This is a genomic window from Streptomyces sp. WMMB 322 (assembly GCF_900090145.1).
Lineage (GTDB): Bacteria > Actinomycetota > Actinomycetes > Streptomycetales > Streptomycetaceae > Streptomyces.
Genome location: NZ_FMHI01000004.1, coordinates 339,251 through 422,500, shown reverse-complemented (window position 1 = coordinate 422,500; position 83,250 = coordinate 339,251). Strand labels below are relative to the sequence as shown.

At 71.7% G+C, this 83,250-nt stretch carries 73 protein-coding genes and 3 riboswitches (1 of these 76 running past the window's edge); of the genes, 33 read left to right on the top strand and 40 right to left on the bottom strand.

The window, feature by feature from the left end:
• A partial coding sequence (locus H180DRAFT_RS09870; RefSeq protein WP_217628746.1) for an Ig-like domain repeat protein occupies window positions 1-744 on the top strand: 744 nt, incomplete at its 5' end.
• 261 nt (window positions 745-1,005) lie between these two features.
• Here H180DRAFT_RS09870 and H180DRAFT_RS09865 read toward each other — a convergent pair.
• Window positions 1,006-2,406, bottom strand: coding sequence for a cytochrome P450 (locus H180DRAFT_RS09865; protein ID WP_254665947.1), 1,401 nt, complete (start codon window positions 2,404-2,406; stop codon window positions 1,006-1,008).
• Window positions 2,407-2,919: 513 nt separating this feature from the next.
• Window positions 2,920-3,146: riboswitch (cobalamin riboswitch) on the top strand.
• 144 nt (window positions 3,147-3,290) lie between these two features.
• Here H180DRAFT_RS09865 and metE point away from each other — a divergent pair.
• Window positions 3,291-5,636 (top strand): 5-methyltetrahydropteroyltriglutamate--homocysteine S-methyltransferase, encoded by a 2,346-nt coding sequence (gene metE, locus H180DRAFT_RS09860; protein WP_055485585.1) that lies wholly within the window; start codon window positions 3,291-3,293, stop codon window positions 5,634-5,636.
• Window positions 5,637-5,808: 172 nt separating this feature from the next.
• Here the strand turns inward: metE and H180DRAFT_RS09855 are convergent, their stop codons facing one another.
• Together H180DRAFT_RS09855 and H180DRAFT_RS09850 are read right to left on the bottom strand one after the other, a co-directional pair.
• Window positions 5,809-6,573 (bottom strand): CbtA family protein, encoded by a 765-nt coding sequence (locus tag H180DRAFT_RS09855; protein WP_055485584.1) that lies wholly within the window; start codon window positions 6,571-6,573, stop codon window positions 5,809-5,811.
• A gap of 13 nt (window positions 6,574-6,586) precedes the next feature.
• Entirely contained in the window at window positions 6,587-6,820 is a 234-nt protein-coding gene (locus tag H180DRAFT_RS09850) for a CbtB domain-containing protein (protein WP_055485583.1), read from the bottom strand.
• Between the two features lie 36 nt (window positions 6,821-6,856).
• Window positions 6,857-7,012: riboswitch (cobalamin riboswitch) on the bottom strand.
• A gap of 98 nt (window positions 7,013-7,110) precedes the next feature.
• On the opposite strand from H180DRAFT_RS09850, the gene H180DRAFT_RS09845 reads away from it, so the two are divergent.
• Window positions 7,111-7,707, top strand: a complete 597-nt coding sequence (locus H180DRAFT_RS09845) for a histidine phosphatase family protein (RefSeq protein ID WP_055485582.1) — start codon at window positions 7,111-7,113, stop codon at window positions 7,705-7,707.
• Window positions 7,708-7,786: 79 nt separating this feature from the next.
• Here the strand turns inward: H180DRAFT_RS09845 and H180DRAFT_RS09840 are convergent, their stop codons facing one another.
• The 3 genes from H180DRAFT_RS09840 to H180DRAFT_RS09825 all read right to left on the bottom strand — a co-directional run bounded on the left by H180DRAFT_RS09840 (window position 7,787) and on the right by H180DRAFT_RS09825 (window position 11,014).
• Window positions 7,787-8,239: a VOC family protein gene (locus H180DRAFT_RS09840; protein ID WP_055485581.1), complete on the bottom strand. Its 453-nt coding sequence runs from the start codon at window positions 8,237-8,239 to the stop codon at window positions 7,787-7,789.
• Window positions 8,240-8,337: 98 nt separating this feature from the next.
• Window positions 8,338-10,212, bottom strand: coding sequence for a Na+/H+ antiporter NhaA (gene nhaA / locus H180DRAFT_RS09835; RefSeq protein ID WP_055485580.1), 1,875 nt, complete (start codon window positions 10,210-10,212; stop codon window positions 8,338-8,340).
• A 265-nt stretch (window positions 10,213-10,477) separates the two neighbouring features.
• Complete coding sequence (locus H180DRAFT_RS09825; protein ID WP_079099971.1) at window positions 10,478-11,014, bottom strand: TerD family protein; 537 nt, start codon at window positions 11,012-11,014, stop codon at window positions 10,478-10,480.
• Window positions 11,015-11,448: 434 nt separating this feature from the next.
• Between H180DRAFT_RS09825 and H180DRAFT_RS09820 the strand changes: the two genes are divergently transcribed.
• Window positions 11,449-11,871 carry a DnaJ family domain-containing protein gene (locus H180DRAFT_RS09820; RefSeq protein WP_055485579.1) on the top strand — a complete coding sequence of 141 codons (423 nt, stop codon included), beginning with the start codon at window positions 11,449-11,451 and terminating at the stop codon, window positions 11,869-11,871.
• A 54-nt stretch (window positions 11,872-11,925) separates the two neighbouring features.
• Here H180DRAFT_RS09820 and H180DRAFT_RS09815 read toward each other — a convergent pair whose 3' ends face one another.
• The 4 genes from H180DRAFT_RS09815 to H180DRAFT_RS09800 form a co-directional block, all read right to left on the bottom strand.
• On the bottom strand, window positions 11,926-12,216 hold the full coding sequence (locus tag H180DRAFT_RS09815; protein WP_055485578.1) for a hypothetical protein: 291 nt from the start codon (window positions 12,214-12,216) through the stop codon (window positions 11,926-11,928).
• Window positions 12,217-12,601: 385 nt separating this feature from the next.
• The gene (locus H180DRAFT_RS09810) at window positions 12,602-14,128 is read right to left on the bottom strand and encodes an FAD-dependent oxidoreductase (protein WP_368073118.1); all 1,527 of its coding nucleotides are present in this window, start codon (window positions 14,126-14,128) and stop codon (window positions 12,602-12,604) included.
• 232 nt (window positions 14,129-14,360) lie between these two features.
• Window positions 14,361-15,302 (bottom strand): TIGR01777 family oxidoreductase, encoded by a 942-nt coding sequence (locus tag H180DRAFT_RS09805; protein ID WP_055485577.1) that lies wholly within the window; start codon window positions 15,300-15,302, stop codon window positions 14,361-14,363.
• A 116-nt stretch (window positions 15,303-15,418) separates the two neighbouring features.
• Window positions 15,419-15,937 (bottom strand): DUF4240 domain-containing protein, encoded by a 519-nt coding sequence (locus H180DRAFT_RS09800; protein WP_175437746.1) that lies wholly within the window; start codon window positions 15,935-15,937, stop codon window positions 15,419-15,421.
• A 229-nt stretch (window positions 15,938-16,166) separates the two neighbouring features.
• On the opposite strand from H180DRAFT_RS09800, the gene H180DRAFT_RS09795 reads away from it, so the two are divergent.
• Entirely contained in the window at window positions 16,167-17,093 is a 927-nt protein-coding gene (locus H180DRAFT_RS09795; protein ID WP_055485576.1) for an SDR family oxidoreductase, read from the top strand.
• 46 nt (window positions 17,094-17,139) lie between these two features.
• Here H180DRAFT_RS09795 and H180DRAFT_RS09790 read toward each other — a convergent pair whose 3' ends face one another.
• The 9 genes from H180DRAFT_RS09790 to H180DRAFT_RS09750 all read right to left on the bottom strand — a co-directional run bounded on the left by H180DRAFT_RS09790 (window position 17,140) and on the right by H180DRAFT_RS09750 (window position 28,221).
• Window positions 17,140-18,219, bottom strand: coding sequence for a helix-turn-helix transcriptional regulator (locus tag H180DRAFT_RS09790; protein ID WP_055485575.1), 1,080 nt, complete (start codon window positions 18,217-18,219; stop codon window positions 17,140-17,142).
• Between the two features lie 128 nt (window positions 18,220-18,347).
• Window positions 18,348-21,065 (bottom strand): pyruvate dehydrogenase (acetyl-transferring), homodimeric type, encoded by a 2,718-nt coding sequence (gene aceE, locus H180DRAFT_RS09785; RefSeq protein ID WP_055485574.1) that lies wholly within the window; start codon window positions 21,063-21,065, stop codon window positions 18,348-18,350.
• 436 nt (window positions 21,066-21,501) lie between these two features.
• Entirely contained in the window at window positions 21,502-21,975 is a 474-nt protein-coding gene (locus H180DRAFT_RS09780; protein ID WP_199822478.1) for an SRPBCC family protein, read from the bottom strand.
• A 140-nt stretch (window positions 21,976-22,115) separates the two neighbouring features.
• Complete coding sequence (locus H180DRAFT_RS09775) at window positions 22,116-22,982, bottom strand: amidohydrolase family protein (RefSeq protein ID WP_055485572.1); 867 nt, start codon at window positions 22,980-22,982, stop codon at window positions 22,116-22,118.
• Between the two features lie 9 nt (window positions 22,983-22,991).
• Window positions 22,992-24,521 (bottom strand): acyl-CoA synthetase, encoded by a 1,530-nt coding sequence (locus tag H180DRAFT_RS09770; RefSeq protein ID WP_055485571.1) that lies wholly within the window; start codon window positions 24,519-24,521, stop codon window positions 22,992-22,994.
• Window positions 24,522-24,524: 3 nt separating this feature from the next.
• On the bottom strand, window positions 24,525-25,865 hold the full coding sequence (locus H180DRAFT_RS09765; RefSeq protein ID WP_055485570.1) for an MFS transporter: 1,341 nt from the start codon (window positions 25,863-25,865) through the stop codon (window positions 24,525-24,527).
• Between the two features lie 42 nt (window positions 25,866-25,907).
• Window positions 25,908-26,366: a MaoC family dehydratase gene (locus H180DRAFT_RS09760; RefSeq protein ID WP_055485569.1), complete on the bottom strand. Its 459-nt coding sequence runs from the start codon at window positions 26,364-26,366 to the stop codon at window positions 25,908-25,910.
• Entirely contained in the window at window positions 26,363-27,265 is a 903-nt protein-coding gene (locus tag H180DRAFT_RS09755; RefSeq protein ID WP_139151372.1) for an amidohydrolase family protein, read from the bottom strand. The genes H180DRAFT_RS09760 and H180DRAFT_RS09755 overlap by 4 nt, the downstream gene beginning before the upstream one ends.
• Before the next feature lie 35 nt (window positions 27,266-27,300).
• Window positions 27,301-28,221, bottom strand: a complete 921-nt coding sequence (locus H180DRAFT_RS09750) for an SDR family oxidoreductase (RefSeq protein ID WP_302622435.1) — start codon at window positions 28,219-28,221, stop codon at window positions 27,301-27,303.
• Window positions 28,222-28,336: 115 nt separating this feature from the next.
• Between H180DRAFT_RS09750 and H180DRAFT_RS09745 the strand changes: the two genes are divergently transcribed.
• Together H180DRAFT_RS09745 and H180DRAFT_RS09740 are read left to right on the top strand one after the other, a co-directional pair.
• The gene (locus H180DRAFT_RS09745) at window positions 28,337-29,197 is read left to right on the top strand and encodes a PaaX family transcriptional regulator (protein WP_254665946.1); all 861 of its coding nucleotides are present in this window, start codon (window positions 28,337-28,339) and stop codon (window positions 29,195-29,197) included.
• A 91-nt stretch (window positions 29,198-29,288) separates the two neighbouring features.
• Window positions 29,289-29,873, top strand: a complete 585-nt coding sequence (locus H180DRAFT_RS09740; protein ID WP_055485565.1) for a Uma2 family endonuclease — start codon at window positions 29,289-29,291, stop codon at window positions 29,871-29,873.
• A 19-nt stretch (window positions 29,874-29,892) separates the two neighbouring features.
• Here the strand turns inward: H180DRAFT_RS09740 and H180DRAFT_RS09735 are convergent, their stop codons facing one another.
• From H180DRAFT_RS09735 to H180DRAFT_RS09695, 9 genes are all read right to left on the bottom strand, one after another.
• The gene (locus H180DRAFT_RS09735) at window positions 29,893-30,564 is read right to left on the bottom strand and encodes a GntR family transcriptional regulator (RefSeq protein WP_055485564.1); all 672 of its coding nucleotides are present in this window, start codon (window positions 30,562-30,564) and stop codon (window positions 29,893-29,895) included.
• A gap of 131 nt (window positions 30,565-30,695) precedes the next feature.
• On the bottom strand, window positions 30,696-31,229 hold the full coding sequence (locus tag H180DRAFT_RS09730) for a P-loop nucleotide/nucleoside kinase family protein (protein WP_055485563.1): 534 nt from the start codon (window positions 31,227-31,229) through the stop codon (window positions 30,696-30,698).
• Window positions 31,230-31,676: 447 nt separating this feature from the next.
• A complete protein-coding gene (locus H180DRAFT_RS09725) occupies window positions 31,677-32,708 on the bottom strand; it encodes an ArsR/SmtB family transcription factor (protein ID WP_055485562.1) in 1,032 nt (343 codons plus the stop codon).
• 204 nt (window positions 32,709-32,912) lie between these two features.
• Entirely contained in the window at window positions 32,913-34,667 is a 1,755-nt protein-coding gene (sucB, locus tag H180DRAFT_RS09720) for a 2-oxoglutarate dehydrogenase, E2 component, dihydrolipoamide succinyltransferase (protein ID WP_055485561.1), read from the bottom strand.
• 103 nt (window positions 34,668-34,770) lie between these two features.
• On the bottom strand, window positions 34,771-36,159 hold the full coding sequence (gene lpdA / locus H180DRAFT_RS09715; RefSeq protein WP_055485560.1) for a dihydrolipoyl dehydrogenase: 1,389 nt from the start codon (window positions 36,157-36,159) through the stop codon (window positions 34,771-34,773).
• Between the two features lie 334 nt (window positions 36,160-36,493).
• Entirely contained in the window at window positions 36,494-38,062 is a 1,569-nt protein-coding gene (locus H180DRAFT_RS09710; protein WP_055485559.1) for a leucyl aminopeptidase, read from the bottom strand.
• Window positions 38,063-38,275: 213 nt separating this feature from the next.
• Window positions 38,276-39,046, bottom strand: a complete 771-nt coding sequence (gene cobS, locus H180DRAFT_RS09705; protein WP_055485657.1) for an adenosylcobinamide-GDP ribazoletransferase — start codon at window positions 39,044-39,046, stop codon at window positions 38,276-38,278.
• 602 nt (window positions 39,047-39,648) lie between these two features.
• Complete coding sequence (locus H180DRAFT_RS09700) at window positions 39,649-40,770, bottom strand: nicotinate-nucleotide--dimethylbenzimidazole phosphoribosyltransferase (RefSeq protein ID WP_055485558.1); 1,122 nt, start codon at window positions 40,768-40,770, stop codon at window positions 39,649-39,651.
• Window positions 40,771-40,876: 106 nt separating this feature from the next.
• Window positions 40,877-42,094, bottom strand: a complete 1,218-nt coding sequence (locus H180DRAFT_RS09695; protein WP_055485557.1) for a bifunctional adenosylcobinamide kinase/adenosylcobinamide-phosphate guanylyltransferase — start codon at window positions 42,092-42,094, stop codon at window positions 40,877-40,879.
• Window positions 42,095-42,630: 536 nt separating this feature from the next.
• On the opposite strand from H180DRAFT_RS09695, the gene H180DRAFT_RS09690 reads away from it, so the two are divergent.
• On the top strand, window positions 42,631-42,858 hold the full coding sequence (locus tag H180DRAFT_RS09690; protein WP_055485556.1) for a hypothetical protein: 228 nt from the start codon (window positions 42,631-42,633) through the stop codon (window positions 42,856-42,858).
• Window positions 42,859-43,053: 195 nt separating this feature from the next.
• Here the strand turns inward: H180DRAFT_RS09690 and H180DRAFT_RS09685 are convergent, their stop codons facing one another.
• Window positions 43,054-43,770 (bottom strand): class I SAM-dependent methyltransferase, encoded by a 717-nt coding sequence (locus tag H180DRAFT_RS09685; protein ID WP_254665945.1) that lies wholly within the window; start codon window positions 43,768-43,770, stop codon window positions 43,054-43,056.
• A gap of 82 nt (window positions 43,771-43,852) precedes the next feature.
• Window positions 43,853-44,452, bottom strand: a complete 600-nt coding sequence (locus H180DRAFT_RS09680) for a DUF3043 domain-containing protein (protein ID WP_055485554.1) — start codon at window positions 44,450-44,452, stop codon at window positions 43,853-43,855.
• 426 nt (window positions 44,453-44,878) lie between these two features.
• Here H180DRAFT_RS09680 and H180DRAFT_RS09675 point away from each other — a divergent pair, with 426 nt between their 5' ends.
• The 4 genes from H180DRAFT_RS09675 to H180DRAFT_RS09660 all read left to right on the top strand — a co-directional run bounded on the left by H180DRAFT_RS09675 (window position 44,879) and on the right by H180DRAFT_RS09660 (window position 48,498).
• Window positions 44,879-45,667 carry a PspA/IM30 family protein gene (locus H180DRAFT_RS09675; RefSeq protein ID WP_254665944.1) on the top strand — a complete coding sequence of 263 codons (789 nt, stop codon included), beginning with the start codon at window positions 44,879-44,881 and terminating at the stop codon, window positions 45,665-45,667.
• A 106-nt stretch (window positions 45,668-45,773) separates the two neighbouring features.
• A complete protein-coding gene (locus tag H180DRAFT_RS09670; protein ID WP_055485553.1) occupies window positions 45,774-46,052 on the top strand; it encodes a PspA-associated protein PspAA in 279 nt (92 codons plus the stop codon).
• 200 nt (window positions 46,053-46,252) lie between these two features.
• Window positions 46,253-47,782: a sensor histidine kinase gene (locus H180DRAFT_RS09665; protein ID WP_074466709.1), complete on the top strand. Its 1,530-nt coding sequence runs from the start codon at window positions 46,253-46,255 to the stop codon at window positions 47,780-47,782.
• Window positions 47,779-48,498 (top strand): response regulator, encoded by a 720-nt coding sequence (locus H180DRAFT_RS09660; protein WP_055485552.1) that lies wholly within the window; start codon window positions 47,779-47,781, stop codon window positions 48,496-48,498. The genes H180DRAFT_RS09665 and H180DRAFT_RS09660 overlap by 4 nt, the downstream gene beginning before the upstream one ends.
• Before the next feature lie 103 nt (window positions 48,499-48,601).
• Here H180DRAFT_RS09660 and H180DRAFT_RS09655 read toward each other — a convergent pair whose 3' ends face one another.
• Both H180DRAFT_RS09655 and nadA read right to left on the bottom strand, forming a co-directional pair.
• Window positions 48,602-48,901, bottom strand: a complete 300-nt coding sequence (locus tag H180DRAFT_RS09655; RefSeq protein ID WP_055485551.1) for a hypothetical protein — start codon at window positions 48,899-48,901, stop codon at window positions 48,602-48,604.
• Between the two features lie 10 nt (window positions 48,902-48,911).
• Window positions 48,912-50,099, bottom strand: coding sequence for a quinolinate synthase NadA (gene nadA / locus H180DRAFT_RS09650; protein WP_107097606.1), 1,188 nt, complete (start codon window positions 50,097-50,099; stop codon window positions 48,912-48,914).
• Between the two features lie 251 nt (window positions 50,100-50,350).
• Between nadA and H180DRAFT_RS09645 the strand changes: the two genes are divergently transcribed.
• Window positions 50,351-50,704 (top strand): HesB/IscA family protein, encoded by a 354-nt coding sequence (locus tag H180DRAFT_RS09645; RefSeq protein WP_055485549.1) that lies wholly within the window; start codon window positions 50,351-50,353, stop codon window positions 50,702-50,704.
• Between the two features lie 160 nt (window positions 50,705-50,864).
• On the opposite strand, the gene H180DRAFT_RS09640 is transcribed toward H180DRAFT_RS09645, so the two are convergent.
• Window positions 50,865-52,514 (bottom strand): hypothetical protein, encoded by a 1,650-nt coding sequence (locus H180DRAFT_RS09640; protein ID WP_055485548.1) that lies wholly within the window; start codon window positions 52,512-52,514, stop codon window positions 50,865-50,867.
• Window positions 52,515-52,688: 174 nt separating this feature from the next.
• Window positions 52,689-52,922, bottom strand: coding sequence for a hypothetical protein (locus H180DRAFT_RS09635; RefSeq protein ID WP_055485547.1), 234 nt, complete (start codon window positions 52,920-52,922; stop codon window positions 52,689-52,691).
• Window positions 52,923-53,060: 138 nt separating this feature from the next.
• Between H180DRAFT_RS09635 and H180DRAFT_RS09630 the strand changes: the two genes are divergently transcribed.
• Window positions 53,061-54,035, top strand: a complete 975-nt coding sequence (locus H180DRAFT_RS09630; protein ID WP_055485546.1) for a carbohydrate kinase family protein — start codon at window positions 53,061-53,063, stop codon at window positions 54,033-54,035.
• Window positions 54,036-54,134: 99 nt separating this feature from the next.
• Here the strand turns inward: H180DRAFT_RS09630 and H180DRAFT_RS09625 are convergent, their stop codons facing one another.
• Window positions 54,135-55,616, bottom strand: coding sequence for a cysteine desulfurase/sulfurtransferase TusA family protein (locus H180DRAFT_RS09625; RefSeq protein ID WP_055485545.1), 1,482 nt, complete (start codon window positions 55,614-55,616; stop codon window positions 54,135-54,137).
• Window positions 55,617-55,906: 290 nt separating this feature from the next.
• Between H180DRAFT_RS09625 and coxB the strand changes: the two genes are divergently transcribed.
• The 4 genes from coxB (at window position 55,907) to H180DRAFT_RS09605 (ending at window position 60,346) form a co-directional block, all read left to right on the top strand.
• Window positions 55,907-56,845 carry an aa3-type cytochrome oxidase subunit II gene (coxB, locus tag H180DRAFT_RS09620; protein ID WP_055485655.1) on the top strand — a complete coding sequence of 313 codons (939 nt, stop codon included), beginning with the start codon at window positions 55,907-55,909 and terminating at the stop codon, window positions 56,843-56,845.
• Window positions 56,842-58,569, top strand: a complete 1,728-nt coding sequence (ctaD, locus tag H180DRAFT_RS09615) for an aa3-type cytochrome oxidase subunit I (RefSeq protein ID WP_055485544.1) — start codon at window positions 56,842-56,844, stop codon at window positions 58,567-58,569. Before coxB ends, ctaD begins: the two co-directional genes overlap by 4 nt.
• Complete coding sequence (locus tag H180DRAFT_RS09610; protein ID WP_055485543.1) at window positions 58,566-58,964, top strand: cytochrome c oxidase subunit 4; 399 nt, start codon at window positions 58,566-58,568, stop codon at window positions 58,962-58,964. The genes ctaD and H180DRAFT_RS09610 overlap by 4 nt, the downstream gene beginning before the upstream one ends.
• A gap of 113 nt (window positions 58,965-59,077) precedes the next feature.
• Window positions 59,078-60,346, top strand: coding sequence for a L,D-transpeptidase (locus tag H180DRAFT_RS09605; protein ID WP_055485542.1), 1,269 nt, complete (start codon window positions 59,078-59,080; stop codon window positions 60,344-60,346).
• Window positions 60,347-60,393: 47 nt separating this feature from the next.
• Here H180DRAFT_RS09605 and H180DRAFT_RS09600 read toward each other — a convergent pair whose 3' ends face one another.
• Complete coding sequence (locus tag H180DRAFT_RS09600; protein WP_055485654.1) at window positions 60,394-60,810, bottom strand: hypothetical protein; 417 nt, start codon at window positions 60,808-60,810, stop codon at window positions 60,394-60,396.
• A gap of 197 nt (window positions 60,811-61,007) precedes the next feature.
• Between H180DRAFT_RS09600 and H180DRAFT_RS09595 the strand changes: the two genes are divergently transcribed.
• From H180DRAFT_RS09595 to H180DRAFT_RS09570, 6 genes are all read left to right on the top strand, one after another.
• A complete protein-coding gene (locus H180DRAFT_RS09595; protein WP_055485541.1) occupies window positions 61,008-61,619 on the top strand; it encodes an aa3-type cytochrome oxidase subunit III in 612 nt (203 codons plus the stop codon).
• Between the two features lie 94 nt (window positions 61,620-61,713).
• Window positions 61,714-62,526: a cytochrome bc1 complex diheme cytochrome c subunit gene (locus tag H180DRAFT_RS09590; protein ID WP_055485540.1), complete on the top strand. Its 813-nt coding sequence runs from the start codon at window positions 61,714-61,716 to the stop codon at window positions 62,524-62,526.
• Window positions 62,523-63,590 carry a cytochrome bc1 complex Rieske iron-sulfur subunit gene (locus H180DRAFT_RS09585; protein ID WP_055485539.1) on the top strand — a complete coding sequence of 356 codons (1,068 nt, stop codon included), beginning with the start codon at window positions 62,523-62,525 and terminating at the stop codon, window positions 63,588-63,590. Before H180DRAFT_RS09590 ends, H180DRAFT_RS09585 begins: the two co-directional genes overlap by 4 nt.
• Entirely contained in the window at window positions 63,587-65,221 is a 1,635-nt protein-coding gene (locus H180DRAFT_RS09580; RefSeq protein ID WP_055485538.1) for a cytochrome bc1 complex cytochrome b subunit, read from the top strand. The genes H180DRAFT_RS09585 and H180DRAFT_RS09580 overlap by 4 nt, the downstream gene beginning before the upstream one ends.
• Window positions 65,222-65,542: 321 nt before the next feature.
• Window positions 65,543-66,634: an anthranilate phosphoribosyltransferase gene (gene trpD / locus H180DRAFT_RS09575; RefSeq protein ID WP_055485537.1), complete on the top strand. Its 1,092-nt coding sequence runs from the start codon at window positions 65,543-65,545 to the stop codon at window positions 66,632-66,634.
• A gap of 118 nt (window positions 66,635-66,752) precedes the next feature.
• Window positions 66,753-66,871, top strand: a riboswitch (SAM riboswitch).
• Window positions 66,872-66,938: 67 nt separating this feature from the next.
• The gene (locus H180DRAFT_RS09570) at window positions 66,939-68,438 is read left to right on the top strand and encodes an aminotransferase class V-fold PLP-dependent enzyme (protein WP_079099969.1); all 1,500 of its coding nucleotides are present in this window, start codon (window positions 66,939-66,941) and stop codon (window positions 68,436-68,438) included.
• A gap of 160 nt (window positions 68,439-68,598) precedes the next feature.
• Here H180DRAFT_RS09570 and H180DRAFT_RS09565 read toward each other — a convergent pair whose 3' ends face one another.
• On the bottom strand, window positions 68,599-68,880 hold the full coding sequence (locus H180DRAFT_RS09565; RefSeq protein ID WP_028435764.1) for an Lrp/AsnC family transcriptional regulator: 282 nt from the start codon (window positions 68,878-68,880) through the stop codon (window positions 68,599-68,601).
• A complete protein-coding gene (locus tag H180DRAFT_RS09560; protein WP_079099968.1) occupies window positions 68,877-69,587 on the bottom strand; it encodes a rhomboid family intramembrane serine protease in 711 nt (236 codons plus the stop codon). Before H180DRAFT_RS09560 ends, H180DRAFT_RS09565 begins: the two co-directional genes overlap by 4 nt.
• A 156-nt stretch (window positions 69,588-69,743) precedes the next feature.
• Here H180DRAFT_RS09560 and H180DRAFT_RS09555 point away from each other — a divergent pair, with 156 nt between their 5' ends.
• From H180DRAFT_RS09555 to H180DRAFT_RS09535, 5 genes are all read left to right on the top strand, one after another.
• Window positions 69,744-69,983 (top strand): hypothetical protein, encoded by a 240-nt coding sequence (locus H180DRAFT_RS09555; protein ID WP_055485536.1) that lies wholly within the window; start codon window positions 69,744-69,746, stop codon window positions 69,981-69,983.
• 184 nt (window positions 69,984-70,167) lie between these two features.
• Window positions 70,168-71,457, top strand: a complete 1,290-nt coding sequence (locus H180DRAFT_RS09550) for an NYN domain-containing protein (RefSeq protein ID WP_055485651.1) — start codon at window positions 70,168-70,170, stop codon at window positions 71,455-71,457.
• A 663-nt stretch (window positions 71,458-72,120) separates the two neighbouring features.
• Window positions 72,121-73,152, top strand: a complete 1,032-nt coding sequence (locus H180DRAFT_RS09545) for a C40 family peptidase (protein ID WP_055485650.1) — start codon at window positions 72,121-72,123, stop codon at window positions 73,150-73,152.
• A 380-nt stretch (window positions 73,153-73,532) separates the two neighbouring features.
• Complete coding sequence (locus H180DRAFT_RS09540) at window positions 73,533-74,516, top strand: C40 family peptidase (protein WP_055485649.1); 984 nt, start codon at window positions 73,533-73,535, stop codon at window positions 74,514-74,516.
• 34 nt (window positions 74,517-74,550) lie between these two features.
• Window positions 74,551-75,825 (top strand): hypothetical protein, encoded by a 1,275-nt coding sequence (locus tag H180DRAFT_RS09535; protein WP_055485535.1) that lies wholly within the window; start codon window positions 74,551-74,553, stop codon window positions 75,823-75,825.
• On the opposite strand, the gene H180DRAFT_RS09530 is transcribed toward H180DRAFT_RS09535, so the two are convergent.
• On the bottom strand, window positions 75,782-77,128 hold the full coding sequence (locus tag H180DRAFT_RS09530; protein ID WP_079099966.1) for a glycosyltransferase family 87 protein: 1,347 nt from the start codon (window positions 77,126-77,128) through the stop codon (window positions 75,782-75,784). The two genes, H180DRAFT_RS09535 and H180DRAFT_RS09530, sit on opposite strands and share 44 nt — an antisense overlap.
• 170 nt (window positions 77,129-77,298) lie before the next feature.
• On the opposite strand from H180DRAFT_RS09530, the gene H180DRAFT_RS09525 reads away from it, so the two are divergent.
• Window positions 77,299-78,468, top strand: a complete 1,170-nt coding sequence (locus H180DRAFT_RS09525; RefSeq protein WP_055485534.1) for a glycosyltransferase family 4 protein — start codon at window positions 77,299-77,301, stop codon at window positions 78,466-78,468.
• A 66-nt stretch (window positions 78,469-78,534) separates the two neighbouring features.
• On the opposite strand, the gene H180DRAFT_RS09520 is transcribed toward H180DRAFT_RS09525, so the two are convergent.
• The gene (locus H180DRAFT_RS09520; RefSeq protein ID WP_055485533.1) at window positions 78,535-80,391 is read right to left on the bottom strand and encodes an AMP-dependent synthetase/ligase; all 1,857 of its coding nucleotides are present in this window, start codon (window positions 80,389-80,391) and stop codon (window positions 78,535-78,537) included.
• 285 nt (window positions 80,392-80,676) lie between these two features.
• On the opposite strand from H180DRAFT_RS09520, the gene H180DRAFT_RS09515 reads away from it, so the two are divergent.
• The 3 genes from H180DRAFT_RS09515 to H180DRAFT_RS09505 form a co-directional block, all read left to right on the top strand.
• Window positions 80,677-81,438, top strand: coding sequence for a metallophosphoesterase family protein (locus tag H180DRAFT_RS09515; RefSeq protein WP_055485532.1), 762 nt, complete (start codon window positions 80,677-80,679; stop codon window positions 81,436-81,438).
• A gap of 116 nt (window positions 81,439-81,554) precedes the next feature.
• Window positions 81,555-82,031, top strand: coding sequence for an SRPBCC family protein (locus H180DRAFT_RS09510; protein WP_055485531.1), 477 nt, complete (start codon window positions 81,555-81,557; stop codon window positions 82,029-82,031).
• A 1-nt stretch (window position 82,032) separates the two neighbouring features.
• Window positions 82,033-83,250, top strand: partial view of an ArsA family ATPase gene (locus H180DRAFT_RS09505; protein WP_254665943.1) — the 5' portion only. Its footprint extends 231 nt past the window's final position; 1,218 of the gene's 1,449 nt are visible here — the first part of the coding sequence; the start codon lies at window positions 82,033-82,035; the stop codon falls past the right edge of the window.

Genomic DNA, 83,250 nt, shown 5'->3' with positions numbered 1-83,250 from the left:
CTGGTGTCCGGGGCGGCTTCGACACCGCACGCGTACGACACGGTGAGCGGTTCTCCGTTCACGGTGACGGCGACGTACACGAGCGACGACGGGGACTACACCGGTTCGTCGGGCGTGGATTCGCATGTGGTGAACGCCGCTGCGACGTCCACGGCGGTGGCGGGTGCGCCCGATCCGTCGCTCGTCGGTCAGTCGGTGACCTTCACCGCGACGGTGTCGGCAGATTCCCCGGGTGGGGGTACGCCGACGGGGTCGGTGGTGTTCGACTTCGGTGACGGGAACGTCTCCGCGGCCGTGCCTCTGGTTTCGGGCGTGGCGAGCACACCGCACGCCTACGACACGGTCAGCGGTTCTCCGTTCACGGTGACGGCGACGTACACGAGCGACGACGGGGACTACACCGGTTCGTCGGGCCAGGACACGCACGTGGTGAATCCGTCGGCCACCACCACGACGATCTTCGACGATCTGCCGGATCCCTCGGTGGTGGGGCAGCAGGTGGACTTCACCGTCCACGTCAATGCCGTCGCTCCGGGCGGGGGTACGCCGACGGGGTCGGTGGTGCTCGACTTCGGTGACGGGAACTCCTCGGCGGCCGTGCCGCTGTCGAGTGGTGTGGCCACTGTCAGCCACACGTACAACACCACGGTGGGTTCGCCGTTCACGGTGACGGCGTCGTACACCCCGGATGACGGTGACTACACCGCTTCCGCGGGCAGTGCGGGCCACACCGTCAATCCCTGACCGGTCGTCCCCGGAGGCTCCGGTGACGGGTTGCCGCACGCACACCTCGCGCGCAGCCCGTCATATCCGGGGGCAACGCCGGTGACGAAGGCCGTTACCCGATCACACATGAATCGGGTAACGGCCTTCCGGTCCGGAGGCGAGGCTCCCTGTCGTTGCGCCAGTGGGCGAACACACCGGTGCAACGGTGGGGAGCCTCGCCTGTTCCATGTGGTGCGCCGGGCAAGTGCCGCCCGAGCGCGTGGAGTTGTTCCTCGCCGGTCACTCGGCCGCGACGGCCTCCGAGGCGGCCTCGAACTTCAGCGACCGGATGCGGTTGTCGAAGCTGGAGGGCACCAGATCCGGCAGGCCCGCGGCCCGCATGGCGACGGAGTCGGAGAGCAACACTTTGAAGAGCGCCTTGAGTTCCTGCCGGGCGAGATGCGCGCCGAGGCAGTGGTGGGGTCCGCCGCCGCCGTAGCCGAGGTGGGGGTTGGGGTCGCGGGTGATGTCGAACGCCTCCGGGGCGTCGAAGACGGCCTCGTCGCGGTTGGCGGAGGCGTAGTACATCGCCACCGTCTCGCCCTGGCGGAGTGTGCGGCCGCCCATGACGTGGTCGGTGCGCAGCGTGCGGCGGAACTGGATGATCGGGGTGGAGCACCGCACGATCTCCTCCACGGCGGTGTCCGCGTACTTCTCGAAGTCGCTCTCCCACAGCTCACGTTGCTCCGGGTTCTCGCTGAGCAGCGAGAGTCCGTGGGAGATCGCGTTGCGGGTTGTCTCCACACCGGCGACCATCAACAAGGTGAAGAACGCGCCGAGTTGGCGGTTGCCCAGGCACTGTCCGTCGACGTCGGCGGTGACGAGCGCGGAGATGAGGTCGCCGGTGGGGCGGCGCCGGCGCTCCCGCGCGAGCATGGCGATCATGACGTGCATGCGGGCAAGCGCCCGCAGGCCCTTGCCGGGAATGCGGAACTTCGCTCCTGCTCCGCGCCGTACGCCGATGTTCTCCGAGGCGTCGTTGAGCTGCGCGAGGATACGCGGCCGGTGCTTCTGCGGAATGCCCATCATGTTGCACACGACCTCGCAGGGCACGAGGGAGGCCACGGCCGTCACGAATTCCCGGGAGGGCTGCCGCACCGCGTTCCCCACGACGGTCGCGACGACCTCCTCGATGTCCTTCTCGGCGCCCGCCAGCAGCCGCGGGCTGAACGCCCGGGAGATGATCTTCCGCAGCTTGGCGTGGTCGCGGCCGTCCACGTTGACCATCGACTCCCCGAAGAGGGCCTTCACCCACGGCGCGGGATGCGGCGTGGTGACGCCCGGGGCGCTACCGAACACGGCGGCGTTGCGGCTGGCCTCCTGCACGTGCTCGTGCCTGACGAGAGCGTAGAAACCCGGCTGCTGCCGCTTGCGCAGGGCGTGCTGGGGGTGTGCGAAGTACGTGGGGGCCTCCCGCTCGCGCAGCACGGCGAACGCCAGGTGCCGCTGCTCGTGCGGCAGTTGCCAGAACCGCGGGTCGGCGAGGTTCGTCTGCGGCGGCAGGCCTGCCGCCTCGAAGGCTTCGGCCGCCTCCGAGGTTTCGGTCCCGTCTGCGGCGGCCGCGGGGGAGGGGACGTGCGGTGCGGCCGCGGCCTCGGGCCCTGCCGAGGACGCGGACGCGGTGTGGGGTGGCATGGTCATCGTCTCCAGTCGTCGTGGAACGGGCCGCCCCGTCCGGCCTGGCCACCGGCGGGGCGCTGAGTCTCCGGCAGCAGCTTGGGACCGGTGGCCCGCTCCACGACGCGCGCCACACCGCCGCTACCCGGACGGCCCTGCGCTCCGTCCGCGCGGAGCGGCTCCGCACCGGTGCGGCCGGCGCGCCGTGCAGGCTGCCCGCGCTGTCCTCCCGTGGCTCGCGTCCGGGCCCGTGGTTTGTGCCCGGGCCCCGTGGCTTGTGCCCGGGCCGGTTGGCTTGCGTCCGGGCTCCGTGGCTCGCGCCCGGTGCGCTTGGCTTGCGTCCGGGCCCCGCGGCTCGCGTCCGGGCCCCGCGGGTCTTCGCTCCCGCCCGTACGGGCCCGTCCCCGCCCGTGCGGGCCCGTCGCGGCGCGTTCTGCCGCCCACGCCCCCCGCGGAACGGCTCCCGGCCGGGCAAACCGCTGCGGGGCATGAGGTCCCCCTCACCCCGGTGGCCTTTGCCGGCGCCGTACCTCCTCGTACGCTGGAGACGCAGTCGGTTCGGCCTGTCCGCCAGACAGGTACGTCGCAAGAGGGAATCCGGTGAGACTCCGGAACTGCCCCGCAGCGGTGAGTGGGAACGAAAGCCGTCATACGCACTGGGTCCGAGCGGACCCGGGAAGCGACGGCCGGTAGGAGCCCGTCCGTGGATCACGGACGCGGTGTGCCCGCGAGTCCGAAGACCTGCCACTGCCCGCGTGCGCGCCTCGTACGCGGTGATCTCGGTGACCTCGAGGGCGGGTCGGCGGTACGGGCGAGCAGCACGCGGTGAGTGCGCGTGCCGCCGCGTCGCCTCTCCTCCTCGCCCCGTGCCTCTCGGGTCACCGGCGAGACTCGCGAAGGAGAGTTGAGTGACACCGAAGTCCCAAGGTGCGGCGTCGAGGACGTCCACGAAGCCCCGCGCCACCGTCCACGGGTATCCGCGGCAGGGCCCCGGCCGTGAGCTGAAGAAGGCCGTCGAGGGGTACTGGAAGGGCCGCGTCACCGCCGACGCCCTGCGGGAGACCGCCGCGGGGCTGCGCCGCGGCAACTGGCGGCAGCTGAGGGAAGCCGGGGTGCGTGAAGTGCCCACCGGCGACTTCTCCCTCTACGACCATGTGCTGGACACCACCGTCATGGTCGGTGCGGTCCCCGAACGCCACCGCGCCGCCGTTGAGGCGGACGCGCTGGACGGCTACTTCGCCATGGCACGCGGCACCCAGGACGTCGCGCCGCTGGAGATGACGAAGTGGTTCGACACCAACTACCACTACCTCGTACCGGAGTTGGGGCCGGACACGGTCTTCGCGGCGAACTCGGCGAAGCAGACCGGCGAGCTGTCCGAGGCCGTCGCCGAGGGGCACGAGGCCAGGCCCGTCCTCGTCGGCCCCGTCACGTATCTGCTGCTCGCGAAGCCCGCGCCCGGCGTGGCCCCGGACTTCGAACCGCTGACGCTGCTGGAGAGGCTCCTGCCGGTGTACGCCGAGGTGCTCGCCGACCTCCGCGCGGCCGGGGCGCGCTGGGTCCAGCTCGACGAGCCGGCGCTGGTGGCGGACCGCACGCCCGCCGAACTGAACGCCGCGGCACGCGCCTACCGGGAGCTGGGCGGACTCACCGACCGGCCCGCGCTGCTCGTGGGCTCCTGCTTCGACCGGCTCGGGGACGCGCTGCCCGTACTCGCCAAGGCGCCCGTCGAGGGGCTGGCGGTGGACTTCACCGGCCCCGCCGCCGCGAACCTGGATGACCTGGCGCGCGCCGGCGGGCTGCCCGGCAAGCGGCTCGTCGCGGGAGTCGTCGACGGACGGAACGTGTGGATCAACGACCTGAAGAAGTCGCTGTCCACCCTGGCCTCGCTGCTGGGCTTCGCCGACCGCGTCGATGTGGCGCCGTCCTGCTCGCTGCTGCACGTGCCGCTCGACGCGGCGGCCGAGCGCGGCGTCGACCCGCAGGTCGCCCGCTGGCTCGCCTTCGCCCGGCAGAAGGTGGAGGAAGCCGTCGCCCTCGCGACGGGACTGCGCGAGGGAACCGACGTCATCGCGGGACTGCTGCACGCCAACTCCTCGGCTCTCGCCTCCCGTTCGTCCGCCGCGCTCACCCGCGACCCCGCCGTGCGGGCACGCACCGAAGCCGTCACCGACGCCGACGCGCGCCGCACCGCCCCCTACCCGGAGCGGGCAGCGGCGCAGCGGGCACGGCTGAAGCTGCCGATGCTTCCGGCGACCACCATCGGCTCGTTCCCGCAGACCGGTGAACTGCGTTCCGCGCGCGCCGACCTGAGGGCCGGACGGCTCGACGCGGAAGGCTACGACAAGCGGATCGCCGCCGAGATCCGTGATGTCCTCGCCTTCCAGGAACAGGCGGGACTCGACGTGCTCGTGCACGGCGAGCCCGAACGCAACGACATGGTCCAGTACTTCGCGGAACGGCTGAACGGCTACGTGGCGACGCAGCACGGCTGGGTCCAGTCCTACGGCACCCGCTACGTCCGTCCCCCGATCCTCGCGGGTGACGTGTCACGGCCCGCGCCGATGACGGTGGAGTGGACGCGCTACGCGCAGTCGCAGACCGCACGGCCCGTCAAGGGCATGCTGACCGGCCCCGTCACGATGCTCGCGTGGTCCTTCGTGCGCGACGACCAGCCGCAGGCAGAGACCGCGCGCCAAGTGGCACTCGCCCTGCGCGACGAGGTCGCCGACCTGGAGGCCGCGGGCACCGCCGTCGTCCAGGTCGACGAGCCGGCCCTGCGCGAGACGCTGCCCCTGCGTGCGCGGCGCCGCCCGGAGTACCTGGCGTGGGCGACGGAGGCGTTCCGCCTGGCCACCTCCGCAGTGCGCGCGGACACCCAGATCCACACGCACATGTGCTACGCGGAGTTCGGCGACATCGTCTCCGCCATCGCGGACCTCGACGCCGACGTCATCAGTCTGGAGGCCGCCCGCTCCCACATGCAGGTCGCCGGTGAACTGGCCGCCGCCGGCTACCCGAACGAGGTCGGCCCCGGCGTCTACGACATCCACTCCCCGCGGGTGCCCGACGCGCACGAGGTCGCGTCGCTGCTGCGCAAGGGGCTCGGCGCGATCCCGGCGGAGAGGCTGTGGGTCAACCCGGACTGCGGGCTGAAGACCCGCGCCTGGCCCGAGGTCCGCCGGGCGCTGGAGCACATGGTCGAGGCGGCGCGGACCGTGCGCGCGGAGACCGGGGGCACGGTCCGCGGCTGAGCACGCGGCCCATCGGCGCGGTGCGGCGCCGGTCCGGTTCGCCGGGGCCGGTGCCCGCACCGCGCCTCACCGCGCACGCATCATGAAAGGCCGCTGCCGGGCACCCGACGCGGGTGCCCGGCAGCGGCGCACGACCCGTGGATCACGGGCGTCGCGCTGTTCCGTTCTTCCTTCAGTTGGCGGCGGGTGCCGCGGCGGCCGGTGCCGTCTTCTTCTCTCCGTCCGCCGCCGGCCCCAGGGCACGCTCGGCGAGATGACCGAACGCCAGCCCGAAGGCCGCCCACAGCACCAGATGCACGGCGAGCGTCGAGAGCCGGAACTGCCACAGCAGCAGCGCCGGGAAGTGCTCGGGAAGCTCGCTGAGGGACGGGAGGAAGGCGAAGGCGAGTCCGACGACGAGGACGAAGCCGGCCACGGCCGTCACCGTCGCGTACCAGTTGCCCATGCGCGGCGCGAGACGCCTGCCGAGGATCGTCGCCGCGACGGCGAGCAGCACACTCAGCAGAACCATCAGGAAGTACAGAGCAGTTCGTTTGTCGAGGCTCGCCGGATCACCCACGGACGGCGGGTTGGCCGGGTACTTCAGGAACGGCACCAGGTACACGCACACGAACGCGGCACCCGACAGCAGCAGGGCCGTGGCACGGGGACCGAAGCGGCCCACGCGTCCCAGAGCGAAGCTGAAGGCCAGCGAGGCGATGCCGCCGATCGCGACGCCGTAGACCAGGACGGCCGTGGCGAGGCCCGCGGTGGACTGCACGCCGCGGCTGACGATCTCCTCGCCGCCGTGTTCGTGCGCATGCGCCTCCTCGTAGGCGATGGCCGCGTCGATGTGCGGCTCACCCAGGAAAAAGGCCGTCACCAGGGTGAACAGCCCCGCGACCAGACCGGCGAGCATGCCGCGTACGAGGAGGGTCCGCACTGTGGAGGAATTCATCGTGCTCCCCCGCTCAGTGGCAGGGGAAGCCGAGGAGGTGGCGTCCGTCGTGGACCCACTCGTGCACGCCCGTGCCGGAGATGAGGGACGTGGCCCCCTGCTCCGCGCCGACGAAGTACAGCAGGACGAGCATCAGCAGACCGAAGAAGAATGCCCACGGAAGGATCGCCTTGACCGGGAGCGTTGCCGGAACGGCTGCGCCGGAGGCGGGAGTTGCGGAGCTGGGCGGGGCGATGGACTGTGCCATGGCAGGACCTCCTGTTGGGAACTCGCGTCCCTGTCGGTGGAGCTCGTGACGGCCTGCGGGTCTGGCTCGCCCCTGCCCGTACGCTGCGCACGGCAGCGGACCGGAAAGGGCATACAGTGGCGCGACCGCGCCGGAATCTCACCGGCTTCCGCCCTGCCGTCGTTGATCGATACCAGCGGAAGGTACCGCGACTTCACCTGCCCGGCCAAGGGCGCCCATCCCGGACACCGGGACGAGATGTGATCAACTCCCGTACGGAAAGCCGCCGTTCACGGCGAGGAGGGGCTCCGATGACCACACGAGTGACGTTGATCTCGCCGGCCCGCAGCGAGGCGTCCGAGGAGTTCCGCTTCGACGACGGAACTCCCCTGAGCCCTGCGGGGCTGCGGTCCGTGCGGGAGGCGAACGCGGCGGCAGACGCGCTGCCGGCGTCCGCCGCGCGGACGGCCGTCTCGCCGTCGCCGCGATGTGCGCAGACCGCCGAAGGACTGCTCGGCGTGGCCGTCGCCGCCGCGGGCGGGGACGAGCGGCTGGCCGGCTGTGGCATGGGCCGCTGGCGCGGCCGGACGCTGGAGGAGGTGAGTGCCGCCGACCCGGATGGCGTGGCGCGGTGGCTGTCGGATCCGGCCGCCGCTCCGCACGGCGGGGAGTCCGTCGAGCAGCTGTGTGCGCGGACGGGGGAGTGGCTGACGGAGGTCGCCGAAGTGCCGGGCCGTGTGCTGGCGGTCGTGGAACCCGACGTCGTGCGCGCCTTGGTGGTGCACGCGCTGGGCGCACCGGCCCGCACCCTGTGGCGGCTGGACGTCGCACCGCTGACGGCGACGGAGCTCAGCGGCCGCTCCGGCCGCTGGAACCTCCGGGCCGGCACGGCACTGCCCGGGAGGTAGAAAGCCTCCCGGTCGGCCCGGCCCGGCTCCTCGCTCGTCATCGCTCGTTTTCCGCTCGTCCCGGCACGTCCTCGCATCCTCATCCGCTGGTCCCCGGCGTGTCGGCGAAGATCCCTTCCAGCATTCCCGTCGCCTGTCCCACCTCGATGAGGTAGCCGTCGGGGTCGCGCACGTAGCAGCGCAGCTCGGCCTTGCGGTCGATAGGAGGGGTGAGGAACTGCGCGCCCCTGGCGCTCCATTCGCGGTAGCACTCGTGGATGTCGGCCACGCGGATGTTGAGGAAGGCGGAGACGCTCTGCGGGTTCTCGGGCGGCCGCAGCGTCACTTCGGGCTTGTCGGGCGTGGGTCCGCCGCCGGGGTTCATGATGAGCCAGCCGTTGGCGAGCCTGACGATGCACGGGTTCTCCTCCAGCACCACCGTGCCGCCGAGGGTGTCCGAGTAGAACGCGCGGGAGCGCGCCACGTCCCGGACGGTCAGGAAGTGGGTGAGGAGGACGCCCGTCTCCGGGGCGGGCAGGTCTTCGCGTCGCACGGTGTCGGTCTCCCTGCTTCAGTCGGTGTCCTGGCAGCGTATGGACGCGTCCGGGGGCCGCCCTGGCAGTAACACGCGGCAGCCCGTGACATCCGCTCTCACCCGCCGATGTCGGCGCGCAGCCGCGCCGCGCGTACCGCAGCGTGCAGGCCCGCGCTGTCGTACGAGCCGTGGTGGCGGCGGCCGTTGACGAAGAACGTGGGAGTGCCCGACACGCCGCTCTCGTCGGCGGATCCGACGTCTTCCGCGATCCGGGCGGCACCGGCGCGGCTGCGCAGATCCTCACGGAAACGGGCGGTGTCCAGGCCGAGTACACCGGCCTGGCGTACCAGCGTGGCGACGCTCGTCTCCCCCTGATGGGCCAGCAGCCAGTCGTGCATCTCCCAGAAGGCGCCCTGGGCCGCGGCGGCCTCGGTGGCCTCGGCCCTCAGCTGCGCGCCGGGGTGCACGTCGGTGAGCGGCAGGTGCCGCCACACGTGGCGTACGTCGTCGCTGTCGCCGAGCAGCGCGCGGATGACGGGCTCGGCGCCGGCGCAGTACGGGCATTCGTGGTCGCCGTACTCCACGAGCGTGACCGTGGCGTCGGACGGGCCGCGCACGTGGTCCCGTTCCTCGTCGACCTCGGTCGTCAGGTCCGTCAGGGGAGCGGTCGTGCCCAGCAGCGCGCGGCCCTTGACGTGGTGCGGCAGCGCCGCCGTTGCCCGGGAGACCGCCCAGGTGAGGAGGCACGCGGCCAGCGCGGCGGTCAGGATGCCGACCTTCGCCTCGTCCAACTCTTCGCCTTCGAAGGCGAGTTCGGCGATGAGGAGGGCCACGGTGAAGCCGATGCCCGCGAGCGTCCCGCCTCCGGCGACCGTCGCCCAGCCGACCGAGGGCCGCAGCCGTCCGCGGCTGAGACGTGTCAGCAGCCAGGAGAAGCCGAGGACGCCGACCGGTTTCCCCACCACGACGCCGACGATGATGCCGAGCGTGATCGGCGAGGCGAACGAGCGCGCGAGAAGGTCTCCCGTGATCGGAACGCCCGTGTTGGCGAGAGCGAAGAGCGGGACGATCAGGTAACTCGTCCATGGGTGGAAGAGGTTCTGCAGCCGGTCGTTCGGCGAGATCGCGGCGGCGAGACCGCTGCGCGCGGTGCGCGCCAGTTCCCCGGTCGGCTGCTCGCGGAAGAGGCGGAAGAGTCCGCTGGCACGCTCCAGGTCGACGCGGGCCGCAGGGTAGGCGGACGTCAGCAGTCCCAGCACGAGTCCGGTGACGATGGGGTCGACGCCGGATTGCAGAACCGCCACCCACATGGCCACGCCGAGCAGCACCTGGAGGAAGCCCGAGGAGCCCGAGGAGCCCGAGGAGAAAGCCGCCCGCCGCAGCGCCAGCGCGACGGCGAAGAGCCCGCAGGCCGTCAGCAGCGGTACGGGGTCGAGGTCTGCGCTGTAGACCAGGGCGATCACGGCGAGCGCCACGACGTCGTCGACGACCGTGACGGTGAGCACGAACGTACGCAGCCGCCGCGGAAAGCGCGGCGCCACCAGGGCCAGCATGCCGAGCGCGAAGGCCGTGTCGGTCGACATCGCCGTGCCCCAGCCCTGGGCGGAGGCGTGGCCGGCGTTGAACGCGAGGTAGATTCCGACGGGCACGAGCATGCTGCCGAGCCCCGCCACGACGGGTAGGGCGACCCGGCGCCGCTCGCGCAGATCGCCCATGTCGAACTCGCGGCGGGCCTCCAGCCCGACGACGAAGAAGAACAGCGTCATCAGCCCGCTGTTGACCCAGTGGTGCAGATCGAGCGAGATCCGCTCGTCCGCGACACCCACGTACAGCTTTGTCGCCCACAGCCGGTCGTACGCGTGGAAGTCGACGTTCGCCCAGATCAACGCCGCGATGGTCGCCGCCACCAGGACCGCAGCGCTGCCGGTCTCCGTGCGCAGGAACCGGTGCAACGGCCGGTGGAGATTCGCCCAGGGGGTCCGCCCGGCCATCTCCCTGCCGGCGGAACGCCGGGTGCCCGGAGAGGAGCCAGGGGCACCCGAAGAGCCGCGGGCACCCGAAGAGCCGCGGGCACCCGAAGAGCCGCGGGAGCCCGTGGGCCCGGGAGACCCCGAAGACCCCGGAGACCCTGAGGACCCCGGCGGACCGGTCGGGCCGGGAGACCCGGAAGGCCCCTGGGAATCGCTCATTCCGCAAGTCTGTCCCAGGGGCCGCACGCCGGCCCAGCACCGGAAGGTGTGCGTCGGCGCGCGCCGCTCAGGAGATCCCGCGGCCCATCTCCCGCACGAAGGACTCCGGTTCGGTGTCGAAACCGGTGACGCCGCCGCGCAGCTCCCACGCCCCGGAGTCCGAGCGGACGAACTCCGCGACGGTCGCCGCCGTCGAGCGGGGCACTCCCGAGAAGTCGTCCTCCGCCAGCTTGGTGTACCCCTCGGTGATCTCCACCAGTGAGTTGGCCACGTCGCCGAACGTCATCCGCCCGCCGCCCTGCTGGATGGCCACGCCCACGACCACTCGCGCGTAGGTGTCCGCGAGCCGCTCCAGTTCCAGCGTCATGGCCTCGTCGGGACCGAAGCCCTGGCCGGTGCGGCTGTCCCTGTTGAGCGTGATCGTGCCGTCCGGCGAACGGCTGTCGAAGTGGACGAGGTAGTCGGGCTCCCCGTGCGGGTCGTCGCGCGTGTACGTGGCGGCGATGAGGTCCAGGTCACGGACCGGCTCACCGATGGGACTCGGATCCCACTTCAGCGTCACCTCGATCTTCTCGAGCCCCTTGTTGATACTGCTCACAGACATCCCCCTCCCTGGTCCTGGACCAGCGTCGATCCGGCCGTTCGCAGGGTCAACTGTACTGCCGGGCAGCGGGGTTGAAGCGGTTTCAGCAGGCTGTCACGGACGAGCGGGAGTGCGGCACGGCGGCCGGCCGGCAGACCCGGCGCGCGCCGGATTCCGTACGGGCCGTCCGGCCGTGCGGGGCCTGCTCCCCCTGCCGGACCGTCCGTCCGCGGGTCCGTGCCGGACGGCCACCCGGCGAACGCCGCCGGCGCCCCGGCTGTGAGCGCGGCGCTCCGTGATCCCGCCGGTCGCCGTACCCCCTGTGAGGCCCGCTACGGCACGGGGGACGTCGGCAGCGGAGTCTCCGAAAGAGACCGAGGCACGGACCTGCACACGGACCTGCACACGGCCTGTGCCGCCTGTCCGCCCCCGCCTGTCTGCGGGACAATGACCCCATGACCGAACGGAAACCGCCCGGCATCACCTTCGAGTCCTGGGCCGACAAGCAGATCCGTGAGGCGGAGGAGCGCGGCGCCTTCGAGGACCTTCCCGGCGCCGGCAAACCGCTGCGGGACGCCGGCGCCCCGTACGACGAGAACTGGTGGCTGAAGCAGAAGATGCGCGACGAGGGCCTGTCGCACCTGCCGCCGACCCTTGCGCTGCGCAAGGAGGCCCAGGACGCGCTCGACGCCGCCTCGCGCGCACCCTCGGAGAAGGAGGTGCGGCGGATCGTGAACGGGATCAACGACAAGATCCGCGAGGCCATCCGCCGGCCGCTCTCCGGGCCGCCGCTCAATCTCACCCCGTACGACGTGGAGCGGGTCGTGGCCGGATGGCGCGAGGGCCGGGACCGCGGGGCGGGCGGCCCCGGCACCTGACGCGGCCTTCGGACGGGCCGCCTGCGGGCCGCACGGCCCGCCTGCCGGACAGGCCTACGGGAGCAGTGAACGCACCAGCCTGCACGTGGTGTTGGACGGCGGGTGCACGCCGATGCGTGCCGCTGTGCGGCGGATCGTGTGGTCACGGGCCTGACCCGGCGTGTAGACACCGGAGTCGAGCAGAGCGATGGCTATGCGCATCGCCTTCAGCTGCCGGTTGTGCGAGACATACCACTCCCGCGGGCGGCCCGCCGGGAGCCGCTTCTTCGGGAGCGGGGCATCCCCCGTGACGGGGAAGGCGAGCGGCAGAGGGGGCGTCAGGTTGCTGGCTGCGGCTGCGGTCATCGGCGACCTCCGTGAACGTCGTGACGTGGGTGACGTACTGACGCGACTGGTGTGCTGACGTGCTGGAACGGGCCTGGATTCCGCGTCGTTCTGGTTCCCAGAATACCGCCGGGCACTGACAGCGAAGGGTGCCGGAAGAAGGTCGACTTCCCTGCTCACAGGGCAAGTTCGGGGTACTCGCTCCGCGGCCCGCGGGGACCGCTGACGTCTTCGGTACGCCGCCCTCACACTCCTCGGACAGCCGCCCGGCTCGTGGACCGTCCCGGCGGGACGATCACCGCCGCGCACGCCCCAGGGGGCGGCGCACAAATCAGCGTGCGGCTGCCCGCGTGAGGTGGGCGACCCCTTTCCCCCGCGTCTCTCCGCCCGTCAATCCCCCGTTCCCTCACGCCGCCGTGGTCAGCGGACCCCCGCTCACGGGCAGCGGCAGCCTGAAGTCGCGCAGCACCTCGTGCGCGGCCCGGCGTCCCGAGACGAGTGCGCCCTGGACCGTGCTGGTGTCGCGGTGCTCACCGCACACGTAGAGACCGGAGAGCAGCCGCACCGGGCGCCGCATGTCGTGCGGGGCAGGCATGGCGGGGACCGCCTGCGCATCGTGGTGCGCCGCGAGCAGGCTCCAGCGCCTCGTCGGCACCCCGTGGAGCGTGGCGAGTTGGGAGCGGGCCGCCTCCTCCAGCGAGGCGAGCGGCTGCGCCGCCGAGGTGCCGAGCACCACCGAGGTGACGAGGCCCGCGCGTCCGGGCCGCGCCCGTGCGGGATCGACCGCGGAGGCGGCCCACGAGTGGGACACCGGCCCGTGCCGTGCCGCGTCCCCGTCGACCAGCAGCGAGGGCGACAGCGGCAGCGCCTCGTCGACGGCGTGGTGCAGGACGGTCATCGGGTGGAAGTCCGGCACTCGCAGCCCGGGAAGCAGCACGCCCGCGTCGGCCGCGCCGGTGGCCACGACGACGGCGCGGCAGGCGAGGGTGCCGTGGTCGCGGGTGGTGACGGTGTTCGTCGTGACCGCCACGGCCGTGACGTCCGTGCGCACGGTGCCCTCGGGCAGCGCCGCGGCGAGCAGTTCCGGGACGGCCGACATGCCGCCCGCGGGCAGGCAGCAGCCGCCGCGCACGAAGCCGCGCAGCGTCAGGTCGGCGACGCGGCTGGAAGTCGTCAGTGCGGGGTCGGAGAGCAGCGCGGAGAGCAGCGGACGGACCAGCGAACCCACGGTGCGGGCGGGCAGTCCGCGTGCCGAGAGGGCCTGGGCGGCGGGGAGTTCGGTACGAGCGAGCAGCCGGTCGCAGGGCACGCTCGCGAACCGCGTCAGCGCGCCGCGCAGCCGGGCGAGGTCGAGCGCGCCGGTGGCCCCCTGCGCCTGGCGGGAGATGCCCCGTCCCGGGCGCCGGCGGGAGATGCCCCAGGAGGTCCGGCCGAGGGAGCCGGCGGCGGAGCGCGCCGGGTCCAGTGCGCTCCTTGTGCGCCGCTCGGCCCGTTCGGTGCGGCCGGCGGTGACCGCGGCCTCCGCGTACACGTTGGCGGGTGCCTCCGGGGGCACCGCACGCGCTCCGAGCCCCAGGGGCAGACGCCCGACGGTGCGGCGCAGGTCGCCTATGCGGTGTATGCGGCCGTCGGCGCGCAGCACGGCGCCGGGCGAGAAGGGGCGCATCTCCAGCGTGGCCAGCGCGGGGAGCCGCCGGAACTCCGGCCAGTCGGGGCACAGCAGCCGCCCGCAGCGGTCCAGCAGGTAGCCGTCGACGTTCTCCGTGGCCATCCGTCCGCCCACCTGTGACGTGGTCTCCAGCACCGTGACGTGCAGTCCTGCGGCCGTGAGGTGGTGTGCCGCGGTGAGGCCGGCGAGGCCCGCGCCGACGACGACGACGTCTGCGTCCGGGGTCTGTGCACGGCCTGGGCGTGACATCTCGCTGGAGCGCACGGTGCCTCCCGGGGGTCGGCGCGCGGTGAGGGCCGTCCTGCATCCGTACTGCCCGGCGCGGCGCTGGTGAACCGTAAGGATCCGGACTCTACGCATCTGCCCGGTCGCGGTCAGTGGCACACGGGCAGAGCACGGGCGCACGGCGGTCGCACACCGCTTCGATCAGGCTGCGGCACAGCCCCACGCAGAATCCCGGGGTGGCGGCGGGCGCCCCGCCGGGCCGGCCGTGCCGTCAGCGCAGTGCGGCGCGTACCGCGTCTTCGATGCCGGGAAACGCGAACGTGAAGCCCGATTCGAGAAGCCGCCTCGGCACCACGCGCTGGCTGCACAGCACGTCCTTCGAGAACTCGCCCAGCGCCGCCCGCAGCACCGGCGCCGGCACGGGGAAGAGCGTGGGCCGGTGCAGGACGCGGCCCATCGCGGCGGTCGCCTCCCGGTTGGTGACGGGCTCCGGAGCCGTGAGGTTGAACGGGCCCGACAGATCCTCCCGGTCCAGCAGATGACGCAGCGCAGCGATGTGGTCGTGCAGAGCGATGTGGCTCCAGTACTGGTGGCCGCTGCCGAGCCGGCCGCCGGCCCCCGCCTTGAAGATCCGGAACAGCGGCCCCCACGCACCGCCCTCACGCGCGACGACCAGGCCGGTGCGGGCGAAGACCGTACGGATCCCGGCCTCCTGCGCTGCGACCGCGGCCTCCTCCCACTCCTGGCACACGTTGGCGAGGAAGTCGTCGCCGGGCGGAGCGCTCTCGTCGACGGCACGCGATCCGGTGTCGCCGTAGTAGCCGATGGCGGAGCCCACGATCAGCGTGCGGGGCGGCTCGTCGAGTGAGGCGAGCGCGTCGGCGACGGCCGCGGTGCCCAGCACCCGGCTGTCACGGATCTCCTTCTTGTACGCGGGGGTCCAGCGGCGGTCCCCGACGCCGGCGCCCGCGAGGTGGACCACGGCGTCGCATCCGACGAGACCGGCGGCATCCACGTACCGGCCCTTCGGATCCCACCGCACCTCCGACGGCAGCGGGCCGCCTCCGGCGGGGCCGCGGCCCGCGCTCTCGTAGCGCCGGGCCTCCTGGGGGGCGCGCCTGACGAGGCGGACGATGTCGTGGCCGTCCGCACGGAGCGAACGGCAGAGGGCCGTGCCGATGAGGCCGGTTGAACCGGAGACCGCGATACGCATGGCACCATCCTGCCGCCTGGGGCCGCCGCAGCTGAAGCGCCGCGCACCGCGGCGTTCTTGGCGGGGCGTGCCGCGTGGTTCCGGCCCCCGCCCGGGCGACGGCGGGAGCGGGCGGGTCAGCCGCGGAAGCGGTCCCAGAGTTTGGGGAGTCGTTCGGCGAGGGCCGCCTCGTCCTCCAGGTTGAGGGAGACGCCGGTCGGGTCCTCCTGCGGCTCGGGAAGGCCGAGATCGGGCATGACCGTGCCGGTGAGCTGCTCGTACGCCTCGTCGGCGGCGTAGCCGAGGTCCTCGGCGTCTCCGTCCAGCTCCTCGTCGAAGCCCTCCAGCACGTCGGCGAGGGAGTCGGCGTCGTGCGCCGCGGTCTCGAACACCTCGCGGCCCTGGCCGATGAGCCAGCAGCGGAAGGCGTCGAAGGCGTCGTCGCTGACCCCGTCCAGCAGAATCCACGCCGCCGCCCACAGGTCCCACTGGTTGGCGCGGTTGTAGCGGGACTCGAAATGCCGGGCGAAGAACGTCACGGCGTCCGGATCGAGGCGCGTCAGCTTCTCGATGAGCAGGTCGGCCTGCTCCTCGGGGTCGCCCTCGGCGTCCTCGCGGGTCGAATCGATCAGCGCCCAGAACTCGGTCTCGTCCATCACGAACACAGCATCCGCCTTGTACCCGCCAGACGCACGTGGACTCCCTCGGATGCCGCCTTGTCGTTACCGGGGCGCGTCGAGGTCTCAATGTGCGGCAGTTGTGACCATCCCATGAGGCACTCGTACCGGACGGGCCGCGGAAAGCCGGAAAGCTCGACAGAAGGTGTCCGGTTTCCGTGCGAGCGTGCTGTCCGCAAGGGTCGCCGGACACGAGGGAGGACGACGGGTGAACACAACAGGGGCGCTGGCGGGCAAGGTCGCGCTGGTCGCGGGCGCGACACGGGGGTCGGGCCGGGCGATGGCGGTGGAGCTGGGGAGAGCGGGAGCGACCGTGTACGCGACGGGCCGCACCACCCGCGAGCACGTCAGCGAGGTCGGCCGCGCGAGCGAGACGATCGAGGGCACGGCGGAGCTGGTCGACGAGGCCGGTGGCCGGGGCGTCGCCGTACCCGTCGACCACCTGGAGCCCGGGCAGGTAAGGGCACTGATCGAGCGCATCGACGACGAGCAGGGCCGCCTGGACGTCCTCGTCAACGACATCTGGGGCGGCGACCACCTCGTCCAGTGGGACCGGAAGATGTGGGAGCACGACCTGGAGCAGGGGATGCGCATGCTGCGGCTCGGCATCGAGACGCACATCGTCACCAGCCGGTACGCGATCCCGCTGCTCATCCGGCGGCCGGGCGGGCTCGTCGTCGAAGTCACCGACGGCACCGAGGAGTACAACGGCCCCCACTACCGCAAGCCGTTCTACTACGACCTGGCCAAGTACGGACCGCTGAGGATGGCCCGCGCTCTGGCCGAGGAACTGCCGGAGTACGGCGCGACCGCCGTCTGTCTCACGCCGGGCTGGCTGCGCTCCGAGGCGATGCTCGACACGCATTTCAAGGTGACGGAGGAGAACTGGCTCGACGGCGCCGCGCAGAACCCGCACTTCGCGATCTCCGAGTCGCCCGTCTTCGTCGGACGCGCCGTGGCGTCGCTCGCCGCCGATCCGGACGTGGCCCGCCTCAACGGGCAGTCCCTCTCCAGCGGCGGACTGGCGAAGGAGTACGGGTTCACCGACGCCGACGGGTCGGCGCCGGACGCCTGGCGCTACCTGGTCGAGGTCGACCAGGAGAGCCCGACCGCGGACGTGACCGGCTACCGGTGACCCGCTACCGGTGGCCCGTTACCGGTGACCGGCAGCCGGTGGCCCGCTACCGGTGGGCGGTCTCCGCCCGGCCCCCGCCGGCCCCGTACTGCGACGCCATGAGCCGTGCCGCGTCCGCGAACCGGGCGCGCAGCCCGGCGGGTTCGAGCACCTCGCACTCCGGGCCGAGCGCGAGCAACTGCGCGTAGGCGACGTCGAGGGATTCCACGGCGAGCACGACCGTGACCGGGCCGCCGTCCTCCCCGGCCGGGCCGCCGTCCTCCCCGGCCGGGGCGGAGGCGGCTCCGGCCCCTGATCCGGCCCCCGCCCTGGTCAGTGCCTCCTCCGCGGCCCGCCGGTCGGTCACATGACGCAGCGCACGCATCCCCGCCGGGGTCAGCCGCAGCACCACCTCGTCCCGCAGGATCGACTGCGCGAAGGCCGCGGACTGCTCCTCCCAGAACGCGGGCAGGTCGAACTCCTCGTCGCGTACGAAGTGTTCACCCGTCTCCTCGACGCCGGTGACCCGGTCCATCCGGTAGACCCTCCGCTCCCCGGCATCCGGCACGCGTGCCACCAAGTACCAGACGCCCGCCTTGAGCACGAGCCCGTACGGTTCCAGCTCCCTCCCGCTGGGGGGAGCACCCCCGTCCTCCGCTCCCCGGCGCCGGTAGCGCATCCGCACCGTGCGGTCGGCCCACACGGCGTCCGCGACCGCGGGCAGGTGCTCCGGCCGCTCCTGCGGTGGCTGCCACCACCCCGGTGCGTCGAGGTGGAAGCGCTGCGCCGCCGAGCGGTGCGCGTCGCTCAGCTCGGGGACGAGGGCCGCCGAGACCTTCAGCCGGGCGGCCGACGCGGCGTCCGCGAGACCCATGTCCCGCAGGGCGGACGGCACCCCGGACAGGAACAGGGCTTCGGCCTCGCCGCGTCCGATGCCGGTGAGCCGGGTGCGGTAGCCGCCGACAAGGCGGTAGCCGCCGCTGCGTCCGCGGTCCGCGTAGACGGGCACCCCGGCCTCCGACAGGGCCCGCACGTCGCGCGAGACGGTGCGTTCGGAGACCTCGAGTTCGGCGGCGAGTTCGGCACCGGTCATGGCACGCCGGGTCTGGAGCAGAAGCACCATCTTGATGAGCCGGGCCGCGCGCATGGCAGCATTCTGCCGCGGTGCCCTCGGGCGGTGAACCTTTGAGACGCCGGGCCGCGGGCCCCGGGCGCCCGGGGCCCGCGGCCGATGAGGCCGTGTGGCTCCGGGCGCCCGGCTGCCGCAGCCGCCGGTCAGGCCAGGCCGTAGCCTTCGGCCGCCCGCCGTACCGTCTCGTGCTTGACCTCGCCGCGCCGTGCGAGCTGCGCCAGCGCCGCCACGACGACCGACTCGGCGTCGACGCCGAAGTGGCGGCGGACCGCCTCACGCGTGCCGGAGAGCCCGAAGCCGTCCGTGCCGAGCGACGTCCACTCCTGCGGCACCCACTGGCTGATCTGGTCCGGGACGGCCCGCATCCAGTCGCTGACCGCGAGCACCGGGCCCGGTGCGTCCTCCAGCACGCGGGTCACGTACGGGGTGCGCTCCTCGCCCCGCAGCTGCGCGGCGTCGCACTCCAGCGCGTCGCGGCGCAGCTCGCTCCACGACGTCGCCGACCAGACGTCCGCCGTCACGCCCCACTCCTCGGCCAGCATCCGCTGCGCCTCCAGCGCCCAGTGGATGGCGGTGCCGCTGGCCAGGAGCTGGATGCGGGGCGAGTCGGGTTCCGGCGCCCGGCCTTCGCTGAAGCGGTAGAGGCCCTTGAGGATGCCTTCCTCGACGCCCTCACCGGCGGGCTGCGGCGGCTGGACCTTCGGCTCGTTGTAGACCGTGAGGTAGTAGAAGACGTCCTCGTTGAGTGCCGGGTCCGGACCGTACATGCGGCGCATGCCGTCCTTGACGATGGCCCCCACCTCGTAGGCGAACGCCGGGTCGTAGGTGACGACGGCGGGGTTGGTGGAGGCCAGCAGCGGCGAGTGGCCGTCCGCGTGCTGCAGCCCCTCGCCCGTCATCGTCGTACGGCCGGCGGTCGCACCGATGACGAAGCCGCGGCCCAACTGGTCGGCCAGGGACCAGAACTGGTCGCCCGTGCGCTGGAAGCCGAACATCGAGTAGAAGATGTAGAAGGGGATCATCGGCTCGCCGTGCGTGGCGTACGACGTGGCCGCCGCGGTGAAGTCCGCCAGCGAACCGGCCTCCGTGATGCCCTCGTTGAGGATCTGGCCGTCCGACGCCTCCTTGTAGTACAGGAGTTGGTCGCGGTCGACCGGGTCGTAGTTCTGCCCGAGCGGCGAGTAGATGCCGGCCGACGGGAAGAGCGACTCCATGCCGAAGGTGCGGGCCTCGTCGGGCACCACCGGTACCCACCGCCTGCCGGTCTCCTTCTCCCGCATCAGGTCCTTCACCAGCCGCACGAACGCCATGGTGGTGGCGATCTCCTGGCTGCCGGAGCCCTTCTTCAGCGTCTCGAATGGTTTCGCGGACGGCTCGGGCAGTGCCACGGGATGCACCTTGCGCGCGGGCGCGGGCCCGCCGAGCGCGGCGCGGCGCTCCTGCAGGTAGCGCACCTCCGGGGAGTCCTCGCCCGGGTGCACGTACGGCACGAGCTCGTCGTCCAGCTTGCTGTCCGGGATGGGCAGTTCAAGGAGGTCGCGCATCGCGCGGAACTCCTTGCCGGTCAGCTTCTTCATCTGGTGGTTGGCGTTGCGGGACTCGAAGCCGGGGCCCAGCGTCCAGCCCTTCACGGTCTGCGCCAGGATCACGGTGGGCGCGCCCTTGTGCTCGACTGCCGCCTTGTACGCGGCGTACACCTTGCGCGGCTCGTGGCCCGCGCGGGAGGTGTGGAAGCAGGCGGCGATCTTCTCGTCCGTCAGCAGCTTCGCCATCCCGGCGAGAGCGGGGTCGGCGCCGAAGAAGTGCTCACGGATGTAGGCGGCGTCGCGCGTCGCGTACGTCTGGAACTGCGCGTCCGGCACCTCGCGGAGGCGGCGGACCAGGGCGCCGGTGGTGTCCAGATGGAACAGCTCGTCCCAGGCGGTGCCCCACAGCGACTTGACCACGTTCCAGCCGGCCGCGCGGAACTGCGCCTCCAGCTCCTGCACGATCTTGAAGTTGGCGCGGACCGGCCCGTCGAGGCGCTGGAGGTTGCAGTTGACGACGAACGTGAGGTTGTCGAGCTGCTCGCGGCCCGCGAGGGCGAGGGCGGCCGTCGACTCCGGCTCGTCCATCTCGCCGTCGCCGAGGAACGCCCACACGTGGGAGGCGGAGGTGTCCTTGATCCCGCGGTCCGTCAGATAGCGGTTGAAGCGTGCCTGGTAGACGGCGTTGATCGGGCCGATGCCCATGGAGACCGTGGGGAACTCCCACAGCCACGGCAGGCGGCGGGGGTGCGGGTAGGAGGGCAGGCCGCGGCCCTCGCCCGGGTGCCGGGTCTCCTGGCGGAAGCGGTCGAGGTCGGCCTCGGTGAGGCGGCCGTCGAGGAAGGCGCGGGCGTAGATGCCGGGGGAGGCGTGGCCCTGGATGTAGAGCTGGTCTCCCGAGCCGCCGGACGCCCCCGGTTCAAGGCCTTCCTTGCCGCGGAAGAAGTGCTGGAAGCCCGTCTCGTAGAGCCAGGCGGCACTGGCGAACGTCGCTATGTGACCGCCCAGGCCGTAGCGGCTGCCGCGCGTCACCATCGCGGCGGCGTTCCAGCGGTTCCAGGCCGTGATCCGGGACTCCAGTTCCGCGTCGCCCGGATATTCCGGTTCGGCGGCGGTCGGGATGGAGTTGACGTAGTCCGTCTCCAGCAGATGCGGCACCGCCAGCCCGCTGTCCTGGGCGTGGCCCAGAGCGCGGCGCATCAGGTACGTGGCCCGCTCGGGACCGGCATGCGCGACGACGGCGTCCAGCGATTCCCGCCACTCGGCGGTCTCCTGCGGGTCGCGGTCCACGAGCTGGTCGAGCTCGCTCGGACGGTTGCGTACGGGGCGGGGCATGGTGGCCACCTTCCGGACGGGCGGACGGGATGGAGGGGATTGGACGGGGAGGGGCTCTCCGGGTGGTGGAGGCTCCGCGGGGGTGCGGGGCTCCGCGCGGGTGCACGGGGGTCCGCGGGTTCCGCTGGGTGCGGAGGTTCCGCGCGGTGCGGGAGTTCCGCTCGGCGCGGCGCCTCCGCGGGTGCGGGTCTTCCTGAATGGCAGGACAGGATCGGCCCAGCAATTGGACTGTACGCCTGCGATCGATGATCGATCAAAGGGTCCAGCGAAATTGGCATTCCGTGCCACGGAAGTCGGCACGCGGTGCCGAGGCTCGCAGGGTGCGGTTTCCGGGTGCCGGGGGTGCGCCTCCGGGGCCGGTGCCTGGCCCCTTGGGGTGCGGGTCCGGTGCGTGGCCGCTCCGGGGGCGGGGCCGCCACCGCGGCGCGCCCCGCGCTCAGGATCCGGCGAGTTCCGCCAGGTGGTGCAGGGAGTTGGTGAGGTGCTCGGGGCCGAACGGTGGGAAGTCGATGTACTCCCGGATGGACTGCGGCACCGCCGACCAGTCGTAGGTGAGCGTGACCTCGGTCTCGGACGGTCCGAGTGCCGCCAGGTCGAAACGCCAGGTCCAGCCGCCGAAGTCCAGCCGGCCTTCGTCCGTGCGGTATCCCGGGAGCCAGCCGATGGCGCGCGGAGGTTCGAGCACCTGGACCTTGTTGGCCACCTGGTAGTCACCGTTCGGATGATTGGGGTGATACATGTCCATACGGAAGATCTGCCCGACCTCGGTCAGGGGCGCCCGGTCGGCGGACTGCTGAACCCAGCCGGTGCCGTCGATCGCGGAATGGGCCGTCGGGTCCGCCAGTACGGCGAACACCGTCGCCGCGGGCAGGGCGACAGTCAGGGTGGCGCTCACGCTCTCCTCGGCCACGGTGCGCACGCTCCTCGTCGTCGGGTCCCGGGTCTCCCCGGGCTGTGCCAGGGGGGCCTCTCAATGTGCAGACGACGACGCGCGGCGGAACTCATCGGTCGTCTGCGCGGAGCCCGTGCTCAGTGCGGTGGCGGTCATGCTCAGAGCCCGAACAGACGCGCCGCGTTGTCGTGGCAGACCGCGCGGAGCCACTCCGTACCCAGCTCCGTCGACTCCAGCGCCCGCAGCGCCTCGGCGTAGGTGTAGGGGATGTTGGGGAAGTCCGTGCCGAGCAGTACGCGGTCCTGGAGGGCCGCCAGGCGCGGCAGCGCCCGGCGGGGGAAGGGCGCCTCGGCCTCGGCGAAGGGCGTGAACGCCATGGTCGTGTCGAGCATGACGTTCTCGTGGCGCTCGGCCAGTTCCAGGAAGTCCTCGTACTCCGGCATCCCCAAGTGCGCGACGACCAGCGGCAGTCGGGGATGGCTGCCCAGCAGTGCGGCGATCGGCCCGGGCCCGGTGAAACGGCCGGGCCTCGGGCCCGAGCCGCAGTGCGTCACGACGGGGACGCCGGCGTCGGCGAGCAGCCCCCAGACCTCTTTGAGTGTGGGGTCGTTGGGGTCGTAGTCGCCGACCTGGAGGTGGCTCTTGAAGACCCGCGCCCCCTGTTCCAGCGCGCGCCGCACGTCCTCACCCGCGCTCGGCTCGGCGTAGAACGTTGCCGTGTGCAGGCAGTCCGGTGTGCGGGCGGCGAAGTCCGCGGCCCAGTCGTTGAGCCAGCGCGCCATGCCCGGCTTGTGCGGGTAGAGCATCGAGGTGAACGCCCTCACGCCGAACTCCCGCAGCAGCCGCAGGCGTTCCTCCTCCTCGTGCCTGTACTCGATCGGCCAGGGCCGGCCCACGAGGGGGCCGCCCGTGTCGAAGTACGCCCACACCTTCGTCAGTACGCGCTGCGGCATGAAGTGGGTGTGGACGTCCATCAGGGAGTCCAGGCCCAGCGAGCGGCGGAACGCCGCGACCTCGTCCGGCATGGGGACAGGCTAACCACCCGGTGGAAGGGGAAGTTCGCGGAGCTTCTGCTTCTGGATCTTGCCGGAGCCGGTGCGGGGCAGCGAGTCGACCTCTTCGAAGTACGCGGGGATCTTGTACTTGGCGAGACGTGCGCTGAGGAACGAGCGCAACTCCTCGGCGGTGGCGCGTGTTCCGGGGCGCGGCGTGAAGAACGCGCGGCCCGTCTGCCCCCACTTCTCGTCCGGCACGCCGATCACCGCGCACGCCGCGATCGAGGGGTGCTCGAAGAGGACGGCCTCGATCTCGGCCGGGTAGACGTTCTCGCCCCCGGAGATGTACATGTCCTTGACCCGGTCGACGATGGTGATGAAGCCGTCCTCGTCACGAGTCGCGACATCCCCGGAGTGAAACCATCCGCCCTCGGAGAAGGCAGCCGCCGTCGCTCCGGGGTCGTTCCAGTAGCCCGGTGTGACGTTGGGCCCCTGGATGAGGACTTCGCCCCGCTCTCCCGGTTCCGTCTCCGTCAGGTCGGGCCGTACGAGGCGCACATCGGCGAAGAAGACCGGCACGCCCGCCGATCCCGCCCGCTCGACGCTTTCCGCCGCTTCGAGCCACGTCGCGCCGGGTGAGGTCTCGGTGAGGCCGTAGCCCTGGCAGAAGACCAGGCCCCGCTCCTGGTACGTGCGGATCAGTGCCTCGGGGACGGGCGCGCCACCGGAGATCAGGTGGCGCAGCGAGGAGAGGTCGGCTCCGGGCCACCGCGGGGACTGGGCGAACGCGGCGAACATCGTCGTCACGCCGAACATCCAGGTGATGCGGTGCTCGGCGATCAGGTCGTAGCAGGCGTCGACGTCCCACGACGGCATGATCACGCTGCATCCGCCCTTGAGGAACGTGGGCAGCAGCGTCTGGTTGAGCGCGGCGACGTGGAAGAGCGGGGCGCTGATCAGCGTCACCTCGTCCGAGGCGATGTCCAGGCCCACCATCAGATTGAGCGTGTTCCAGATGACGTTGGCGTGCGTGAGGACGGCGCCCTTGGGCCTGCCGGTGGTCCCGGAGGTGTAGAGGATGAATGCGGGATCGTCGCGCGAGACCGTCGCGTCGAGGGGCGAGGGGTCACCCGCGGCGAGCCACGGCTCGTAGTCCCGCTCACCCGGGGACGGGTCGCGCAGGGCCACGACGCCGCGCAGGCCGCCGCGCGCGGTGAGGTCCGCCGCGGTCCTCGCGCACTCGGGGCCGTACACCAGCAGCGAGGCTCCCGAGTGGCCGAGCACGTAGTCGAGTTCGGGGGCCGTGAGGCGGAAGTTGAGCGGTACGAAGACGCCGCCGAGCATGTGCGTGGCGAACATCGTCTCGGCGAACGCCGGGTGGTTGGGGCCGAGATACGCCACCCGGTCGCCGGGCCCCACGCCTTCGGCTCTCAGCTGCGACGCGAGCCGGGTGCTGCGCCGGTGGACCCCGGCGTAGGTCACGGCCTCGCCGTCGTGGACGAACGCGGTGCGGCCCGGCGAGAGTTGAGCCCTCCGGCCGGGCCACGACCCGATGCCCTGGTTGTGCATCCCTCAGCTCCTGATCAGGGGACGGCGGCCGGCCTCGGGCTTCTCGGTGAGGTCCCGGTCGCGGGTCTCGCCCAGCATCAGGATGCTCACCACGGTCAGCGCACAGAATCCCGCGACGACCACCGAGATGGTGAGCGTCCCGCTTCCGCCGGTCGCCCGCTGGATCTCGGCGAAGAGCAGCGGCGCCAGACCGGCGCCCAGCCCGGCGAGCTGGTAGCCGAGGGATGCGCCGGTGTAGCGGCTGCGGGTGCTGAAGAGTTCGGCGCACAGCGCGGCCAGCGGCCCGTACATCATCGGGTGGATGACGGACTGGCCCAGCACCAGCGCCACCGTCAGCAGCAGGGCGCTTCCGGCGTCGGCCATGGGGAAGAGGACGAAGGCGAAGCCGCCCATGGCGACCGCTCCGGCGAGGACGACGGGCCGCCGCCCGACCCGGTCCGAGAGCGCGGACCAGCCGACGATCGCCGGTACCGCCAGCGCGGAGGAGAGCGTGAGCGCGTTCAGCACGGTCTGCCGCTCGTGGCCCGCCTGGACGCCGTGTGCGATGAGGAACGTCGTGAGTGTGCCCTGCGCGACGAACGCCGCGAGCCCGACTGCGACGGCCAGCAGCAGGTTGCGCGGATGGCGCCGCAGCACGTCGAGAAGGGGCAGCTTGCCGCCGCTCCCGGTGCGCGCCGCCGCGAAGACGGGGGTCTCCTCGACCCGCAGCCGCACGAACAGGCCGACGGCCAGCAGTACGACGCTCAGCAGGAACGGAACGCGCCAGCCCCACGCCAGGAAGGCCTCCTCGCCGACGACGGCGCCGGTCCCGGTGAGGGCAGCGGTGGAGAGGACCATGCCGAAGGGTGCGCCCGCGTTGGTGAAGGACGCCCACAGGCCGCGCCGCGACGTGGCGTGCTCGGCGGACATCAGGACGGCGCCGCCCCACTCGCCGCCGACCGCGACACCCTGCAGGACCCGCAGCAGCACCAGCATGACCGCCGCCCAGCTGCCGATCTGCTCGTACGTGGGGAGCACGCCGATGAGGAAGCTGACGGTGCCCATCAGGGTCATCGTCATCACGAGCATGCGTTTGCGGCCGAGCCGGTCGCCGAAGTGCCCGAAGACGACGCCGCCGAGGGGGCGGGCCAGGTAGCCGGCGGCGAAGGTGCCGAGGCTTGCCACGGTGCCGGCCAGCGGGTCCAGGTCGGTGAAGAAGACCCTGCTGAAGACGACGGCAGAGGCGGTGGCGTAGAGGAGGAAGTCGTAGTACTCGATCACGCTGCCGATGAAGCTGGACGTGACCGCGCGGCGAAGCTGGACGTTGCGGGGCGATGGGGTGGATGACGCTGCGGTTCCGGCCATGACTGGCCTCCCGTGTCGGTGAGTTGCAGGGGGAGCGTGAGCTCAGGGGTAGTGGCGGTAGAGGGCCTGGCCCGCACACGCCGGTTTGTCGGAACCGTCCAGTTCGACCGTGAAGTCGAGTTCCATCTGGACCCCGCCTCCGGACACGTCCGACACGGTGCCGACCTTGCCCGTCAGGCGGATCCTGCTGCCGACGGGGACGGGGCTGGGGAAACGCACCTTGCCCAGCCCGTAGTTGACGCTCATCGAGACGCCGCTGATCTGCAGCAACTGCGTGAAGAGCGGGATGACGAGGGAGAGTGTGAGGTATCCGTGCGCGATGGTGCCACCGAAGGGGCCGGAGGCGGCTGCTTCCTCGTCGACGTGGATCCACTGGTGGTCGCCCGTGGCGTCGGCGAACGTGCCGACCCGCTCCTGCGTGATCTCCAGCCAGTCGCTGCTGCCCAGGTCCTGACCGGCGAGGGCCTTCAGCTCCTCGACGCCGTGGACTGTGGTGGTCACGGGGTGGCTCCTTCCGACGTGGCGGCCGCCGGCTTGGTGAGGCCGAGCAGGCGCGCCGCGTTCTCCTTGAGGATCTTGGGACGTACCTCGGGTTTGATCTCGAGCTTGTCGAAGTCGGAGAGCCAGCGGTCGGGTGTGATGACCGGGTAGTCCGAGCCGAAGAGGACCTTGTCCTTGAGCAGGCTGTTGGCGTAGCGCACCAGTTGCGGCGGGAAGTACTTCGGCGACCAGCCGGAGAGGTCGATGTGCACGTATGGCTTGTGCGTCGCGACGGCCAGCGCCTCGTCCTGCCAGGGGAACGACGGGTGGGCGAGGATGATGCGCAACTCGGGGAAGTCCACGGCGACATCGTCGACGAGCATCGGGTTGCTGTACTTCAGCCGGATCCCGCCGCCGCCGGGCACTCCCGCGCCGATGCCGGTCTGGCCCGTGTGGAAGAGGGCGGGGACGCCGAGTTCCTCTATCGCCTCGTAGAGCGGGTAGGCCATCCGGTCGTCGGGTGAGAAGCCCTGGATGCTCGGGTGGAACTTGAAGCCGCGCACGCCGTGTTCGGTGACGAGCCTGCGCGCCTCCCGCACGGCCGCCCTGCCCTTCCACGGGTCGACGCTGCCGAACGGGATCAGCACGTCGGCGTGCTGCGCGCAGCTGTCGGCGACCTCTTCGTTGGAGATGCGCGGATGGCCTGTCGCATGCTCGGCGTCCACCGTGAACACCACGGCGGCCATGTTCCGTTCGCGGTAGTAGTCGGCCATCTGGCCGATGGTGGGCTGCCGTTCGGTGTGCGTCTTGAAGTACTCGGCGGAGGCGCCGAAGAGTTCGGGGCTGAGCGAGCCGTGCCCGTCGGCCGACACCTCGGCGTGGGTGTGCACGTCGATCGCCGTCAACTGCCCGGCGTCGATGGCTCCTTCGCGGGGTGTGCCGCCGGCCGGGCTCATCACTGACCCTCCGGCGGCCGCGGTGCGGGAATGCCGTACGTCTCGGGCTGGGCGCCCGGGCCCGACTTCCAGGAAGCGGCGATGGAGTCCGCATCCCATCCGCCGTCGGCGTACGCCGGGGTCTTCTCCTGCGGGTGCGACCACAGGGCGAGCCTGTCGCCGCCGATGCCGATGGCCTGCCCCGTCACGTCGGAGGCCGCATCGGAGGCGAGGAAGACCACGAGCGGTGCGGCGTCCTCAGCAGTACCGAACCCCTCTTCCTTGCGCAGCCATTCGGGCAGCGGGCCACCGGTCCTCTCCGCTTCCTCGATGACGGGCGCGAAGGCGGGGATCGTCTTCGTCATCTCGGTCGCGGCGACGGGGACGATCGCGTTCGCCGTGATGCCGGCGCGTGCGAGTTCCATCGCCCAGGTTCGGGCCATGGCGACGATTCCGGCCTTGGCGGCCGCGTAGTTGGTCTGCCCGAAGTTGCCGCGCTGCCCGGCGGGGGAGGAGACCAGGATCAGCCGTCCGCCGGTGCCCTGTTCCCGCATCCGTACGGCCGCCGCGCGTGCGCAGGTGAACGTGCCGCGCAGATGGACGTCGACGACGGCGTCGAAGTCCTCGTCGGACATCTTCCACAGCACCTTGTCGCGCAGTACGCCCGCGTTGGTGACCATGACGTCCAGCCGCCCGAAGTTCTCGACGGCCGCGTCCACCAGGGCGTCCGCTGTCGTCGTCCCGCCGACGGGAGCGACCACGGAGACCGCCCGGCCCCCGCCCGCGGTGATCTTCCCGACCGCGGCCTCGGCGGCCGCCGCGTCGACGTCGTTGACCACGACGGACGCGCCGGCGGCGGCGAGCGCCTCCGCGTAGGCGAGGCCGAGCCCCCGGCCGCTGCCGGTGACGACGGCTGCTTTCCCGGACAGGTCCATGGGCACGTACCTCTTTCGGCCACTGCTGCTCTTGCGTCGTACGCCAAGGAACGTACGGCAGTTCTGAGACGGCCGTCAATAATGTGCACAACATCGGTTTGCGGCCGCTACGCTCGTCAACGTGACGCCCAGCAGCTCAGAATCAGAAGAACCGGCCCGGGACGCCCCCGGCCCCGCCGTCCGTCCGCAGTCGCTCATGTTCAGCTTCTTCGGCATCCATGTACTCGGGCGCGGCACCGGCGTCTACTCCGGCAGCGTCATCGACGTCTTCGCACGCGTCGGCGTCGGCGAGGAAGCCGTGCGCTCCACGCTCGCCCGCATGGCCAAACGCAGCCTCCTGGTGCGCCACCGTCAGGGCCGCAAGGTCTACTTCGCCCTCACACCGCACGCGGAGGAGGTGCTCCAGGACGGGCACCGCCGCATCTGGGAGACCGGAGCCGTCAACCGGGACTGGGACGGCACATGGACGCTCGTCGGCTTCTCCCTGCCCGACAGCCACCGCCGCGAACGGCACGATCTGCGCTCACGTCTGCTCTGGGAGGGCTTCGGGCCGCTTCAGAACGGACTGTGGATCGCCCCCGGCGAGAAGGACGCCGCAGCGATCCTCGCGCCGCTCGGGCTCGCGGAGTACGTCACCGTGCTCCGGGCGCAGGCGTATCGGCCGACCGAGGCCGCCGACCTCGTACGCAAGGGGTTCGACGCGGCGTCGATCGCCGACGGATACCGCGAGTTCCTGCGGCGCTGGGACACGGGGGACCGCCCTCCGCTGCCGGCCGCGCCCGACGACCTGGCCCGCCAGCTGATGCTGCACACCGACTGGTTGCGGCTCGTCCGCCAGGACCCGCACCTCCCCGCGGAACACCTGCCCGAGGACTGGCCCGCGATCAGGGCGGAGACCTGCTTCCGCGCACTGGCCCGCAAGTACGAACCGGCGGCGGCCCGCCTCGCCGACGAGGTCCTCGACGTCATACCGGTCACGTGAGAGGTCGCTCACCTGAGTGACTCCCCGGCGACGAGGGCTCCCGCGTCCTTTGTTCCGCCAATACTGGCCTTCGCCTGAAAGGGGGTACACCATGACGGTTATGGCCGAGCACACGTCTCAGATGCAGGTCGAGGAGTTCGAAGAGATCGCCTCCAAAGCACCCGAGACCGTCATGTTGGAGTTCATCGACGGACGGATCGGGGTCAAGAGCATGCCTGACGGGGACCACGCAACCATCACCATGTGGTTGATCAGGCAGTGCATCCAGGCTCGCCCCGACCTGGATCTGCATCCTGAGCAGGGCCTCAAGGTCGGGTCGTACCGTAACGGCCGGGCCCGTGCCGACGGTGTGCTCGCCCCAGTGGCCCACTTGGCCGGCCAGGGAGAATGGGCCGATCCGAGCGGCGTCCTGATGGTGCTGGAGGTGACCTCGTACGACGAGGACACCGACCGGCGGGACCGCTGTGAGAAGCCGTCCGCCTACGCCGCAGTGGGCATCCCCGTGTACCTGCTCATCGACCGGGACTCCGGCACGGTGGTCGTGCACAGCGGTCCGGATCAGGAAGGCGCTCGCTACCGGGACGTCCACACCTCCCGTTTCGGGGAGAAGGTGAAGCTCCCGGAACCCGTCGGCATGGAGCTGGACACGGAGATCCTCAAGAACTACGTCCCCTGAGCGGCCGGCGCTCAGGGGCTCAGGCCGCGGCTCCCGTTCCGCCGCCGTCCCGCGGCGCCGGCGCGCAGCCCATGACATGCGCCTTGACGAGTTCCGCGATGCGCGGATCGCGGCGGCGGAAGGCCTCCATGACCGCCTCGTGCTCCTCCGCGTACGACTGCTGCACCGTCCCCAGCCAGCGGATCGACAGCGCCGTCCACACCTCGATGCCCAGCGACTCCCAGGTGTGCAGCAGCACGCTGTTGCCGGCCGCCCGCACCATCTCCCGGTGGAAGGCGACGGTGTGCCGCACCTGGGCCTCACCGTCGCCGGCGCGGTCCGCCTCGTACAGCGCGGCCACGTGCGGGGCTAGCGCGGAGGCGTCTCCCGCCAGCCGGGGTGCCGCGAGCTCCGCGGCGATCTGCTCCAGCCCGGCGCGCACCGGGTAGATCTCCTCCAGATCGGCCGCCGACAACTCCCGTACCCGCACGCCCTTGTTGGTCGCCGACTCGATCAGCCGCAGCGTCTCCAGTTCGCGCAGCGCCTCCCGCACCGGCGTCTGGCTGACCTCCAGCTCCACGGCGATCCGCCGTTCCACGATCCGCTCACCGGGCTTCCACCGGCCGCTGACGATGCCGTCCACGATGTGCTCGCGGATCTGCTCGCGCAGCGAGTGCGCCAGCGGCCGGGACGGGGACGGAGTCGAGGTCACGGGAGCGGGTCCTTCCTGGGGCGGTCCGGGAGGCCGGAGGTGCGAGCGGTCTCGTCGGGGCGGTGCTTCGACGATACGACCCCGCAGGTTACGGGCGCGCCGGCCGGGGGCCACGATCCGTGAGGGTTTCGTCACGAAACCCAGCCCGTCGCGGCCACCACCTCCCGCGCGATCCCCACGACGGAGCGGCCGTCGATCGCCACCCGCACGGTGTCCGCAGGCACCCGCTCGTCGAGCAGCCGGGCCTTGTGGCGGCTGGAGCGCAGCGCGTCCTCCAGCTCGGATCCGCGCTCGCGCTCCGTCAACCGTTCTGTCGCCGCTCCGTCGGAGGCTGTCAGCAGGATGCGCACGATGCGTACGTCCGCACCCATGGCGCGCTGGAAGAGGGCTCCCGTCTCCGGCATGACGCTGAGGGTGTTGGTGTAGATCAGACGGCGGCAGCCGAGCTCGGCGTAGTTGGCCCAGACGGCCGTCAGATTGCGCTCGACGATTCCCGTACGGTGCGGGTCGCCGACGGGTGCGGGATGCAGATGCCCCATGAAGTCCCCCTCGATGAGGGCGTGTTGCACCCCGGCGGCACGCAGCAGTACCGAAACCTCCCACGCGACCGTTGACTTGCCCACTCCGGCACGGCCTCCGATGAGGAGCGCTTCGGGGTTGTCCATCGCAGCAGCATGCCCGCCCGCGCCCGTCCCACGCGACCGGCGTGCGACCCGCCCTCCCGGCCCGGCCCGCAGCGAAGGATGCGCCGCATGGCGCCAACTCGCCCCGCCGGTACGTGCGTTGTGCCATCTGACCTGTGTGTTGTGCCTGTGGCTTCATCTGCGTGGCCGAGAGGCCGTATTGGAGGCACAGTCCTTGGCGTGCAGGGCGTGCTCCGCCCTGGGCATGGGGGGACAGCAAGGAGAGATCCGGGCGGCGCCCGGGTCTGCCTCTGTCGGGGCGGCCGTCGGCCGTGAACGGCGAGCAACTCCGGTCACGGCCGCCCGAGGGCGCCCCCGCCTGCCCGCAACCGCAGGCGGGGGGCTTGCTGTCCGGGGCTGCCGGCTGCCGGCTGCCCGCTGCCGCTGCGCGGGCGGCGTGCGCTCACGCGTTCCGACGCCGCGCCGCCGTCACATGTTTCCCGAGTCCGCCGACTGCTGCCGCAGCAGCGCGCCCCCTGCCGGACTGAGCTGGTGGAAAACGCTGTTGGCGTGCCGGTGACTGACGATGAGCCCGGCGTCCCGCAGCACCGCGGCGTGCTGGCTCGCGGCCGAGGGCGAGATGCCGACGCGGCGGGCGAGTTCGGTCGTGTTCGGGACGGTGGCCGTGGCACGCAGCACTTCCGCGCGCGTCCTGCCCAGCAGCCGCGCGAGGGCGTCACCGGAGGGCGAGGGCTCAGCGGCCCCGTGCGGGACGAGGGACATCCACCGCGCGTCCCGGTCCAGGGGATACAGGACCGTGGGCGGCAGTTCGGGGTCGGCCAGCGGCACCGGACGGTTCCAGAGGAACTGGGACGGCACCAGCAGCAGTCCCCGCCCCCGCAGATGCAGGTCGCGGTCGACCGGGTGCCCGGGTATCTCCAGCACGGGCGGCCGCCAGCGCATCGCGGGACGGAAGCTCGCCAGCAGGCCCTGCGCGCCGTCCGCTCCGCCCGTGTGCAGTGCGCGGACGCGCAGCGCGCGGTCGGCGGCCGCGCGCCGCCGGATCGCCTCCCAGTACGGCGTCAGTGCCCGGGCGTGGTAACCGGAGATCATCTCCCCGAGGTGCCTGCGGGCGTGCGGGGACCGGTCCGTCAGGTCCTGGGCCCAGCCCGGGGCGCCGACGCGCGAGTGCAGGACGGCCAGTTCGCGCGAGATGCGCTCGCGCGGCGTGGCGACGACGGCCTCGATGCCTTCCTCCAGACCCAGCAGTCCCTCGGGCGGGGTGAGGAAGTCCGGGAAGTAACTGGCGTCGGGCACGAGCGACATCAACTGCCGTACGTCGTCGGTTCGTCCGTGCCCCCGCAGGCCGGCCCGGACGCGGCGGCGCCAGTCAGCGAACGGCAGCCTGCCGTACCGGGCCCGGAGCATGTGCAGGCTGAAGACCGTCTCCCAGAGCGGATCGGGGCCCTCCGCGACGTGTGTGCGCGCGAGGTCGGTACCCGTGAAGTGGATGCGCAGCATGGGGGGTTCTCCGGTGTTTTGTGCCGGACCCAGATCGTACGCGTGGACGCCCCGCTCCCGGGTGCCCTTTCCGCAAGCGGCCCTGCGCCTCCCGCCTGCCCAGGCGCTCGGCCGCGCGGGAGGCCGGACTGCAATGCGGCGACGGCCCCGCACGGAGCAGCCGGAGCTGTCCGTGCGGGGCCGTCCCGGGCCTTCAGCGGTGGGTCACAGACCCAGTTCGCCCTCGAACTCGCCTGCTTCCAGGCGGGCCTTGACGTCGCTGAGGTAGCGCGCGGCGTCCGCGCCGTCGACCAGCTGGTGGTCGTAGGACAGGGTCAGGTAGACCATGTCGCGGATGGCGATCGTCTCGCCCAGCTCCGGGTGGTCGACGACCATCGGACGGCGTACCGTCGCGCCGATGCCGAGCTCCGCGACCTGCGGGTAGTTCACGATGACCGTGTCGAACAGCGCACCGCGCGAACCGGTGTTGCTGATCGTGAACGTGCCGCCGGACATGTCGTCCGGGCCCAGGCCGCCCTCGCGGACCTTCTTCGCCAGCTCCGCCGTCTTGCGCGCGATGCCCGCGAGGTTGAGGTTGCCCGCCTCCTTGATGACGGGGACCATCAGGCCCTTCTCGGAGTCCACCGCGATGCCGATGTTCTCGACGTCGTGGTAGGTGATCGTGCCGTCGTCGTTGAGCCGCGAGTTGACGGACGGGTGCGCCTTGAGCGCTTCCGCCGCCGCCTGCACGAAGAACGGCATCGGGGAGAGCTTGACGCCCTCCCGGGCCGCGAAGGCGTCCTTGGCGCGCGCCCGGAGCCGCATCACGCGCGTGACGTCGACCTCGACCACGGTGGACAGCTGCGCCTGGTTGTGCAGCGCCTTCATCATGTTCTCCGCGATCACCTTGCGGATACGCGGCATCTTCACCGTCTGGCCGCGCAGCGGAGAGGGCTCCAGCTTCGGCGACCTGGGGGCCGTCGGCGCACCCGCTGCCGCGGCGGCCGGAGCCGGTGCGGCAGCCTTGGCGGCCTCCGCCGCGGCGGTGACGTCCTGCTTGCGGATGCGGCCGCCGACGCCCGAGCCCTTGACGGTGCTCAGGTCGACGCCCTGCTCGTTGGCCAGCTTGCGCACGAGCGGGGTGACGTACGCGCCGTCGGACTCGCTGACGGCGGGAGCGGCGGGAGCGGCAGGAGCGGCAGGAGCGGCGGGAGCGGGAGCCGGTGCGGGCTTCGGCGCCGCGGGTGCGGGAGCCGGGGCCTGCTGAGCTGGCTGCGCCTTCGGCGCGGGGGCGGGCTCGGCCGGCTTCGCCGGTTCGGGCTGCGGCTCGGCTGCCGGCTCCGGCCGGGCGGCCGGTGCCTCGGCCGCCGGCGCCGTGGCGGCGCCGGCGCCGATCACGGCCAGCTTCGCGCCGACCTCGGCGGTCTCGTCCTCGCCGACGACGATCTCGAGCAGCGTTCCGGCGGCGGGCGCCGGGATCTCGGTGTCGACCTTGTCGGTGGAGACCTCGAGCAGCGGCTCGTCGGCCTCCACTTCCTCGCCGACCTGCTTCAGCCAGCGGGTGACGGTGCCCTCGGTGACGGACTCGCCCAGCGCGGGAAGGACCACGTCCGTGCCCTCCGCCGAGCCGCCGCCCCCGCCGCCTGCAGGAGCCGGCTCGGCCGGCTTCGCCGGTTCGGGCTGCGGCTCGGCTGCCGGCTCCGGCTGAGCGGCCGGTGCCTCGGCCGCCGGCGCAGGGGAGCCCCCGTCGTCGATCACGGCCAGTTCGGCGCCGACCTCGACCGTCTCGTCCTCGGCGACCTTGATGGAAGAGAGCGTTCCGGCGGCGGGCGCCGGGATCTCGGTGTCGACCTTGTCGGTGGAGACCTCGAGCAGCGGCTCGTCGGCCTCCACTTGCTCACCCTCGGCTTTCAGCCAGCGGGTGACGGTGCCCTCGGTGACGCTCTCGCCGAGCGCCGGCAGGGTTACGGAAACCGCCATGGTTTCGGTTGCTCCTAACGGAATGGTGCGGATGCGGTAAGCGCCCGGACTCTTCCCCTACTGCCGTGCCCCCTCGCTTGGCGGGGGCCAGGGGAGGCCTTGATCAGTCGTGGGAGTGCAGAGGCTTCCCCGCGAGGGCCAGGTGGGCCTCGCCGAGCGCCTCGCTCTGTGTGGGGTGAGCGTGGATGAGCTGCGCGACCTCGGCCGGCAGCGCCTCCCAGTTGTAGATGAGCTGGGCCTCGCCCACCTGTTCGCCCATCCGGTCACCGACCATGTGGACGCCCACCACAGCACCATCGCGGACCTGGACCAGTTTGATCTCGCCCGTGGTGTTGAGGATCTTGCTCCTGCCGTTGCCGGCGAGGTTGTACTTGAGGGTGACGACCTTGTCGGCACCGTAGATCTCCTTGGCCTTCTCCTCGGTGACGCCGACGGAGGCGACCTCCGGGTGGCAGTACGTCACCCGCGGAACGCCGTCGTAGTCCACCGGCACCGGGTTCAGTCCGGCCAGCCGCTCCGCGACGAGGATGCCCTCGGCGAAGCCGACGTGCGCGAGCTGCAGCGTCGGGATGAGGTCACCCACCGCCGAGATCGTCGGCACGTTGGTGCGGCAGTACTCGTCGGCGAGGACGAACCCGCGGTCCATGGCGACCCCGGCCTCCTCGTAGCCGAGGCCCTGCGAGACGGGGCCGCGGCCGATGGCGACGAGCAGCACCTCCGCCTCGTACTCCTTGCCGTTGGCCAGGCTGACCTTCACGCCGTCGTTCGTGTACTCGGCCTTCTCGAAGAAGGAGCCGAGCGAGAAGGAGATGCCGCGCTTGCGGAACGCGCGCTCCAGCAGCTTGGAGCTGTTCTCGTCCTCGGCGGGAACGAGGTGGGGGAGGCCCTCGACGATCGTCACGTCCGTGCCGAACGACTTCCAGGTGGAGGCGAATTCGACGCCGATGACGCCGCCGCCCAGGACGATCGCGGACTCCGGGACGCGGTCCATGACCAGCGCGTGTTCGGAGGAGATGATGCGGTTGCCGTCGATCTCCAGCCCGGGAAGCGACTTGGGGACCGAGCCGGTCGCCAGGAGGATGTGCCGGCCCTCGTAGCGCTGCCCGTCGACGTCGACGGACGTGGCGGACGACAGCCGGCCCTCGCCCTCGACGTAGGTGATCTTGCGGGAGGCGACGAGTCCCTGGAGGCCCTTGTACAGCCCCGAGACCACGCCGTCCTTGTACTTGTGCACCCCGGCCATGTCGATGCCCTCGAAGGAGCTCTTCACGCCGTACTTCGCACCCTCGCGGGCCTGGTCGGCCAGTTCGCCGGCGTGCAGCAGTGCCTTGGTGGGGATGCAGCCCCGGTGCAGACAGGTGCCGCCCAGCTTGTCCTTCTCGATCAGGGCGACGTCCAGACCCAGCTGCGCCCCGCGCAGGGCAGCGGCATAGCCGCCGCTACCGCCTCCGAGGATCACTAGGTCGAAAACGGTGCTGGCGTCGTTCGCCACGTCACGTCCTCCATGCATGGGTACGCCGGAGCCGGCCTGGTTCCAGACCGGGCGGCTGTATTGCGGCCGCTGTACTGCTCGGCCCTGGATTCGGCTTGGTGAAGCCGCGCTGGGGCCCTGTCCTGCCGGGAACCCATCTTCGCACTTGTCGGCACGATGCGGGACGCGGGGCCGTGTACCCGGCGGTACGGCCACGATCGCTCTCGGCGAACCGGGCCGTACCGACGGGCGACTGCACGACGTACCCCTCGAATACGGCGGGAAGTGTGACGATGCTCACGCGCCCGGAACGCACTCGCGGGGAGAGGGAGAAACCGGCGAACGCCGGGCTGCCTCAAGGAAGCTCGCCCGCCGCGGCACGCTCGGCGAGACGCACCAGCGTGCGCACTCCGGAACCGGTGCCGCCCTTGGGGGTGTAGCCGAAGGGGCCGGAGTCGTTGAACGCGGGCCCCGCGATGTCGAGATGAGCCCAGAGGACGTCCTCGTCGACGAACTCGTTGAGGAACAGGCCCGCGACGAGGCCGCCGCCCGGACGTTCGCCGATGTTGGAGATGTCGGCGACGGGGGACTCCAGGCCCTTGCGCAGATGCGTCGGCATCGGCATCGGCCAGGACGCCTCGCCCGCCTGCTCCGCCAGTTCGTGCACGGTGCTGCGGAAGTCGTCGCTGTTGCTGAGGACGCCGAAGGTGCGGTTCCCCAGCGCCACCATCATCGCGCCGGTGAGGGTCGCGATGTCGACGATGGCGTCCGGCGACTCCTCGCCCGCGCGGGTCAGCGCGTCCGCGAGCACCAGCCGCCCCTCGGCGTCGGTGTTGAGGACCTCGACGGTCTTGCCGCTGTACATGTGCAGCACGTCACCCGGACGAGTGGCCGACCCGGACGGCATGTTCTCGGCCAGCGCCAGCCAGCCGGTGACGTTGACGCGCAGGCCGAGCCGCGCGGCCGAGACCACGGCCGCGAAGACGGCGGCGGCGCCGCTCATGTCGCACTTCATCGTCTCGTTGTGGCCGACGGGCTTGAGGGAGATGCCGCCCGAGTCGTAGGTGATGCCCTTCCCGACGAGGGCGACGGTCTTCTGCGCCTTGGGGTGCGTGTGGGAGATCCGCACCAGACGCGGCGGGTTCTCCGAGCCCTTGCCGACTCCGAGGATGCCGCCGTAGCCGCCCTTGGCGAGCGCACCCTCGTCGAGCACCTCGATGTCGAGGCTGTGCTGCTTGGCGGCCTCCCTCGCGTGGTCGGCGAAGACGGCCGGAGTGAGGTCGTTCGACGGGGTGTTGACCAGGTCGCGGGCGCGCACCACCTCGGCGGCCAGCACCTCGGCCCGCTCGGCGGCGGCCTTGTGCGCCTTGTCCCGGGGCTTCGCGCCGACGACGGTGATCTCGGCGAGCGGCGCGCTCGCGGCCGCCTTGTCCTTCTTCTCCCCGGAGGCGCCGCCCTTCCTGCCGTTCTTGCGGCCCTCTGCGGAGCTGCGGTAGGCGGAGAAGGAGTACGCGCCGAGCAGTGCACCCTCGGCGACGGCGCCCACCCCAGCCGGGTCGTCGACGGGCAGGGCGAACGCGGCCTTCTTCGTGCCGGCCAGGGCCCGCGCCGCCGTTCCCGCGGCGCGGCGCAGCGTCTCCAGGCCGAAGGACTCGTGCTTGCCGGGTGCCTCGCCCAGGCCGACGGCCAGCACCACCGGCGCCTTGAGCCCCGCGGCCGGCGCCGGGAGCTTCGTGGTCTCGCCCTCGTTGCCGCTCGCACCGAGCGCGTCCAGGGTCGCGGCGAGCTTCCCGCCGTACGCCTTGTCCACGGCCTCGCCGCCGGGAGCGACGACTGGGCCCTTGGCGCCCTTGGCGACGCCGATGACGAGCACGTCCGCGCGCTGGGTCGTGGCGGACGAAGTGCTGAGAGTCAGAGCAGACACGGTGAGAGGGACCTTCTTCCTGTTCGGACGCCGGAGCGCCGGATCGCCGGATACGGGTGAACGGCTCCCGGCACATCGGGCATCGTATGCCCGCACAACACCGGTTGTGCGGGAGACCTTACGGCCACCGCGACGGTCAACACCGGGCCCCGGTGCGGGTACTGAGGGCCGGCCCGGCGGGCGGGCCGCAGGCCGGGCGGTGCACCGGGTGGTTCAGCCGAAGGCCAGCACGACCAGCGTCACCGTGGCCGCGCACTCCGCGAGCGCACCGAAGACGTCGCCGGTGACGCCGCCGAGACGGCGGCGGCAGTGGCGCAGCAGAAGCTCCGCGACGGCCAGTCCGAGCACCACCGCGAAGAGGTACGACACAGCGCCGAAGAGGGGGTTCCACCAGCCCACGACCGCGCCCGCGGCGGCGCTCAGCACGGCGACCGACGCGGCGACGACCACGGCCGTGCGCACCGGAACCGTTCCGGCGACGAACGAGCCGAGCCCTTCCGGACGGGCGGCGGGAACACCCGAACGAGCTGCGAGGGTGAGCGCCGTGCGCGCGGTGACGGCCGAGACGATGACGGCGAGTGCGCCGGAGGCCCAACCCCCTTGGTCGTAGAGCTCGTTGAGGACCGCGATCTGTGCCGGCAGTACGAGGACGAGGGTGACCACGCCGAACGGGCCGATGTCCGGCTGCTTCATGATCCGCAAGGCGTCCTCGGCGGGCTTGGCGCTCCCCAGGCCGTCCGCGACGTCGGCGAGGCCGTCGAGGTGCAGCGCCCGCGTGAGCACGGCGGGCACGGCCACGGAGACGACGGCGGCGAGCAGCGAGGACGTGCCGAGCAGCAGCATCAGCAGGCCCGCGACGGCGGCGGTGAGGCCGACGAGCAGACCCGCGAGCGGAGCCCACTCCATCCCGCGCCGTGCCGAATCGCGGTCCCAGCGTGGCACGTTCACGGGGAGGACGGTGAACGTGCCGAGAGCGAAGCGGATGCCGTCCTCGGCGGAGGCGGCCGCATCGGCGGCCTTGCCGGTGCTGTTGCCCGAGCCGTTGCCGGAGCCCTTGCGGCCGTCGTCGCCGGCCGGGTCCGCGGTCCCACGGGTGTCCTCCTCGCGGGGGGCCTCGTGGGGCTTCTCCTCGCGGGGCGCACGGGATTCGCCGGGTTCGCGGGTCCGGCCCTCGTGGTCCCGGGGCCCGCCGGGCCCGCCGGGCTGTCCGGGGTCGTCCGGGGGAGTGGTGTCCATCGGAACGCAGGCTAGCGCTTCACGCTCCGCAGCGGCACCGCCCGTGCGCGACGAGGCGAGGCCCGCGCTCAGGCGCACCGCGGTTGCCGGAGTCGGCCGGCCCGGCCGGCATTCCCCGGGCTGCCGCTCCGGAAGGCGCGGCGGGACGCCCGGGCAGAGGCCCGGCCGTCGGGCCGGCCCCGTCGGTGCGCGTCGTCCCCCGGTTGCTGTCAACTCGTCCCCGGCGCCGCAGAGTTCGCAGGTCCGCCGGTCCTGCACGCCGCCCCGCGTACCCGGTTGACCGGGAGAGGTTCACCGAAGGCGGCTCGCGGACCGGGCGAGCGGGATGCGGGCCCGGCACCGGTGAGCGTTCAAGTCACGTCCAGCGCCGGGGGGTTGGCCCCGTCGGAGTATCCGTCGTCCTTCTTCTCGTCCTCGGCGTCCTCCGACACGGGCAGCCGCGCCGCGAGTTCGGCCGCCGCCTGCACCATCGGCAGGGCCAGCAGAGCGCCTGTGCCGCCGCCCACCTCGACGCGCTGTTCGAGCAGCGGATCGAGGGCCATGCGGTCGAGCGCCTTCGCCTGCGCGGGCTCGCTGCTCGCATGCCCGGCGATCCACCAGTCGGGGGCCCGGAAGGCCACCCGCTGCGCGACGAGCGCGCACGCCGCGGTGACGACGCCGTCGAGCACGACGGGCGTGCGGCGTACCGCGGACTGGAGCAGGAAACCCGTCATGGCCGTCAGGTCGGCGCCCGCGACCGCGGCCAGCAGCTCCAGCTGATCACCCAGTACGGGCCGCGCGCGGCGCAACCCGTCCCTGACGGCGGCGCACTTGCGCATCCACGTCAGGTCGTCGATCGCGCCGCCGCCCCGGCCGGTGACGACGGACGCGTCCGTTCCGCACAGCGCCGCGATGAGCGTCGCCGCGGCCGTCGTGCCGCCGACGGACAGATCGCCGAGAACGACGAGGTCCGTGCCCGCGTCCGCCTCCTCGTCCGCGACGGCCGTCCCCGCGCGGAAGGCCGCCTCGGCCTCCGGCCCGGTCAGCGTGTCCTCGCTGTCGAGGCGGCCCGAGGAGCGGCGCACCCGGTGCCGGGTCACCTCTTCGGGCAGTTCCGACGGGTCGCAGTCGAGCGCCATGTCGACGATCCTGACCGGGACTTCGAGCCTGCCGGCGAGGATCGCGGCGGGCGTCGTGCCCTCGAGCGTCTCCCGTACGAGCGTGTGCGCGGTACCGGCAGGGCGGGACGAGACGCCCAGCGAGGCCACACCGTGATCGCCCGCGAAGACCACGAGCCGCGGCTGCCGCAACGGTTCGACGGGCACCCGTCCCTGAGCCGCCGTCAGCCACTCACCGAGCTCGTCGAGCCTGCCCAGCGCCTCGGCCGGCAGGCCCGTCCGCGCCCTTCGCTCCTCGGCGTCCCGGCGCAGGCCGCCGTGCGGGCGCTCGATGAGATCGGAGAAGTCGTCCAGGTCCAGGGTGCGGTCAGTCATGTAGGCGAAGGTTACGGCACGGCACCCGTGCGTACGGCGGTGCGGTGCGTACGCGCAACAGGGGCCGTGCCGGTGTGCCGCGGCTCCGCCGGAGGGGCCCGTGCCGTCAGCCGCGCAGCGGCTGCGCGATCCCGGCGGTCACCAGCAGTACGTGCTCGCACTCGCCGGCGAACTCCGTGTTCAGACGGCCCAGTTCGTCGCGGAAGCGGCGCCCGGACGACGTTTCGGGGACGATGCCCGACCCGACCTCGTTGCTCACCGCGACCACGGTCCGACGGGTTCCGCGCAGCGCCGAGACGAGCGCCGAGACCCGCTCCCTGAGCATGCGCGAACCGATGGTGGCCCAGCGCTGGTCGTCCCAGGCGCCCACGGTGTCCATCGCGTCCGTCAGCCACAGGGCGAGACAGTCGATGAGCAGCGGCGGGCCCGGCTCCTCCAGCAGCGGCACCAGATCGCAGGTCTCGGTGGTGCGCCAGGAGGGGGGACGCCGTTCCTTGTGCGCGGTGATCCGGGCCGCCCACTCGGAATCGCCTTCGCGGGTGCCGCCGGTCGCCACGTAGACGACGCCGGGGAAGGAAGCCAGCCGCTGCTCCGCCTCGACGGACTTCCCGGAACGGGCCCCGCCGAGTACGAGCGTGCGGCGCGGAATCTCGGGGACGTCCGGGTAGTCGCCGACGACGAGCGTCGTCCCGTCCGGTTCGGCGTGCGCTCCCGCAGCGGCGAGGCGCCGGCGCAGCTCGGGGCCCGGCGGCACGTCGTGATCGATGTGGACCGCGACGACGTCGGTGGCCGGGCCGACCGCACCCGCCTCGCGCAGCCGGGCGAGCGCCTCGGGGCGGCCGAGCACGTCGAGCAGCACCATGTCGTAGGGGGCGGAGACCGGTTCGCGCCCTTCCTCGAGACCTGCCGGCGCAGCCCGCGGCGGCAGGTAGAGGAGGCGTTCTCCGCCGGGCGCGGTCACCTGGTAGCCGGTGCCGGGCGCGTCCAGGGCGAGGGCACGCACGCGGTGGCCGCTGATGAGCGCGAGCTCCTGCCGCTCGGCGACACGCAGCGGCGCGGGCAGCCCCGCGGGGAACTCCGTGGCGGGGCCTTCGTGCGGGTGCGTGAGCAGCACCTGACGTACGCCCTGCAGCGACCGTCCCGCACGGGCGGCGGCCAACGCGGGACCGGGGGTGAGGTCGAGGAGCAGCGTGCTGTCGACGAGAACGGCCGTGGCCGCGCGCGTGTTCGTACGGCCCCTGGCGCAGGCGGCGCACACGGCGCACGGGCAGTCGGTGCGGGGGAGACCGGAAGGGGCTCCGGTGCCGAGCAGTGTGAGTTCCACCCCCCGATCGTCTCGTGCGCGGTCGGCGCCCGCTCGCTCAGGACCGAGGAGTGTCCGACCGGTCCGTCCCCCGGCTGCCGCTGGGAAGGCGCCCCCAGGTGCGCGGTGGCTTGCACGCGCCCCCGGCCTTCGGCCGGCGGGTGCCCCCACGGCGCCCCTGGGCCTTCGGCCGGCGGGTGCCCCCCGCGCTGCGTCGTCGTTCGTCGGCGCAGCCCTCCTGTGGCTTCGCCGGGGTCGGGTCTCCCCGGCGGAGCCACGGGGAAGTGCCCCAGCGCCCCCTGCCCCTGGGGCCGGCGGGCCCGGGTATCCGCCGGCCCGGGTACCCCCACCTGGGCCTGGCGGCGGGAGGCAGTCGTACCTGGCCTGGCGGCGCGGGAGGTGCCCCCACCTTCCGCCCTGCGATCGCACGCACCAGCTACCGCGCCCCCTGCCCTGCTGGGGCCCCGCCCGGGCCGCCGGGCACAGGGGAGGGACGACGCCATTCGTCGGACACCCCTTAGTCTGCGGGCAGCAGCAGTCGATCTCGGGAGGCATTCATGGCGTGGACGTGGCGGTTCGAGAAGGCCGACGGATCGGAGACCGAACCCGCCGTGGCGCCCGAGGAGTTCCCCACTCAGGGGGACGCCGAGTCCTGGATCGGCGAGGTCTGGAAGGACCTGCTCCAGGGCGGCACCGACCAGGTGACCCTGCTGGAGGACGGCAGCAAGGTCTACGGCCCCATGAGCCTGCACGCCGAGGAAGGCTACGAGGGCGAGAACGTGTAGCGGCCGGACGCGGCGGGCCGTGGCCGGGACCCGGCCACGGCCCGCCCCGCAGCAAGGGTCCTCGACCCCCGGGTGACCGAGTGCGGGGCCGCCGGTGCCCAGGAGCGGGACGAGCGGATCGGAGCGGGAGCCGCCCCGGTGTCCGCCGCCCGCGCGTCCGCCGTCTCCGGCCGCCGTCGGGGCGTCCCCGGGCGGTCAGCCGCCGCGCACCCCGCAGATGTGCAGCATCGACGCCACGGAACGGTACGGATCGAGGCGCCCCGCGCGTTCCTCCACGGCGAGCATCCGCTCCGCCTTCTCCTCCTCGGCCGGGCAGTGGCTGCCGAATATCCCCACGCCGTACCACTCCCGCAGCGGCGTGCCGATCCCGGCCAGCCCCCTGGAGAGGGTCTCCAGACGCAGCGTGCTGCCTGTCCGTTCCGGGAAGTCGAGCGCGGCCAGCGCCGCGTCCCAGTCGCCGGCCCGGCCGGGATGCATGGCCAGGGCCGCGTCGTTGCGTATCAGCAGGGACATCAGTCCGCCGGGCGCCAGCACACGGGCGAGACCGGCCAGGGTGGTGCCGGGACTGGACGCCTGGAGCAGTCCGTCGTGGCACATCACCACGTCGAAGGCACCGGGCCGGAAGTGTGCGCCGGTGTCCTCGCTCCCGCCGGTCACGAGCCGCACACGCCCGCGTGTCTCCTCCGGCTCCTCGGCGAGGTCCTTCTCGAAGAGTTCACGCAGATCGGGATCGGACTGAAGGCCGGTGACCGTGTGGCCCGCGCGCGCCAGCCTCAGCGCCTGGACACCGCGGCCGAGCCCGACGTCGAGCACACGCAGCCGCCGTTCGGAGTCGAACGCGGCCGATATCTGTTCGTCGAGCTGGCGGGCCAGGAGCCGCTGCGCCGGCTGTCCGGGATCAGTCAGGTCCACGGCGCACCCGCGGCACATCGACGGCGTTCCGCCGGGCCCGGGGCGGCGCACACGAGGGCGCCCCGGCCTCCCCGCCGCCCGTTCAGGGCTTCTCGCCGCGTGCGACCTGCGGCTTGGGCAGGCGCATCTTGCGCAGCTGGAGCGTACGCATCAGCGCGTAGGCGACGGCGCCGCGCCTGGACTCGTCCGGGAAGCGCTCCCGCAGGTCCCTCTTGAGCCGGAAGCCGAGCCCGATCGAGTCCAGCACGATCATCACGATCACGAACAGCCAGAGCAGGAGCGAGATGTTCTTCAGCTGGAGCGAGGGCATCATGCTCAGCACCAGGATGATCACGGCGATCGGCAGGAAGAACTCCGCGACGGACCACCGCGAGTCCACGTAGTCGCGGGCGTAGCGCCGTACGGGGCCCTTGTCACGCGCGGGCAGATAGCGCTCGTCGCCGCTTGCCAGCGCCTCACGCTGGCGGCTCATGGCGCTGCGGCGCGCCTCGCGCTGCCGCTTGGCGGCCTCCCTGCGGTTGGACGGTGCCTTCGCGAGCGTGCGGCGCTGCGACTGGGCCTCGCTGCGCTTGGGCGTCGGCCGGCCCTTGGGAGCCTGCGGGTCACGGGTCTGCTGGGGCTCGGCGGCGGTCACCTTCGCGGTGGGAGCGGCCTGCCCGTCCTTCGAACGGCTTCGGAACACGCCACCAAGCCTACGGTGCGGCGCGGGGGTGCCCCAGAGCTGTGCCGGGAACGATCTCGCAACACCCGTGCCGAGCCGGTGCGCGGCGGGTGCGGCGCCGCTGCGGTCCGCCGGCGCTCCTCCGGCCGCCCCGCCCGGCGATTGCGCTGCGTTGGCCCGGCCCCGCCCGCACCCGCATCCGCACCCGTCCTGCCACGACCGCCACGACCGCGACCACCGGCCGTGAGGCCCTCTCGGGCGGCTGACCACGGGACGCGCCTACTCCTTGCGCCGGAGGCGTCACGCCCCGATCGTCCTTCAGGAGGAGCGCATCCGCGGTCGAACAGTGCGGTAATGGAACCAGGGCCCGTAGTCTTGGGTCTTGAAGGTGTGCTGCTGAGGCTCAGTCCGTTACGAAGGGGGCGCGCGAGGCCCATGAGCGGTGTCATGAAGCGTATGGGAATGATCTTCCGCGCGAAGGCCAACAAGGCCCTGGACCGGGCCGAGGACCCGCGCGAGACGCTCGACTACTCGTACCAGAAGCAGCTCGAGCTGCTTCAGAAGGTGCGCCGCGGGGTCGCCGACGTGGCAACGTCCCGCAAGCGCCTGGAGCTGCAGATGAGCCAGCTCCAGGGCCAGTCCACCAAGCTGGAGGAGCAGGGCAAGAAGGCCCTCGCGCTGGGACGCGAGGATCTGGCCCGCGAGGCGCTCTCCCGCCGTGCCGCGCTCCAGCAGCAGGTCACGGACCTGGAGTCGCAGCACCAGACGCTGCAGGGCGAGGAGGAGAAGCTGACGCTCGCCTCCCAGCGGCTTCAGGCGAAGGTGGACGCCTTCCGCACGAAGAAGGAGACCATCAAGGCCACCTACACGGCCGCGCAGGCTCAGACGCGCATCGGCGAGGCCTTCTCCGGCATCTCCGAGGAGATGGGCGACGTCGGCATGGCCATCCAGCGTGCCGAGGACAAGACGGCGCAGCTGCAGGCCCGCTCGGGCGCGATCGACGAGCTGCTCGCCTCCGGCGCCCTCGAGGACCCCTCCGGCATGGCGAAGGACGACATCACCGCCGAGCTGGACAGGCTCTCCGGTGGTTCGGACGTCGAGCTGGAGCTTCAGCGGATGAAGGCCGAGCTGGCCGGCGGCTCGGACAGCGGCGGGCAGCAGGCCATCGAGGGCGGCACCGGCACCGGGCAGACCGAGGACCGGCAGTCCCAGGACACCCCGAAGTTCGAGAAGTAGCGGCCGGAAGGAAGCCCGGGGCGGTGCCGCGACGAGCGGCAGCCCCGGCTCCGAGGAGCAGTGACACCGAGATGCAGCTGAGGGCCCGCGCCAGAAGGAGAGCGGCATGATCGTACGGATCATGGGAGAAGGCCAGGTGAAGCTGGAGGACAGCCACTTCGCCGAGCTGAACAAGCTGGACGACGAGCTGCTCTCCGAGATGGAGACGGGCGACGAGGAGGGCTTCCGCCGCACGTTCACGGCGCTCCTCAACGCGGTGCGGACGATGGGCTCGCCCCTGCCCGACGACGTGCTGGAGCCCTCGGAGCTGATCCTGCCCGCGCCGGAAGCATCCCTCGAGGAAGTACGGGAGATGCTCACCGACGGGGGCCTCATCCCCAACTGACCCTCCGGACCGGCCGGTCCGCGGAGCGCTCGGGGCGGGCAGCCGGAGGGCGACGGGGCCCGGGCCCACGGCCCGTCCGGCCCCTCCGGTGCCCTCGCCGGACCCGGCCCGGCAGGCCGAGCCGGCGGACCGGGCAGGCGTGCCGGCACCCTCGACGCTTCCGGCCCGTCCGGCAGGCCTGAGCAACAGATGAGCCCCCAATGACGCCGAAGCCCTCAGCAGGCACCTTGAGCGAAGTGCGGCAGTGGATGCAGACGCATCCCTACGCAGTGGACGCACTCATCGCCGTGGGTGCTTTCGCGGCGATCCTGCTCGGCGCGGGCGCGCGAGCCTCCGGCCACGACATCAGCCCCGCCTTCGTCCGGCGCGCGATCGCCCCGCAGACGGTCCTGCTTGCGGCCCTGGCCTGCGGTGTGCTGGTGCTCCGCCGCCGTGCGCCGATGCCGGTGCTGTGCATCACCGCCCTGGTCACCGTCGTCGGCCTGGTGGTCGACCCGCGCGTGGGCGCCCCGTCCGGAGGTCACCGCGCGCCGATCGTGATCGCCGCGATCATCGCGCTGTACACGGTCTCCAACCGCACGGACCGGGTCACGAGCGTCCGCGTCGGCGCCGTGACCGTGGCGGTGCTCACGGCCGCGGGCATGCTGCTGGGCAGCCGCCCCTGGTACGCGCAGGACAACCTCGCCACCTTCGCGTGGACCGGGCTGGCCGCTGCCGCCGGGGAGGCGGTGCGCAGCCGCCGCGCGTTCGTCGACGCCATACGGGAGCGCGCCGAGCGGGCCGAGCGCACCCGGGAGGAGGAGGCGAGGCGACGCGTGGCCGAGGAGCGCATGCGCATCGCCCGCGAGCTGCACGACGTCGTCGCCCACCACATCGCGCTCGTCAACGTCCAGGCCGGTGTCGCCTCGCACGTCATGGACCGCAGGCCGGACCAGGCGAAGGAGGCGCTGGCACACGTGCGGGAGGCGAGCCGGCACGCGCTGAGCGAGCTTCAGGCCACGGTCGGCCTGCTGCGTCAGTCCGGGGAGAGCACGGCGCCGACCGAACCGGCGCCGGGGCTGGGCGTCCTGGACGAGCTGGTCGAGGGCTTCACCAGGGCGGGGCTGTCCGTCTCGGTGGACGTCGCGAGGGAGCGGGAGGACGCGCCCGAGCGGGAGGACGCGTCCGAGCGGGAGGACGCGTCCGAGGGGGAGAGCGGGGAAGAGCCCCGGGCCCTGCCGTCGGCTGTGGACCTGACCGCGTACCGGGTCGTGCAGGAGGCGCTGACGAACGTGCAGAAACACGTCGGAGCGGGGGCGCACGCCGAGGTTCGGATCGTCACCCTGCCGGGCCGGCTGGAGATCACCGTCACGGACGACGGTGGAGGCGACGGCGGCGGCGCGGCCCCCGAGGAGGCGACGGCGCCGGCGCCCGCGGCGGAGCAAGGAGCAGCAGATCCCGCTGCCGCCCCCATCCCGGCCCAGGCCCCGTCCCCGGCGGCCGTCGGTGGAGCGGGCGTGCCGGGCGGCGGACACGGCCTGATCGGAATGCGGGAGCGAGCCGCCGCGCTGCACGGGCTGTGTGAGGCGGGTCCACTGCCGGAGGGCGGATTCCGGGTGTTCGTACGACTTCCGCTCCGGCCCCGCGACCGTGCCGACGGCCGCGCCGGTGCCGGGCACGGGGAGGGGCACGAGGCCACGGGCGCGGGCGGCGGGCCGGGCCCCCGGGCCGAGGAGGGCGCGTCGGCATGACGATCCGTGTGGTGCTGGCGGACGACCAGACGCTGCTTCGCAGCGCCTTCCGGGTGCTGGTGGACTCCGAGCCGGACATGGAGGTCGTCGCCGAGGCCTCCGACGGCTCCGAAGCCGTCGACGCAGTACGGGCGACGGACGCCGACGTGGTGCTCATGGACATCCGGATGCCGGGCACCGACGGCATCGCCGCCACCCGGGCGATCACGAACGATCCGTCGCTCGCCGGGGCGCGGGTCGTCATTCTCACCACGTTCGAGGTGGACGACTACGTCGTGCGGGCTCTGCGCGCGGGCGCCTGCGGCTTCCTCGGCAAGGGCGCGGAGCCGGAGGAGCTGCTGGCCGCGATCCGTACGGCCGTCAGGGGCGAGGCCGTGCTGTCACCGGCGGCCACGAAGGGGCTGATCGCCTCCTTCCTGGCGCAGGCGGGCCCGGATGCAGCCACGGAGACGGACGGTGGGGAGAACCCCGGCAACGGGGAGGGGAGCCGGAACGATCAGGGCCCGCTCGACGTGCTCACCGGCCGGGAGCGCGAGGTGCTGACGCTGATCGGCGGCGGTCTCAACAACGAGGAGATCGCGCAGCGGCTGTCCGTCAGCCCGCTCACCGTCAAGACGCACGTCAACCGCACCATGTCGAAACTGGGGGCGCGCGACCGTGCCCGCCTCGTGGTCACGGCGTACGAAAACGGTCTCGTGCGGCCCGGCTCGCACTGAGGAGCCCGCATCCCGGCCCGCTCCGGACGCCTGCGGAAAGCCCCGGAGGGCATGCACGGCGGAGGGCGGCCGCATCCCCGGAGGCACACGTGGCCGCCGGCGGTCATCTGCAGCCGGCCAGGCCGACGTCCACGGCCCTCCCCCTCGGCCTCGCGGCCCGGCTCGGTGGGCACCGGGTGCCGGATCCGCTCCCGGCCGTGTGCGGGCTGCCCGGGTCGCCGCCGCCGGCCGCCCGGAAGACGGGGGCGACGGGCGCGACGGGGGCGACGGGCGCGGGTTCGGCGCCGTGCGGCGCGCGGGTGCCGGCCGAGCCGTCGCCGTGCGGCGCGGCGGAGGACGCCTCGGCCGGCTGCCGCACGGCCTCGGCGTCCTCCTCGGTGTCCCTCACCGGCTGCAGCAGCATCCGCCGCAGATCACGGCAGGTCCAGCATGCGTTCCAGGGCGAGTTTCGCGAACTTCTCGGTCTCCGCGTCCACTTCGATCCTGTTGACGACGTCGCCCTTCACCAGGGACTCCAACGCCCAGACCAGATGGGGCAGATCGATCCGGTTCATCGTCGAGCAGAAGCAGACCGTACGGTCGAGGAAGACGACTTCCTTGTCGGGGGAGTGGCGGGCCGCCAGCCGCCGCACCAGGTTGAGTTCGGTGCCGACCGCCCACTTCGACCCGGCGGGTGCGGCCTCCAGGGTCCGGATGATGTGCTCGGTCGAGCCGACGTGGTCGGCCGCGGCCACGACCTCGTGCTTGCACTCCGGGTGCACCAGGACGTTGACGTCCGGGATGCGCTCGCGCACGTCCCGGACCGAGTCGAGCGAGAAGCGTCCGTGGACCGAGCAGTGTCCGCGCCAGAGGATCATCTTCGCGTCCCGCAGCTGCTGCGCGGTGAGACCGCCGTCCGGCTTGTGCGGGTTGTAGACGACGCAGTCCTCCAGGGACATCCCCAGCTCCCGCACGGCGGTGTTGCGTCCGAGGTGCTGGTCCGGCAGGAAGAGGACCTTGCCGCCGCCGGGCTGCCTCTCCTGCGTCCCGAAGGCCCACTCCAGGGCCCGGCGGGCGTTGGACGAGGTGCAGATCGTGCCTCCGTGCCGGCCCGTGAACGCCTTGATGTCGGCCGAGGAGTTCATGTACGAGACGGGCACGGTGACCTCCGCCACGCCGGCCTCGGTGAGCACGTCCCAGCACTCGGCGACCTGCTCGGCGGTGGCCATGTCGGCCATGGAGCAGCCGGCGGCCAGGTCGGGCAGGACGACCTTCTGCCGGGCGGAGGTGAGGATGTCGGCCGACTCGGCCATGAAGTGCACGCCGCAGAAGACGATGTACTCCGCGTCGGGCCTGGCCGCCGCGTCCCGCGCCAGTTTGAAGGAGTCCCCGGTGACGTCGGCGAATTCGATGACCTCGTCGCGCTGGTAGTGGTGGCCGAGTACGAAGACACGCTCGCCGAGCTCGGCCTTCGCGGCGCGGGCGCGCTCGACGAGGCCGGGGTCCGAGGGGGCGGGGAGCTCCCCGGGGCAATCGACGCCGCGCTCGCTCTTCGGGTCCGCGTCGCGGCCGAGGAGCAGCAGCGCCAGCGGGGTCGGCTGTACGTCCAGTGGGGCGGTCACGGCACCCACCCTTCCTCTTCTCCATCGCCGCAAGCGGCTTTTCGTCTAATTGACGCTATTTATCATAACCGCTTCACGTCACTTTGACGATGCCGTTCGCGTCGATGTGACGCATTCCCAGCCGCTCCGGGCGTGTGCGAGCATGAGGGAGGAGAAGGACGTAGAAAGTACGTGTCCCCCTGGAATGAATCCGGGACGCCGACGGTTGCAGTCGGCAGCAGAGCAGTCCGAACAACCCGGGAGAGAAGCAGATGTCCGTATCGGACGACACCGCTGTGAGCGACGGCATCATCCTGTCCGACGCCGCCGCGGCGAAGGTCAAGAACCTGCTCGAGCAGGAGGGCCGTGACGACCTGGCGCTCCGGGTCGCCGTCCAGCCCGGTGGCTGTTCCGGCCTTCGGTACCAGCTCTTCTTCGACGAGCGCTCGCTCGACGGGGACGTGGTCAAGGACTTCGACGGCGTGAAGGTCGTCACCGACCGGATGAGCGCCCCGTACCTGGGCGGCGCCTCCATCGACTTCGTCGACACCATCGAGAAGCAGGGCTTCACGATCGACAACCCGAACGCGAGCGGCTCCTGCGCCTGCGGCGACTCCTTCAACTGACCAGGACGCCCGGCCGGCTGAACAGGACGAAGGCGGCGGACTCCCCCCACCAGGGGTCCGCCGCCTTCGTCGTTCCCGCCCCCGCGCCTCCATGTCCGTCGGATGTCCTGTCGCCGGAGCCCGGACCGCGCTCACCGACGTCTACCCGCCGATCGCTGGTTCACTTCCGCGGAAGGCTCTCCCCGTCGGTGGCGTCCACCACCTTGCGGTCACCGAGCGGCTTGTCCAGTTCGACCTCGACGGTCTGCCGCTCGGCCATCTTCACGCAGACCTTCTTCGGGTCCGTGTTCTTCGGGCGCACCGTCACCTTCACCGTGCTGCCGGACTCCTCGGCAGTCGCCTCGTATCCGTCGCAGACGCCGCCCCAGAAGGTCAGCTTCACGGTGCGTCCGTCCGCCGCGTAGGACGTGACGGCCTGCCCTGGTGCCGGTCCGGGCTCCTCGGCCCGACCGGAGCCCGGGGCGGATCCGGTGCCGGCACCGGAGTCGGAACCCGGGCCGGCATCGGAGTCGGACCCTGTGCCGGAGCCCGGCTGCGCGGGCCCTGCCGGCTCGAGGTACTCCGGTTCGATCGCGGGGTGGGCGACGCTCGCGGTGTGGTCACCGCCGAACCGCACCTCGTAGATCCATGACGGTACGAGCACGGGCTTGCCGGCGGTGTACCGGGTGACCAGCCCGAACTCCGCACCGGTCACCTTCAGCGCCCTGCGCGGCTTCACTTTTCCGGGCTCCGTCCCGCCGGGCCGTGCAGGCTCGGCCTTTCCGGAATCCGGCTGCCCGGGCCGGCTCTTTCCGGGCTCGCTTTTTCCGGGCTCCGCCCGGTCTTCGGCGGCCCACGGCTCGCGGACCGTGGTGCCCGCAGCCGGGCCGGAGCCCGCGGCCCCCTGTTTGTTGAGGTGCTTCAGGGTCTCCTCCGCCGACATCACCGGGTAGGACGCGCCCTTCCTCAGCTCGCCCAGATTGCCGTGTCCGAGCACGACCTTGCCGTCCTCGTTCACCGTGAACGTGCTGTTCCAGTCCTTGGCCGGCATCCCGCCCACCTCGGGGGTGGCTGTCACCATGCGCAGCGGGCCGGTGGTCACGCCCGCGTCGGTCCGGGCGTCCTCCAGCTTCAGCGTCTTCAGCAGCGGCCGTACGGCGTCCTCGGCCTTCTTCTCCGAGACGGGGTCACCCTTGCCGGAACCCGGCACCGACGAGCAGGAGTTGGGGGCGTCGCCGTTCTCGGGCGGGACGATGCCGGGCTGCGGCACGGTCGGCAGCGGCCTGGCACAGTGCACCGGCCGGTCCGCGGACCGGAATGTCCAATTCCCGGCCATGCGGTCGTCGTTCACGACGAGGGCGGTTCCGCGGGGGGACTCGGCGTCCTCGCCCACGATCCACCGGCCGTCCTTCCGCTGCGGCTTCCCCTTTACACCGAGCGCATCGGCGAGCGCGGCGACGGAGGCCCGCCCGACGTGTGACGGATTGCGGTAGACGGACGCGTTGTCCGGGCCGTCGGGCAGCGCGCCGTTGGCGCGGTAGACCTGCGGGTGAGGTTCGCCCGGTGCGATGCCCGGCCGCTCGCGGTCTCCTTCGCCGCTCCGTCCCGCGGAGGCGAGGCCGTCCAGGGCGAGCCGGGGCGGCTCGGACGCCTTGTCCGCGCCCACGGAGCCCCACTCAGCGGTCGAGGCCCACCACGCGCCCCCGCCGCCGGCCACCAGTACGGCGGCCGCCACCGCGATCACGGGCAGCCGGTGCTTGCGGGCCGGGACGTCCTCTCCGCCGGCGGAAGGGGGCTCCCCACTGGAGGTGGGAGACGGTTCGGTGCTCACGCCATCGCTCCTTCGGCTCCGCCACCCCGTCTCCGCCCCGCCCCTGCCGACGAGTTGGACCGTGGTGGCACACCTGGGACGAAGCAGAGGCCCCGGCGGTTCCCGGGGAGGACGCGAAGCCTCCCCGGGGATCTCGGGGACAGCCGGACGGTCAGCCGCTCGCGGCTCCCGTCCTCACCAGACGCCGTACTCGGACATGCCTTCCAGCATGCGGGCGGACGCCGCCGGAACCCGGACCCCGTGCAGCGCTTCGTGGGAGGCGGCACCGACCGCCGGGACGTCCCTGTCGGCCGGAATGTGCAGGGCCCATGCGGGCTCCGTCCAGTGCGGCGCCATGCGGGCGCAGTCGCCCAGCAGTTCGTCCATCGACTCGGGGTCTGCGGCCGCGTGCCGCGTGAGGTTGCACATGAGTCCGACGCTACGCAGCAGGTGAGGCGCCTGGAAGGCCCTACTATCTGGTAGTTCCGTCCTGTTCGGTTGAGCGGGGGAAGCAGGTAGCGTGATGCTGCCATCCGACAGCGTCCTCCGACAGGAGCAGATTTCGCCGTGCGTATCGCAGTCACCGGCTCCATCGCGAACGACCACCTCATGACGTTCCCCGGCCGGTTCGCCGACCAGTTCGTCGCCGACCAGTTGCACACCGTCTCGCTCTCCTTCCTCGTCGACTCGCTCGAGATCAGGCGGGGCGGCGTGGGCGCCAACATCGCCTTCGGCATGGGGCAGTTGGGAGCGAACCCGATCCTGGTCGGCGCCGCGGGCGAGGATTTCGAGGACTACCGCGCCTGGCTCGAGAGGCACGGGGTGGACACCGAGTCGGTGCACATCTCCGAGCTGCGGCACACGGCCCGCTTCGTGTGCACCACCGACGAGGCCCACAACCAGATCGGCTCCTTCTACACCGGCGCCATGAGCGAGGCCCGCCTGATCGAGCTGCAGACCGTCGCCGAGCGGGTGGGCGGCATCGACCTCGTCTGCATCAGCGCGGACGACCCCGAGGCGATGACCCGGCACACCGAGGAGTGCCGCAAGCGGGGCATTCCCTTCGCGGCGGACTTCTCGCAGCAGATCGCGCGCATGGGGGGCGAGGACATCCGCGAGCTCGTCGAGGGCGCCACGTACCTCTTCTCGAACGAGTACGAGAAGGAGCTCATCGAGACCAAGACGGGCTGGACCGACAAGGAGATACTCGCCAAGGTCGGCACGCGCATCGTCACGCTCGGCGCCAAGGGCGTCCGCATCGAACGCGAGGGCGAGGAGCCCATCGTCGTCGGAGTGCCCAAGGAGAAGGCCAAGGCCGACCCCACGGGCGTCGGCGACGCCTTCCGCGCGGGCTTCCTCTCCGGCCTCGCCTGGGGCGTGAGCCTGGAGCGCGCCGCCCAGGTCGGCTGCATGGTGGCCACCCTCGTCATCGAGACGGTGGGCACGCAGGAGTACGAGCTGAAGCGGGCGCACTTCATGGAGCGCTTCACGGAGCAGTACGGCGAGGAGGCCGCCGCCGAGGTCGCCGCGCACCTGAAGTGACGCGCTGACGGCACCGGTGTCCCGTGGGCGGAGGCGGCGCGCCCCGCCCGCGGGACACGTGTGTCGGGCGGCCGGTCGGGCGGTCGGCCGGTCGGGGGTTCAGCTGAGCCTGCGCACCCTGAACTCGGTGCCGTCGGCGCCCAGATACTCCTGGCCGCGCATCTCGCACCACGCGGGGATGTCGACCCGGGCGGCCTCGTCGTCCGCGAGGACGGAGATCACACCGCCCACCGGCACGCCGCCGATCGCCTTCGCGAGTTCGATCACCGGCAGCGGGCAGAGCGACCCCAGAGCGTCCACCGTCACGTCGGAGGGCGGCCCGGCGGACGACGCGGACGGCCCTCCCTCCGGCTCCCCCTCGTCCTCCGCCCCGTCCCGGTCCTCCGCCCCGTCCCGCGGCTCCTCCCGCTCGTCCTGTTCCTCCCGCTCCGCCGGCGGCCGGCCCGGCGCGCCCAGCTGGCCGCGCACCTCACGTACCGCTTGCGGGAGCACCTCCAGGAAGCGCTCCACGTCCTCCTCCGCCGACGGCCCCGGGACGGGCGGCAGCGACAGGCGGACGTTGCCCTCCGAGAGCACTCCCATCGCGCGCAGCACATGGCTCGGGGTCAGCGTGCTGGACGTGCACGACGAGCCCGAGGAGACCGAGAACGCCAGCCGGTCCAGGGCGTGCAGCAGGGCCTCCCCGTCCACGTACAGGCAGGAGAACGTCACCACGTTCGGCAGGCGCCGCACGGGATCGCCGGCGATCTCGACGTCCGGGACCAGTTCCGGCACCCGCGCACGCACCCTGTCGATCAGTCCGCGCAGCCGGTCCGACGCGGCTTCCGCCTCGGCACGTACGGCGCGCAAGGAGGCCGCCGCGGCCACGATCGCCGGGATGTTCTCGAACCCCGCGGAGCGCCCCGCCTCCCGCTCGTCCACGGGCGGCGGCGCCGCGAAGCGCACGCCCTTGCGGACGGCCAGCAGTCCCACACCGGACGGCCCGCCCCACTTGTGCGCGCTGCCCGTCAGCAGCGACCAGCCCTCGCCGGCCCGGCCCCACGCAAGCGACTGCGCGGCGTCGACGAGGAGCGGGACGCCGGAGACCGCGCACGCCTCGGCCACCTCGGTCACGGGCTGCTCGGTGCCCACCTCGTGGTTGGCGGACTGCAGACAGGCCAGTGCCGTGTCCCCGCCGAGCGCGGCGGCGAAGTCCGCCGCGTCGACCCGCCCCGTACGGTCGACGGGCACCTCGGTCACGGAGCCGCCCGTGGCCTCGTGCGCGGCGGCCGCGTGCAGCACCGCGGAGTGCTCGACGGCCGAGACGACCAGCCGGCGGCCCGCCCGGCGGCGCCCCGTCAGCGCTCCGGCGATGCCGGTGTGCAGGGCACGCGTACCCGAAGAGGTGAAAGCCAGCTCGTCCGGACGGCACCCGACCACCTCGGCGGCCGTCTCGCGTGCGGCGTCCAGCAGCATCCGCGCCCGCCGTCCTTCGCGGTGCAGGCGCGCGGGGTCCGCCCACCCCTCGTCGAGCGAGGCGATCAGCGCCTCTCGGGCGACGGGGTGCAGGGGCACGGAGGACGCGGCATCGAAGTAGGGCACGTGGGAACGCTAACGCGCCGCCGCCGTACGGGGACGGCGGCGCCCGACCAGCCGCGGCAGGGCGCCTGTTGAGAGGCCCGCGGCGCGTTGGGGACCCTCCCGGCGAGGCCCCGAGATCGGTCCAGTAAGGTTTGCCCCGCATAAACATCAAACCCCTGCCCGCGCCAGGGGCCGCGCCCGACCAGCAACGGCCGAGCCGGTATGGGCGGGCGAGACTCTCGGGAAGGCGCTACGTGAGTCCCAACGGCTCCGACCTCCCCCACCGCCCGAAGGGCGTGGGCGGTACCCCCATGTCGCGGCGCCCGATGCGGCGGAAGCTGCAGCAGGCGTTCGCCGCGGGCCTGGTCCTGGCGACCGCTACCGGTTGCACATACAAGGACTTTCCCCGCCTCGGCATGCCCACCCCGGTCACGGACGAGGCTCCGCGGATTCTCTCCCTCTGGCAGGGCTCGTGGGCGGCAGCGCTCGCGGTGGGCGTTCTGGTGTGGGGACTCATCCTGTGGAGCGTCCTCTTCCACAGGCGCTCCAGGACCAAGGTCGAGGTTCCCGCGCAGACCCGGTACAACATGCCGATCGAGGCGCTGTACACGGTGGTCCCCATCATCATCGTCGCGGTGCTCTTCTACTTCACCGCGCGGGACGAGACCAAGCTCCTCGCGACCACGAAGAAGCCCGATCACGTGATCAACGTGGTGGGTTTCCAGTGGAGTTGGGGTTTCAACTACATCGAGGACGTCGACGGCGAGGCCTCCACCTCGAACACCGGCGACAAGGAACTCTCCGCCATCCCGGACCGGATGAGGACGGCCTTCCCCAAGGGTGCCGAAGGTGTCTACACCGTCGGCACACCCGCCGAGCGCAACCCGCAGACGAACAACCCCGGGCCGACGCTGTGGCTGCCGAAGGGCGAGACGGTGCAGTTCATCCTCACCTCCCGCGACGTCATCCACTCGTTCTGGCCGGTGCCGTTCCTCATGAAGCAGGACGTCATCCCCGGCCACGTCAACCGCTTCGAGGTGACCCCCTCCAAGGAGGGCACCTACCTGGGCAAGTGCGCCGAACTCTGCGGCGTCGACCACTCCCGGATGCTCTTCAACGTGAAGGTCGTGTCCCCGGAGCGTTACCAGAAGCATCTGAAGGACCTGGCCGAGAAGGGCCAGACCGGCTACATCCCGTCGGGCACCGCCACCACCGGCGACGCCAGGAATGCGGAGACGAATAACCCGTGAGCATCCTCAACGAACCCAAGGGTGCCGCCGCGACGGCCGAGGCAGCACCGCCCGTACGGCAGAAGACGCCCGGCGCCATGATCGTCGACTGGGCCACCACGACGGACCACAAGAAGATCGGGACGCTGTACTTCGTCACGTCCTTCGCCTTCTTCCTCATCGGCGGCGTCATGGCGCTGTTCATGCGCGCCGAACTCGCCCGGCCCGGCATACAGGTCATGTCGAGCGAGCAGTTCAACCAGGCGTTCACCATGCACGGCACGATCATGCTGCTGATGTTCGCCACCCCGCTGTTCGCCGGTTTCGCGAACTGGATCATGCCGCTGCAGATCGGTGCTCCCGATGTGGCCTTCCCGCGGCTGAACATGCTGGCGTACTGGCTGTACCTCTTCGGTTCGCTCATCGCCGTCGGCGGTTTCCTCACGCCGTCCGGCGCCGCGGACTTCGGCTGGTTCGCCTACTCGCCGCTCTCCGACGCGGTCCGCTCGCCGGGCATCGGCGCCGACCTGTGGATCATGGGCCTGGCGCTGTCCGGCTTCGGCACCATTCTCGGTTCCGTCAACTTCATCACCACGATCATCTGCATGCGCGCACCCGGCATGACGATGTTCCGGATGCCGATCTTCACCTGGAACGTGCTGCTCACCGGCGTGCTGGTGCTGCTGGCCTTCCCGGTGCTGGCTGCGGCGCTCTTCGCGCTGGAGGCGGACCGGAAGTTCGGGGCGCATGTCTTCGACGCCTCCAACGGCGGGGCGTTGTTGTGGCAGCACCTGTTCTGGTTCTTCGGGCATCCAGAGGTGTACATCATCGCGTTGCCGTTCTTCGGCATCATCTCCGAGATCGTCCCGGTCTTCAGCCGCAAGCCGATGTTCGGGTACATCAGCCTCATCGGCGCGACGATCGCCATCGCCGGCCTCTCGGTGACGGTCTGGGCGCACCACATGTACGTCACGGGCGGAGTGCTGCTTCCCTTCTTCGCCTTCATGACGTTCCTGATCGCGGTGCCGACGGGCGTGAAGTTCTTCAACTGGATCGGCACGATGTGGAAGGGCTCGCTGTCGTTCGAGACGCCGATGCTGTGGTCGATCGGCTTCCTGGTCACCTTCCTCTTCGGCGGTCTGACCGGCGTCATCCTGGCCGCGCCGCCGATGGACTTCCACGTCTCCGACTCCTACTTCGTGGTGGCGCACTTCCACTACGTCGTGTTCGGAACGGTCGTCTTCGCGATGTTCGCCGGATTCCACTTCTGGTGGCCGAAGTTCACCGGGAAGATCCTCGACGAGCGGCTCGGCAAGATCACCTTCTGGACCCTGTTCACGGGCTTCCACGGCACCTTCCTCGTCCAGCACTGGCTGGGTGCCGAGGGCATGCCGCGCCGCTACGCCGACTATCTGGCCGCGGACGGCTTCACCGCCCTGAACACGGTCTCGACGATCAGCTCGTTCGTGCTGGGGCTGTCGGTCCTGCCGTTCCTCTACAACATCTGGAAGACGGCCAAGTACGGCAAGAAGGTCGAGGCCGACGACCCCTGGGGCTACGGCCGTTCCCTCGAATGGGCGACGAGCTGCCCGCCCCCGCGGCACAACTTCCTCCAGCTGCCCCGCATCCGTTCCGAGTCGCCGGCGTTCGATCTGCACTACCCCGAGGTCGCGGCTCTCGACCAGCTCGGCGAGCAGCAGGCCGCCGAGCGGACGCTCGTCGGCGGTAAGGAGGACTCGAAGTGAAGATCCAGGGCAAGATGTTCCTCGGCCTGGCCGTCTTCCTGCTCGCCGCGGCGATCGTCTACGGCGCCTGGTCGAAGGAGCCGGTCGGTACGACCGGACTGTTCCTCGCCTTCGGCCTGGCGGTGATGATCGGCTACTACCTCGCCTTCACCGCCCGCCGTGTGGATGTCGGCGCGCAGGACAACAAGGAGGCCGAGGTCGCCGACGACGCCGGCGAGCTCGGGTTCTTCAGCCCGCACAGCTGGCAGCCGCTCGCCCTCGGGCTCGGCGCGGCCTTCGGATTCCTGGGCGTCGCCTTCGGATGGTGGCTGGTTTTCGTCTCGGCGCCGCTGCTGTTCGTCGGGCTCTTCGGCTGGGTCTTCGAGTACTACCACGGCGAGAATCGCACCCAGTGAGGCTCCAGGCATAGGCAGTCTGCAAACGGGTCGGCGCCCGGTGATCACCGGGCGCCGACCCGTTTGCATGCGCCCAAGAGGCCCTGAATGGTGACAGTTCCTACCTTGGGCCTATGAATCACTCTTCGAACAGGACGAAGCGCCGGATCTCGGCCGGCTGTGCCCTCACACTCGTACCGATGGCTGCCGGACTTGCCTCGTGCAGTGTCGGCAGCGGCGGGAATCCCCTCGCCGGGGCCCCGTACGACGCCAGCAACCAGATATCCGTCAGCGCGGGCGAGGAGGGGGCGGTCGTGGACCCCTCCAAGCCCCTCGAAGTGACCGCCACGGGCGACGAAGGGCGAATAACCGACGTCACCGCCGTGGACACCGCGGGACGTTTCCTCAGCGGCAAGCTCTCGGAGGACGGCAAGCGCTGGCGGAGCACCGCCGGCCTCGCGGCGGGCGTCCGCTACACCGTCCGCATCAGCACCGAGAACGCTGCCGGCGAGCAGGGACGCCGGACGATGACCTTTCAGACCAAGCCGGCACACGCCAAGCGGCTCGGCGTCACCTTCGGACCCGACAGCGGCACCTACGGCGTCGGCCAGCCCGTCACCGCCGAGCTGAGCCACAAGGTCAAGGGCGCCAAGCAGCGCAAGCTCGTGGAGGGCGCGCTCATCGTGAAGTCCTCCCCGCACGTCCAGGGCGCCTGGCACTGGGTCGACGACAAGAAGCTGCACTACCGCCCGAAGGAGTACTGGCCCGCGCACTCCACCATCAGTGTCAGCGCACGCCTGAAGGGCCTGAAGGTGCGCGAAGGGCTGTACGGCGACAAGGCGAAGCCCGTCAAGCTGAAGACCGGCGACCGGGTGGAGGCGCTCGCGGACGCCTCCGGCCTGTCGATGAAGTTCAGCAAGAACGGCAAGGTCGTCAAGGAGATCCCGATCACCACCGGCAAGGCCGGCTTCGAGACCCGCAACGGCACCAAGGTGATCCTGGGCCGGGAGTCTTTCGTACGGATGCGGAGCAGCAGCGTCGGCATCGGCGGTGGCGAATCCTACGACCTGGGCGTCCACTGGGCCTCACGGCTCACCTGGAGCGGTGAGTACGTGCACGCCGCGCCGTGGTCCAGCGGCTCGCACGGCGTCTCCAACAGCAGCCACGGCTGCACCGGCATGAGCACGGCCAACGCCAAGTGGTTCTTCGACAACGTGCGCAACGGAGTCCCGGTGAAGTACGTCAACTCCGACGGCGAGGACATGGCGCCCTTCGAGAACGGCTTCGGCGACTGGAACCTGTCCTGGGAGAAGTGGAAGAAGGGCAGCGCACTGCACCGCGGCGACAAGGGCCGCGACGCCGGTGCCGAGGGCGGAGCGAACAGGCTGCGCCCGCAGGTCTGACCCGTCCGGGCCGTCACGGGGCCCGGACGATCACCGTCCAGGGGGGATCAGAGAGGCTGCACCTGCGCAGAGGCCCCGTCGCTCTCCCGGAGAAGCCCCGCCAGGGCGCCCGCGAGGGCGACAGGGTCGATCGGATGCGAGACAGCGGCCTCCGCGCGGCTCCAGGACGCCAGCCAGGCGTCCTGCGGGCGCCCGATCAGCAGTAGCACAGGGGGGCAGTCGAAGATCTCGTCCTTGATCTGGCGGCACACGCCCATGCCGCCCGCCGGTGCCGTCTCCCCGTCGAGGATGCACACGTCGATGCGGTGCTTCTCCAGCGTCGATAGGACCGCGGGGAGCGTCGCGCACTCCACGTACTCCACGGCCGGCACGTCCGCGGCGGGACGGCGGCCGGCGGCGAGCCGCACCTGCTCGCGGGTGTCGGTGTTGTCGCTGTAGACCAGCACCGTGGCGGTCGGCTGCATCGTTCCTCCGCGGGACGTCTCGCTCGTGATCACGTTGCGGCAAGGAGCCGCTGCGCGGATGTTACTCCCTCGCCGGGCCGCTCAACACCGCTTCGCATGCCCGGGAGAGAGGCTTGTTTGAGCTGGACACACTGTCCGGACACACCGAACGGCACCCCGGGAGTAAGGGCCTTGTGGGCGACCGACATAATGTCGGCGTGGCGACAGCAACAGCAGTAGAAACCGGGCACGCGCACCCGTCGGTCAACCGGCCGAACCTCACCAGCGTCGGAACGATCATCTGGCTGAGTTCCGAGTTGATGTTCTTCGCGGCCCTCTTCGCGATGTACTTCACCTTGCGGTCCGTGACGGGTGCGGACTTCTGGAAGGAACACGCCGACTCGCTGAACGTGCCCTTCTCGGCGGTGAACACCACGATCCTTGTGCTCTCTTCTCTCACCTGTCAGCTCGGCGTCTTCGCTGCCGAGCGCGGTGACGTGAAGAAGCTTCGGGGCTGGTTCATCATCACCTTCGTCATGGGCGCGGTCTTCATCGGCGGCCAGGTCTTCGAGTACACGGAGCTGGTGGAGAAGGACGGCATCACGCTCTCCTCGGATCCCTACGGCTCGGTGTTCTACCTGACCACCGGCTTCCACGGCCTGCACGTCACGGGTGGTCTGATCGCGTTCCTGCTGCTGCTCGGCAGGACCTACGCGGCCAAGCGCTTCACCCATCAGCAGGCCACTGCAGCCATCGTCGTGTCCTACTACTGGCACTTCGTCGATGTCGTCTGGATCGGCCTCTTCGCCACGATCTACCTGATCAAGTAGCTGATCGGGCGCCGGTGCGCGCGAGCGTGCGCCGGGCAGTGAGAGACACAAAGCACACGCATCGACGCAGAAGATCCTGACACCGGGGTAATCCGTGAAAAAGCTCTCCGCACGACGGCGCCATCCGCTGGCGGCGCTCGTCGTTCTCATCCTCGCGCTGGCGGTCACCGGGGGGCTGTACGCCGCGTTCGCTCCCGCAGGTGAAGCGAAGGCCGAACAGTCGTCGAGCCAGTCCCTCGCCATCGAGGAGGGCAAGAAGCTCTACGACGTGGGCTGTTCCAGCTGCCACGGAACCGGCGGCCAAGGCACCAGCGACGGCCCCAGCCTGGTGGGCGTCGGCTCCGCCGCTGTGGACTTCCAGGTCGGGACCGGCCGCATGCCCGCGCAGCAGCCGGGCGCTCAGGTGCCGAAGAAGAAGAAGGTCTACAGCCAGCACGAGACCGACCAACTCGCCGCCTACATCGCCTCGCTGGGCTCCGGTCCCGTGACTCCCACCAAGAGCCAGTACGACCCGAGCGGTGCCGACATCGCCAACGGCGGTCAGCTCTTCCGCACGAACTGCGCCCAGTGCCACAATTTCACCGGTGAGGGAGGGGCGCTGACGGACGGCAAGTACGCCCCGGGTCTGACGGACGTCGATCCCAAGTACGTGTACGAGGCCATGCAGACCGGCCCGCAGAACATGCCTTCCTTCCCCGACAAGGTTTTGCCCGAGCAGGACAAGCGGGACATCGCCGCTTACCTGAAGACGGTGAACAGCAAGGACACCGACCGTCCGGGCGGCTACAAGCTGGGCGGTCTGGGCCCCGTGGTCGAGGGCCTGTTCGCCTGGATCTTCGGTCTCGGCGTTCTCATCCTCGTCGCCATCTGGGTCGCAGCTCGGACCGCAAAGGCCAGGAAGTCATGAGCGAGACTGGATCACACGAGAACGTGTCTGAGAAGAACCTGCCGACCGAGCAGCAGAACGGTCACGGCGCCGTGTCCGTCGCGGACGATCCGTTCGCCGACCCCGGCATGCCGCCGCACGAGCCGCGGATCCAGGACATCGACGAGCGCGCCGCCAAGCGCTCCGAGCGCGTCGTGGCGATGCTGTTCACCACGTCGATGCTGGCCACGCTGGGATTCATCGCGAGCTTCGTGATGATCCCCGTGGACAAGTACATCTACGTCTGGCCGGCGGGGAACATCGGCGCCCTGAACTTCGCGCTGGGCATGACGCTCGGCGTCGCGCTGTTCTGCATCGGCGCGGGCGCGGTCCACTGGGCGCGCACCCTGATGTCCGACCACGAACTGATCGACGAGCGGCACCCCGTCTCGGCCGAGCCCGAGACCCGGGCGAAGGTCATGGACGACTTCGCCCAGGGCGCCAAGGAGTCCGGCCTCGGGCGTCGTTCGCTCATCCGCAAGACCATGTTCGGCGCGCTGACCCTGGTTCCGCTCTCCGGTGTCGTGCTCCTGCGTGACCTCGGGCCGCTGCCCGAGGACAAGCTGGAGCACACGCTGTGGGCCAAGGGCAAGCTCCTGGTCAACGAGAACACCCACGAGCCGCTCCGCCCCGAGGACATCACCGTCGGCTCGCTGACCTTCGCCATGCCCGAGGGTCTGGAGGAGGACGACGAGGACTTCCAGAAGGAGATCGCCAAGGCGGCCCTGATGCTCGTGCGCCTCGAGCCCGACGACATCAAGGACAAGCGGGAGCTGGACTGGTCCCACGAGGGGATCGTCGCCTACTCCAAGATCTGCACCCACGTCGGCTGTCCCGTCAGCCTCTACGAGCAGCAGACGCACCACGTGCTCTGCCCGTGCCACCAGTCGACCTTCGACATGGCCGACGGTGCGCGAGTGATCTTCGGCCCGGCCGGCCACGCGCTGCCGCAGCTGAAGATCAGCGTCAACAACGAAGGATTCCTCGAGGCGCAGGGCGACTTCGAAGAACCCGTGGGCCCGGCCTACTGGGAGCGTCGAGCATGAGTACAGCAACCGAGACCACCGCCCCGAAGCGCAAGGCACCCGCCGGCGAGCGGGTCGCTGACTGGGCCGACGGCCGCCTGGGCATCTACACCCTGGCCAAGGCCAACATGCGCAAGATCTTCCCGGACCACTGGTCCTTCATGCTGGGTGAGGTCGCGCTCTACAGCTTCATCATCATCATCCTGACCGGCGTGTACCTGACGCTGTTCTTCCACCCGTCGATGAACGAGGTGGAGTACCACGGCAGTTACGTGCCGATGCAGGGTGTGCGGATGTCGGAGGCGTTCGCCTCCACCCTGGACATCAGCTTCGACGTCCGAGGCGGTCTGCTCGTGCGGCAGATCCACCACTGGGCGGCGCTGATCTTCCTCGGCGCGATGTTCGTGCACATGATGCGCGTCTTCTTCACCGGCGCCTTCCGCAAGCCGCGCGAGATCAACTGGCTGTTCGGCTTCCTGCTGTTCGTGCTGGGCATGTTCACCGGCTTCACCGGCTACTCCCTGCCGGACGACCTGCTCTCGGGCACCGGCGTGCGGTTCATGGAGGGGGCGATCCTCTCCGTGCCCATCGTCGGCACGTACCTGTCGATGTTCCTCTTCGGCGGAGAGTTCCCGGGGCACGACTTCGTCGCGCGGTTCTTCTCGGTCCACGTGCTGCTGCTGCCCGGGATCATGCTGGGCCTGCTCGTGGCGCATCTGATCCTGGTCTTCTACCACAAGCACACGCAGTTCGCCGGTCCCGGCCGTACGAACAAGAACGTGGTCGGCATGCCGCTGCTGCCGGTCTACATGGCAAAGGCCGGAGGCTTCTTCTTCCTCGTCTTCGGCGTCATCTCCGCCATTTCCGCGGCCTTTACCGTCAACCCGATCTGGGTGCTTGGCCCGTACCGGCCCGACCAGGTGTCGACCAACGCCCAGCCCGACTGGTACATGGGATTCTCCGAGGGCCTGATCCGCATCATGCCCGGCTGGGAGATCCATCTGTGGGGCCACACGCTCGTGCTGGGCGTGTTCATCCCGCTGATGATCTTCCCGCTGGTGCTCGCTGCGATCGCCGTCTATCCGTTCATCGAGTCGTGGGTGACGGGCGACAAACGCGAACACCACATCGCGGACCGCCCCCGCAACGCCCCGACCCGCACGGCGTTCGGCGCGGCCTGGGTGGCCTGGTACACGGTGATGCTGATCGGCGGCGGAAACGACCTCGTCGCCACGCACTTCGACCTGTCGATCAACGCGATCACGTGGTTCGTGCGGATCGCCTTCTTCGTGGTGCCGGTGATCGTCTTCGTCGTCACCCGGCGCGCGTGCCTGGGACTCCAGCGCCGCGACAGGGAGAAGGTGCTGCACGGGCGCGAGTCCGGCATCATCAAGCGGCTCCCGCACGGCGAGTTCATCGAGGTGCACGAGCAGCTCTCGCAGGAGCAACTGCACACCCTCACCGCGCACGAGCAGCACAAGCCGTACGAACCCGGGCCCGAGGTGGACGAGAACGGCGTCCAGCGGAAGGTCGGCCGCGGGCAGAAGCTGCGCGCCCGGCTCTCGAAGGGCTACTACGGCGAGCAGGCGCAGATCCCCAAGCCGACCGCCGAGGAGTACAAGGAGATCACGAGCGGCCACGGCCACCACTGAGCCGCCGCGGCACCGCCTGCCGGCGGGACCGCGCAGCCGACGGACGAGGGGCGGGGCTTCCCGACGGGGAGCCCCGCCCCTCGCGTTCTGTCCGCGTCCGCACCGGGCCCGGGGCCGCACGCAGCACGCCGGCGCCCCGCCCCACGCGGGACGGAGGTCCTGGCGGGGACCGTGTGCCGCTAGGGTGGTGACTGGCTGGGCCCCGAGGCCGGGCCGTCCCCCACGCTCTGCTCGCATGCCGGTCGCCGGGCTCACCCGGTGCCACGGCCGGAACGCGAGCGCGTGGGTTCCAGCCGCACCCCGATGACCTCAGGAGGGATCATGAGTGCCGTTCCGTCTGCCGGCTCTCCCGCCCCCGGAGCCTCCGGCCCGGGCGATACCCCTGGTCACCACACCTGGCCGGACGTACTGACGTCACTGCTGGCCGGCGAGGATCTCAGCGCCGGCACGACCGCGTGGGCGATGGACAACATCATGAGCGGCGAGGCCACCGACGCGCAGATCGCCGGCTTCGCGGTGGCGCTTCGGGCCAAGGGCGAGACGGTCGGGGAGATCTCGGGCCTCGTGCAGGCGATGTACGCGCACGCCAACGTGATCGAGGTGCCAGGACCGACGGTCGACATCGTCGGTACGGGCGGCGACAGGGCCCGTACGGTCAACATCTCCACGATGTCCGCCATCGTCGTCGCCGGATGCGGGGCGAAGGTCGTCAAGCACGGCAACCGCGCCGCCTCCAGCGCGAGCGGCGCGAGTGACGTGCTGGAAAAGCTGGGCGTGAACCTGGAGTTGAGCCCGCAGCGGGTGGCCGAGGTGGCCACGGAGGCCGGGATCACCTTCTGCTTCGCCGTGAAGTTCCATCCGTCGCTGCGGCATGTCGCCAACGCGCGGGGCGAGTTGGGCATCCCCACCTCGTTCAACTTCCTCGGTCCGCTGACGAATCCGGCACGCGTGGAAGCGCAGGCGACAGGGGTCGCCAATCCCCGCATGGCGCCCATCATGGCGGGTGTGCTGGCAGAACGCGGTTCGTCGGCCCTGGTCTTCCGCGGAGACGACGGACTGGACGAACTGACGACCACCTCCACCTCGACGGTGTGGGTGGTGCGTGACGGAGAGGTGCGCCAGGAGTCGTTCGACCCGCGCGACGTCGGGGTGGAGATCGTGCCCGTGGAGGCGCTGCGCGGCGCCGACGCCGCGTACAACGCCGATGTGGCCCGCGCCCTGCTGGACGGCGAGCGGGGCCCCGTGCGGGATGCCGTGCTGCTCAACTCCGCGGCGGCGCTCGTCGCTCTGGAGCCGGGGGACGCTCCGCTGGCGGAGCAGATCCGTGCGGCGATGGACAGGGCGGCCGAGTCGGTCGACAGCGGCGCCGCGCGGGCCGCGCTGGACCGCTGGGTGACGGCCAGTCACATGTGACACCGAGGTGCCGCCGTCTCCGCTCCCCCTGAGGCTCCGGCCGGGGTGGATCCCGGACGTGTCCGGGATCCGGACAGCGGGGCGGAGCCGGCGGCACGTTGTGCCATACTTCCCGCCAGGTCACGAGCGACAGCGATCAAGGCCCCGGCCCGCTGTCCGGCAACCCTCCTCCGTGGTGGGGTGCCCCGGGTGATGACCGGGCCGTACGACAGCAGGGTCGTGCGGCAAGCACGGATCCCTCTTCCCTCGCGTCGGCGGGGAGGCTCCATGGCCAGGGGTCCCCGGTATTCGAGGGAGACATCGCATGAGCGTGCTCGTCGCGTCCGCCACCGACCGTCCCGCGCCGTCCCGCCGGCCGGTTCGGCAGCCCGCCTCCGGCTCCGTCCCGGCCTCCGCGCCCCTGCCGGTGCTCGGCCTGGACGTGCCCGCGCCGCTCGCCACGGGCGGTGAACTCCCTTACGCCGCACTGGACTACGCCGCGAGCGCACCCGTGCTGCGCAGTGTGTGGGAGGACGTCGCGGCGTTCGCCCCCTACTACGGCAGCGTGCACCGTGGCGCCGGACACCTCTCCCAGCACTCCACCGCCCTCTTCGAGCGCAGCCGTGCCACGGTGGCGCGCTTCCTCGGCTGCCGCCCCGCGGACGAGGTCGTCTTCACCCGCTCCACCACGGATTCGCTCAACCTCCTGGCCTCGGCGCTGCCCGAGGGCACAAGCGTCTTCGTCTTCGAGACGGAGCACCACGCCTCCCTCCTCCCGTGGCGCGGAACCGGCACCCGGACCGTCTTCCTGGACGCACCGCGTTCGCCGGGCCGCGCCGTCCGGACGCTGGAGCGTGCCCTCGCCTCGGCGCCCGGGGGCCCGAAGCTGGTGTGCGTGACGGGCGCGTCCAACGTCACGGGCGAGATCTGGCCCGTACGCCGGCTGGCGGCCGTGGCGCACCGGTACGGGGCCCGCATCGTGCTGGACGCGGCTCAGCTCGTGCCGCACCGCCCCGTGCACATCGGTGAACTGGACGTCGACTGGGTGGCGTTCTCGGGGCACAAGCTGTACGCGCCGTTCGGCGCCGGTGTGCTGGCGGGACGCACCGACTGGCTGAACGCCGCCGAGCCCTACCTGGCCGGAGGCGGGGCCAGCCGCCGGGTGGCGCGGGAGGCGGACGGCGGCGTCGAAGTGGAGTGGCAGACGGGGGCGGCCCGCCACGAGGCCGGGTCGCCGAACGTGATCGGCGCCTGCGCCGTCGCCTCCGCCTGCGATGCGCTCACGGCCGCGGGGTTCGCGGAACTGGCCGCGCGCGAGGGGAAGTTGACGGCGAGGCTGCTGTCGGGCCTGTCGGACGTCCCGGGAGTGAAGGTGCTTTCGCTCTTCGGCACGGACGGCGAGGGCGTCGGCGCGGGTACCGGCGCAGGGGACTGCGCCGCGGCCGAGGCGGAGCGCAGGGTCGGTGTCGTCTCGTTCGTCGTCGAGGGCTGGAACAGCTCCCACCTGGCTGCCGCGCTCTCCGCCGAGTACGGCATCGGCGTGCGCGACGGCCTGTTCTGCGCGCACCCGCTGGTGCGTGCGCTGCTGGGCTCCGGGAGCGAGGACTCCGGTGGGTGCGGTGCGGCCGGGGGACCGTCACTGAACGCGGTGCGGGTGAGCATCGGGGCGGGGACACCGGACGAGCACGTGGAGAGGTTCGTGCGGGCCGTGGGCGAACTGGTCCGGTACGGGGCCCGCTTGAGCTACCGCACCGAGGACGGACGCTGCGTCCCGGAACCCGGAATCCTGCGGGAGCCCGCCGCCGGGTTCGGTCCCGTCGCCTGAGTGCCGTCCCGGACCCCTGCCCCGGCGTCTGAACAGGCGCCGGGAGCTCCGGACGCCCGTTGCGTCCAGCGCGTCCTTTCGCGTCCAGCGGGTCCGGTGCGTCCGCCGGCCGGCCCCGGTGCGTCCGCCGGCCGGCCCCGGCGGGCCGGCTCCGCCGCCCTCAGGCGTCCAGGCCGATGGCGAACGCCGATTCCAGATCGTGCTGCGAGTAGGTGCGGAAGGCGATGTGGGTCTCCGTGGAGAGCACCCCCGGCACCTTGCTGATCCGGCCGGGAATGACGTCCGCAAGGTCGTCGTGCCTGGCCACCCGCACCATGGCGATCAGGTCGTGCGCACCGGTGACCGAGTAGACCTCGCTGACGCCCTCGAGCGCGGCGATCTGCTCGGCGATCTCGGGGATGCGTTCGGGGCTGGTCTTGAGGAGCACGATCGAGGTGATCACGGTGTCGACTCTCCCTGGGTGGCCGGAGCGGGCGTGCCCACTGTATCCGCACGGAAACGGCGGTAACGCGCCCAGGCGTAGAGGAAGCCGAGGGTGAACCCGACCACATGGGCGAGGTAGGCGACGCCCGGTCCGTCGGTGTCCGAGCGGGCGGCGATCCACTGCAGGGCGAGCCAGAAGACCAGCGCCGCCCACGCCGGGAAGCGAAGCGGCAGGAAGTACAGGAAGGGGAAGAGGCTCGTGACCCGCGCCTTCGGATGCAGGTAGAGAAACGCCCCCAGCACGCCGGAGACCGCGCCGGACGCTCCGACCAGGGGCTCCGCCGACTGGCTGTGTGCCGCCGCGTAGCAGAACATGGCGGTGTACCCGACGCTCATGTAGCAGACAGCGAAGCGCAGGTGGCCCATGCGCATCTCGACCGGGCCGCCGAAGACGTGGAGAAAGAGCAGGTTGCCCAGCAGGTGCAGCCAGCCCGCGTGCAGGAAGAGCGCGGTCACAGGTGTGACGAACGGCCGCAGCGCACCGCTCCACAGAGTGCGGGGCACCACGCCCCAGTGGTTGAAGTAGGCGGCCTGCGCGCGGTGCAGGCCGGGGCCCGTTCCGTAGCCGGGCAGAAAGCCCGAGGCGGGAGCGGTGAGGAAGATCACGGTGCACAGGACGATGAGGGCACAGGTCACGACGGGAATCTTCGGGACGGTGCGGTTCATGATGATTCGGCCACTGGGCAGGCTCCTCGGGACGCACGGTGCGTGGCAGGGTCATAGGGTTACGCCAGGCGATGCTGTGCTCTCGCCGGGTTACCGCGTACACGTGGTCGCACCGCTGCGATGCCCGCGAACGCTCGAAGGAATGAGGTCGAGTACATGACGGTCCCCAAGCCCACGGCCGGAACCCGGTGGCGATGCACGCTCTGCGGCAATCTGACGCGCTTCGACGTGACGCGCTCCAGCAGGGTCGTCGAGTACGTCCACCTGGACCTGGCCGGGGAGCCGCAGATCGAGGAGCAGGAGGTGCTCAGTGAGAGCATCGAATCCGTGCGCTGCCGGTGGTGCGACGCCGCCGACCAGGTCGAACTCGTGGACCGGCCGGGCGCCCAGGTCTGAGAAACGGCAGGTGTGAACGGTGGTGGATGGGACTGCCGACGGCTCGGGGCGCGAGCCGTCGGCACCGGGCGCCGGGCGCCCCGAGCGGGAGCCGGGCACAGGGCCCGTCGCCGACGGGTCCGGAGGCGAGCCCCGGGCCGCCGGTCCGCCGCGCCCCGATGAGGCCGAACCGTTCGACAGGCCGCTGCCGGAGAAGGTCCGCCACAGGGTGGTGTCCCTCACGGGCGACGCACTGGGCGGCCTCAGCGTCGCCGAACTGCCCGCTCCGCTGCGCCAGTACGCACGCTTCACTCCGCAGCGCCGCATCAAGTTCGGCGCGAACGCGATCGCCGCCGCGCTGGAGAGCGAGCCCGCGTTCCGCGAGCGGATCGCCGAGCAGCTGCGCGAGCGCTTCCCCGAACTCGCCGAGGCGCTGACCTCGGGCACGCCGCCGCCGGCCGCCGACCCGGTGGACGTGGCGGCCGTGGCGTATGTGCTGCGTCCCGTCGACTGGCCCAAGCTCGTCGCCGCGGCGGGCGAGGAGGCCCAGCGCGCACAGGCCGAACGCGCGGGCGAGGAGGCCCAGCGTGAACTGGCCAGGCTCCGTGGCGAACTGGCCGAGGCCCGCACCGCGGCGCGCACGGAGGCCGAACGCGGCCGCGGGGAACTGGAGTCGGTGCGCAAGGACCTGGAGGTGACCCGGCGGAAGCTGCGCAGCGCCCAGAGCGATGTGAAGCGCGGCGAGGCGGACGCGCGGAAGGCGCGGGCCGAGCTGGAGGAGCTGCGCTCCTCGGCGGCCGCGGAGAAGTCGGCGGCCGAGAGCGAGAGCCGCAGGCTGCGCACCCGGCTCGCGGAAGCGGAGTCCGCGCTCGAGGCCGGGCGCCGCGCGGCGCGCGAGGGCCGCAGTGTGCAGGACATGCGGGTGCGGCTGCTGCTGGACAGCGTGCTGGAGGCGGCGCAGGGCCTCCGTCGCGAGCTGGCTCTTCCGCCCACGACGAGCCGGCCCGCGGATACGGTCGACGCCGTGGAGCCGGGCCGTATGACCCCGCGGGACATCGCCGCGCGCGCTCTGTCCGAGACCGATCCGGAACTTCTCGACCAGTTGCTCGCGCTTCCTCAGTCGCATCTGGTCGTCGACGGCTACAACGTCACCAAGACCGGTTATCCCACGATGCCCCTGGACAAGCAGCGGCTGCGGCTGCTGGGCGGACTGGCGGGCCTGGCCGCCCAGTCCGGCGCCGAGGTCACCTGTGTCTTCGACGGGGCCGAACTGGCCGCGCCCGTGCTGCTGGCGCCGCCGCGGGGAGTCCGGGTCCTGTTCAGCAAGCCCGGGGAGACCGCCGACGAGCTCATCCGGCAACTCGTACGGGCGGAGCCCCCGGGGCGGGCGGTGGTGGTCGTCTCCTCGGACCGCGAGGTGGCGGACGGCTGTGCGGCGGCCGGAGCCCGGCCGGTCTCCTCGGCGCTTCTGCTGCGCCGCCTGGGCCGGAGCTAGTTGCCTCGACCTGATGCGTCGTTCACACGGCTGATCGGCGGCCTGGCTCCGAAGGCTGTGTGCAGTGTCCGCTGACTCGTCCACCACGGCGCTCGCCGGCTGGTGCGCCGGGCCGGTGCTCCGGAGCGTTCGTTCCCGGCTCGTCCGGTCCGCGCGTCCCAACTGCGCTTCTGGCGCCCGCGCGTGGAGTCGGCGGCAGGAGCGAGCTTCGAACCGACGCCTCCGGAAAGGCATCTGTCAACCCTTGCTCCAAGGGACGACCTGCGCGAACCCGGCGCCGACGGCCACCGCGGGACGGTTCCGGCTTCACGTTTCTCACATCATCGTCACCGATTCGCGCAACGGCGGGCATGCGCAGGGCGCGCGGTGAACGGGAGGTCCCAACCCGGGCGGCACGGGCGCCCGTTCGCACCCCTGCGTGACGCTCTCATCGCTCCCAGTGCGAGTCAGGTAAAGAATCTGCTTGTGTGACGGGTTTTTTCTGAGAGTGATTTGATCCGACGATTACCCGTGGCTAATGTCTGGCCCCGAACCTCCGCAAGTTTGGCCGCCCATCCGGGGCGACGGCGGGGGACCGCCTCGTTCCACGGAGCCACGCCCAATGGCGAAGTGGAGCCGGAGCCCCAGTCCGGCAGGCGGCTGAGGAAGAAGGAGCTCGCCCCAGTGGCGTCCCACCGTCGACCCAAGCAGCCCAGCCGTACCCGCCGTGTGACCGTGCTCACGGCAACCGCCGCCGCGGCAGTGGCCCTCACCGCGCAGGGTGCGCAAGCGGAACCCAAGGCCTCCAAGAAGGAGGTCAAGGAGAAGGTCGACAAGCTCTACGAAGAGGCCGAAGGCGCAACCGAGAAGTACAACGGCGCCAAGGAGAAGCAGCAGAAGCTGGAGAAGGAGGTCGGGAACCTCCAGGACAGCGTGGCGCGCGGGCAGGACGACCTCAACGACATGCGCAACGGCCTCGGTTCGATGGCCACCGCGCAGTACCGCACCGGCGGCGTGGACCCGTCCGTGCAGCTCTTCCTCTCCTCGGACCCGGACAGCTACCTCGACAAGGCCTCCACGCTCGACCAGTTGAGCAGCAAGCAGGCCGAGGCGCTGAAGAAGATCCAGACGAAGCAGCGCGATCTGGCGCAGCAGCGCCAGGAGGCCTCGGACAAGCTGGAGGACCTCGCCGACACCCGCAAGGAGCTCGGCGAGAAGAAGAAGGACATCCAGGCGAAGCTCTCCAAGGCCCGCTCGCTCCTCAACAAGCTGACCGCGGGGGACCGTGCGCGTCTCGCCGCCGAGCAGGCGAGAGCCGACCGTGCCTCCGCCGCGCGTGTGGACCTCGGCAGCGACGCCTCCGCCTCGCAGCGTGCCGCCGCCGCGCTCTCCGCAGCCAAGAGCAAGGTCGGTTCGCCGTACGTGTGGGGCGCGACCGGCCCCAGCTCCTTCGACTGCTCGGGTCTCACCCAGTGGGCCTACAAGCAGGCCGGCGTCTCCCTTCCCCGTATCTCCCAGGACCAGGCGCGCGCCGGAACGCAGATCGGCCGCGGCGAACTCGCGCCGGGCGACCTGGTCATCTTCTACGGCGACCAGCACCACGTCGCCTTCTACGCGGGCAACGGCCAGATCCTGCACGCCCCGAAGCCGGGCGCCGGTGTGCGCTACGAGTCGATCAACAACATGCCGTTCCAGTTCGGCGTGCGGATCGGCTGAGCTTCCGCTCCGCTCGGCCGGGTTTCCCCTCGGCCGAGCTTCCGCGACGGATCGCTGCCGTCCGGAGACCGTGCGGACTCCTCGGCGAACCCGGCCAGTCCGGCAACACGCGCGTCATCTCACCCATAGGGCGCCGTCGTTCGTCCGGGTGAAAGCGAACACCCCGGAATGATCCCTGACCCCGCCGTTGACCTGCGTCGATCGGCGGGGTCCGCGCATATGTCCGGGCTGTCGCGCTGCGCGCGGTGCGTGGAACCTTCCTGGCGGTACGGCTAGATTCGCCGCGCCGTAACGGAAGGAGCACGTCCGCAGTGGTCTCGCACCGGAGTCACCGAAAACCTGCCCAGCGTGGCCGAAGTTGGCCCGGCCGTCTCGTCGTCCTGACAGCAGTGGCCGGGGCCGCAGCCGCACTGTCCCCTGCCGCACCCGCGGGAGCCCGCCCGTCCGATCCCGAAGCCGCGGGCGACCGGGCGGTCGGCTCCCGCATCGACAAGCTCTACGAGCAGGCCGAGGCGGCGACCGAGAGGTACAACGCCGCGTCCGAGCGCGCCCGTGAACTTCAGCGGCAGGTCGAGTACGCGCAGGAGAGCGCCGCCAGGAAGCAGGAGCGGGTCAACCGGCTCCGGTCCGCGCTGGCTTCGTTCGCCGGTGCGCAGTACCGCTCCGGCGGCATCGACCCGTCGATCGCCCTGATGCTCACCGAGGACCCGGACGGCTATCTCGACAAGGCAGCCACCCTCGACCGCATCGGCAGCCGCCAGCACGACAAGCTGCTGCGGTTCAAGAGCGCCCACCGCTCCCTGAAGCAGCAGCGCTCCGAGGCGGGCGCGAAGCTCGGTCTGCTGGAGCAGGAGCGGGCCGAGAGGAAGCGCCACAAGCAGGCCGTGCTGAAGAAGCTCGGAGAGGCGCGCAAGCTGATGCGGGAACTCTCCGCGGCCGGACGGGCAGAACGGGAGCGTGCCTCGCGCGCGGGCGAGCGCGGCGGGCCCGCCCTGCCGGACGGCGGGAAGGCGTCCTCCCAGCGCGCTCAGGCGGCGCTGGCCGCAGCGCGCTCGGCCGTCGGCAGGCCGTATGTGTGGGGCGCCGCGGGCCCCGCCTCCTTCGACTGCTCAGGCCTCACACAGTGGGCGTACGGGCGGGCCGGTGTGTCCCTTCCCCGTACGTCGCAGGCGCAGCGTTCGGCGGGCCGTCAGGTGCCGCTGAGCCGGGCGCGCCCCGGCGATCTGGTGGTCTACCGGGACGACGCCAGCCACGTCGGCATGTACGCCGGCAACGGCCAGGTGGTGCACGCCCCGCACCCGGGAGCGCCCGTGCGCTACGACCCGGTGGACATGATGCCGGTCTCCTCCGTCACCCGTCCGTGAGTGCGCGGCCCGGAGCGCCCGTACGATCGTTCGCGTGCTTGGACCTGGGAAGCGGTGTGAGACGGGAAGAGCCGCGGGCAGCCGCGCGCTGAGGACGGCCCTGGCGGCCGTGATGCTGGCGGGGGTGAGCGGCTGCGGTGCGGACGCGGAGCCGAGCCGCGACAGCCGTGAACGTGCCTCGGCACAGCGTTTGCTGGACCGGCAGGCCGATGCGGTGCGCGACGGCAGCGAGAGCCGCTACTTGGCGGCCGTCGACCCGCGGGCGGAGGGCTTCCGCACGGAGCAACGGCAGGTGTTCGGGAATCTGCGCCGCCTGCCGCTGACTCAGTGGTCCTACCACGTCGGGAACGTGCGCCCGGCCGGGAAGGACGGCGGGGGCGGGAGCCCGAGCCGCTTCCAGGCGGATGTGCGTCTGCGCTACCAGCTTCGCGGCGACGATCAGGCACCCGTCTCCGTCACCGAGAAACTCGCGTTCACCAAGCGCGGGGGCAAGTGGTACGTCAGCGACGAACTCCCCGGCAGCGATCGGCAGTTGTGGGAGCAGGGCGAGGTCGGCGTGGTACGCGGGAAACGCAGCCTGGTGCTTGGCGCGGACCGCAGCCGCGAAGACCTCGACGAACTGGCCCGCAAGGCTGACACCGCGGTCTCCCAGGTGGACCGGGAGTGGCCGCGCAGCTGGCCGCACCGCGTCGTCATCGAAGCCCCGCCGTCGCTGCGGGACATGGCCCGGCTGCTGGACGCCCCCGCCACCTCCTACGAGGGCATCGCCGCTGTCACCACCGGCGAGGCCGGGGAACAGACGAAGGCCGCCGCGGACAGGATCGTCGTCAACCCCGAGGCGTACGGGGACCTGAGCGGTGACGGGCAGCAGGTCGTGCTCACCCACGAGACGGTCCACGTCGCCAGCCGCACCCACACCAGCGGTGCGACGCCCCTGTGGCTGTCGGAGGGCATCGCCGACTGGATCGGCTACCAGGCGACCGACCGCACGCCCGAGGACGCCGCTGCGGAGCTCGTACGGGCGGCCGAAGCCGGGAAGCTGCCCCGCGAACTCCCCTCGGACCGCGACTTCCGGTTCGGCAGTGACCCGGAAGAACTGGGACGTGCCTACGAGAGCGGCTGGCTCGCGTGCCGGCTCATCGCGGACGAGTGGGGCAAGGACAAGCTGTTCGGTCTGTATCTGCGGCTCGGTTCGACCCAGAAGAGCCAGGGCGCGGCTGTCGAGGAGGTCATGCGCAGCGAGTTGGGGATCGGCTTGGAGGAATTCACGGAGAGGTGGCGCGCGTACGTGCGGAAGGAGGTGTCGTGACGTCCTCGGCCGTCCCGTCGACGGCCGGTCTCGTCGAGCGCCACAGCCGCACGCACGCAAGCAGCGACGCCGCTACGAGCAGGCCGTTCCGCACGGCCATCAGTACAAGGCCCAGCCAGTCGCTGGCCACGACGTGGGCGAAGCCGAGCGGGAACTCCAGCAGTGTCACCGCCGTGGCTCCCAGCACGAGCACCGCGGGAAGCCCCTGACAGCCTGCACGCAGCGTCAGGCAGACGGCGGCGACGCCCACGAGCCAGATCATGTACTGGGGGCTGATGACACGGCTGGTGGTGACGAAGAGGAGCACCGCGGTGAGCGCGGCGTCCGCGGGGGTCGAGGACGTCCACTCCACGGCCCGCAGCCGCCACGTCAGCAGCCAGGCGAAGGCGAAGAGCGTCAGCACCAGCGCGGCGTCGCTGACGAGGTGCACGTACGGGCCGACGAACTCCATCGAGCCGTAGTTGAGCAGGACCTGCCCCTCCCAGCCGAACTGACGGGCCACGTGGAGGGCCAGAGCACCCAGAGACTCCACCTCGGTGCCCCTGTCCTGCTGGAACTCGAGGAAGGCGAACGCCCCCGGCATCGTCGCGGCGAAGAGACCCGCCACCGCAACTCCCGTGATCAGGGCGGCAGTCCACGCGGTGCGTGTCCGCCGTCCGCGGGGCGTGCCGAGGAGCAGCAGCGCGGGCCAGACCTTCACCAGCGCGCCGAACGCCGCGAGGGCTCCGGCCGCACGGGGATGCCTGGCACCGGCGAGCAGCGCCCCGACGGCGACGGCGGTGACCATCAGGTCGTAGCGCGCGTACGCGGTCGGTCCCAGCAGGGCCACGCCCGCGACCCAGCTCCACACGCCCGCGCGGCTCCTGCCGGGGCGTGCCGAGGTCCGCAGGAGCAGACCGAAGGTGACGGCGTCGGCGGCGAGAGCCAGCAGATAGAAGGCCGAGGCGTAGTCGAGGAAGGACAGCAGCGCGGGGGAGAGGATCGCCAGCGCCGCCGCCGGCGGGTACTGCCAGGTGACGTCGTTCTCCGGGAACACCCCCGACCTCAGCACTTCGTACCAGCCCCGGTAGATGACGTTCACGTCGTTGGTGAAGTCCGGGCCGGGCAGAGTGACGACCTTGAAGACGCACAGGAGCAGTGCCGCGCGGGTGACCGCCCAGACAGCGACGACGGGTGCGGCGGACCGGAGGCGGGAGCCGCGGCGCCTGTGGCTGCCGCGCTTCGTGCCGCGCCGGCCGCTCTCGTCCCGCGGCGCTCCGGCCTCCGCCTCGCGCGGTGCCGGCGCCGCTGTGCTGTCGGTCATACCCACCTTGCCGTCTTCTGCGTGCCGGGTCCGGTCCGGCTCCCCGTCGGTTGTCCCCCCGCTCGCTCGCCCCGCCGCCCGCGACATCATGCCCGTCCTCGCCGGCCGTGGTGACGAAGGGCAGGTGACGGGGCGGTGCCGGTCACCCGGACGGTACTGTCGGGGGCGCGATGCACAAGACCTTGATCGTCACCAACGACTTCCCGCCGCGGCCCGGCGGCATCCAGGCGTTCCTGCACAGCATGGCGCTGCGTCTGGAACCCTCCCGGGTCGTCGTCTACGCCTCCACCTTCAACCGGACCCGTGAGGGCGCGGAGGAGACCGCCGGGTTCGACGCGCAGCAGCCGTTCACCGTCGTGCGCGACCGCAGCACGATGCTGCTGCCCACGCCCCGCGTGACGCGGCGTGCGGTGGAGCTGCTGCGCGAACACCGCTGCGAATCGGTGTGGTTCGGTGCGGCGGCGCCGCTCGGCCTGATGGCGCCGGCGCTTCGGCGTGCGGGGGCCCGGCGGCTTGTGGCCACCACGCACGGGCACGAGGCCGCCTGGGCCCAACTTCCCGTTGCGAGGCAGCTGTTGCGCCGTATCGGCGCGGGCACGGACACCCTCACGTATCTCGGCGAGTACACGCGGTCGAGGATCGCGCGTGCCATCGGCCCGCAGGCGGCCGCCCGGATGGTCCAACTGCCGCCCGGCGTCGACGAGAAGAGCTTCCACCCGGGCTCCGGCGGCGACGCGGTGCGCGAGCGGCTCGGTCTGAGCGGCCGGCCGGTGGTGGTGTGCGTCTCGCGGCTGGTGCCGCGCAAGGGGCAGGACACCCTGATCCGGGCGATGCCGCGGATCCTGGCCGCACATCCGGACGCCGTACTGCTGGTGGTCGGCGGCGGCCCCTACAGGCGTGACCTGGAGAAGCTGGCGGCGGCGACGGGCGTGGAGCGCTCCGTGCGCTTCACAGGTGCCGTCCCGTGGGAGGAGCTCCCGGCGCACTACGGCGCGGGCGACGTCTTCGCGATGCCGTGCCGCACCCGCCGCGGCGGGCTGGACGTGGAGGGCCTCGGCATCGTCTACCTGGAGGCCTCGGCGACAGGCCTGCCCGTCGTCGCGGGCGACTCGGGCGGCGCACCCGATGCCGTCCTGGAGGGGGAGACGGGCTGGGTCGTGTCCGGGGGCACCTCCGGGCCGCGAGGCCCGGGGGGAGCACCCGAGCAGACCGCCGAGCGGGTCAGCGCGCTGCTGGATGATCCCGAACTGCGCGCGCGCATGGGGAAGAAGGGCCGCGAGTGGGTCCTCGAACGCTGGCGCTGGGACCTGCTCGCGGAACAGCTCAAGACGCTTCTGTGATACGGGCCGTGAGGCTGCGGGGCCGGCCGCTCTGCGGGCCGCGGCCCCCGCTCCGCCTCCGGCCACTCAGACGTACAGCGAGTCGATCTCGTCGGCGAAGTCCTTCGCCACCACTCCCCGCTTGAGCTTCAGCGAGGGAGTGATGTGCCCGGACTCCTCCGTGAACTGGGTGTTCAGCACATGGAACTTGCGCACCGACTCCGCGCGCGAGACCAGGGCGTTGCCGTCGTCGACGGCGCGCTGGAGCTCGGCCAGCAGCTCCTCGTCGTGCAGCAGTTGCTCGTGCGCGAGCCCCGACTTGCCCCGCTCCTCGGCCCACCGCGGCAGGAACTCCTCGTCGACGGTCAGGAGCGCGCCGACGAAGGGGCGGCCGTCGCCGACCACCATGCACTCGGCGACGAGCGCGTGCCCGCGGATGCCGTCCTCGATGACCGACGGTGCGATGTTCTTGCCGCCCGCGGTCACCAGGATCTCCTTCTTCCGCCCGGTGATGGCGAGATAGCCGTCCGCGTCGAGGGTGCCCAGGTCGCCGGTGTGGAACCAGCCGTCGGACAGCGCCTCTTGGGTGGCCTGCTCGTTGTTCCAGTAGCCGGTGAAGAGGTGTTCGCCGTGCAGCATCACCTCTCCGTCGTCCGCGATGCGCACGACTGAACCGGGCAGCGGCTGGCCGACCGTGCCGATCTTCTGGCGGTCGTAGGGGTTGAAGGCCGTCGCGGCGCAGGACTCCGTGAGGCCGTAACCCTCCAGCACGGTGAAGCCGATGCCGCGGTAGAAGTGCCCGAGCCGTTCGCCCAGGGGCGCGCCGCCCGAGATCGCGTGGGTGGCGAGACCGCCGAGCACCGCGCGCAGCTTGCTGTAGACGAGGATGTCGAACAGCTTGTGGCGCAGTTTCAGTTGGAGTGAGGGGCCCGAGGGGTCCTCCAGGGCGCGGCTGTATTCCGTCGCGGTCTCGGCGGCCTTGTCGAAGATCTTGCCCTTGCCGCTCGCCCGGGCCTTCGCCCGCGCGGAGTTGAAGACCTTCTCGAAGACGCGCGGCACGCCGAGGATCATCGTCGGCCGGAACGCGGCCAGTTCGTCCGTCAGCGCCTTCACGTCGGAGACGTGGCCGAGCTTGATCGGAGCCATGACGGCCGCCACCTGCACGAGACGTCCGAAGACGTGGGCGACGGGGAGGAAGAGCAGGACGGAGGACTCTCCCGTGCGGAACATGGGGCGCAGCCGCTCCACGACGTTGCCGCACTCGGCGAAGAAGCTGCGGTGGGTGAGCACGCAGCCCTTCGGGCGGCCGGTCGTGCCGGAGGTGTAGACGATGGTCGCGGGGGAGTCGGCGCGCGCGGTGGAGGAGCGGGCCTCGACGGTCGCGTCGTCCACGTCGGCGCCGGCCGCCGTGAGCTGCTCGACCGCTCCCGAACGGACCGCTTCCGAAGCAACGGCGTCCGGACCTGCCTTGGCCGAACCGGCGGAGGCCGCCTGCGGTTCGATCTGCCAGACACGGGTCAGGGCGGGCAGCCGGTCCCGTACGGACTCCACCGCGCGGCTGTGCTCGGCGGTCTCGACGAGGCACGCGACGGAGCCCGAGTCGCCGAGGATCCAGGCGATCTGCTCCGGCGAACTCGTCTCGTAGACCGGCACGGTGACGGCGCCGGCGCTCCAGATCGCGAAGTCGAACAGCGTCCACTCGTAGCGCGTGCGGGACATCAGGGCCACGCGGTCGCCGGGCTGGACCCCGGATGCGATCAATCCCTTTGCGGCAGCCTGCACTTCGGCCAGGAAGTCGGCGGCGCTGACGTCGGCCCACTCTCCTCCCTGCTTGCGAGCGACGACGGCGACTTCGGGATGCTGGGCCGCGTTGCGGCGGATGAGATCCGTCAGGTTGCCGTCGGCCGGCACCTCGTAAAGGGCCGGAAGGCTGAACTCGCGCAAGACTGCTGCTCCTCGTCGCGACGGAGGACGGCGGCCGTAGGGGGGCGGCCTCCGATGGCTCGGATCCGAAGGCCGTGGGAGGACCCGGATCAATGACGACCCGGACGTTACCCATCAGTAGGGTCCGCGGGGTAGGGGTGAACCTGAGATGTCTGATGCGTCACACGGCCCGGGCGTATCGGCGAAAGCGTAGTCCACGCACGCGGTGAGAGGGAAGTAACCGCAGGTGGGGCGGGGCCGGGGCAGGGGTGCCGCGCCGGGGCGTCTCCGCTCTAGGGTGTGCTCATGCGAGTCCACGTAGTGAGCGACGTGCACGGCAACAGCCGCGACCTCGCGACGGCGGGCGACGGCGCCGACGCGCTCGTCTGCCTGGGAGATCTCGTCCTCTTCCTCGACTACGCCGACCACTCCCGCGGCATCTTCCCGGAGCTGTTCGGAGTCGAAAACGCCGACCACATCGTGGAGTTGCGCACCGCGCGCCGCTTCGCCGAGGCGCGCGAGTTCTCGAAGAAGCTCTGGGCGGGCGTCGACAGGGCCGAGGCGACCGAGCGAGCCGTCCGCAAGCAGTACGCCGAACTGTTCGCAGCGCTGCCCTCGCCCACGTACGCGACCTACGGCAACGTCGACGTGCCGCCCCTGTGGCCGGAGTACGCGGGAGAGGGCGTGACCGTGCTGGACGGCGAGACCGCCGTCATCGGCGGGCTGCGCTTCGGGTTCGTGGGCGGCGGGCTCCGCACGCCCATGCGCACCCCGTACGAGATCGACGACGAGACCTACGCGGCGAAGGTCGAGGCGCTCGGCGAGGTGGATGTGCTGTGCTCCCACATCCCTCCCGAGGTACCGGAGTTGTGCTACGACACGGTCGCCCGGCGCTTCGAACGCGGCAGCGAGGCGCTGCTGCGGGCGGTCCGCTCCGCACGGCCGCGCTTCCACCTCTTCGGGCACGTGCACCAGCCGCTGGTGCAGAGGATGCGGATCGGGCCGACGGAGTGCGTGAACGTGGGGCACTTCAACGCCACCGGCAAGCCCTGGGTGCTGGAGTGGTGAGGCCGTCCGCGGCCCCGTCGCCCGCCGGAGAGGGCGGCAGGCCGCGCACCGGACACGCGCGGTAGCCTGCCAGCGGCAATCGGGGGCCGCGCGCAGCACTTGGAGGAGCCACGGCGATGGCGGAACACACGAGTTCGGACATCACGATCGATGCGGCGCCCGCAGCGGTGATGGGAGTGATCGCCGACTTCGCCCGCTACCCGGAGTGGACCGGCGAGGTGAAGGAGGCCGAGGTCCTCTCGCGGGACTCGCAGGGACGGGCCGAACAGGTGCGGCTGCTCCTGGACGCGGGCGCCATCAAGGACGAACACACCCTGGCCTACGAGTGGATCGGCGAGAACGAGGTCCGCTGGTCGCTGGTGAAGTCCCAGATGCTGCGCGAACTGGACGGTGTCTACAGGCTGGTTCCGGTGGCGGGCGGCGAACGCACCGAGGTCACCTACCAGTTGACCGTCGACGTCAAGATCCCGATGCTCGGGATGATCAAGCGCAAGGCCGAGAAGGTCATCATCGACCGCGCGCTGTCCGGCCTGAAGAAGCGCGTCGAGTCGGGCGGTGGTGCCGGTCAGGGCGCGGACGCCGCCAAAGGCTGACGTGACGGTGCCCGGGCCCGGGGATGGGGGTCTCACCCACGACGCAGTCTGTGGAGGAGGCCGGCACGTACCGGGACCACGGGCGGCTCCGGAGGACCGGGACGTACCGGAGGACCGGGACGCACCGGCGGAGCGCCCCGCCACGCGGCGCGCGCCGGAGCCCGGCGGCACAGCCGGGCCGGGGCCGCGGACGCTGCTGGTCACCGGGGCGGGAGGCGCCGGGCGCACGACAGCCGCCGCCGCGATCGCCGTCGCCGAGGCCCGCGGGGGGCACCGGACGCTGCTGCTGAGCGGCGAGACGCCCGCGACCCTGGAAGCCGTGCTCGGCGTGACGGAGGGGGCCACGGGGGCCGCCGGCACCGCTGGTGCGGCCGTGCCCGGGACGGACGGGCTGCTGCACGTCGCCCGCACCGACTCGGCCGGGCACTTCCGCGCCGCGGCCGTCGCCCTCCAGGAGCGGGGCCGCAAGGTACTGGATCTGCTGGGCTCGGACCCGCTGGACGAGGACGAGGTGACCGAACTCCCCGGCGCCGGAGAGTTCGCGCTGCTGAGCACCCTGCGGGCCGCACACGGCACGGGAGAGTGGGACACCCTCGTCGTCGACCTTCCGCACACCCCGGCCGCGCTGCGCGTCCTGGCGCTGCCCGCCCAGCTGCGCCGCTGGCTGCGCAGGCTCCTGCCCGCGGAGCGGCAGGCCGCGCGCGCCCTGCGGCCCGCGCTCGCACAGCTCGTGGGCGTACCCGTGCCGACCGAGGCGCTCTACGCCGCCGCTGCCCGCTGGGACGGCGAACTCGCCGATGTACAGGGCCTGCTGGAGTCCGAAGGGACCGCCGCTTGCCTCGTCGCGGAACCCGGTCCACTGGCCGCCGAGGCCGTACGGCTCGGCCGTGCCGGACTGGGGCTGTACGGCCTGCCGTTGCGGGTGGTCGTCGCCAACAGGGTCGTCCCGCCGGGCAGTCCGGAACCCTGGACGGCCTCGCTGTCCGGGCAGCAGCAGACGGTGCTCCGGGAGTGGCGTGAGGAGTTGGGGCGGGAGGGTGTCCCGCTCCGCGAACTGCCCCATCTGGGGCGGGAACCGCGCGGTGCGGACGACTTGCTGCGCCTCGTCACGGAGAACTCCCCTGCGGGCGAGCCGGCTTGGAGCGCGGCAGGAGCGGCAGGAGCGGCCGGTGTCGCGGGAGCGGCGGCGGACGGAGCCGTCGAGGACCACCTGGCCCGG

Excerpts from the sequence above, each read along its gene's own strand:
- H180DRAFT_RS09865 (WP_254665947.1), bottom strand. The coding sequence starts at position 2,406 with ATGACCATGCCACCCCACACCGCGTCCGCGTCCTCGGCAGGGCCCGAG.
- H180DRAFT_RS09855 (WP_055485584.1), bottom strand. The coding sequence starts at position 6,573 with ATGAATTCCTCCACAGTGCGGACCCTCCTCGTACGCGGCATGCTCGCC.
- H180DRAFT_RS09850 (WP_055485583.1), bottom strand. The coding sequence starts at position 6,820 with ATGGCACAGTCCATCGCCCCGCCCAGCTCCGCAACTCCCGCCTCCGGC.
- H180DRAFT_RS09845 (WP_055485582.1), top strand. The coding sequence starts at position 7,111 with ATGACCACACGAGTGACGTTGATCTCGCCGGCCCGCAGCGAGGCGTCC.
- nhaA (WP_055485580.1), bottom strand. The coding sequence starts at position 10,212 with ATGGCCGGGCGGACCCCCTGGGCGAATCTCCACCGGCCGTTGCACCGG.
- H180DRAFT_RS09825 (WP_079099971.1), bottom strand. The coding sequence starts at position 11,014 with ATGTCTGTGAGCAGTATCAACAAGGGGCTCGAGAAGATCGAGGTGACG.
- H180DRAFT_RS09820 (WP_055485579.1), top strand. The coding sequence starts at position 11,449 with ATGACCGAACGGAAACCGCCCGGCATCACCTTCGAGTCCTGGGCCGAC.
- H180DRAFT_RS09815 (WP_055485578.1), bottom strand. The coding sequence starts at position 12,216 with ATGACCGCAGCCGCAGCCAGCAACCTGACGCCCCCTCTGCCGCTCGCC.
- H180DRAFT_RS09805 (WP_055485577.1), bottom strand. The coding sequence starts at position 15,302 with ATGCGTATCGCGGTCTCCGGTTCAACCGGCCTCATCGGCACGGCCCTC.
- H180DRAFT_RS09800 (WP_175437746.1), bottom strand. The coding sequence starts at position 15,937 with ATGGACGAGACCGAGTTCTGGGCGCTGATCGATTCGACCCGCGAGGAC.
- H180DRAFT_RS09790 (WP_055485575.1), bottom strand. The coding sequence starts at position 18,219 with ATGCGCGCGGCCCGGCTCATCAAGATGGTGCTTCTGCTCCAGACCCGG.
- aceE (WP_055485574.1), bottom strand. The coding sequence starts at position 21,065 with ATGCCCCGCCCCGTACGCAACCGTCCGAGCGAGCTCGACCAGCTCGTG.
- H180DRAFT_RS09775 (WP_055485572.1), bottom strand. The coding sequence starts at position 22,982 with ATGCCGGACGAGGTCGCGGCGTTCCGCCGCTCGCTGGGCCTGGACTCC.
- H180DRAFT_RS09770 (WP_055485571.1), bottom strand. The coding sequence starts at position 24,521 with ATGCACAACCAGGGCATCGGGTCGTGGCCCGGCCGGAGGGCTCAACTC.
- H180DRAFT_RS09765 (WP_055485570.1), bottom strand. The coding sequence starts at position 25,865 with ATGGCCGGAACCGCAGCGTCATCCACCCCATCGCCCCGCAACGTCCAG.
- H180DRAFT_RS09740 (WP_055485565.1), top strand. The coding sequence starts at position 29,289 with ATGACGGTTATGGCCGAGCACACGTCTCAGATGCAGGTCGAGGAGTTC.
- H180DRAFT_RS09730 (WP_055485563.1), bottom strand. The coding sequence starts at position 31,229 with ATGGACAACCCCGAAGCGCTCCTCATCGGAGGCCGTGCCGGAGTGGGC.
- H180DRAFT_RS09725 (WP_055485562.1), bottom strand. The coding sequence starts at position 32,708 with ATGCTGCGCATCCACTTCACGGGTACCGACCTCGCGCGCACACACGTC.
- sucB (WP_055485561.1), bottom strand. The coding sequence starts at position 34,667 with ATGGCGGTTTCCGTAACCCTGCCGGCGCTCGGCGAGAGCGTCACCGAG.
- H180DRAFT_RS09700 (WP_055485558.1), bottom strand. The coding sequence starts at position 40,770 with ATGACTGACCGCACCCTGGACCTGGACGACTTCTCCGATCTCATCGAG.
- H180DRAFT_RS09690 (WP_055485556.1), top strand. The coding sequence starts at position 42,631 with ATGGCGTGGACGTGGCGGTTCGAGAAGGCCGACGGATCGGAGACCGAA.
- H180DRAFT_RS09675 (WP_254665944.1), top strand. The coding sequence starts at position 44,879 with ATGAAGCGTATGGGAATGATCTTCCGCGCGAAGGCCAACAAGGCCCTG.
- H180DRAFT_RS09670 (WP_055485553.1), top strand. The coding sequence starts at position 45,774 with ATGATCGTACGGATCATGGGAGAAGGCCAGGTGAAGCTGGAGGACAGC.
- H180DRAFT_RS09665 (WP_074466709.1), top strand. The coding sequence starts at position 46,253 with ATGACGCCGAAGCCCTCAGCAGGCACCTTGAGCGAAGTGCGGCAGTGG.
- H180DRAFT_RS09660 (WP_055485552.1), top strand. The coding sequence starts at position 47,779 with ATGACGATCCGTGTGGTGCTGGCGGACGACCAGACGCTGCTTCGCAGC.
- H180DRAFT_RS09655 (WP_055485551.1), bottom strand. The coding sequence starts at position 48,901 with ATGCTGCTGCAGCCGGTGAGGGACACCGAGGAGGACGCCGAGGCCGTG.
- H180DRAFT_RS09645 (WP_055485549.1), top strand. The coding sequence starts at position 50,351 with ATGTCCGTATCGGACGACACCGCTGTGAGCGACGGCATCATCCTGTCC.
- H180DRAFT_RS09635 (WP_055485547.1), bottom strand. The coding sequence starts at position 52,922 with ATGTGCAACCTCACGCGGCACGCGGCCGCAGACCCCGAGTCGATGGAC.
- coxB (WP_055485655.1), top strand. The coding sequence starts at position 55,907 with ATGTCGCGGCGCCCGATGCGGCGGAAGCTGCAGCAGGCGTTCGCCGCG.
- H180DRAFT_RS09605 (WP_055485542.1), top strand. The coding sequence starts at position 59,078 with ATGAATCACTCTTCGAACAGGACGAAGCGCCGGATCTCGGCCGGCTGT.
- H180DRAFT_RS09600 (WP_055485654.1), bottom strand. The coding sequence starts at position 60,810 with ATGCAGCCGACCGCCACGGTGCTGGTCTACAGCGACAACACCGACACC.
- H180DRAFT_RS09585 (WP_055485539.1), top strand. The coding sequence starts at position 62,523 with ATGAGCGAGACTGGATCACACGAGAACGTGTCTGAGAAGAACCTGCCG.
- H180DRAFT_RS09580 (WP_055485538.1), top strand. The coding sequence starts at position 63,587 with ATGAGTACAGCAACCGAGACCACCGCCCCGAAGCGCAAGGCACCCGCC.
- trpD (WP_055485537.1), top strand. The coding sequence starts at position 65,543 with ATGAGTGCCGTTCCGTCTGCCGGCTCTCCCGCCCCCGGAGCCTCCGGC.
- H180DRAFT_RS09570 (WP_079099969.1), top strand. The coding sequence starts at position 66,939 with ATGAGCGTGCTCGTCGCGTCCGCCACCGACCGTCCCGCGCCGTCCCGC.
- H180DRAFT_RS09560 (WP_079099968.1), bottom strand. The coding sequence starts at position 69,587 with ATGAACCGCACCGTCCCGAAGATTCCCGTCGTGACCTGTGCCCTCATC.
- H180DRAFT_RS09555 (WP_055485536.1), top strand. The coding sequence starts at position 69,744 with ATGACGGTCCCCAAGCCCACGGCCGGAACCCGGTGGCGATGCACGCTC.
- H180DRAFT_RS09530 (WP_079099966.1), bottom strand. The coding sequence starts at position 77,128 with ATGACCGACAGCACAGCGGCGCCGGCACCGCGCGAGGCGGAGGCCGGA.
- H180DRAFT_RS09525 (WP_055485534.1), top strand. The coding sequence starts at position 77,299 with ATGCACAAGACCTTGATCGTCACCAACGACTTCCCGCCGCGGCCCGGC.
- H180DRAFT_RS09515 (WP_055485532.1), top strand. The coding sequence starts at position 80,677 with ATGCGAGTCCACGTAGTGAGCGACGTGCACGGCAACAGCCGCGACCTC.
- H180DRAFT_RS09510 (WP_055485531.1), top strand. The coding sequence starts at position 81,555 with ATGGCGGAACACACGAGTTCGGACATCACGATCGATGCGGCGCCCGCA.